Raw genomic sequence first — 115,343 nt, 5'->3', positions numbered from 1 at the left:
GTGCCCAGGAGATCCCATGTTGAGCAACGTAAAGAAAAAAGACATGCCGCTGATAGCCATCAGTCTGGTGGCTATTCTTTTCATCGCCGCCACACTTAGTCTCTTCCCTCAGCAGTCTGCACAAGTCGCAAATACCCTTTTTAACGGCGTTACCCGGATGCTGGGTTCCGCCGTGCAGATCCTCGTTCTGATGGCGATGGGTCTGGTCGTCTGGCTGGCCACCAGCAAATACGGCAACATTCGTCTGGGAGAAGGAAAAGCGGAATACAGCACGCTGTCCTGGCTGTTTATGTTTATTTGTGCCGGACTAGGCTCCTCCACGCTCTACTGGGGCGTTGCTGAGTGGGCCTATTATTACCAGACCCCGGGTCTGAATATTGCACCGCACTCGCAAAAAGCGCTGGAATACAGCTTACCCTACTCCTTTTTCCATTGGGGGATCAGCGCCTGGGCAACCTACACTCTTGCTTCATTAACCATGGCCTACCACTTTCATGTGCGGAAAAACAAAGGGCTGAGCCTGTCCGGAATTATCGCAGCTATCACCGGTGTGCATCCGCAGGGCGTCTGGGGCCGCCTGGTTGATTTGATGTTCCTAATCGCCACAGTTGGTGCGTTAACCATCTCTCTGGTTGTCACCGCCGCCACTTTTACCCGCGGTTTGTCTGCCCTCACGGGTTTACCGGATAACTTCACCGTTCAGGCGTTTGTGATCCTGTTCTCTGGCGGTATTTTCTGCCTTAGCTCCTGGATTGGCATCAATAACGGTTTGCAGCGCCTGAGTAAAATGGTCGGTTGGGGGGCGTTTTTACTGCCGCTGCTGGTGCTTATCGTCGGCCCGACCGAATTCATCACCAATAACATCATCAACGCCATTGGTCTGACGACACAAAACTTTTTGCAGATGAGCCTGTTCACCGATCCACTTGGCAACGGTGAGTTCACCCGCAACTGGACGGTGTTCTACTGGCTGTGGTGGATCTCCTACACCCCTGGCGTGGCAATGTTTGTCACTCGCGTATCCCGTGGTCGCAAAATCAAAGAGGTTATCTGGGCATTAATCTTAGGTAGTACCGTTGGCTGCTGGTTCTTCTTTGGCGTGATGGAAAGCTACTCCATTCACCAGTTTGTGAACGGTGTGATCGACGTACCGCAGGTTATGGCCACGTTAGGCGGCGAAACAGCCGTACAGCAAGTGTTGATGTCGTTGCCTGCCGGGAAACTGTTCCTGGTGGCGTATCTGGCGATCATGATTATTTTTCTCGCCTCGCATATGGATGCCGTCGCCTACACCATGGCGGCCACCAGCACGCGTAACCTGCAGGAAGGGGAAGATCCGCAGCGTAGCTTACGTCTGTTCTGGTGCGTGGTCATCACTCTGATCCCCTTATCGATTTTATTCACCGGCGCGTCCCTGGAAACCATGAAGACCACGGTGGTTCTGACCGCACTTCCCTTCCTCGCCATTCTGTTGGTGAAGGTTGGCGGTTTTCTTCGTTGGGTACGGCAGGACTATGCCCACGTTCCTGCGCATCAAATTGAAAGTCATCTTCCCGAAACGCCAGTTAACGCCCCCGTTGCGCCACCGGCCGGGACATTACTCAAAGGCGACAATTAAGCGCCAGTAAAAAATCCTCTTACTCACAAATTAAAGGTATTCCAATGAGCAATCTGAGCCCTGAGTTTATTCTGCCGCAAAATTTCTGTGCCAACCCGCAGGACGCCTGGACTATCCCTGCCCGGTTCTATACTGACCATCAGGCCTTCGAGCACGAACAAGAGAAAGTGTTTGCTAAAAGCTGGATTTGCGTCGCCCACAGTAGCGAGCTGGCAAAGCCCAATGATTATGTTACCCGGGAAGTGATTGGCGAGAACATCGTGCTGGTACGGGGTCGCGATAACGTGCTGCGCGCGTTCTACAACGTTTGCCCGCATCGTGGTCATCAGCTGTTGAGCGGCGAAGGGAAAGCGAAAAATGTAATTACCTGCCCTTACCACGCATGGGCGTTCAAACTTGACGGCAATCTGGCGCATGCGCGTAACTGCGAAAATGTCGCCAACTTCGACAGCGAAAAAGCGCACCTTACACCTGTACGTCTGGAAGAGTATGCCGGATTCGTGTTTATCAACATGGATCCGAACGCGGGCAGCGTGGAAGAACAACTCCCAGGTCTTGCAGACAAAGTTATCGAAGCCTGCCCTGATGTGCATGACCTGAAGCTGGCGGCGCGCTTTACGACCCGAACTCCAGCCAACTGGAAGAATATTGTCGATAACTATCTGGAGTGCTACCACTGCGGCCCGGCTCACCCTGGTTTTTCCGACTCGGTTCAGGTTGATCGTTACTGGCATACTATGCACGGCAACTGGACGCTACAATACGGTTTCGCCAAACCGTCAGAGCAGTCATTTAAGTTCGATGAAGGTGTTGATGCCGCCTTCCACGGTTTCTGGCTGTGGCCGTGCACCATGTTCAACGTTACGCCAATCAAAGGCATGATGACCGTTATCTATGAATTTCCAGTGGATGCAGAAACTACGCTGCAAAACTATGACATTTACTTCACCAACGAAGAGCTGACCGAAGAGCAGAAACAACTGATCGAATGGTATCGCAACGTCTTTCGTCCTGAAGATTTACGTCTGGTAGAAAGCGTGCAAAAGGGGCTGAAATCGCGCGGGTATCGCGGTCAGGGCCGCATTATGGCCGACACCAGCGGCAGCGGTATCTCCGAACATGGCATTGCCCATTTCCATAATCTGGTCGCGCAGGTGTTTCAGGAATAACCAGAGGCTGTAACGACAGGTTCCGGCGCATCGTTAAGCCGCGCCGGACAGATTTTTTAGGGAGTGCCGCAATGTCTGATTATCAAATGCAAGAAGTCCGGGTCAGCCGGATTGAGACGATTACCGCGCAGGTAAAACGCTTCACCCTAATGGCGACCTCAGGCCAGCCGTTGCCTGCGTTTCAGGGTGGCAGCCATATCATCGTGCAGATGCGCGATGGCGAGAATCTATACAGCAATGCGTACTCGCTGATGAGTTCACCCTTCGATACCAGCGCCTGGCAAATCGCCGTACGACTGGAAGAGGCGTCCAAAGGCGGCTCACGATATCTGCATCAAAACGTGAAACCCGGCGACACGCTCACGATCTCCACACCAAACAATCTGTTCGCCCTCGCCCCTCAGGCACAACAACATCTGTTGATTGCCGGAGGTATCGGCATCACACCGTTTTTATCGCAGCTCCCGGAGCTGGAACACTCTCAGGCAGAATGGCAACTGCATTATTGCTCTCCCAGTCAGGACAACTGCGCGTTTTATGACGAACTCCTGCAGCACCCCAGCGTCGATCGTATTCATCTGCATCTGTCAAGCGCAGGAACCCGCCTTGATTTATCTCGCCTGCTGGCCGATGTCGAACCCGGCACACATATTTACACCTGCGGGCCAGCAGTGCTCAACGATGCCGTCAGAGAAGCGGCTTCCCTCCATAGACTGGACAGCAATACGCTACATTTCGAACAATTTGCGCTGGAAGATAAAAGCGGCGATGCCTTTACCCTGGTGCTGGCGCGTTCAGGACGCGAGTTTGTGGTCCCGGAAGAGATGACCATTTTGCAGGTTATCGAAAATAACAAAGCCGCGCGCGTTGAGTGCCTGTGCCGGGAAGGCGTGTGCGGCACCTGCGAAACAACGATTCTTGAAGGGGAAGCGGATCACCGCGATCAGTATTTCAGCGACGACGAAAAAGCCAGCCAGCAGAGCATGCTCATTTGCTGCTCTCGCGCCAAAGGTAAGCGCCTGGTGCTTGATTTGTAGCGTTGCGCAGGCCGGGTTAGCAATGGCGCAACCCGGCGAGCCTGGTGACTTACTGCGGATATTCCTGCAGCAGCGCGTTGAGACGATCGGACATCAGTTCGCCACGCCAACCGGAAACCAACTCCGGCAGGGTCTGCTGCGGCTTTAATTTCCAGTGCCAGTTGAGTAGCTGGTTGATTTGACGGCGTGAAGCCAGCAGTTCGACGCTAAGATTATGCTCAGTACTCACCTCGGCAACCAGCGCCTTGATGGCTTTGAACGCTTTGCGGTATCCTGGCATATCCATCAAATTCAGCAGCGGCTGTGGCAGTGATTCTTCCGGTAAAGCCTGCGCTTTTTCTACCAGAGAAATCAGCGTTTTGCCATGGAAGCGAATTTCACTACCGGAAAGGCCTAGGCTGTCCAGTTCACCCAGACTCCCTGGCATATAACGAGCGACCGACCACAGGTGTTCTTCACGCACCACAAAGTTCACTGCCAGATCGCGCTCACGTGCTTTACGCAGTCGCCAGTCGGCAAGCAGTTGCAAGCAGGCCAACTGACGGGTACGCAGCTGCCAGGCGTTAGTGATATCGCGCCATGCGTCTTCAGGCGCCAGAACCTCCTGGCGACGCTGCTGCATTAAGCGGCACTCGTCCAGTGCGGCTGGCAGCCAGCCGCTGGCTTCAGTTTCGACCATCAGTTTTGTGGTGATCGGTAATAGATACCAGACATCAGCCGCCGCGTACTCACACTGACGCTCGGTCAGCGGTCTGGCCAACCAGTCGGTGCGGGATTCGCTTTTGTCCAGCGCCACCCCCGTAAACTCTTCCACCATCGCGGCAAACCCCCACGACAGCGGACGACCGCAAAAAGCAGCCAGAATTTGTGTATCAATCAACGGCTGCGGCAGTTCGCCAAAAGCGTTGAGAAACACTTCCAGATCTTCGCTACCCGCATGCAGGAATTTGGTGATGGCAGTATCACGCAGAATATCGCGCAGCGGCGACCAGTCGGTGATCCCCTGCGGATCAATCAGAGCAACGTGTTTGCCATCAAACAGCTGGATCAGCCCCAACTGCGGATAATAGGTACGCGTGCGAACAAATTCTGTATCCAGGGCTATCGCCGGAAATTCACGGACGGCTTCGCACAGCGTGGCCAACGCGTCGTCCGTGGTGATCATTTGATAATTCAAATCGTGCTCTCTTAGGTTTGCGCCAAAAAAAACGCCGGATTACCCGGCGTTTTCTACTGGCTGACTTAACGCTCAGCCTTTATTGTCCACTTTGGCACGCGCTTCGTCACGTAATTCTCGTCGCAAAATTTTACCAACGTTAGATTTCGGCAACTCATCGCGAAACTCCACCAGCTTCGGTACTTTATAGCCTGTCAGGTGACGACGACAGAAAGTGACCAGCGCTTCATCGGTTAACGAGGCATCTTTCTTCACCACGAAAATTTTCACCGCTTCACCGCTGCTGCCGGACGGAACCCCAACCGCAGCCACTTCCTGCACGCCAGGGTGTTGCATAACCACGTCTTCAATTTCATTAGGGTAGACGTTAAAGCCGGACACCAGGATCATATCTTTCTTACGATCGACAATACGCAGAAAGCCTTCGTCATCCATCACCGCAATATCGCCAGTGTGCAACCAGCCGTCTTTGATGATTTCGTCAGTGGCGTCTGGTCGCTGCCAGTAGCCCAGCATCACCTGTGGACCTTTCACACACAGCTCACCCGGTTCTCCCGGTGGCACTTCGTTGTCGTTGTCGTCCACCAGCTTGACCTCAGTGGAGGGAACCGGTAAACCGATACTTCCGCTGTGGTAGTCAATATCGTGAGGGTTAACACTCACCAGCGGGGCGCACTCCGTCAGGCCATAGCCTTCCAGCAGATACTGCCCCGTCAGCTTCACCCAGCGTTCAGCTACCGCTTGTTGAACCGGCATTCCGCCACCTGCCGAGAGATGCAGTGACGAGAAGTCCAGTTGCTGGAACTCTTTGTTATTCAGCAGCGCGTTAAACAGCGTATTGACGCCGGTCATCGCGGTAAACGGATACTTCGCCAGCTCTTTTACCAACCCCGGAATATCACGCGGGTTAGTAATCAGCAGGTTTTGACCGCCTAGCTCAATAAACAGCAGACAGTTCATCGTTAGCGCAAAAATGTGATACAGCGGTAACGCCGTCACCACCAATTCTTTACCCGGATGCAGCAACGGACCGTAGGTAGCATGAACCTGCTCAAGGTTAGCCAGCATGTTGCGGTGCGTGAGCATCGCGCCTTTCGCCACGCCGGTTGTCCCGCCGGTATATTGCAGGAACGCCAGATCTTCCGACACCACTTCGGGTTTCACATACTGCATGCGGTAACCGTTTTGCAGCGCACTGCGAAACGAGATGGCATCCGGCAGGTTATATTTCGGCACCAGCCGTTTGATATACTTGACGACAAAGTTAACCAGCGTTCCTTTGGCGGTCGACAGCTGATCGCCCATACGCGTCAGGATCACGTGTTGCACAGACGTTTTGTCGACCACCTTTTCCAGCGTATGAGCAAAGTTAGATACGATGACAATCGCCGACGCGCCGCTATCGTTGAGCTGATGTTCCAGCTCGCGAGGCGTGTAAAGCGGGTTAACGTTCACGACGATCATGCCGGCACGTAAAATCCCAAACAGTGCGACCGGATATTGCAGCAGGTTCGGCATCATCAGCGCGACGCGATCGCCCTTTTTCAGCCCCAGGCCTTGTTGTAAATAGGCCGCAAATGCCCGGCTCCGCTCTTCAAGCTTGCGGAAGGTCATCACCTCCCCCATGTTTACAAACGCGGGCTGATCGGCATACCGTCTTACTGAGTGTTCAAAGAGTTCCACCAGGGATTGATAACGGTCAGGATTGATCTCCGCAGGAACACCAGCGGGATAACGGTTAAGCCAAACCTTTTTCAATACATCACCTCTAAAATGCGTATTCGTCGTCATCACAACCCCAGGCAATAAACAAACTGTTAACATAATATTAACTCAGCGTACCAGTTTGTTTATTACACAACGACAAGGTTGCGAAGCACGTCACTATTTATTTTTCTTATATCCACGTTAATGCAGAAACAGCGGACGAGCCGCTGTTTCTTTTACCAATAAAACAAAGAGTTACTCTGTTACTATGGTCTGAACCTGTGCCGGGCCGGGATTGTACCAGCCCCATCCGCCGTAGCCACCGTAAGGCCAGCCACGCGCACCGTAGAACCAGGGGTCGATAGGCTGAGGCGGCATGACAATCTGCTGAGTAATATGCCAGCGTTTATAACCGGTTACCTGCATCAGCATGAATTTATACGGCGTATTACCGATTTTTCCGTCCACCGTACCGCTAATCGGACCGACGACGGTGACCAGTTGTCCGCGAAAATCCACCGGGTCGAGGAAGCCATTTACATCAGCATATATCCGCCCGCGAGAGGCTTCACCCAGCACTGGACGCGCACCACTATCGAGCGGAACGGTGGCAATTTCCAGACGGGATTTTCCCTGCTGGTTCTGAATATCCACCACTTTGCCGCCGAAACGCGCCTCCTGTCCGACATACAGCTGCGGCGCATTCATCACCCGCACCAGATCCTGCTGCGGCGTCGGGCTCGAACCTTTAATCGCATCCGGAATGGTGACGCAGCCGCTAAGCATTAACGCTAAGGCCCCCGCCAACACACCCTTTATTAACTGCTTTTGCACCGCCATATTGTGACTCCCTTTTCTTAGCTTCTGCCCCGGCCTGTTCACAATGCTGTTCACTGACGACTGTACGTCTTAGCCGGGGTTCTACTACTAAGATTCATTCTTTACCGGGAAGTTTCTTCCACGCCACGGTGTTACGTAAATAAACCGGTTCAGCGTGTTCGACCGCTACGGTCTCACCCGCAGCCAGCATTTGCGTGGCGACGGGCAGCATGTCTTCAGCCGCTGGAAGCAGCACGTCACCATCGCTGAACGTCAGACCGCTGTCTTTACCAAGCTCAGGCCATGCCGGCCACCCCGTCCCGACCGTCACCCAGTCGCCAGAAAGCTGCAATAAACGCTCATGTACCTGCTCGGGGGTTAACACCGCTTCGGTTTCTTCACCGTGCCAGTTACCGTTGTCATCACGCTGATATTCGGCCCAGTAGACTTCGCCCATTCGCGCGTCAATCGCCGCCAGTACGCGAGTCGCGCCCGACTTACGCCAGGCGCCCTGCGCCATGGTCGCCAGGGTGGAGACGCCGATCATCGGTAAGTTTGCGCCTAACGCCAGCCCCTGAGCAATGCCAATACCGATACGCACGCCGGTGAAACTGCCGGGACCGCGACCAAACGCCAGGGCGTCGATATCGGTTAACGTGAGATCGCCAGCGGCCAGGATTTCCTGAACCATCGGTAAAATTCGTTGGGTGTGTTCTCGTGGGCAAAGCTCAAAGTGAGCCTTGATAGTACCGTCATTCCACAGGGCAACAGAGCACGCCTCTGTGGCGGTATCGATAGCCAGAATTCGCATGGGTGTTTGTGATCAGATCAATAAATTTGGCGCGCATCTTACCACACTCCGTAACAAATTACTCAGTCGTTGGTATGGCAAGAAAGCGAACCGCGCGAGCAATGTCACGCGTCCGTGGAGCAGGTGGAAGACTCGCCAGGAAGGTGGCGCCGTATGGCCGCATAACCAGACGATTGTCGCAAATCACCAGCACGCCGCGATCGTCAGCATCACGTATCAGACGCCCTACACCCTGCTTCAGGGTGATTACCGCATCCGGCAACTGGACGTCTTCAAACGGATCGCCGCCGCGCAGTCGACAATCCTCCATTCGGGCTTTTAACAGCGGGTCGTCCGGCGAGGTAAACGGCAGTTTATCGATTATCACCAGCGACAGGGTATCGCCGCGCACGTCCACGCCTTCCCAGAAGCTGCTGGTGGCAACCAGTAGCGCATTACCTGCGCTGACAAACTGCTGTAGCAGTTGTCCTTTGCTGGTTTCGCCCTGCAGCAGTACGGGAAGCGTCATAGTAGCGCGGAATTGTTCCGCCAGATCGCGCATCATCGCGTGCGAAGTGCACAGCATAAAACAGCGACCGTTGTTCGCTTCGATAATAGGTCGCAGCATGGATGCTAACTGGCGTGCAGCCCCCGGCTGGTTGGTTTGCGGGAGATTACGCGGTACGCACAGCAGCGCCTGGCGCGTGTAATCAAAAGGGCTTGGCAGCAGCATCGACTCGGCATCTTCAATACCCAGTCGTGCAGTGAAATGATGAAGGTCATCGTTTACCGACAGCGTCGCGGAAGTAAAAATCCAGCAGCCCGGCTTTTGTTCCATCACTTCTTTGAATTTATCCGCCACCGTAAGCGGCGTCAGCGCGAGGGTGAAATGGCGGGAGGTGCATTCATACCAGTAGCTGAAGCCTGGCTGGTTGATCTCTTTCAGGCGCTTCAGACGCGCACGATAAAGCGTGGCGCGCTCAAACGCGGCATCCAGCAACGCCGAACGCCCAAGAGACAGCTTCGCCACGTCATAACACAGCTCCAACGTGTCATCGAGCAGCAAAAACGCGCGCTGTACGCGCTGGTCGGCCAGCAGTTCCCGCAGGTTTCCGCGATAACCCGGCTCACCAAGCTGCAAGCGGAAGTCCTGAGCGCTTTGTGCAAGGCGATCGGCGCACTTTTGCAGCTGCTGAGTGTCTTTCAGCTCGGTGCGATAGGCAATGGTGATGTCTTTCGCCAGGTCTAACAGCTGGCGACTGGAGAGTGATTGACCAAAGTACTGGCTGGCGATATCCGGTAACTGATGCGCTTCATCGAAGATCATCACATCAGCTTCCGGGATCAGTTCGCCAAACCCGCTCTCTTTTACCACCATATCGGCGAGAAACAGATGATGGTTAACCACGACAACATCCGCATCCATCGCTTTTTTACGCGCTTTAACGACAAAACACTCTTTATACAGCGGGCAGTCGCTGCCCAGACAGTTGTCATTAGTGCTGGTCACCAGCGGCCAGGCCTGCGAGTCTTCCGCCACGCTGACGCAGGTGCTGATGTCCCCATCAAGGGTTTGATTTGACCAGGAGCGCAGCAGAATGACGTCGCTTAACGTTTGTACCGGCAAGTCGCCACCCGCCAGCGCCTGCTGTTCGAGACGTTCGAGGCACAGATAGTTTGAACGCCCTTTCAGCAGCGCCAGTTTACCGGTGAACTTCAGTGCTTTAGCGACGGTCGGGAGGTCGCGGCTGTATAGCTGATCCTGCAACGCCTTCGAGCCCGTGGAGACAATGACCTTCTTTCCGGCACGCAGCGCTGGAGCAAGATAAGCGTAGGTTTTACCCGTTCCGGTTCCGGCTTCTACCACCAGCGGTTGTGATTTTTCGATGGCATGACTGACGGCGATGGCCATCTGCCGCTGTGGTTCTCGCGGTTTAAAACCCGGTATCGCTTTAGCCAACTGACCGTCTGCTGCAAAATCGTCCGTCACACTGCCCCCTGTTCATTTGAACAGGGATTATGTCAGGCCAGCGGGTCTTTCGCCAGTTGAAGAGGTGACGTGGGCACAACATTATGGCAGTCTTGGCGCAACCCAAAGCTATTATGAAAAAACGTAAACGAGGAATGATTTATGACGATTGTGCGCATTGATGCCGAAGCGCGTTGGTCCGACGTGGTAATCCACAACAACACGCTGTATTACACCGGCGTGCCGGAAAATCTGGATGCAGACGCCTTTGAGCAGACGGCAAATACGCTGGCGCAAATTGATGCGGTGCTGGAAAAACAAGGCAGCAACAAGTCACGTATTCTTGATGCCACCCTGTTTTTGGCAGACAAAAACGATTTTGCCGCCATGAACAAAGCCTGGGACGCGTGGGTCGTTGCTGGCCACGCGCCGGTACGTTGTACCGTTCAGGCCGGATTGATGAACCCGAAATACAAAGTTGAGATTAAGATAATCGCTGCAGTTTAAGCGGCGTTATTCGTCTTCATCTTCAAAACGCGCCACGATCCGCTCACCGGTATGACTGGCGCGTAACTCTTCAGCAACCAGAGCAATGGCTTGTCCGCTGCTCATCCCCTGTGACATCAGCTCCTGAATACGCTCTACCGCTTTTTGCTGCTGCTCATGACTGAGTGAAGGTAAACCTGCAAACATTGTTAACTCCTGCTAAATTGTCTGCGCTAATTATTTCATGCTACCGGGCAGTTAGCCAGTAGAGTAGCAACGAGTCAGGACTGATGAAGACGTTATCTCCCGCAGTAATCACATTACCCTGGCGTCAGGACGCCGCTGAACGCTATTTTTCGACATTAAGCCATCTGCCTTGGGCGATGCTGTTGCATTCAGGTCAAGCCGACCATCCGCATAACCGCTTTGATATTCTGGTGGCTGACCCCGTCACCACGTTGGTTACACGTGCTGAAGAGACCGTAGTGCAGAACGGGCACGCAATCACGCGCTCGCTTGATGATCCAATGACGGTATTACATTCCGTGCTAGCTGCACACAAGATTCACCCCGAGTATCACCCGGATCTGCCGTTTCAGGGCGGCGCGTTAGGTCTGTTTGGCTACGACCTTGGCCGACGCTTTGAATCTCTGCCGACTATTGCTGAGCGCGATATTACGCTACCGGATATGGCCGTTGGCATTTACGACTGGGCGCTGATTGTCGATCACCAGTTGCAGACTGTATCCCTGCTCAGCCATACCGATGTCGAGGCTCGCCTGAAATGGCTCGACGCGCAACAACCGCCAACGCCTGAGCCGTTTACATTGACCTCAGCGTGGCAGTCCAATATGAGCCGCGCCCGGTACGGCGAAAAATTCCGCCAGGTGCAGGGCTATCTGCACAGCGGCGATTGTTACCAGGTCAACCTCGCGCAGCGTTTTCAAGCGCATTACGAGGGGGATGAGTGGCAGGCATTCGTCAAACTCAATCACGCTAACCGCGCCCCGTTCAGCGCGTTTATTCGTCTTGAGGAAGGCGTTATCCTCAGTCTTTCGCCGGAACGTTTTATTCTGCTGGAGAATCAGCATATCCAGACGCGTCCTATTAAAGGTACGTTGCCCAGGCTTGAAGATGCCGATGCCGATCGTGAGCAGGCCCGGCGGCTGGCGAATTCGCCGAAGGATCGTGCGGAGAACCTGATGATCGTCGATTTGATGCGTAATGATATTGGCCGCGTTGCCGTACCGGGTTCGGTACAGGTTCCGGAGCTGTTTGTCGTAGAACCGTTCCCTGCCGTTCATCATTTGGTCAGCACCATTACCGCACGTCTGCCAGAGTCATTACACGCCACCGATCTGCTACGCGCAGCCTTCCCCGGCGGCTCTATTACCGGTGCGCCGAAAGTGCGGGCGATGGAAATTATTGACGAACTGGAGCCACAAAGACGTAATGCCTGGTGTGGCAGCATCGGTTATCTGAGTTTTTGCGGCAATATGGATACCAGCATCACCATTCGCACGCTGACAGCCACAAACGGGCAAATTTATTGTTCCGCTGGCGGCGGCATAGTGGCGGACAGTCAGGAAGACGCTGAATATCAGGAAACATTTGATAAAGTGAATCGTATTTTGCACCAACTGGAGAACTGAGACGTGGAATACAGCAGCCTGACGCTTGATGATTTCTTATCGCGCTTTCAACTCCTGCGCCCGCAGGTCAATCATGCCGCGTTAAACCAGCGCCAGGCCGCCGTACTGATCCCCGTCGTGCGTCGTCCACAGCCGGGGTTGTTGTTAACCCAGCGTTCCGTTCACCTACGCAAGCACGCCGGACAGGTCGCCTTCCCCGGTGGGGCGGTGGATAGCAGTGATGCCTCGTTAATTGCCGCCGCCCTTCGCGAGGCACAGGAGGAGGTGGCGATCCCACCTTCATGCGTAGAAGTGATCGGCGTTCTGCCGCCGGTCGACAGCGTGACCGGTTTCCAGGTCACCCCAGTGGTAGGCATTATCCCGCCTAATCTGCCGTATCGCGCCAGTGAAGATGAAGTTTCAGCAGTGTTCGAAATGCCGCTGGCCCAGGCCCTGCATTTAGGTCGTTACCACCCGTTGGATATTTACCGTCGTGGCGATTCACATCGCGTATGGCTTTCCTGGTATGAGCAATATTTCGTCTGGGGAATGACTGCCGGAATAATTCGTGAGCTGGCGCTGCAAATTGGCGTCAAGCCCTGACTATACTTATCTTTACGCGCGCCATAGACAACTTGAAACTCAGGTCACAACATTAGTAAAACCGCGGTTATCTATTAGTTTAATTCATGTGAATAGTTAAGCCGATCGCCGCGTTCCCTCTTACACTATGCGCAGTTATAACATCGTTACTGGAAAGCCCAGTCGCCCTGTAGGAGTATTATCGTGATTAGTCTATTCGACATGTTTAAGGTGGGGATTGGTCCCTCATCTTCCCATACCGTAGGGCCTATGAAGGCGGGTAAACAGTTCGTCGATGACCTGGTCGAAAAAGGATTACTGGACAGCGTTACTCGTGTCGCCGTCGACGTGTATGGTTCACTGTCGCTCACGGGTAAAGGTCACCACACCGATATCGCCATTATTATGGGTCTGGCAGGCAATGAGCCTGCTACCGTGGATATTGATAGCATCCCCGGATTTATCCGCGACGTAGAAACGCGTGGACGCCTGCTGCTTGCGCAGGGTCAGCACGAAGTGGATTTCCCGCAGAATGACGGGATGCGTTTTCACAACGGCAACCTGCCGCTGCATGAAAACGGAATGCAGATCCATGCGTACAATGGCGAAACCGTCATTTATAGCAAAACCTACTACTCAATCGGCGGTGGATTCATCGTTGATGAAGAACATTTTGGTCAGGATGCCGCGGGCGAGGTCAGCGTGCCTTATCCGTTCAAATCCGCGACTGAAATGCTGGAGTACTGCAGCAGCACCGGCCTGTCTCTCTCTGGCATGGCGATGCAGAACGAACTTGCTCTGCACAGCAAAAAAGAGATTGAAGAGTACTTTGGCCACGTCTGGCAAACCATGCAGGCCTGTATCGATCGTGGCATGAACACCGAAGGTGTGTTGCCGGGTCCGCTGCGCGTTCCTCGTCGTGCTTCAGCTCTGCGTCGTATGCTGGTTTCCAGCGATAAGCTGTCCAACGATCCGATGAACGTGATCGACTGGGTTAACATGTTCGCGCTGGCCGTTAACGAAGAAAACGCCGCAGGCGGTCGCGTAGTGACAGCGCCAACCAACGGTGCCTGCGGCATCGTGCCTGCGGTACTGGCCTATTACGATCATTTCATCGAGTCCGTCAGCCCGGATATCTATACCCGCTATTTCCTGGCGGCCGGTGCAATTGGCGCGTTGTACAAAATGAACGCCTCAATCTCTGGTGCAGAAGTAGGTTGTCAGGGTGAAGTGGGCGTAGCCTGCTCCATGGCTGCCGCGGGTCTGGCTGAACTGTTGGGCGCGAGCCCTGAGCAGGTGTGTGTTGCTGCCGAAATCGGCATGGAACATAACCTCGGCTTAACCTGCGATCCGGTTGCCGGTCAGGTACAGGTTCCGTGCATTGAGCGTAACGCCATTGCTTCAGTGAAGGCGATCAACGCTGCGCGTATGGCAATGCGCCGTACCAGCGCGCCGCGCGTCTCGCTGGATAAAGTCATTGAGACCATGTACGAAACAGGTAAAGACATGAACGCCAAATACCGCGAAACGTCACGCGGTGGCCTGGCAATCAAAGTTCAATGTGACTAATACTTAATTTTCGCCCATCTGCGACGGATGGGCGAATTTGCCCCCTCTCCCTCGTCTACTGTAATTTTCCCCACTACACTTGCTCTGTTGCTGTTGGCTTCTGTGACCAACGGCTTATCGGGCGGCCCGCATGCAAACAGCACAACGGATCATTAAAAATTATCGCCGGAATCGCTTAATCGTCTGCACAGTATGTGCACTACTGACGCTCATCCTCACATTAACTGTCCGATTTATTTCGGAGCGTAATTTAAATCACCGAAATATCGTCACCTTTGCCAACCATGCTGTAGAAGAACTGGATGACGTGCTTTTACCCTTGCAGACCGGACGTGATGTATTGCTGCCGTTAATTGGCCTCCCCTGCTCAGTGGCGCGTTTACCCTTAAGCAAACATGCCGCAAGACTGCAAACGGTGCGTTCTATTAATCTGATTCAAAGCGGGATCCTCTATTGCTCCAGCATTTTTGGGTATCGCAATGTCCCCATTCGTCAACTACAGCCCGAATTACCCAGCCGGGAACCGCAACTGCTGCTGTCTACTGACCATTCGCTGATTAAAGGGAGTCCGATTTTGACGCAGTGGTACCCGTCCTCTGCTGATGGTGAAGATGGCGTGCTGGAAATCGTCAATATTGATTTATTGTCGTCTATGTTGCTTGAACCCCAGCCGCCGCAGATCACCGATGCCAGCTTAACCGTTGGTAATCGGCATCTACTGTATGATCAAGGTGTGGTCGATACTCTGCCTAAGCTAAATGATGAAAAACGCTACCAGCTGTCATCTCAACATTTCCCGTTTACCATTAGCGTCACCGGCCCCGGTCCCAGTGAACTGGCGATTAAACATCTGCCAACACAGCTGCCGCTGGCGGTGATCCTAAGTTTATTAGTGGGTTACCTGGCATGGCTGGCGACCGCCAGCAGAATGAGTTTTTCCTGGGAGATTAATCTGGCCCTTGCTGCTCGGGAATTCGAGCTATTTTGCCAGCCGCTGCTTAATGCGCAAACCCAGCAATGCATGGGCGTGGAGATTCTTCTACGCTGGAATAACCCACGCCAGGGTTGGATCTCTCCGGAAGTGTTTATTCCCATCGCTGAGGAGCACAACCTGATTGTGCCGCTAACCCGTCATGTCATCGCAGAAACCATTCAGCAAAGACACGTTTTCCCGATGAGCAGTCAGTTTCATATTGGGATTAATGTCGCCGCCAGCCATTTTCGTAACGGCACGCTGCTAAAAGATCTTAATCAGTACTGGTTCAGCCAGCACCCAATCCAGCAGTTGGTTATCGAACTGACCGAACGCGATGCGTTACTGGATGTGGATTATCGGGTCGTACGCGAATTAAATCGGCTTGGCGTAAAACTGGCGATTGATGATTTCGGTACCGGTAACAGCTCGCTCTCCTGGCTGGAAAAACTACGCCCGGATGTGCTGAAGATCGATAAATCATTTACTTCGGCCATAGGAACAGACGCCGTGAACTCAACCGTCACAGACATCATTATCGCTTTGGGGAAAAAATTGAATATAGAACTGGTGGCGGAAGGCGTTGAAACCCAGGCGCAGGCTCAGCATTTGCGCCGACACGGCGTACATTTGTTGCAAGGTTTTTTGTACGCAAAGCCAATGCCGCTGCGTGATTTCCCAAAATGGCTGGCGGGCAGCACGCCGCCGCCCACCCGACATAACGGGCGACACAGTATGCCCGTCATGCCGTTTCGCTAAACCCGGTTACTCGTCTTCGTCGTGAGCGGGTTGTTCTTTAACAATGCGAACTAAATCCACACGATAGTCATTCGCTTCGACAATCGTAATGCTCAGCGGTGCGACTTCGATAACATCACCTACACGTGGAATATGGCCGTTAGCCGCAATGACTAAACCTGCCACCGTGGCGATGTCTTCGTCTTCATTCACTAACGTATCCACGTCCAGCGCCTGTTGCAACGCATGCAGATCGGTACCGCCTTTGACCAACCAACCACCTGCATCAGCAATAATTTCAGGTGTTTCATCGGCATCCGGGAATTCACCGGCAATGGCTTCTAATACGTCCAGCGGCGTGACCAGACCCTGTACTACGCCAAACTCGTTAGTGACGATAACGAAGCTACCGCGGGCACGACGCAGTACGCCTAACAGATTGATCGGGTCCAGCGTCTCCGGAACAACAATAGCCGGAGAAGCAGAGGCAATCGCCGCCACATCCACACCGTCTTCCAGCGCCACCAGCAGCTCTTTAGCACGCACGATACCGATGATCTCATCCAGTTCGCCACGACACACCGGGAACAGGCTGTGAGGTGAAGAGAGCAACTGCTCGCGAATTTCCGCCACGCTCAGGTCGGCATCAACCCAGCTGATTTCACCACGTGGCGTCATAATGCCGCGTAACGAACGCGACGCCAGGGAGAGGACGCCGTTGATCATATAGCGTTCTTCTTCCACAAACGCGCCTTCCGGGACAGGAACCGGCACCGGGTTATCGGATTCCATCTGCACGCTGGCCTGACGTTTACCGCCCATCAGACGCAGGATTGCATCGGCAGTACGTGCACGCAGCGGCAGCGTCGACTGGTGGCGAATAAAATTACGACGGGCAATCTGGTTAAACAGCTCGATGATGATCGAGAAACCAATCGCCGCATACAGATAACCTTTCGGAATATGGAAGCCAAACCCTTCGGCAACCAGGCTCAGACCAATCATCAACAGGAAGCTCAGACACAGCACCACCACCGTCGGGTGTTGGTTCACAAATCGTGTCAGCGGCTTAGAGGCCAGCAGCATCACGGCCATGGCAATCACTACTGCCGCCATCATCACTGGCAGATGGTTGACCATGCCGACCGCCGTAATCACGGCATCCAGCGAGAACACCGCATCGAGGATGACAATCTGCGTCACGACAACCCAAAAGCTCGCATACCCTTTCGTCTGCCCGGTATCATGTTCACGGTTTTCCAGCCGCTCATGCAGCTCTGTCGTAGCCTTGAACAAGAGGAAGATACCCCCCAGCAGCATAATCAGATCGCGCCCCGAGAACGCATAGTCCATTACCGTAAACAGCGGCTTTGTCAGCGTCACCATCCACGAAATCACGGACAACAGGCCCAGACGCATAATCAGTGCCAGTGACAAACCGATTAAACGCGCTTTATCTCGCTGTTTCGGCGGCAGCTTATCAGCCAGGATCGCAATGAAGACCAGGTTATCAATACCCAGAACAATTTCGAGAACGACAAGCGTGAGCAAACCCACCCAAATCTGCGGGTCCATTAATAATTCCATGACAAGCTCCTGCTTAAGGAATGACCAAACTGCGCGCTGAGGATCTCAGGCGTTAAAGCGATATGCAGAGAAAATTTGTGGCAAAAAGTGCCAATCTGACAGGCTTGATACGGCCTGAAGGTGAAATGACGTCGGTGACGATCCATATGGTGGGCTACTGCCCTATACTCCTGAGTAATTAAACAGACGCTAAACATAACAGAGACAACCGGTTTTTAGCAAAGATTTACCTTCCTTTGCAATAAGTTGTTTCGGAGATATTTCACCCTTCGAAATTTCTTTTCATCGGAAGTTAAATTACGGATCTTCATCACATAAAATATTTTTTTCGATATCTAAAATAATTCACGAAAATCATAGGTTTTTCTTTGTAACCCTTATCTGAATCGATTCGATTGCGGACGACGATTCAAATACATCTTCACGTTGATGTGTTAACGATAATAAAGGAGGTAGCAAGTGACCATTGCTATTGTAATAGGCACACATGGTTGGGCTGCAGAGCAGTTACTTAAGACGGCAGAAATGTTGTTAGGCGAGCAGGAAAACGTCGGCTGGATCGATTTCGTTCCAGGCGAAAATGCCGAAACGCTGATCGAAAAGTACAACGCTCAGTTAGCAAAACTCGATACCAGTAAAGGCGTGCTGTTTCTCGTTGACACATGGGGAGGCAGCCCGTTTAACGCTGCGAGCCGCATTGTCGTCGATAAAGAGCATTACGAAGTTATCGCCGGTGTGAACATTCCCATGCTGGTTGAGACCTTCATGGCGCGTGATGACAACCCGAGCTTCGATGAATTAGTGGCACTGGCCGTTGAAACCGGTAGCGAAGGCGTGAAAGCGCTGAAAGCAAAACCGGTGGAAAAAGCCGCTCCTGCCCCCGTCGCGGCACCGAAAGCAGCAACCCCCGCGAAACCGATGGGACCGAACGATTATATGCAGATCGGCCTGGCGCGTATTGATGACCGCTTAATCCATGGTCAGGTGGCAACTCGCTGGACCAAAGAAACCAACGTAACGCGCATTATCGTCGTCAGTGATGAAGTTGCCGCCGATACCGTGCGTAAAACGCTGCTGACTCAGGTAGCACCTCCGGGTGTGACGGCGCATGTGGTTGATGTCGCGAAAATGATCCGCGTCTACAACAACCCGAAATATGCAGGTGAGCGTGTGATGCTGTTGTTCACCAACCCAACCGACGTAGAACGTATCGTTGAAGGTGGTGTGAAAATTACCTCCGTAAACATTGGCGGTATGGCTTTCCGTCAGGGTAAAACGCAGGTAAACAACGCAATTTCTGTCGATGACAAAGACATCGAAGCCTTCAAGAAACTCAACGAACGCGGTATTGAGCTTGAGGCCCGTAAGGTTTCTACCGATCAGAAACTGAAAATGATGGATTTGATTGCCAAGGTGAAATAATTCCCTGGCATTTACTTAGTTTTCACACTTAAGTCTGTATAGCAATAGGAGAAGTACAATGGAGATTACCACTCTTCAGATTGTGCTGGTGTTCATCGTCGCATGTATCGCGGGTATGGAGTCGGTACTCGATGAATTTCAGTTCCACCGTCCGTTGGTGGCCTGTACGCTGATTGGCGCCGTTCTCGGGGATATGAAAACCGGTATCATCATCGGTGGTACCCTGGAAATGATCGCCCTGGGCTGGATGAACATCGGTGCTGCGGTTGCACCAGATGCCGCGCTGGCCTCAATTATCTCTACCGTTCTGGTTATCGCGGGTCACCAAAGCATTGGTGCCGGTATCGCGCTGGCTATCCCACTGGCAGCAGCAGGCCAGGTACTGACCATTATCGTTCGTACTATCACCGTAGCATTCCAGCACGCAGCGGATAAGGCGGCCGAAAACGGTAACCTGACGGCGCTCTCCTGGCTGCACGTATCCTCTCTGTTCCTGCAGGCTATGCGTATCGCTATCCCGGCGGTAATCGTAGCGATTTCTGTTGGTACCAGTGAAGTTCAGAGCATGCTTAACGCCATTCCGGAAGTCGTAACCGGCGGTCTGAACATCGCAGGCGGTATGATCGTAGTGGTTGGTTATGCGATGGTCATCAACATGATGCGCGCAGGCTATCTGATGCCATTCTTCTACCTCGGCTTCGTCACCGCGGCATTTACTAACTTCAACCTGGTTGCTCTGGGTGTGATTGGCGCAGTCATGGCCATCCTCTACATTCAGCTGAGCCCGAAATATAACCGCGTAGCCGGTGCACCTGCTGCGGCGGCTGGCAATAACGATCTCGATAACGAACTGGACTAGCAGGTGAGCGAAATGGTTGATATGACTAAAACTACCACCGAGAAAAAACTCACTCCGAGTGACATTCGTGGCGTGTTCATTCGTTCTAACCTGTTTCAGGGTTCATGGAACTTCGAACGTATGCAGGCGCTGGGTTTCTGTTTCTCCATGGTACCGGCGATCCGCCGCTTGTACCCGGAAAACAACGATGCACGTAAGCAAGCGATTAAGCGTCACCTGGAATTCTTTAACACCCATCCGTACGTAGCGGCTCCAGTACTGGGCGTTACGCTGGCAATGGAAGAACAGCGTGCAAACGGCGCAGAGATTGACGATGGTGCCATCAACGGTATCAAAGTTGGTCTGATGGGTCCGCTGGCAGGCGTCGGTGACCCGATCTTCTGGGGTACCGTACGTCCGGTCTTCGCCGCACTCGGCGCAGGTATCGCGATGAGCGGCAGCCTGCTGGGGCCACTGCTGTTCTTCATCCTGTTTAACCTGGTTCGTCTGGCAACCCGTTATTACGGTGTGGCATATGGCTACCGTAAAGGTGTCGATATCGTTAAAGATATGGGCGGCGGCTTCCTGCAGAAACTGACTGAGGGGGCGTCAATCCTCGGCCTGTTTGTCATGGGAGCATTGGTTAACAAGTGGACGCACGTAAACATCCCACTGGTGGTTTCTACTATCACCGGTCAGGATGGTCAGACTCGTGTTACCACCGTGCAGACTATCCTTGACCAGCTAATGCCGGGTCTGGTTCCTCTGCTGCTGACATTCGCCTGTATGTGGCTGCTGCGTAAGAAAGTGAACCCGCTGTGGATCATCGTTGGCTTCTTCGTCATCGGTATCGCGGGCTACGCTGTCGGACTGCTCGGCCTGTAAGACTGTTGTACATCACCGGGGGCTTGCCCCCGGTTTTTCTATTTAGAGGGTTGAGGATTCATGACTATCACGGACCTGGTGCTGGTTCTATTTATCTTTTCGCTGCTGGCGTATGCCATTTACGATCAGTTCATCATGCCCCGCCGTAATGGCCCTACTCTGCTTACTGTCGCCCTGCTTCCCCGTAGCAGAGTCGACAGTGTTATCTTCCTTGGCTTGGTAGCTATTCTTATCTACAACAACATCACCAGCCACGGCGCGCAATTTACCACATGGTTATTATGTGCACTGGTATTGATGGGGTTGTATCTGTTCTGGATCCGTACGCCAAAAATCATCTTCAAGCAGAAAGGTTTTTTCTTCGCCAATGTCTGGATTGAATATAACCGCATTAAAGAGATGAATTTATCTGAAGACGGTGTATTGGTGATGCAATTAGAACATCGAAGATTGTTGATTCGCGTACGAAATATAGACGATCTTGAGAGAATATATAAACTTCTAATTTCAAATCAATAAGTTATAAATATAGCCTGAACTATGTTTTTTATATATCAGCATAAAAATAAACATAGCCAAGGCTATATTTCACTGTCCGCAATGTTATTTATTTTAACGTTTTATTTATAATCAAATCTAAATGAAAATCGTTTTCAATTAGAAGTCAAATATTATTTCTGCGTTTCTTGTTTTATATTCTCAAAATATGTTAAGGTTGCGCCCGTCGTTGGGGAGTAGCCGATTTCCAGACTCCGGAAATGTACGTGTCAACATACTCGTTGAAAAACGTGGCGCGTACGGACTGAACTTACAGGTTCAGTCAGGCGAGACCATAGGCACATCAACTGCAATGCATATTTGAATGGCGCTGTATTTACAGTGATTCCAGCTTATGTGCATGGTTACTGGGGGCAGTGATGTGTTTTATGGATACCCCGGTCAGGACGCTGTTATGAATCTCACCGCTACCGTTTTTCTCGCTTTCGGCATGTCGATGGATGCTTTCGCCGCATCAATTGGCAAAGGCGCCACCCTGCATAAACCCAAATTTTCTGAAGCATTGCGCACCGGTCTGATATTCGGCGCAGTTGAAACACTTACGCCACTGATTGGCTGGGGCATGGGGATGCTGGCCAGCAAATTCGTGCTGGAGTGGAACCACTGGATCGCATTCATTCTGCTGATCTTTTTAGGCGGGCGAATGATAATCGAAGGTTTTCGCGACAACGGTGATGAAGATGAAGAGCCGCAGCGCCGTCACGGTTTCTGGCTGCTGGTTACCACCGCCATTGCGACCAGTCTTGACGCAATGGCCGTCGGGGTGGGTCTGGCTTTCCTGCAGGTCAACATTATTGCCACCGCGCTGGCTATCGGCTGCGCCACATTGATAATGTCCACGCTCGGCATGATGATCGGTCGTTTCATTGGCCCGATGCTGGGCAAACGAGCAGAAATTTTGGGTGGGGTGGTGCTGATTGGTATCGGTGCCCAGATCCTCTGGGCACACTTCCACGGTTAATTCAGACGCTGCCAGACATGTATACTAAAGTCGGTCTGGCAGTCAAACGTCGTTTTCCCCGCTAACGTTTCCCACACCTCCGGCTTTGCCCGCCAGGCGAACGGCGTCATTTGCAGTAACGCAACGGCCTCGCTGCCCTGAAGCTGCATCTGATACCCCAGCGCAATACTCTGTTGCAGAACAAAACCGTCCAGTTGCTCTGTGTGCGGCGCATGCAAACGCACCTCATCATAAATCAGCCCTTTCAGTTCCATTAAATGACGCGGTCCCGGCGTGGCGGTGATAACCCATCCCCCCGGTTTAACGACGCGTGCCAGCTCTTGCGCTTTACAGGGCGCGTAGATCCTGATGATGGCATCCATTGACTCATCTGCGAACGGCAGACGATGGCTGGAGGCAACGCAAAAGGTCACCTGCGGATAGCGTCTGGCTGCGGCTTTAATTGCCACTTTGGAGACGTCAAGACCAAAGGTTGTACAACCCGTCAGCGCGTCGGCAAACGCATGGGTGTAATACCCTTCCCCACAGCCAATATCCAGGATCGCTGCATCTTCTGAAGTCGACTTCTCTTTCAGCACATTCACAATCGCATCACGCAACGGTTGATAGTGCCCGGCATCAAGAAATGCCCGTCGCGCCTGCATCATCTCAGCGCTGTCACCCGGATCGCGCGATCGTTTATGCTGAACCGGCAGTAAGTTGACATACCCTTCTTTCGCCACGTCAAACTGGTGCCGCCCGGGGCAGACAAAACTGTTATTCGCTTGAGTAAGAGGCTGGTGGCAAAGAGGACAGGAAAACGACATGACAACTCCGGCAGGTGACTTAAGGGCGCAAGTGTAACGCGAATTGCACCCTGGGAAAATAACTTACAGCGACGGCGAGGATACGTTGCTGCCGTGCATCACCAGCAGATGGTCGGAGTCAGCAGGCATGCCATCCGGTTTAACGTTCTCCAGACGCAGGACATCACCCATTATCTGGCTGAAGACAGGCGCAGAGACAGCCCCACCATAATAAGCACCGTTTTGCGGATTATTGATGACGACAACCAATGCGAATTTCGGGTCGCTCGCTGGCGCAACACCTGCCGTGTAGGCCACGTATTTATCGACATACTTACCGTCATCACCAATTTTCTTTGCCGTTCCTGTTTTAACCGCCACGCGATAATCTCTGACCGCGGCTTTAGTTCCCCCACCACCGGGTAACGCAACGCTTTCCATCATATGTTCAACCTGGTGAACCAGCGCCTCCGGCATCACTCGGGTACCGATTACCGGCGGGTCAATACGGGTAATCGAAAGGGGCCGATAGATACCAAAACTACCAATGGTTGCATATACGTGCGCCAACTGCAGTGGCGTTACCATTAATCCATAACCAAATGCAAAGGTCGCGCGATCCAAATCGCTCCAGTAGCGGCGTTGAGGCATTAAACCGCTACTTTCACCGGTTAATCCCAGTCCGGTTGGGTCGCCAAAACCAAAGCTTTTATAGGTATCCAGCAATTTTTGGACAGGCATAGCCAATGAAAGGTGCGACACGCCGGTATCGCTCGATTTCTGTAAAATCCCGGTCAGCGACAGTTCCGGGTAAAATCCGACGTCGCGAATGCGATGTCCATCAAGGTAAAAAGGATGGGTATCAATCACGCTGTCGGGTTGTACTATCCCCTGCTGGAGTGCAGTCATGATCACCAGCGGTTTAACGGTTGAACCGGGTTCAAACGTATCGCTAATTGCACGGTTACGAAAATCATCCAGTACCGCGCCATCACGATTATTGGGGTTGAAGTCAGGAAAGCTCGCCATGGACAGTATTTCACCGGTAGCAATGTTGACCAGCACTGCGGCTCCTGATTCCGCTTTATTCCACGTAACGGCATTGTCCAACGCATCTTCGGTGACCGTCTGCAGACGCTCATCGATGCTGAGCTGTAATTCGTGTGCAGGAACAGGCGTAACTTCGGTGATATTTTCGATGACATGACCAAATTTGTCTTTACGTACCAGACGGGAGCCAGGTTTACCCATCAGCTGGTTATTAAAGCTCTTTTCCAGCCCTTCAATGCCTTGTCCATCAATGTTGGTAAAACCAATGAGATTCGCCGCTACGTGGCCTGCGGGATAGAACCGGCGGGATTCCTCGCGCAGGTTGATGCCCGGGAGATTAAGATCATCGACCCACTCAGCCTGCTGAGGGGAAATTTGTCGTGCCAGATAAATAAAACGTCCGCCAGGATTACTGTTAACGCGTTCCGCCAGCGTACTAAGTGACAAATGCAGAGTCCTTGCCAGAGCCTGCCAGCGTTCGTTGTAACCCACGCCTCCCTTGCTGATGATGGTCTTAGGATCGGCCCATACGGCGTTAACCGGAACACTTACCGCCAGCGGTCGCCCTTCTCTATCGGTAATCATCCCGCGCGGCGAGGCAATAGTTACCTCACGTAACGAACGCATGTCTTCCTGTTTCACCAGACTCGTCGGCGTGACAATTTGCAGCCACGCAACCCGACCCAGCAGCAATCCCAGACTCAATAATATTGCCACACAAAGCAGGGCAAAACGTACGGGAGTAAAATTGCGCGCGTCGCCGTCGTTTTTCTTTTTCACCCGGTCTCCAGCAAGATAGTTTTTCAGGTGTCTGATTTAACGAGAAATGTCGTAAGAAAGCGGGGAAAACTATGCTACGAACATCACGCCTTTGCAACAAAGCGCTAATGGAAGGGCATTTAGAAATATTTAGACGTATTTTGAATTAAAAAGCCCCGCATAGGCGAGGCTTTATATCTGAGATGGTTGCGCATATGCGCTTCAAATCAGTGGTGTCGATCAGATAGCTGTTACGTTAACAGCAGCCGGACCTTTCTGGCCGTCCTGAATTTCGAACTCAACGTTCTGGCCTTCAGCCAGAGTTTTGAAGCCGTTACCCTGGATAGCGGAGAAGTGTACGAACACGTCTTTGCTGCCATCAGCCGGAGTAATGAAACCAAAACCTTTAGACTCGTTGAACCACTTAACTTGACCTTTAATCTTTGCCATTTGCAAAATTCCTTAGAGTATTTTCTTCGCCCGCAGGCATAACATAGATAAAACTGAGACATTACTGCTTGAGGCACTAATATAAGGTTCGGCAGAGAAGCGGTATTCAACGTCAACGTGTTTACTCAGGACTTCTTTACTGAAAATGCCACACATAAACAGAACTGTACCTCGTTTAACCCAAAACGTGTTATCACATACAACGTTAATAATGGCAAGCCATTTTTAAACGTGTCTCGATCGGTCGCACAAATCCCGTCGTTCATCAAACAGCAACTGCACAGTTATGCGCCACACCGAGTAGTGTTATATTCCCGCCGCTCGCCCCATCCCCCGCCTGGCTTGCACCATTGCCGGGACATTTCTACCATAGCTCAATAGCTTCGGTTATTCCAGATTAGCTGTTACAGGGTGTGCCGGATATCATTTTTTATGCTTAGTAATGCATAAAATGTCACAAGCGTAAAAATGAGATCCGCCTTCTGCTTTTGCACCAAAATAATGAAAGAATGATGACAATGCACAAAAAAAGTAAGAGAAACGTTTCGCTGTTAATAAAACGATCGCTATCACAAAAATGACATAATCATATTTTTATCGTATGGGAAATTATATTTATATCAGACCGGGGATAAGATATTAATTGGTTGGAGCATCTGAAAATACTGAGTTTACACGCGTATCAGAGTGCTAATTACACGACATGTACAGAAGAAAATAATCTGGCACGTTGGCGACAGGATGAAACATCTGAGAACAAAAGCAACAGATCCTCATCCTGTCATACCGTTTTTACCGCTCAGCTACCAGGCGGATGATGTCATCATCTTCATCCTTCGCTGTGACCGCAGCAGGCTCTGCCGCTTTTTCAGGTTCGTTCGCTTCGCAAAGGCGACGGAGCAATGCGTTCTGTCTTTTTTGTTGATCTAACAATGCTTCGAGCAGCTCAATCTGCTCATTAGTACGCGAACTTGCCCGATTGACGAAAAACCACAGTACAAGCCCGACAACCAGAATCACCACCGATACAGCCAAAGACGCCAAACTCAACGCGCCAGAATTCAAAACTTCGTTCATTTTACCACCTCAATGTAGACAGCGTAGTTTACCACTGCCGCACAAGAAGGTAATCAACTGTGGCAAAAATGCGCTTACCAGGGAATAAATTTATTAATGGCACAAATACCGCTGAAAAATTGTACATCCTGATCGCACATGATGTTGAACACTTGCGCCCACATCAGTATGCATACCAGCACGACAACTATCAGCACCACCCAGCGAATTTTTTTCACTCCAGCTCCACTCTTCGAATCTACATCTTATGTCTATAAATTATCATGCGTTACCTAAACCCAGCGTTAACTGTATCGGCATTCAATCTTTTTAGGAATGATTCACTTGTTTCATCCCATGTACAGGCTAATCTAATAATAACGAGAAAAGATAAGAGGTTGTAATGCGTCTGATAATCCGCGCTATTGTGTTGTTAGCTCTGGTTTGGATCGGTTTATTACTGAGCGGCTACGGAATTTTGATTGGAAGTAAGGAGAATGCAGCGGGTCTGGGCTTGCAATGCCAATATCTGACCGCCCGCGGAACCAGCACCGCGCAATACGTCCACACAAACAGCGGTATCATTGGCCTGTCGGATTGTCCTTTGTTAAGAAAAAGTACGGTCATTATTGATAACGGTTAATATAGCAACAATACATACGCTACGTTATTTGCACCAACTAACTTTATGACTGTTCATAAAAAACCCCAGATACAAAAATACCTGGGGTTTTTACGTTGACGCTATTACGTCAGATTAGAACGGATAGTCGTTATAACCCATTTGTTCTGAAATTTTACGCGCAGCCGTATGCAGCATCGCCACATACTCGTGCAAACGTTCTTCTGAGAAACGCAGCGTCGGGAATGAAATACTCAAGCCCGCAATTACTACACCGAAACGGTCAAACACCGGCACACCGATGCAGCGCAGACCTTCTTCCTGTTCTTCGTTGTCTTCACCGTAGCCCTGCTCACGGACTTTATCCAGCAGTACCAGCAGTTCATCAGTATTGGTAATAGTACGGTCGGTGCTGCGTTTGTACTCAATACCGTCCAGAATTTGCTTCACTTCATCGCGGTCACGCCATGCCAGCAGAACTTTACCGATAGCCGTGCTGTACAGTGGATTACGGCGACCTACGCGAGAATACATGCGCAGATTGTACATGGAGTCGATTTTATGAATGTAGACGATGCTGTCTTCATCCAGTGCGCCAAGGTGTACTGTCTCTTTGGTCAGGCGCGAAAGTTCGCGCATCTGAATATCAGCGCTACGGATAAGATCGACGTTTTGCAACGCGCGAGCACCCAGCTCGAATAGTTTCAGGGTCAGTGAGTATTTCTCAGATTCCCCTTCTTGTGCCACATAACCCAGCGTTTTCATGGTCTGCAAAAAGCGATAAACGGTGCTTTTTGACATCATGACGCGTTGCGACAACTCGGTAATACCAATTTCGCGCTCTTCACCAAGCGCCTGCAGGATGCCAAAAACCTTCAGCACGGAAGATACAGAATCGGGTTGTTTATCCAGATCTGCGATTGCCATTTATCACCCCTTTCGAGTGTTTTATAAAAATCAGAACCGGTTTTTATTATAATTTCACGTATCAGCCCTCGCAATCGCTCTTTGCTTACTTAGTTACAAATCTGCGACCTAACGCCTGAATATCAATGCTAAAATTATTATTCTCATCATAAATTCCGACAATATTGACTTCCTATGGAAAAAACTCAGACCGATGGTCTGCCATTGCCCCAGCGATATGGCGCAATTTTAACCATTGTTATTGGCATCTCTATGGCAGTACTCGATGGCGCAATAGCGAACGTTGCCCTCCCCACTATCGCCACCGATCTTCAGGCCTCACCCGCCAGCTCAATCTGGATTGTGAACGCCTACCAAATTGCGATCGTTGTTTCGCTGTTATCGCTCTCTTTTTTAGGTGATATGTTTGGCTACCGACGCATTTATAAGTGTGGTCTGGTCGTGTTTCTGTTGGCATCGCTGTTTTGTGCCTTGTCAGACTCGCTACATATGCTGACGTTAGCGCGCGTGGCTCAGGGGTTTGGCGGCGCGGCGCTGATGAGCGTTAATACGGCATTGATCCGACTCATTTATCCTCAGCGCCAGCTTGGCCGCGGAATGGGTATTAACTCCTTTATTGTGGCAGTCTCCTCGGCAGCGGGTCCGACTATTGCGGCGGCAATTCTCTCTATTGCCTCGTGGAAATGGCTATTTCTGATTAACGTCCCGCTGGGGATCATCGCCCTGCTACTGGCTATGCGTTTTTTGCCCCCCAATTCTTCACGTGGCAATAAACCGCGCTTTGATCTGCCCAGCGCAGTAATGAACGCCTTAACATTCGGTTTGTTAATCACGGCACTCAGCGGGTTTGCACAGGGACAGTCGCTAAAATTGATTGGTGCTGAACTGGTGGGGCTTCTCGTGGTAGGGTTTTTCTTTATCCGCCGCCAACTCGCATTGCCAGTACCGTTATTGCCGGTTGATCTGCTACGCATTCCGCTGTTTTCACTCTCTATTTGCACCTCAATCTGTTCATTCAGCGCACAAATGCTGGCAATGGTTTCTCTCCCCTTTTTCATGCAAACGGTTCTCGGGCGCAGCGAGGTTGAAACGGGCCTGCTACTGACGCCGTGGCCGCTGGCAACCATGGTGATGGCCCCACTGGCGGGATATCTGATTGAACGTGTTCATGCGGGTCTGCTGGGCGCGCTGGGCATGGCAGTAATGGCGTGTGGGCTGTTTTCGCTGGTGTTGCTGCCCGCATCACCTTCTGATTTTAATATCATCTGGCCAATGATTTTGTGCGGTGCGGGTTTTGGCTTGTTCCAGTCACCGAATAATCACACCATCATCACCTCCGCGCCGCGTGATCGTAGCGGAGGCGCGAGCGGTATGCTCGGAACGGCGCGTTTACTGGGCCAGAGTACCGGGGCCGCACTGGTTGCGCTGATGCTAAATCAGTTTGGTGACAGCGGAACACACGTCTCGCTGATAACAGCGGGTATTCTGGCTTCGCTGGCCGCAATCGTGAGTGGCTTACGTATCACACAACCGCGAGTTCAGGCATAAAAAAAGCGCGTCTGTCGACGCGCTTTTTATTTTTAGTCTGCTGCCAATTATTTCAGGTATTCACCGCTGCGCAGCGCTTCAATACGTTTGTCCAACGGCGGGTGAGTCATAAACAGCTCACTCAACGATTTGGATTTACCGTTGATGCAGAACGCCATCATGCTGGTCGCTTCCTGCGGCTCATAGCTGGTTTTCAGGCGCTGTAGCGCGGCGATCATTTTTTCACGACCCACCAGTTTCGCTGAGCCTGCATCCGCATGGAATTCACGATGACGTGAGAACCACATCGTAATAATGCTCGCCAGAATACCAAATACCAGCTCCAGTACCGTCGCTACCGCAAAGTAGATTAACGGGTTACCGTTACTACCCTCTCCCTCATCGCGGTTACCGCCCATAAACCCAGCGGCAATCTGCGCCAGAATACGTGAGATAAAGATAACGAAGGTGTTCACCACACCCTGAATTAGCGTCATGGTAACCATATCGCCATTAGCAATGTGGCTGATCTCATGCGCGATAACCGCTTCGGCTTCATCCGGACTCATGTTTTGCAACAGGCCAGTACTTACAGCCACCAGCGAGGCATCCCGGCGCGCACCGGTAGCAAACGCGTTAATATCTGGCGCATGGTAGATTGCAACCTGCGGCATAGCGATCCCGGCCTGGCGGGCCTGGTTCGCAACTGTATTCATCAGCCAGCGTTCTCTTTCATTGCGAGGCTGTTCGATCACTTCCCCGCCAACGGACTTTAACGCCATCCATTTGGACATCAGCAACGAAATGAAGGAACCACCAAAACCAAACAGCAGTGCCATGATCAACAAGCCTTGAACGCTGCTTGACTGAATCCCTGTCAGGCTCAATACCAGCCCGAAAACGACCATCACAGCCAGGTTCGTCAGCAGGAAGAGCGCGATTCGCATCATAATTTTCTTTTAACCTCAATTTAACAAAACGCACTATGCGATTACCCATATCGTATGGGTCTTATGACTATTTTCAAGCATCCATAGGTGCTAAGTCACCAGAAAGACACAACTTTACATTTTATCGTATCAGACTGACGTCTTCATGCACTTGTTAAAAAAACAGGCACAATTTCTTGTGCCTGTTCGAGGTTATTGACTGGTTGCGGGCTGTTCCGCTGGCTTTTCTTTTTCAAGATGCGCCAGGTCGAGCGCGATTTTTACCGTTTCATCCAGGTATGGATCCGGCTCCTGGTAATCCTTCGGTAGATCGTCCAGTTTCTTCAGCAGCGGTTTGCCTTCACGCTTGAACCGATCGTTAATACGCGCCAGACGCATTGCGTCATCTTCGTTATTCTCTTTTTCACGCTGAGCGTAATTCAGAGAAGCGATGTTGCGCTTATCCTTCATCGCATTGAAACGCGCAATGTCCTTCATGATGTACTGGAACTCAGGATCGTTCGCAATACGTGCATTGTGCTCTTTCAGCAATTCAGGTCCGAACGGCGTCAGATTATCTGACTTGGTGTAGGTCGCCGCATCAATGCTGTCCCACGGCAGCGCGTTATCTTCAAACTTCTCGCCAGTTTCAGTTTCTTCATTACCTGTCGGCATGATGATATCCGGCGTAACACCCTTACGCTGCGTGCTGCCACCGTTTACGCGGTAGAATTTCTGGATCGTGTACTGAACAGAACCCAGCGCAGGCCATTCCGGACGCAGCATCTGATCGTAAATACGGTTCAGGGAGCGATACTGCTGAACGGTGCCTTTACCGAAGGTGGGTTCACCAACGATCAGCGCTCGGCCATAATCCTGCATTGCCGCAGCGAAAATCTCTGAAGCTGAGGCGCTGAAACGATCGACCAATACCACCAGCGGGCCTTTGTAGTACACAACGCCGTCGGTATCACTGTCTTCACGCACTTTACCGTTATTGTCACGAACCTGAACCACCGGGCCGGAAGGAATGAACAGACCGGAAAGCGAAACCGCTTCGGTCAGCGCTCCACCGCCGTTGGTACGCAGATCTATGATGATACTGCTGACGTTCTGTTTTTCCAGTTTCTGCAACTGGACTTTGACATCATCAGTCAGGCCTACATAGAAGCCAGGGATATCCAGTACGCCAACTTTTTCTTTGCCGACGGTTTTCACGGACATTTTAACGGCGCGGTCTTCGAGACGGATACGTTCACGCGTTAGCGTCACGGTGCGCGTCTTGGTACCTTTACCGGCAGGCAGAATTTCAAGGCGTACCTTGCTGCCTTTAGGCCCTTTGATCAGTGCCACGACATCATCCAGACGCCAGCCAATCACATCGACCATGCCCTTGCCCGTCTGTCCGACGCCGACAATACGATCGCCAACGCTGATCGCTTTGCTCTTGGCTGCCGGACCACCTGCCACCATGGAGTTAATGACGGTGTAGTCATCATCCATCTGCAGAACCGCGCCAATACCTTCCAAAGACAAGCTCATTTCAGTATTGAACTGCTCGGTATTGCGCGGAGAGAGATAGTTAGTATGCGGGTCGATTTCACGGGCGAACGCTGTCATCGCCAGTGAGAACACATCTTCGCTGTTGGTCTGTGCCAGACGGCGAATCGCAAATTTGTAGCGGCGCGTCAGCGTTTCGCGGATTTCCGCATCGGTTTTACCGGTCAGCTTCAGGCTGAGTTCGTCAAATTTAACCTTGCCGTCCCACAGCGCATTAAGCTCTGCTTCGCTCTTCGGCCACGGCGCTTTGCTTCGGTCGAGGTTAAAGGTGTCGTTACCGGTGAAATCCATTGGACGTGCCAGTACGCTTAATGCGTACTGATAACGTTCAAATCGGCGTTTTTGCGCCAGATTATAGAGATCGTAAAAGACATCCAGCTTGCCGGTGCGCAGTTCATCGCCGAGGACCGTTTTCTTTTTTGCATACTGTTCGATATCGCTCGCCAACAGCACGTTGTGGCTGTAGTCGAGCAAATTCAAATAGCGGTCAAAAATTTTTGCCGAAAACGCCTGATCCAGATCGAACTGGCGATAGTGTGATCGCGTAAAACGCGACGTCACACGTTCGCTTACCGTCGCATGCTGGGTTTCTTCCTTTAAAACGGGGATTTGATCGGCACGCGTGATGTCTTCCACAGCAAGTGCCTGGCCTGCTAATGCAAGCAGACCAGCTAACGCAGTAAGCCTAAAAAAAGTGTTCATGCCAGGCCTGGCCTCCGTTTCAGAACACCAGGTGTTCTGCGCGTACAATCAAAGACATACCCGAATTCAGCTGTACACGGACGCCATCTTTGGTGATTTCTAATACGGTGGCATCCATCGCATTATTTCCTGCTTTCACCTTCAGAGACTGCCCTACCGTCAGTACTGAAATATCAGATACCGGGGTATGCTGTTCTTCGCGAGGAGCACGCGGTGCTTTTGCTGCTGGTTTTTCAGCGCGAGGTTTACGCTCAGCACCTTCTTTACGACGCGGTGCAGGACGCGGCTTACGCTCGCGACGCGGTGCGTCTTCTTTTTCACCGGCGGCAGCGGCCGCTTCGCGTTTTTTCGCCTGTTGCTCTGCGCGTTGCGCCTGAACACGGGCTTTAGCTTCTTCCAGCTGTTTGCGAGCATGTTCAACATGTTGTTCATCCAGCTCACCACAAGGGTTGCCGTCGAGATCAACACGCGTTGCGCCCAATTTAACGCCATACAGATAGCGCCAGCTTGAAGTATAGAGACGTAAGGCAGAACGGAGCTGAGTCTTGCTGAGGTTCATTTCACCCTCAACACGCTCTACCAGATCCTGAAAAATGCCAATTTTCAGTGGGCGCGCTTCGCCTTCCGCACTAAAACACTGCGGGAAGCGTTCGGCCAGAAACGCGATGACTTCTTTACTGCTATTCAACTTAGGTTGATTTTCCATGAAATTTCCTGATTACAACGGACGTAGCCAACAAGCGCAGGCATGAACAGGCGACATTATAATGACGTCATCAGTAATTGCTACGTTATCCGTTGATTATCCTGCGACGCGCGCAAAGAATTTTTTGTAATCCGTCGTTGCAAGCACGGTTTCAAGCTGTGCCACAAGCGTACGCAGACCTTGTTCATCTTCTTCAGTAAAGCGGCCAAATGCCGTGCTATCAATATCCAGCACGCCTATTATCTGATTGTCGACAGCGATCGGCAGGACGATTTCAGCATTGCTGGCGGCATCACAGGCGATGTGCCCATCAAAAGCATGTACGTCCTCAATACGCTGAACCTGGTTCTGCGCCACTGCGGTACCGCACACACCGCGCCCTACCGGGATCCGCACGCAGGCAATTTTGCCCTGGAAGGGACCAAGCACCAGCGTATCGTCCTCAAGCAGGTAAAAACCGGCCCAATTCACTTCTGCAAGACGCTCGTACAACAATGCACTGGTATTCGCCAGCGTTGCCAGAAAACTGGTTTCACCTGCCATCAATGCCTGAAAATCACGGTTCAGATCCGTGTATAGCTCTATTTTGTTCATTATATAATCACTTAGTTGTCTTACTTAAAACTGCAGCCTACTAAAATAAACATTAAATGCGTTAATGCTCAAGATCATTCCCGTCATGAGTTAAGATAACATTACTTCAACAATTTGATTCGCGATACATGGCCTTAACGACACCACGCATCACGCCAACTAAAAAAATAGCCATCAGGTCCATCGGTGAGGCACTACCTCGTGCACATTATCATCGCTGCCCTGAATGTGACCTGATATTTAGCTTGCCTAAAATGCGTTCGCACCAAAGTGCCTTTTGCCCACGCTGCCAGGCAAAAATTCGTGACGGACGCGACTGGTCGTTAACGCGACTGGCGGCAATGGCTTTCACCATGTTGCTGCTGATGCCCTTTGCCTGGGGAGAGCCACTCCTGCACATCTATTTATTAGGCGTGCGCATTGATGCCAATGTGATGCAAGGCATCTGGCAAATGACCCGACAAGGTGACCCCCTTACCGCCTCCTTCGTGCTTTTTTGCGTCGCTGGCGCGCCGCTAATTCTCGTGACTTCAATCGCTTATCTGTGGTTTGGTAATATTTTCGGGATGAACCTGCGCCCGGTGCTGCTAATGCTGGAAAGACTCAAAGAGTGGGTGATGCTCGATATTTACCTGGTGGGTATCGGTGTCGCATCAATCAAGGTTCAGGACTATGCTTTTTTGCAGCCTGGCGTGGGGCTGTTTGCTTTTATTGCGCTGGTGATCCTCAGTATTTTGACGCTGTCGCATCTTAACGTTGAGCAGCTTTGGGACCGTTTCTACCCGCAAAGACCGGCTCGTCGGCCCGATGAAAAACTCCGCGTCTGCCTTGGCTGCCATTTTACAGGTTATCCGGACGCCCGCGGTCGCTGCCCCCGCTGCCATATTCCGTTGCGCTGGCGCAGAAATCAAAGTATCCAAAAGTGTTGGGCGGCTCTGCTGGCCTCGATTGTCCTGCTTTTACCCGCTAACCTGCTGCCCATCTCGGTAATTTATGTCAACGGCGGCCGGCAGGAAGACACTATCCTGTCAGGCATAATGTCTTTGGCAAACAGCAACGTTGGCGTAGCGGCGATCGTTTTTATCGCCAGTATACTGGTGCCATTCACCAAAGTGATTGTGATGTTTACGTTGCTATTCAGCATCCACTTTAATTGTGAACAAGGGTTGCGCACCCGTATAAAACTACTGCGTATGGTGACCTGGATTGGCCGCTGGTCGATGCTGGATCTCTTTGTTATCGCGTTAACCATGTCGCTGATAAATCGCGATCAGATACTTGCTTTTACTATGGGACCGGCTGCGTTTTATTTCGGCGCAGCGGTAATATTGACTATTCTTGCTGTGGAATGGCTGGACAGCCGCTTACTTTGGGATGCACATGAGTCAGGAAACGCCCGCTTCGCAGACTGAAGCGCAGATTAAAACAAAACGCCGTATCTCCCCGTTCTGGCTGCTGCCGTTCATCGCGCTGATGATCGCAGGATGGCTTATCTGGGGAAGCTATGAAGATCGTGGCAATACCGTGACCATTGACTTTATGTCTGCGGACGGCATTGTGCCAGGCCGTACTCCCGTTCGCTATCAGGGCGTTGAAGTGGGCACGGTGCAGGATATAAACCTCAGCAAAGATCTACGCAAAATTGAAGTCCGCGTCAGCATCAAATCGAGCATGAAAGATGCTCTGCGCAAAGATACCCAATTCTGGCTGGTCACGCCGAAGGCGTCGCTGGCTGGGGTTTCTGGTCTGGATGCGTTGGTTGGCGGCAATTATATCGGCATGATGCCCGGTACTGGCGAGGCAGAGGATCATTTCGTCGCCCTCGACACCCAGCCCAAGTATCGTCTGGATAATGGCGATTTAATGCTGCACCTGCGCGCCCCTGATCTCGGATCGCTTAATAGCGGTTCACTGGTTTATTTCCGTAAGATTCCGGTGGGCAGGGTGTATGACTACACCATTAACCCAAATAACCAGGGTGTAACCATCGACGTGCTGATCGAACGTCGTTTTACTAATCTGGTGAAAAAAGGTAGCCGCTTCTGGAACGTCTCCGGTGTGAATGCCGATGTCAGCCTTAGCGGTGCGAAGATCAAACTGGAGAGTCTGGCGGCGCTGGTCAACGGTGCCATTGCTTTTGATTCACCTGAAGACTCAAAACCCGCTGCGGCAGACGACACGTTTGGTCTCTATCAGGATCTTGCGCACAGCCAACGCGGAGTGATCGTCAAGCTTGATTTACCCAGCGGGGATGGGCTCAAAGCAGGCTCAACATCGCTGATGTATCAGGGGTTAGAAGTCGGTCAGCTCACAAAACTGGATTTAAACCCAGGCGGTAAAGTCACCGGCGAAATGACGGTCGATCCCAGCGTCGTAACGCTGCTGCGTGATAACACACGAATTGAATTACACAGCCCTAAATTATCGTTAAGCAATGCGAATCTCAGTTCGCTGCTGACAGGTAAAACTTTCGAGCTTGTACCTGGCGAAGGCGAGCCGCGTAACCAGTTTGTCGTTATTCCCGCTGAGAAGTCGTTGTTACACGATCCAGGCGTCATGACGTTTACGCTGACCGCGCCGGAGAGTTACGGTATTGATGCTGGCCAGCCGCTGATTCTCCACGGCGTACAGGTCGGTCAGGTGATTGAGCGTACGCTTTCCAGCAAAGGCGTCTCATTTATCGTTGCTGTCGAACCACAGCATCGTGACCTGGTGCAAGGTGACAGTAAGTTTGTGGTTAACAGCCGCGTGGATGTCAAAGTCGGACTTGATGGCGTGGAGTTCCTTGGCGCCAGCGCCAGTGAGTGGCTCAGCGGCGGCATTCGTATTTTGCCCGGAACCAAGGGCGAAATGAAAAAAAGCTACCCGCTTTACGCTAACCTGGAGAAAGCCATTGAAAACAGCCTGAGCGATCTGCCAACCACTACGGTCAGCCTGAGCGCCGAAACGCTACCTGATGTGCAGGCCGGTTCGGTGGTGCTATACCGCAAATTCGAGGTCGGTGAAGTGATTAGCGTTCGTCCTCGCGCCGATGCGTTTGATATCGATCTGCATATCAAACCGGAATATCGCAACCTGTTGACCAGCAACAGCGTGTTCTGGGCCGAAGGCGGAGCAAAAGTTCAGCTTAACGGCAGCGGATTAACCGTACAGGCATCTCCCCTTTCACGCGCGCTTAAAGGGGCGATTAGCTTCGATAATTTAAGCGGTGCCAGCGCCAGTCAACGTAAAGGCGACAAGCGTATTCTGTATGCTTCGGAAACCGCCGCGCGTGCGGTCGGCGGCCAGATAACGCTGCATGCGTTCGATGCCGGTAAACTCGCTGCTGGCATGCCAATTCGCTACCTGGGAATCGATATCGGACAGATCCAGACGCTTGAGCTGATCACCGCCCGTAACGAAGTTCAGGCAAAAGCGGTTCTGTACCCGGAATACGTACAAACCTTTGCGCGAAGCGGTACCCGTTTCTCCGTAATCACCCCGCAAATTTCGGCGGCGGGCGTGGAGCATCTGGATACAATCCTGCAGCCGTATATCAACGTTGAACCAGGACGCGGTAATCCGCGCCGTGATTTTGAGCTGCAGGAAGCCACCATTACCGACTCTCGTTACCTCGATGGTCTGAGTATTGTGGTGGAAGCACCAGAAGCAGGTTCGCTGAATATCGGAACCCCGGTGTTGTTCAGAGGTATTGAAGTGGGGACCGTCACCGGGCTGACGCTGGGCTCGCTTTCCGATCGTGTGATGGTTGCCATGCGCATTAGCCAACGCTATCAGCATCTGGTACGCAACAACTCCGTGTTCTGGCTGGCATCCGGCTACAATCTCGACTTCGGCCTGACCGGCGGTGTCGTGAAGACCGGTACCTTCAATCAGTTCATCCGCGGCGGCATCGCCTTCGCGACTCCACCAGGTACACCGCTGGCTCCGAAAGCACAGGCCGGTAAACACTTCCTGTTGCTGGAAAGCGAACCAAAAGAGTGGCGTGAATGGGGAACCGCCCTGCCACGTTAATCTCTCCACTTGCTCCGGCGTACTCGCGCCGGAGCACTTATGCTACACTGCGCACCTGTTTTTTTGCCGGTGGTACCAAGTGGCTTATTTTCCCGACGCCTTTCTGACTCAAATGCGTGAAGCAATGCCTTCCACGCTCTCATTCGATGAATTTCTCGCTGCCTGTCAGCGCCCGTTGCGCCGCAGCATTCGCATCAATACGCTGAAAATCTCCGTTGCCGATTTCCTCGCGCTGACAGCACCTTACAACTGGTCTCTCACTCCGGTTCCCTGGTGTGCTGAAGGCTTTTGGATCGAGCGCGATGATGAAGAGTCAGTGCCGCTCGGCAGCACCGCAGAACATTTAAGCGGCCTGTTTTATATTCAGGAAGCCAGTTCAATGCTGCCAGTCGCCGCGCTGTTCGCCGAAGGCAATACCCCGGAACGCGTAATGGATGTTGCGGCAGCCCCCGGCTCCAAAACCACGCAAATTGCCGCAAAAATGAATAATCGAGGCGCCATTCTGGCGAATGAGTTTTCTGCCAGTCGCGTCAAAGTCCTGCATGCCAATATCAGCCGTTGCGGGATAGCCAACGTCGCCCTGACCCATTTTGACGGACGCGTATTTGGTGCCGCGTTGCCGGAATCATTTGATGCCATATTGCTCGACGCACCGTGTTCCGGTGAAGGCGTGGTGCGTAAAGACCCTGATGCGCTAAAAAACTGGTCTGTAGAAAGTAATCTGGAAATTGCCGCGACCCAGCGCGAATTACTCGACAGCGCCTTCCACGCCCTGCGTCCCGGTGGCACATTGGTTTACTCGACCTGTACGCTTAATCGTGACGAAAATGAAAATATCATGCAGTGGTTGATTGAAACTTACCCGGATGCCGTCGAGTTTTTACCTCTGGGCGATTTATTTCCGCAGGCCGAACGCGCCCAGACGCCGGAAGGGTTCCTGCATGTGTTCCCGCAGATCTACGATTGCGAAGGATTCTTCGTGGCGCGTTTGCGCAAAACAGCTGCAATCCCTGCACTACCAGCGCCGACATATAAAGTCGGCAACTTCCCGTTTAGCCCGCTGAAGGGACGCGAGTCTGCGCTTGTCGCGCAAGCCGCGAGCGCTTGTGGACTGCAGTGGGAAGATAATTTACGCCTGTGGCAGCGCGATAAAGAGATCTGGCTGTTCCCGACTGACATTGAACCTCTGATTGGCAAGGTTCGCTTTTCTCGACTCGGGATCAAACTGGCTGAAACCCACAATAAAGGGTATCGCTGGCAGCATGAGGCCGTTATCGCCCTCGCCGATCCGAACCACAGCCATGCATTCGAACTGACCCTTGCCGAAGCGGAAGAGTGGTATCGCGGTAGAGATGTTTACCCGCAAACCGCACCGACGAGTGACGACGTACTGGTTACGTTCCAGCATCAGCCTATCGGTCTGGCTAAACGTATTGGATCGCGACTGAAGAATAGCTATCCGCGCGATCTTGTCCGGGATGGCAAACTCTTTACGGGATAACGCACGTTTTTACTGGCGCTTTTGCTAACGTTGACTACGCTGAAAAATGGACGACCTAACTGGTCGTACCACAACCAGCAAATTAACGGAGAGCACGATGATGAAAACCAGTGTGCGCATTGGCGCTTTTGAAATCGACGACGCCGAGTTACATGGCGAATCGCCGGGGGACCGAACGTTAACCATTCCATGTAAATCCGATCCAGATTTATGTATGCAACTGGATGCCTGGGATGCCGACACCAGCGTCCCGGCCCTGTTGAACGGAGAACATTCAGTACTATTTCGCGAACACTACGATCGTAAGTCAGATGCCTGGATCATGCGCCTTGCCTGATTCAAAAAGAACCCGTCGCCAGACGGGTTATTTCTTGGTTAATTTCCCTCATCTATCAACATCTTCTACACTACAGGTATGGCTTTACCATTTGAGGATGGAATGTTCACGCTGGTTCTTTTTGTGTGCTATCTGGATGGCGGTTGTGAAGATATCGTGGTTGATGTCTACAAAACTGAGCAGCAGTGCCTGATATCGATGGACGATCAACGTATTCGTAACGGCGGCTGTTTACCCGCGGATGACTACATCGACAGTTTCTGGCGCCCGGCCCAGGAATACAGCGATTTTTGATTATTGCAGTTGTACCAGCGTTAACTCGCCGCCAAATACAGCACCGGTATCAATATAGTGCAGATTCTCGCGATCCAGCCGATGGCGCAACGGCGTGTGGCCAAACCAGAAGTGATCCGCGCCGCGAATCCCACAACCGTTGGTCATTAGCCTCGAACGGTCCCATAGCACCCGCTGTAAATCGATCTCTTTTAGCCACTGATAATCATCATCCGGGTAATCGGCATGAGCAATAACGTGTATACCGTTCTGACAATGCAGCTCCAGAATCCAGGGTAACTGCCAACACGCTTCAAGCGCGAATTTCGCTGCAGGTTGCTCCGCCTGCGCATACCACGAGCCACCATTCATAAACCACATAAATCGATCCCCTGTCGCCAGCGCATCTAACGCCATCTGCTCATGATTCCCCCTGACCGCAACAATCCAGCGTTTACGCAGTAATTTCAGACAACGCAAACTGTCTGGTCCGCGGTCGATAACATCCCCCACTGAAACCAGCAGATCCTGCCAGGGATCAAAACGGTGCTGGCGCAGTTTAGCCATCAGCATCGAGAAGCAGCCGTGGATATCCCCAACCACCCAGACGTGACGCCACTGCGTACCATCGATTCGTTGATAGATATTACCAGGTCGTCCCATGTCGCCTCCAGAGTACAAGGGTACCTGGTTATAATTTTAGCAATGATGGTAAAAAAGCCTGGACGATCGTGGGCAGGAGTATGGTATGGTTTATGGAGAATGCAGCATGCGATACGCCGTGTTTTGCCCTGGATGGCATCGCATTCGCCACATAAAAAGAGACCGAATACGATTCCTGTATTCGGTCCAGGGAAATGGCTCTTGGGAGAGAGCCGTGCGCTAAAAGTTGGCATTAATGCAGGCTAAGTTACCCTGCCATTTAAGAATAGATGACAGCGCCAGGTTTTCCAGTCCGCGACTAAAGTGGCCGGAAAAAAAGGACGTTTGTTACGCATCCAAACGCAAAAACCGCAAGTTCTCCTGCGAGATCCTTGCGGTTTTTTATTGGAAATCAGAGCACTACATCTGACAATTAGCAGAGCTTTTCTGCGCGCTCCACAAACGGTGCCAGGCTCATTTTTTCGCCCGGTTTCGCCGGATCATCAATCTGGATAATCTCTATCGGCTTTGCCGTGGTTTTTCCGCTTTCCACCTGCTGTCTGGCGACATCGTTCAACGGGTATTGCACCAGCGTACTGGGATTGATGACATACAGCGCATTACCCGGACGGCAGGTCAGCATCACCTCTTCCCGATTAAACGCCCACTTATCTTTGCCAACCTCAAAACGGCTGACGGTAATGACCTGCGGCGCAGCCAGCGCGGCTCCGGAGCTTGCCAGGAGTAATAAAGAGATAATGATTTTTTTCATGCGTTTCGCCAGTCCATCAATCAGAAAGGTTCGAGGGTTGCAAACAGGCTGACAATCGCCAGCACAACGGCTCCTATACCCCATTCCAGCTTGGTCATCCAAATAAAATAGAGAGTCATGCCGCGGTTATCCTGCCGCATGCGTGGTACCAGAACATACCGATTCACCAGCGCAATCGCCACCATTAGCATGACCAGGGCACCTTTTAACAAAAGCAGTCGCCCGTAAGCCATGTGCCAGGGAACAGAAAAACCGACAATAAACAGCGCATTCATAATACCGGTTAGTAAAACACCGATAACGAAAAGATGTCCATAGCGTGAGAAGCGCATCATGGTACTGATGGCCTGTTCCCGCCAGCGACCTTGCGCCATTCGCATACAGTAAAGTACGGGCAGCAAACCACCGAACCAGGCGGCAGCGCATACCAAATGTAAAGCGTGGTTAACCTGCTGGATTGCGCCAGGGATACCGCTGTGCAGCGTCGCATGTCCGACGCCAGCCAGCAAAATAAACTGCGCAATAGTCAGCATTAACAGTAGTCGCGGCATACTGCGCGGCACCATGATGGTCACCACCAGCGTGACCAAGGCGAGGATAATCTGCCATAACCAGACGCCACCAAATTGCGTTTGCAACACGGCGAGCCAAACGTCAGTAGAGACAACATCCCGCCAGCCTGAGCCCATTAACCCACCCTGAATCGCCAGCATCAGCGTCGCGCTGATAAAGCTCCACGTCGCAGCATGCCGTTGCAGACGTAAAAAACGACGCATCATTAAACGACGAACCGAAACGGGAGCCAGCCATGCGCCGTAAAGCGCACAGCCAAACACCAGCATCAAAGCGGTAAAATGGATAAACCGTAGTGCAACCCAGGTAAATGCCAGCATTGGTTATTTCACGCTAAAGGTATATTGCCCCTTCGTCTTGTGACCATCCACGGAGACAACGTGCCAGTCGACCGTATATTTTCCTGCTTCAAGTGTTTGATCAAGCGGAACAATCAGCTGCGTTTTGTCCTGCTCACTGCGCGATGCCTTGCCCGTTTTGATCTGTTCTTTGTTAGGACCGGTCAGCGTTGCACCGCTGAATCCCGGCTCTACGCCTTCAGAAAAAATCAGCGTCAACGCCTGAGGAGATGCCGCAACTTCAGCGTTAGCCGCCGGACTTTGTTTTGTGAGGTGGGCATGCGCCAATGCCGCAGGTGTTGCCAGAACGCTGGCGAGTACGATGAGCGCGTTGCGAAGCATAGATGCAGATGAAGCCATTTCAACTATTCCTTTTTGTTATGTCTAACCTGTAGAGAATAACCTTCTACAATGGTCGAGTCGAGAATCATCATTTCTGTCTTGCCATTAACGCACACTCTTAGTAACTTTGCGCGCCGAAAGACAGAGAAAAGGAAAAGCCCATGAACATCAATCTGGCCAAACTTGAGCAAGCGGAAATGGATAAGGTCAATGTCGATCTGGCTGCGGCTGGAGTGGCATTTAAGGAGCGATACAATATGCCCGTTGTTGCAGAAGTTGTTGAACGCGAACAGCCAGAGCATTTACGCGACTGGTTCCGCGAAAGACTCATCGCGCACCGTCTGGCATCCGTTACGCTTTCACGTTTACCATACGAGCCTAAAGTTAAATAAAACTTATATTACGTTACGATTCCTTACATGACGCCTGCTACAGTATAAGCATATTCTTAATCCACACATTAAGGATGGTTGTAGACACTATGAAAAGGAAATCATTATGTCATACTGGAAAATCGCAGCAGCACAATACGAACCTCTTCACACCTCAGTTACCGAACATGTCGCGCATCACCTGCAATTCATTCATGCGGCAGCTCAATGCCAATGTGAATTGCTGGTCTTCCCTTCCCTCTCATTGCTGGGTTGTGTTGATGAGAATGACGCGCTTCCTGCCCCACCCGATGAAGCGCTGTTAGAACCTCTCGCACATGCCGCCGCGACTTATCGCATGACGATAATTGCGGGACTACCGGTAGAACATAACAACCGGTTCGTGAAAGGCATTGCGCTTTTCTCTCCCTGGATGACTTCGCCATTAACCTTCCATCAGAGCCACGGGGCCTGTATTGCCAGACAGCGAAATGCCATCAGCGTTGTAGATAGCCAACCGGAAGGCATTGATATCGACCCGGCTTTTTCGCTGTTCACCAGCTGCCAGTCAGTCAGTGAACCGGAACTGCTCTCCTCTACATCTCGCCTACAAAGTTTCTCACATAAATTCGCCATCGCGGTATTAATGGCCAATGCGCGGGGTAGCAGTGCGTTATGGGATGAACGAGGTCGATTGATTGTTCGCGCAGACAGCGGTTCGTTGCTGTTAACCGGCCAACGCACGCCACGGGGTTGGCAAGGTGATATCATTCCATTACGCTAGTCGTTTTGGGTCAGGAGCATGGCATGTTGCGCATAATAGATACAGAAACCTGTGGTCTACAGGGAGGCATTGTTGAAATTGCTTCTGTCGACGTGGTTGACGGAAAAATAGTCAACCCCATGAGCCACCTGGTACGCCCTGACCGCCCCATCAGCCCACAGGCGATGGCTATCCATCGCATTACTGAAGCAATGGTGGCCGATAAGCCGTGGATTGAAGACGTCATCCCGCAGTATTACGGCAGCGAGTGGTACGTGGCGCACAATGCCAGCTTTGACCGCCGCGTATTGCCCGATATGCCCGGGGAATGGATTTGCACCATGAAGCTCTCCCGTCGGTTGTGGCCGGGGATCAAATACAGCAACATGGCGTTGTATAAATCGCGCAAGCTGAGCGTCCAGACACCAGCGGGTCTCCACCATCACCGCGCCCTGTACGATTGCTACATCACTGCGGCACTGCTGATCGACATCATGCAGACGTCAGGCTGGACAGCCGATCAAATGGTCGATATTACCGGCCGTCCCGCGTTACTCACTACTTTCACTTTTGGTAAGTACCGCGGAAAACCGGTATCAGAAGTGGCTGAACGCGATCCGGGCTATCTGCGCTGGTTATTTAATAACCTTGACAATATGAGCCCGGAACTGCGATTAACGCTAAAACACTATTTGGATCACGCCTGAGCAGGCAGTGTTCCCTGCGCCAGTCCAATCAAAAAAGCGTACTCAAGGGCCACGCCTTCGTAAGATTTAAAACGCCCGGATTTACCACCGTGTCCGGAATCCATATCCGTGCAAAGTAGCAGCAAACGATCGTCCGTTTTCAGCTCACGCAGTTTTGCTACCCATTTTGCTGGTTCCCAGTATTGCACCTGGGAATCGTGTAATCCCGTCGTGACCAGCAGATGTGGGTATGCCTGCGCGGTTACATTGTCATACGGGCTGTAGCTTTTCATATAGGTGTAATACTCTTCGTCCTGCGGATTACCCCACTCTTCAAACTCACCGGTCGTCAGGGGAATTGATTCATCGAGCATAGTGGTTACCACATCGACAAACGGCACCTGAGCAATAACACCATGGAAGCGTTCCGGGCGTTCATTAATGGCGACGCCCATTAACATGCCTCCGGCGCTTCCGCCCATGCCATAACATAACTCAGGCGCGCCATAGCCCATTTTTAGCAGCGCATCACAGACGTCGAGGTAATCATTAAAAGTATTTTTCTTGTGCAGAAACTTACCGTCCTCGTACCACTGTTGTCCTAATTCACCACCACCACGCACATGGGCAATAGCATAAACAAAGCCGCGATCCAGTAAGCTCAAACGGCTGCTGCTGAAATCGGCATCCATGCTGGCGCCATATGAGCCATAGCCATAAACGAGTAACGGATTTTTTCCTTTCAGGAAATACTTTTGATGATAAACCAGCGAAACCGGAACCTCGGTGCCATCACGCGCAGTTATCCATAGGTGTTCGCTACGGTAATTCGCCGCATCAAATCCAGGGACCTCTGTCTGCTTAAGCACACGACGTTCCCCGGTGTCCATATCCAGTTCAAACAACGTGTCCGGGGTGGTCATGGAGGAATAGCCATAGCGCAGGCGCGATGTCTCAGGCTCCGGATTATAGGCAAGCCAGGTCACATAAGCCGGATCGTCAAAGGCGATCCCGACCACTTCGCGCGTTTTACGATTAATCTGTCGTAGGCTGGTTAAGCCCCGCTGACGCTCTTCTACCACCAGCCAGTCAGTGAATAGCGTAAAGCCCTCCAGCATCACGTTGTCGCGCGCTGGGATCAGCGTCTCCCAGGCTTGCTCATCACGAACGCGGGTACGATACAGGCCGAAATTTTTCCCCTGACGGTTGGAGCGCAGATAAAAATTGTGTTGATAGTGATCGAGACTGTATTCATGGTCTTTGCGTCGCGCTAAAAAGACCAACGGTTCGGCATCCGCCAGTTCTGCGTCAAGCAGTAAAACCTCACTGGTGGTCGCACTGGCGATATGAATAACCACATAGTGTAGCGAGGTGGTTTTATGCAGGCTGACATAAAAAATATCATCGGCTTCTTCATACACCAGCTCATCCAATGACGATGGCGAGCCGACTGTATGTCGCCACACCTGATACGGCAATAACGTTGTTTCGTGCTTGCGCACGTAATAGAAAGTCTGAGAATCATTCGCCCAGACCAGATCCGCTTCGACGTTTTCCAGCACTTCCGGATACCAGTTGCCGCTTTGCAAGTTGCGAAAACGCACGCCATATTGCCGGCGAGAGAGATAATCTTCCGCCAGCGCCATGATGGTGTTATCCGGAGATATCGCCAGTCCACCCAGCGTATAAAACTCGCTGTGTGCCGCGCGCTGGTTCCCATCCAATAGAGTATCCCAATCATCCCACTCTTCACTGAGGGCAGACTGACGCTGATAAATAGCATATTCGCACCCCGGTTCATAAATATGCCGGTAGCGATAACCATTCTTCACATAGGGGGCGGATGCATCCTGAGGCGGGATACGGTCGATAATCTCTTTCAGGACACGATCCTGCAAAGCCTGCTGCGAGGCCATAACCTGGCGGCCATACGCGTTTTCTTGTTGCAGATAATCCAGCACTTCTGGCTGCGAGCGGGTGTCATCTCGCAGCCAGTAATAATTATCAACACGAGTATCGCCATGCTGCGTCATGGCGTGAGGAATACGAGAAGCTTTTGGTAGCATGTCATTGTTCTTTTGCTTAAACATCCTATAAGGGTGGCAAAAGACAGCAATGATGCAAGCGAAACATGCGCCTTAGCGGTAAGTAATTAACCCGGTAAAGCCTGTTTTTGTTCTTTGAGATCCTGTTCAATTCCTTCACGAACATCCAGCGGGATCTTCAACGCATCGCCCAGCGCATTGAGATAGCTACGCTCCATAAAGTGGTCGATATCAATCGCCGCACAGCTCAGGAAGTAAATTTCCAGCGCTTCTTCTTCGTTGCGGATGCCCTGCGCCAGGCGCTGAGGATCTAACGGTTGTTCAATAGCACGTTCAATCAGAACGCGGCCCTGCTCTTCCACGCCCGCTTCACGGAGCTGCTGTTCAATGGCCGCTCGTTCTTTGGCATCAATATGTCCATCGCTTTTCGCCGCAAAAACCAGCGCCAGGATCAGACGCTCGGTGCGCTCATCCAGCGGTGAACTTTGTGCGCCAAACTGCGGCTCACCCTGATGCGCAGCGCGAACCTTATCCTTGTATTTGTTCCATAACACGGTACCGGCAACCGCACCGCCGCCCACCAGAAGCGCGCTGGTGCCGTATTTGCTCAGCAATTTTCGTGAAGATTTGTTGGCAACCAGTAATCCTGCCAGACCGCCTAACGCGCCTGGAACCAGAAGTTTACTCAGCCCTTGCTCGCCAGAAGATGACGCGGAGGATCCTTTTTGCCCAAGAAGAGATTGTAGTTGATTCAGCCAATTAGCCATTTTGCCCCTCAAGTACAGACGAATAATCATCAAAGCGTACCCGAGGGGATGTCAGGAAGTGTTCAGGTCATCAAAAGATGTGCAAATACCTGCGTTACTGCGGCTGATACTCCGCCGTTCCGGCTTTGCAGTCGACTTTTACCTGATAGTGAATATCCGCGCTTTTACCGCGAACCGTCAGAGGAACTGACCATTTCCCGTCTTTGCCCGTAATATCGGGCGTGTTGACCCAGGCGACAGGGTCGGCTTGCCCGACGAGTTTTTGATCGTCAGCCCAGCGCGCGATGCGATTTTGCTGATAGTCACGTTTCACGCTTGCCGCAATACCGTCAGCATCCAGTCCTTCGCACTTGGGGAACTGAACATTCTTGCTTTCCGTATTTGCCGCAAATACCGATACGCTGGCAGACAATAACAGCAGGCTCAATAACGCTCTTTTTTTATACATTCTTTTCTCCTTAATCTCCCCTTCGTCCTTCAGGTTGCCTGCGGCAACGTGAAATAACGTCAGGGATTGCACAATGATTCAGGGAAAAGCATGGTACAAAACGTCAGGAGCGCAAGTCGTTTCAGGCAGCCTGAGTATCATCCTCAGTGTGTGCATCGTTTTCGACAGCCTGTGGCGAAGGCAGCTTGCCGTTTTTCAGAATGGCGCTCAGCACATCTTTTTGCTCAGCCAGCCACAGGGAGAGAGCTTCACGCTGCTCGTCTTCGAGCGCTACCGGCGATTGCTCCAGCCATGTGTCGAGCAGATCTGCTGTATCCAGCATTTTGTCATACGCATCGGCTTCCTTTTTGCTGGTAAACGACATTTTTTCCTCACCTTCCCGAATGACTACGTATTTAACTTCAACCGCCATTTTTGCAGCCTCTTAAATTACCTGTATTTATGTACAGTATATTCTTTTTAAGCCCTGAAATCAACCTGGTAATAAAGACAGACGCAAACGTTTTCGTATATACTGCGCCCAGATAAAACAGGGGATTAATTTATGACGTTATTAGGCACAGCGCTGCGTCCCGCAGCAACGCGAGTGATGTTATTAGGTTCAGGTGAACTGGGTAAAGAAGTGGCGATTGAATGCCAACGCCTGGGTGTGGAAGTCATTGCCGTGGATCGTTACCCCGACGCGCCAGCCATGCACGTTGCCCATCGCTCCTACGTAATTAACATGCTGGATGGCGAGGCATTACGCCAGCTTGTCGAGCGTGAAAAACCACATTACATCGTGCCGGAAATAGAGGCGATTGCCACGGATATGCTGGTCAAACTGGAACAGGAAGGTCAACACGTTGTGCCTTGCGCACGAGCGACCCAACTGACCATGAACCGGGAAGGAATCCGTCGTCTCGCCGCCGAAGAATTGTCTTTACCCACATCATCTTTCCGTTTTGCAGACACCGAAACACGCTTTCGTGAGGCCGTTGCCGAAATCGGCTATCCCTGCATTGTGAAGCCGGTCATGAGTTCTTCCGGCAAGGGGCAGAGCTTTATCCGTTCAGCCGATCAGCTCACCGAGGCGTGGAACTATGCTCAACAGGGAGGCCGGGCAGGCGCCGGACGCGTTATCGTCGAAGGCGTAGTGAATTTTGATTTTGAAATCACCCTGCTAACCGTCAGCGCCGTTGATGGTGTGCATTTCTGCGCGCCGGTAGGTCATCGCCAGGAAGATGGCGATTATCGCGAGTCCTGGCAGCCGCAGCAGATGAGTGACCTGGCGCTGGCGCGCGCGCAGGAGATAGCCCGCAAGGTGGTACTGGCGCTGGGCGGTCACGGACTGTTTGGCGTGGAGCTGTTTGTCTGCGGTGATGAGGTGATTTTCAGCGAAGTCTCCCCTCGCCCTCACGACACGGGTATGGTGACCTTAATTTCGCAGGATCTGTCTGAGTTTGCCCTGCACGTACGTGCATTTCTCTGTCTGCCCGTTGGCGAAATCCGCCAGTATGGACCTTCTGCTTCCGCCGTTATTCTGCCGCAACTTACCAGCCAGAATATCACATTTGATAACGTACAAGCCGCTGTAGGTGCGGGTATGCAAGTGCGTTTCTTTGGCAAGCCGGAAATCGACGGGAGCCGTCGTCTGGGCGTTGTGCTGGCCACAGCACAGAGCATTGAAGATGCGGTGATACGCGCGAAAGACGCAGCCGCACAGGTGAAAGTCGCAGGATAAAAACCAGACCCGTAGGCCGGATAAAACATTGATGCCGTATCCGACCTACGGTTTACGCATTAACGGCTTACTGCTTCGCGCCTTCTACTGCTTCACGAGCCAGCTTGGTAATACGATCGTAATCACCCGCTTCCAGCGCATCCGCCGGAACCAACCAGGAACCACCGATGCACAGCACGCTTTTCAGTGCCAGGTAGTCACGGTAGTTCGCCGGAGAGATACCGCCGGTTGGGCAGAAACGCACCTGAGAGAACGGACCCGCAATTGCCTGCAGCGCTTTGGTACCGCCATTTGCTTCAGCAGGGAAGAATTTGAACTCTTTCAAACCGTAGTCCATACCCAGCATCAGTTCAGACACGGTGCTGATACCAGGGATCAGCGGAATAGTACCTTCCGTTGCGGCTTTCAGCAGCGGCTCAGTCAGACCCGGACTGATAGCAAACTGTGCGCCGGCTTCGGTAACTTCAGCCAGCTGTTGTGGATTCAGTACAGTACCTGCACCAACGATAGCGTCCGGAACTTCTTTTGCGATCGCGCGAATGGCATCCATCGCACATGCTGTACGTAAGGTCACTTCCAGAACGCGCACGCCGCCTGCAACCAGCGCTTTTGCCATCGGCACTGCGTGTTCCAGTTTATTAACCACGATAACCGGTACAACCGGGCCAGTGGTCAGGATTGCTTCTGCACTTGTCTTCCAGTTTTTCATCAGAGTTTTCTCTCGCCTGATTACAAAATAAGTCTTAAAAAGTGATACAGGTTGCGCCCTGTTCCGCACCGGACAGCTTTTCACGCAACGCGCTGAACATTTCACGGCCTGTGCCCACGCGCGATGCGCTGAGGTCAGGAATGTGAGGCTGACGAGAAGCAAGTTCCTCTTCATCAACCAGCAGCGTCAATTCACCTGTCTGTCCATTCACACGAATGATGTCGCCATCGCGTACTTTTGCCAGCAGCCCGCCATCGTAGGCTTCTGGGGTTACATGGATTGCTGAAGGCACTTTACCTGAAGCACCTGAAAGTCGTCCATCGGTAACTAACGCAATTTTGAAACAACGGTCCAATAATACACCAAGTGGCGGCATGAGTTTATGTAATTCTGGCATTCCGTTTGCTTTTGGTCCCTGATGGCGCACAACGACTACGCAATCACGGTCGAGCAGTCCCGCATCGAAGGCCGGCAATACATCATGCTGACTTTCAAAAACAACCGCGGGCGCTTCAATTACCTGATTTTCTACCGGAACCGCCGACGTTTTCATCACAGCACGTCCGAGGTTACCGCTCAGCACTTTGGTACCGCCGTGGTGGGAGAATGGCTGATCGATGGTAGCAATCACATTGCTGTCCAGCGACTTCGCTGCCCCTTCGCGCCAGTCCAGTTCACCATCGTTGAGCCAAGGTTCCATGGTGTAACGCGACAAACCAAACCCAGCAACGGTGTTCACATCTTCATGCAGCAGACCCGCATTCAGCAGTTCGCGCATTAACACCGGCACGCCACCCGCTGCCTGGAAGTGGTTAATATCTGCCGGACCATTCGGATACAGACGCGCCATCAACGGCACGATATCGGACAGATCGGAGAAGTCGTCCCAGTTAATCAGAATCCCGGCTGCGCGCGCCATCGCAACCAGGTGCATTGTATGGTTGGTTGACCCCCCGGTCGCCAGCAGCGCGACAATACCGTTCACCACTACTTTTTCATCGATCATTTTACCGATCGGCATCCATTCATTGCCGTTACCGGTCAGACGCGTTACCTGACGAGCAGCCGCGGCGGTCAACGCCTCGCGCAGCGGGGCATCCGGGTGTACGAATGAGGAGCCAGGCAGTTGCATCCCCATAAACTCTACCACCATCTGGTTGGTGTTTGCCGTACCATAGAACGTACAGGTCCCCGGTGCGTGATAAGACGCCGCTTCGGATTCAAGCAGCGCCATGCGATCGACTTTGCCTTCAGCATACAGCTGACGGATACGCACTTTTTCTTTGTTCGCCAGACCACTCGCCATCGGGCCGGAGGGAATAAAGATCGAAGGCAGATGACCAAATGACAGTGCCGCCATCACCAGACCCGGGACAATTTTGTCGCACACGCCAAGGAATAACGCGCCGTCGAACATATTGTGTGAGAGGCCGACAGCAGCCGACATCGCAATCACTTCGCGACTCAGTAACGAAAGCTCCATCCCATCCTGTCCCTGGGTCACACCGTCGCACATCGCAGGAACACCGCCAGCGACCTGGCCTACCGCATTGGCTTCATGCAGCGCTTTACGAATGATGTCCGGATAATGTTCGTACGGCTGATGCGCGGAAAGCATGTCGTTATAGGAGGTAATGATCGCGATATTGTTACGCAGCATGCTTTTCAGCGAGGCCTTGTCATCTGGCTGGCAGGCAGCAAAACCATGCGCCAGGTTACCGCACGCCAGTTGTGAACGATGAACGGTAGTCGATTTCGCTTGTTCAATACGGGCAAGGTAGGCGGAACGCGTGTCGCGAGAACGTTCGACAATACGTTTTGTTACGCGTAACAAATTCGGATTCATAGAGGCTCCTAAAATTTATCTGTCAGAGCGTTGGATCAACAATGTGTTTCAGTTGGGTTAAAAGCAGCTGAATCGCTTGTTAGCCGTAGCTCAGGGGCAAAATCGTTTCAGGCAGTGTAATAAAAAAAGCCCCGCGGGTGAATCCACGCGGAGCTTAAAAGTGCAAAAATTATTCTACAATCTGTGTTAGATCATGTTACCGGTAAAATAACACCTATGGGCTAGATGATATTTTACTCGAATTCGTTCCAGGAACGACCATCACGGGTAATCATGGCCACAGAGGCAACCGGTCCCCAGGTCCCGGCCTGATACGGTTTAGGTGCGTCGTTGTCCATTGCCCAGGCTTCAGTAATAGAATCGACCCACTTCCAGGCTTCTTCAACTTCATCTCGACGCACAAACAGCGCCTGAATGCCGCGCATCGTTTCAAGCAGCAGGCGCTCATAAGCGTCGGCCAGATGCGTTTGGTTGAAGGTTTCGGAGTAGCTCAGATCAAGTTTGGTAATTTGCAGGTTATGCTTGTGATCCAGCCCCGGCACTTTGTTCAGTACCTGGATATCGACACCTTCATCAGGCTGCAAACGGATAGTCAGCTTGTTCTGCGGCAGGTCCTGCCAGGATTCTCTGAACAGGTTCAGCTCAGGCGTTTTGAAGTAAACCACCACTTCAGAGCATTTGGTCGGTAAACGCTTACCGGTACGCAGGTAGAACGGTACGCCCGCCCAGCGCCAGTTATCGATATCCACGCGGATCGCCACAAACGTTTCCGTGTTGCTGCTCTTGTTCGCGCCTTCTTCTTCCAGGTATCCCGGAACTTTTTTGCCCTGGGCAAAACCGGCGGTGTACTGACCACGAACTGTCTTTTCACGTACGTTCGAACGATCGATACGACGCAGTGATTTCAGTACTTTCACTTTTTCATCACGGATGCTGTCGGCGCTCAGATCGGACGGCGGAGACATCGCGATCATGCACAGGATCTGCAGCAGGTGGTTCTGGATCATGTCGCGCATTTGACCGGCCTGGTCAAAGTAGCCCCAGCGCCCTTCAATGCCTACTTCTTCCGCCACGGTAATTTCTACGTGGTCGATAGTGCGGTTATCCCAGTTATTCACAAACAGGGAGTTGGCAAAACGCAGTGCCAACAGGTTCAGTACCGTCTCTTTGCCGAGATAGTGGTCGATGCGGTAAACCTGGCACTCTTCGAAATACTCGCCAACCTGATCGTTGATTTCACGGGATGTTGCCAGTGATGTACCCAGCGGTTTTTCCATCACCACGCGGGCAGGCTTAGCATTCAGCTTTGCTTCACCCAGACCTTTGCAGATCGCGCCAAAGGTGCTAGGCGGCATTGCAAAATAGTTGATGGTGGTACGCGATTTTTGATCCAGCATTTTGCCCAGACGCTTAAACGCGGCGGTGTCGTTGACGTCCAGGTTACAAAACTCAAGACGACCGCTGAGGGTTTCCCACAAACTTTCATCAATTTTTTCTTTCATGAAGGTTTCGAGCGCTTCGCGCACAACCTTGGTATAGGCTGCTTTGTCCCAGTCGGCACGCCCAACCCCAATGATGCGGGTATCCGGGTTAATCTGGCCGGCCTTTTCCAGTTGATACAGGGAAGGCAGCAATTTCCGTCGCGCCAGGTCGCCCTTCGCGCCGAAAATGACCAGATCACATGCCTGGGCTGTTTGCGTTACCGCCATGTCATTCTCCTCAATTAAGTGCCTGGTGCTTTTGCCAGACACTGGTTGTAATTTTATTACAGTGCACTGTACTGCTTTTACGTGAATCCGGAAACCGTAAACGCTTATCCAGCCGTGCTGTTACCGCGAACAGCCGCTTTATTGGCGTATAACCCATCAAAATGGATAAAAAAGTCGTCTTTTTCGTACCCACGAAGAAGTATGAAAATCCGACTCCGATCATGTAATGAAAAAAAACAACAACTATTTTGTCCATTTTGCCCCGTTGATGCACTAGCAGGGGTACTATCTACCAGAGTTACCACTCGATTTCCCCTTATCGTTGAAATCGTTTTTGCCCATGACCCATGAGTCTACCTACATCATGAATATGCTGGAAAAAATCCAGTTAAAACTGGAACATTTGAGCAAGTCAGAGCGTAAAGTCGCCGACATTATTCTTGCCTCTCCCGAGCGGGCAATTCACTCAAGCATCGCTGCGCTTGCTGTAGAAGCCAACGTCAGCGAACCGACGGTGAACCGTTTCTGTCGTAGCATGGATACGCGCGGCTTCCCTGATTTTAAACTGCATCTGGCACAAAGTCTGGCAAATGGTACCCCTTATGTTAATCGCAATGTGGATGAGGATGACAGCGTAGAATCTTATACGGGGAAAATCTTCGAATCGGCGATGGCAAGCCTTGACCACGTTCGTCAGTCGCTGGATAACACAGCGGTAAACCGGGCGGTAGATTTGTTAACCCAGGCGAAGAAAATCGCCTTCTTTGGTTTAGGTTCTTCCGCCGCGGTCGCGCACGACGCGATGAACAAATTTTTCCGCTTTAACGTACCGGTAATCTATTCCGACGACATTGTCCTGCAACGGATGAGTTGTATGAATTGTAGCGACGACGACGTCATTGTGCTTATTTCTCATACCGGAAGAACCAAAAGTCTGGTTGAACTGGCGCAGTTAGCAAGGGAAAACGACGCTATGGTTATCGCCCTCACCTCTCCCGGCACGCCACTGGCGCGTGAAGCCACGCTGGCTATTACCCTCGATGTACCGGAAGATACTGACATTTATATGCCCATGGTCTCTCGACTTGCTCAACTGACCGTGATAGATGTGCTGGCTACAGGATTTACTTTGCGCCGAGGGGCAAAATTTAGAGATAACTTGAAGCGTGTCAAGGAAGCGCTCAAGGAATCGCGTTTTGATAAAGAATTACTCATCAAGAGTGATGACCGCTAAAAGCAATAACAATGTTCTACCCTTTTATCATCCGGGTCGTTCATTTTACCGTTAATGTTTGAGAACGGCCGGATTAATGTTCACGCAACACCTAGTTGTTTCAGTCAACGGAGTATTACATGTCCAGAAGGCTTCGCAGAACCAAAATCGTTACCACGTTAGGCCCGGCAACTGACCGCGATAACAACCTTGAGAAGATTATCGCCGCGGGTGCGAACGTCGTACGTATGAACTTTTCCCACGGCTCTCCAGAAGATCACAAACTGCGGGCGGATAAGGTCCGTGAAATTGCCGCAAAACTGGGACGTCATGTAGCTATTTTGGGTGACCTGCAGGGACCTAAAATCCGCGTATCCACCTTTAAAGAAGGCAAAGTATTTCTTAACGTTGGCGACAAGTTCCTGTTAGACGCCAACCTCGGTAAAGGCGAAGGCGACAAAGAAAAAGTCGGCATTGATTATAAGGGACTGCCTGCAGACGTCGTGCCTGGCGATATTCTGCTGCTCGACGACGGTCGCGTACAGCTTAAAGTGCTGGAAGTTCAGGGCATGAAAGTCTTCACCGAAGTCACTGTCGGTGGCCCGCTGTCCAATAACAAGGGCATCAACAAACTGGGCGGCGGTCTCTCTGCTGAAGCCCTCACCGAAAAAGACAAAGCCGACATCATTACCGCAGCGCAAATCAGCGTTGACTATTTGGCTGTCTCCTTCCCGCGCTGCGGCGAAGATCTAAACTATGCCCGCCGTCTGGCACGCGACGCCGGTTGCGATGCGAAAATTGTCGCCAAGGTAGAACGTGCAGAAGCCGTCTGCGACCAGAATGCGATGGATGACATCATCCTGGCTTCTGACGTAGTGATGGTAGCCCGTGGCGACCTGGGTGTTGAAATCGGTGACCCTGAGCTGGTAGGTATTCAGAAAGCGTTGATTCGCCGTGCGCGTCAGCTGAACCGTGCGGTCATCACCGCCACACAGATGATGGAGTCGATGATCACCAACCCAATGCCGACTCGTGCGGAAGTGATGGACGTGGCTAACGCCGTCCTCGACGGTACCGATGCCGTGATGCTTTCTGCCGAAACAGCAGCAGGTCAGTACCCGGCGGAAACCGTCACGGCAATGGCGCGCGTTTGCCTGGGTGCAGAGAAGATCCCAAGCATCAACGTCTCTAAACACCGCCTTGACGTGCAGTTTGATAACGTTGAAGAAGCGATTGCGATGTCAGCGATGTACGCTGCTAACCACCTGAAAGGGGTCACCGCTATTATCGCTATGACGGAGTCTGGTCGTACTGCGCTGATGACTTCTCGTATCAGTTCCGGTCTGCCAATTTTCGCGATGTCTCGTCATGAACGTACGCTGAATCTGACCTCTCTGTATCGCGGTGTCACCCCGGTTCACTTTGACAGCGAAACAGATGGCGTCGTTGCCGCCAATGAAGCAGTGAACCTGCTGCGCGATAAAGGCTATCTGGTTTCCGGCGATCTGGTGATTGTGACACAGGGCGATGTGATGAGCACTATTGGCTCAACTAACACCACGCGTATTCTGACCGTCGAGTAACGCCAGCGTTTGATGTAAAAAAGCCTCTCGTTTGAGAGGCTTTTTTTTATTTCTTCGGATAGAGATCTTTGCGCTTATAGGGCTCAATCTCGCCGGGTTTACGCGTCTTAAGCAGTTTCAGTATCCAGGTGTATTGTTCGACATGAGGCGTGACAAAAATTTCCACCTCTTCGTTCATTCGTCTGGCAATGGTGTGGTCATCCGCTGTCAGGATGTCATCCATCGGAGGACGGACCTTAATCGTCAGGCGGTGCGTTTTACCGTCATACACCGGAAACAGCGGCACTACACGCGCGTGGCAAACCTTCATCAAGCGACCAATTGCCGGTAACGTTGCTTTATAGGTAGCAAAAAAATCGACAAACTCGCTGTGCTCAGGCCCATGGTCCTGATCCGGCAGGTAGTATCCCCAATATCCCTGACGTACAGACTGAATAAACGGTTTGATGCCATCATTACGTGCATGTAATCGGCCTCCGAAACGACGGCGCACCGTGTTCCAGACGTAATCAAATACCGGGTTCCCCTGATTGTGGAACATTGCTGCCATTTTCTGTCCCTGGGAAGCCATCAGCATCGCCGGGATATCTACGCCCCAGCCATGAGGAACGAGAAAAATCACTTTTTCATCGTTGCGGCGCATCTCTTCGATGATTTCAAGGCCCTGCCAGTCAACCCGATTCTGAATTTTCTCCGGACCGCGCAGGGCCAGTTCCGCCATCATGACCATCGCCTGAGGGGCTGTCGCGAACATCTCATCGACAATGGCTTCGCGCTCAGCTTCGCTGCGTTCAGGAAAACAAAGGGATAAATTGATCAGTGCTCTGCGACGTGAGCTTTTTCCCAAACGTCCAACCATCCGTCCGAGCTTTGCCAGAATAGGATCGCGAAGTGACGCCGGCGTTAACGCAATCCCAGCTATCGCCGCTACACCCAGCCAGGCGCCCCAGTAGCGCGGATAGCGAAATGATTTATCAAACTCAGGGATATACTCAATATTCTTTTTTTTCGTTTCCATGCTCTTCCAGTGTCTGGTGCGGCGAAAAGTAGATCTGCTGATAGTGTAGCGGCGCACGATGCGCCGTACAAAATAAAAAAAGCCGGCACGCATCGCGTACCGGCTTTATCAGTGTGCTAATTAATCAAAACGTAGCTGAGGCATAACTTCTTTCACCTGCGCCAGATAATCGGTGCGATCCGAGCCGGTCAGACCTTCTGTACGCGGCAGTTTCGCCGTCAGAGGGTTCACGGCCTGCTGGTTGATCCACACTTCGTAGTGCAGGTGCGGACCGGTTGAACGCCCGGTGTTACCTGACAGCGCGATACGATCGCCACGTTTCACTTTTTGACCTGGTTTCACCAATAGCTTACGCAGGTGCATATAACGGGTGGTGTAGGTGCGACCATGACGTACCGCAACATAGTATCCGGCAGCGCCGCTACGCTTCGCTACGACCACTTCACCATCGCCTACCGACAGTACTGGCGTCCCCTGCGGCATCGCAAAGTCGACACCTTTGTGCGGCGCTACGCGTCCAGTCACCGGATTCAGGCGACGCGGGTTAAAGTTCGAGGAGATACGGAACTGTTTCGCCGTCGGGAAACGCATGAAGCCTTTCGCCAGCCCGGTACCGTTACGGTCATAGAACTTACCGTCTTCAGCACGGATGGCGTAATAGTCTTTGCCTTCAGAACGTAAACGCACGCCCAGCAGCTGGCTTTGCTCGCGCTTACCGTCCAGCATTTCGCGAGACATCAGCACTGAGAACTCATCGCCTTTTTTCAGTTTGCGGAAATCCATCTGCCACTGCATGGCCTTAATCACCGCGCTGATTTCAGAGCTGGTCAGTCCGGCCTCTTTGGCGCTGGCGACAAAGCTTCCGCCCACCGTGCCTTTGATACGGCTGTTAACCCAATCGCCCTGCTGCATTTCGCTGCTCATTTTGAAACCTGTCGCAGTGCGATCGTAAGTGCGGGTTTCACGGCGGGACACTTCCCATGTCAGGCGCTGCAGGTCACCTTCCGCGCTTAACGTCCAGGATAACTGTTGACCAATTTTCAGATTGCGCAGTTCTTTATCGGAAGCAGCGAGCTGACTGATGTCGCCCATATCGATGCCGTACTGATTAAGAATACTGCTCAGCGTATCGCCTGTGGAGACGACATACTCATGCACGCCGGCTTCACCAGACGTTTTGTCATCCAGTTCATCCTGCGGAATGGCTTCGTCTTCCTGCGCGGCCTGATCGATAGGTTCACTGGCCTCAGGCAACAGCGAACGAATCTCGCTTTTTTCCAGCTCGATAGTTTTAACGATGGGTGCAGAATCGGGATGGTAAACATAAGGCCGCCAGACGGCGACGGCCAATGTCAGTACGGTAAGCGACCCCAGCATAACGCGATGGGGTCGCGGCAGATTATTAAATGCCAGAGCGACAGAGCGGGCTATCTGTTGCACGTATTCACTTCCTCATTAATCTCCTTTCAGGCAGCTCGCATACTGGTTGGCTAATTGGTTCAAAAACGCTGAATAGCTTGTTTTACCCAGTTTGATATTCGTTCCGAGCGGATCCAGCGTTCCCATTCGAACGGATGTCCCTCTCGCGACGGCTTCAACGACCGCTGGCCTGAACTGTGGCTCAGCAAAAACGCAGGTTGCTTTTTGCTCAACCAACTGTGTTCTTATTTCATGTAAACGCTGCGCACCAGGTTGAATCTCAGGGTTCACGGTAAAGTGACCAAGCGGTGTTAGTCCGTAGTGTTTTTCGTAGTAGCCATAGGCGTCATGAAAAACGAAATAACCTTTTCCCTTGAGCGGTGCGAGCTCGTTACCTACCTGCTTATCGGTTGCGGCTAATTGTGCCTCAAAATCCTTCAGGTTGGCGTCAAGTTTGGCTCGACTTTGCGGCATAAGTTCCACTAATTTTTCATGGATTGCAACCGCTGAGGCCCGCGCTATCTCTGGGGAAAGCCAAAGATGCATGTTGTAATCGCCATGATGGTGATGCTCGTCACTTTTTTCACTGCCAGCATCATCGTGTCCATGATCGTCATCGTCATCATCAGCACCTTTCATGAGTAACGGTTTCACGTCATTGAGCTGCGCAATCGTTACCTGTTTCGCGTTAGGAATATTCTTGACTGACTTCTCCATAAACGCTTCCATCTCAGGTCCAATCCAAACAACTAAGTCCGCGCCCTGTAAGCGTTTTACGTCTGATGGACGCAGTGAATAGTCATGTTCGGAAGCCCCATCAGGCAACAGAACCTCAGTGTCTGTTACCCCGTCTGCAATAGCTGAAGCAATAAACCCCAGCGGCTTGAGCGAGGCCACCACAGCGGCATTTGCTGCCTGTGTTGCACTACCCCAAAGAGCAGCGGATAATGCTGCGAAAAGAAGCGTATTTTTATGTAACATAATGCGACCAATCATCGTAATGAATGTAAGAAATGTGATATTATAACATTCTATAACTTCTGCAAGACTAAAATTGATATGACGACTTTGGTTTCACTGGAAAATGTCTCGGTCTCTTATGGTCAACGCCGCGTCCTGTCTGACGTATCGCTTGAACTTCGACCCGGTAAAATTTTAACGCTTCTCGGCCCAAATGGCGCCGGGAAGTCTACGCTGGTGCGCGTTGTATTAGGGCTGGTAGCGGCTGATGAGGGAGTTATCAAGCGTAGTGGGAAATTGCGCATTGGCTATGTACCGCAAAAACTGTACCTCGATACTACGCTGCCACTGACGGTAAGTCGGTTTATGCGCTTACGTCCCGGTACCAAAAAAGAGGATATCCTTCCGGCACTGAAGCGCGTTCAGGCTGGGCATCTGATGGATGCGCCGATGCAAAAGCTCTCTGGCGGGGAAACACAACGCGTCCTGTTGGCCCGTGCTTTATTGAATAAACCTCAGCTACTGGTGCTCGATGAACCAACCCAGGGCGTGGATGTCAATGGGCAGGTCGCACTGTACGACCTTATCGACCAGTTGCGACGTGAACTGGATTGCGCCGTGCTGATGGTTTCCCATGACCTGCATCTGGTGATGGCCAAAACCGATGAGGTACTGTGCCTGAACCATCATATTTGCTGTTCCGGTGCGCCGGAAGTGGTTTCTATGCACCCGGAATTCATCTCCATGTTCGGGCAACGCGGCGCCGAACAACTCGGAATTTACCGTCATAATCACAATCACCGCCACGATTTACAGGGTCGTATCGTCTTACGCCGGGGAAATGGTCACTCATGATTGAATTGTTATTACCCGGTTGGTTAGCCGGGATCATGCTGGCCTGTGCCGCTGGCCCACTCGGCTCGTTTGTAGTCTGGCGTCGAATGTCTTATTTCGGTGATACGCTGGCCCACGCTTCGCTGCTGGGGGTCGCCTTTGGCCTGCTGCTGGATGTAAACCCTTTCTATGCGGTTATCGCCGTCACCCTGTTGCTGGCTGGCGGTCTGGTATGGCTGGAGAAGCGCCCTCACCTTGCGATCGATACCTTGCTGGGTATTATGGCGCACAGCGCGTTGTCATTGGGGCTGGTTGTTGTCAGCCTGATGTCCAACATCCGTGTGGATCTGATGGCTTACCTGTTTGGTGATTTGCTCGCCGTGACGCCAGAAGATCTTATCTCCATCGCCATCGGCGTGGTTATTGTTCTGGCGATTCTGTTCTGGCAGTGGCGTAACCTGCTGTCGATGACCATCAGTCCTGATCTGGCATTTGTCGATGGTGTGAAGCTGCAACGCGTGAAGCTGCTGTTGATGCTGGTTACGGCGTTAACGATTGGTGTGGCGATGAAGTTTGTCGGGGCGCTGATTATCACCTCACTGCTTATCATCCCTGCTGCGACCGCCCGTCGCTTTGCCCGTACGCCGGAGCAGATGGCAGGGGTTGCCGTTGGAGTGGGAATGATAGCGGTTACAGGCGGGCTGACCTTCTCGGCCTTCTATGACACCCCGGCAGGTCCTTCCGTGGTGCTGTGCGCCGCGCTGCTGTTTATTTTCAGCATGATGAAAAAGCAAGCGAGCTAAGCATGTGTTGCCCGGTGGCGCTACGCTTACCGGGCCTACAAAATCGCCCAGACCTGATGAGCGTCACGACATCAGGCACTAAGGCATCTGTGGCGGCGTAATGCCAAAGTGGTTCCAGGCGCGCACGGTTGCCATTCTTCCGCGCGGCGTACGCTGCAGAAAACCTTGCTGAATCAGATACGGCTCCAGCACGTCCTCAATGGTTTCACGCTCTTCCCCGATCGCCGCCGCCAGGTTATCCAGCCCTACCGGTCCGCCAAAGAATTTATCGATAACCGCCAGCAGCAGCTTACGGTCCATATAATCGAATCCTTCCGCATCCACATTGAGCATATCCAGCGCCTGGGCGGCAATATCAGCCGAAATCGTGCCGTCATGCTTCACTTCAGCGAAATCGCGTACCCGGCGTAATAAACGGTTGGCGATACGCGGCGTACCGCGGGCGCGGCGTGCCACTTCCAGCGCGCCTTCATCGCTCATTTCCAGGCCCATAAAGCGTGCGCTACGCCCAACAATGTGCTGCAGGTCTGCCACCTGATAGAACTCCAGGCGCTGCACAATACCAAAACGGTCACGCAGCGGAGAGGTTAACGACCCGGCGCGCGTCGTCGCCCCGATTAGCGTGAACGGCGGCAGATCGATCTTAATCGAACGGGCAGCCGGCCCTTCACCAATCATGATATCCAGCTGATAATCTTCCATCGCCGGATACAGCACCTCTTCCACCACCGGTGACAGACGATGAATTTCATCGATAAACAGCACATCGTGGGGTTCAAGGTTGGTAAGCATTGCCGCCAGGTCACCCGCTTTTTCCAGTACCGGACCGGACGTGGTGCGCAGGTTAACACCCATTTCATTGGCGACAATATTGGCAAGCGTAGTTTTACCCAGACCAGGAGGACCGAAAATCAGCAGGTGATCGAGAGCGTCACCGCGCAGCTTCGCCGCCTGGATAAAAATCTCCATTTGCGAACGGACCTGAGGCTGGCCAATGTACTCTTCCAGCAATTTTGGGCGGATCGCACGATCCACCAGATCTTCAGGGGTCGTGCTGACAGCCGAAATCAGGCGATCTGCTTCAATCATCCTTTACCTCACAATGCCGCGCGAAGCGCTTCACGAATCAGGGTTTCACTGCTGGCATCAGGGCGGGCAATTTTGCTCACCATGCGGCTGGCTTCCTGTGGTTTATAGCCCAACGCCACTAGCGCAGCAACCGCTTCCTGCTCGGCGTCGTCCGTTGTCGGACTTGCCGGAGACGTCAGGACCAGATCCGCTGCTGGTGTAAAGAGATCACCATGCAAACCTTTAAAGCGGTCTTTCATTTCTACAATCAGGCGTTCTGCGGTTTTTTTACCAATACCCGGTAATTTCACCAGCGCGCCCAGCTCTTCGCGCTCCACGGCATTAACGAACTGCTGAGCAGACATACCGGAGAGGATCGCCAGCGCCAGCTTCGGTCCCACGCCATTGGTTTTGATTAACTCTTTAAACAGCGTGCGCTCTTGCTTGTTGTTAAAGCCATACAATAGCTGAGCATCTTCTCGCACCACAAAATGGGTGAAAATAATCGCTTCTTGCCCGGCTTCCGGCAACTCGTAGAAACAGGTCATCGGCATATGCACTTCATAGCCTACCCCGCCCGTTTCCAGAAGGACCAGCGGGGGTTGTTTTTCAATAATGATGCCTCTGAGTCTGCCTATCACGTGACGCTCCTGCGTTAAGGGCTAAAAGGTAATGCGCTATCATAAAAAAAGGCTGGATAGATATCCAGCCTCATTTGTCACTAACGTAATCGACCTCGCGCCAAATTCAGCCTCGACTCGCTCATTTGCATGGCGTTCTGACTGACATGGCAGTGGGTAATGGCTATCGCCAGTGCATCCGCGGCATCCGCTTGCGGATTCGCCGGGAGTTTTAGCAGCGTGCGTACCATATGCTGGACCTGGCTTTTTTCCGCGCTACCGATCCCCACCACGGTCTGTTTTACCTGGCGGGCCGCGTATTCAAAGACCGGTAGATCCTGATTGGTCGCCGCAACGATTGCCACGCCGCGAGCCTGTCCCAGCTTTAGCGCCGAGTCGGCGTTCTTCGCCATAAAAACCTGCTCAATGGCAAAATAGTCCGGCTGAAACTGGGTGATGATTTCCGTCACGCCCGCGTAAATCAACTTCAGACGTGACGGTAGATCGTCGACTTTGGTGCGAATGCAGCCGCTGCCGAGGTAGGTCAGCTGCCTGCCGACCTGACGAATAACACCATAACCGGTGATGCGCGACCCCGGGTCAATGCCGAGAATAATAGACATCACGCATCTCCTGTTATTTTATGGCTTAACCACATCATTCTAAGGTGGCAGCAACCTCATCGGAGATTTCACCGTTGTGGTAAACTTCCTGCACGTCGTCGCAGTCTTCTAGCATATCGATCAGACGCATCAGCTTCGGCGCTGTTTCTGCATCCATATCCGCTTTGGTGGATGGGATCATAGACACTTCAGCTGCGTCCGCTTTCAGACCAGCCGCTTCCAGCGCGTCACGTACTTTGCCCATCTCTTCCCACGCGGTGTAAACGTCAATTGCGCCGTCGTCGAAGGTCACAACGTCTTCAGCACCTGCTTCCAGCGCCGCTTCCATGATGGCGTCTTCGTCGCCCTGTTCAAAGGAGATTACGCCTTTTTTGCTGAACAGATAAGCCACGGAACCGTCGGTACCGAGGTTACCACCCGTTTTCGTGAACGCGTGACGCACTTCCGCAACGGTACGGTTACGGTTGTCAGACAGACATTCAATCATAACGGCTGTACCGCCAGGACCGTAACCTTCATAGATGATGGTTTCCATGTTGGAATCTTCATCACCACCCACACCGCGCGCGATTGCACGGTTCAGGGTGTCACGGGTCATGTTGTTAGCCAGCGCTTTATCAACCGCTGCACGCAGACGCGGGTTAGCGTCCGGATCGCCACCGCCCAGTTTAGCCGCCGTCACCAGCTCACGAATTATTTTGGTGAAAATTTTACCGCGTTTAGCATCCTGCGCTGCTTTACGGTGTCTGGTGTTGGCCCATTTACTATGACCTGCCATAAATAATATCTCCAAAAAGCGCGCCTTTTCAGGCGACGTTAATTACAAACTCTTCAATCGCCTGCCGGTTACTCCACGACTTGGTTAATTGGGCGGCTTCAACCGCATTAACCCAACGATAGGTCAGATGTTCGGTGAACACGATCTTTCGTTCTGAGGGAAGTGCCAGGCAAAACCAGGATTCAGTATTACGTTCAATTCCCGGTGCATAGCGATGACGTAAATGGCTAAAAATCTCAAACTCCACCGTGCGCTGACAGTCAATTAAGGTCAGTTGCTCAGATGCAACATCAATGGCGACCTCTTCCTTTACTTCGCGCATAGCGGCTTGCGACGCGGTTTCACCTTCTTCAAGGCTGCCGGTGACCGACTGCCAGAAATCAGGATCGTCGCGTCGCTGTAACATCAGCACTCTCCCGGTGTCCTTTGCATAAATCACGACTAACACCGAGACAGGCTGTTTATATGTCATATCAGTTATTCTCGGCCTTCTTAACAACCTGAATGCTCAGTTCCGCCAGCGCAGCTGCGTTGGCAAAGCTTGGCGCTTCAGTCATCAGACACGCTGCAGCCGTGGTTTTCGGGAAAGCAATAACGTCACGAATGTTGTCAGTACCGGTCAACAGCATAGTCAGACGGTCCAGACCAAACGCCAGGCCCGCATGCGGCGGTGTACCATATTTTAGCGCATCCAGCAGGAAGCCGAATTTCTCACGCTGCTCTTGCTCGTTAATGCCCAGAATACCGAATACGGTTTGCTGCATGTCGCCGTTGTGAATACGCACGGAACCGCCGCCTACTTCGTAACCGTTGATGACCATATCGTACGCGTTGGCAACCGCGTCTTCCGGCGCTGCTTTCAGCTCAGCGGCCGTCATATCTTTCGGCGCGGTGAACGGGTGATGCATTGCGGTCAGTCCGCCTTCACCATCGTCTTCAAACATTGGGAAGTCGATAACCCACAGCGGCGCCCATTTGGCTTCGTCGGTGATGTTCAGGTCTTTACCCAGTTTCAGACGCAGCGCGCCCATCGCGTCGGCAACCACTTTCTTGTTGTCGGCACCGAAGAAAATCATGTCGCCGTCTTGCGCACCGGTACGTGCCAGAATCGCTTCCACGATTTCTGCGTTCAGGAACTTAGCAACCGGACTGGTGATACCTTCCAGACCTTTCGCACGTTCGGTGACTTTGATGTAAGCCAGACCTTTCGCGCCGTAAATCTTGATAAAGTTACCGTAATCGTCAATTTGCTTACGGCTCAGTGCAGCACCGCCCGGTACACGCAGAGCAGCTACGCGGCCTTTCGCATCGTTTGCCGGACCAGAGAACACTGCAAACTCAACGTCTTTCACCAGATCGGCAACGTCCACCAGCTCCATCGGGTTACGCAGGTCTGGTTTATCGGAACCGTAGCGACGCTCAGCTTCGGCAAAGGTCATGATCGGGAAATCACCCAGATCCACGCCTTTAACTTCCAGCCACAGGTTACGTACCAGCGCTTCCATCACTTCACGCACCTGCGGTGCGGTCATGAAGGAAGTCTCAACGTCGATCTGGGTAAATTCAGGCTGACGGTCAGCACGTAAGTCTTCATCACGGAAGCATTTTACGATCTGATAGTAGCGGTCAAAGCCAGACATCATCAGCAGCTGTTTAAACAACTGAGGTGATTGCGGCAGCGCGTAGAATTTACCTTTATGTACGCGAGAAGGTACCAGGTAATCGCGCGCGCCTTCCGGCGTTGCTTTGGTCAGCATCGGTGTTTCGATGTCGAGGAAGCCGTGGTCGTCCATAAAACGACGCACCAGACTGGTGATTTTAGCACGCGTTTTCAGGCGCTGCGCCATTTCAGGGCGACGCAGATCTAAATAGCGATACTTCAGTCGCGCTTCTTCGGTGTTGACGTGGTTAGAGTCCAACGGCAGCGAGTCTGAACGGTTGATGATGGTCAGATCGGAGGCCAGTACTTCAATTTCGCCCGTCGCCATATCGGCGTTGACGTTTTTCGCGTCACGCGCACGCACAGTGCCCGTAACCTGGATGCAGAACTCATTACGCAGTTCGGAGGCCAGCTTTAACGCGTCCGCACGGTCCGGATCGAAAAATACCTGCACGATACCTTCGCGGTCGCGCATATCGATAAAGATCAGGCTACCAAGATCACGACGACGGTTGACCCAACCACACAGAGTCACCTGCTGCCCCTCGTGGGACAGACGTAGCTGTCCGCAATATTCTGTACGCATGAGATATCCCTTAACTTTGCCGCAGGCGGATTGTCACCTGTCTCGCAGATGACGAAGTCGCAGCTTTAGCTGAATGTCACAACTGAATGAAAAAAGGCGGCTATTATACTGGAAATTCTGCCGCACGATAAGAGCCTACTGGGATAGACTCTCAGTCCGGTACTGACTGTACGCCTGTTTCCTGGACGGGCATTGCGTAATCTCACAAAAAATAACAAAAATTGTCGCCCCTTTCACACTGATTCGCGATTAAGGTGTAACGGAATTCTTTTATTACTGGAGTGACCATGCTGGAATTGAACGCTAAAACAACCGCCCTTGTCGTGATTGATTTACAGGAAGGGATCCTGCCTTTCGCTGGCGGGCCTCATACGGCACATGATGTGGTTACCCGCGCCGCGCAGTTGGCGGAAAAATTCCGTGCCCACGGTTCCCCGGTGGTAATGGTGCGCGTCGGCTGGTCTGACGATTACGCCGAAGCGCTGAAACAACCCGTAGATGCTCAGACTCCGGCAAAAGCGTTGCCCGAAAACTGGTGGGATTACCCGGCGGCTCTGGGGAAATGCGCCAGCGATATCGAAGTGACTAAACGCCAGTGGGGAGCCTTCTATGGCACTGATCTGGAATTGCAGTTGCGTCGCCGGGGCATCGATACCATCGTCCTGTGCGGCATCTCTACGAACATTGGCGTGGAGTCAACGGCGCGAAATGCGTGGGAGCTGGGTTTCAGTCTGATCATTGCAGAGAATGCCTGTAGCGCCGCCAGTGCTGAACAACACCAGGGCAGCATGACTCACATTTTCCCGCGCATTGCGCGCGTTCGCAGCGTGGAGGAGATTCTGCAAGCGCTATGATCTATATCGGTTTACCCCAGTGGTCGCATCCAAAATGGGTGCGTCTGGGGATCACCAGCCTTGAAGAATATGCCCGCCACTTTAACTGCGTGGAGGGCAATACCACGCTGTATGCGCTGCCTAAAGCCGATATTGTTGCCCGCTGGCAGGCACAGACCACCGATGCGTTTCGATTTTGTTTTAAGTTTCCGGCGACCATCTCGCACCAGGCCGCGCTGCGTAATTGTGATGACCTGGTACAGGAATTTTTTACGCGTATGTCGCCGCTGGAATCGCGCATTGGACAATACTGGCTGCAATTACCCGCGACTTTTGGCCCACGCGACCTGCCTGCCCTGTGGCAGTTTCTCGATGCGCTCCCGAAATCCTTTACCTACGGTGTGGAAGTTCGCCATCCGGAGTTCTTTGCCAAAGGCGAAGCCGAACAGCTATTTAATCGCGGTTTACACGAGCGTGGAGTAAACCGGGTGATTCTGGACAGCCGCCCGGTGCATGCCGCAATCCCACATACCGAAGCCATACGTGACGCTCAGCGCAAAAAACCGAAGGTTCCGGTGCATGCTGTGGTGACGGCAAACCATCCGATGGTACGCTTTATCGGTAGCGATGATATGGCACAAAACAGCGCCCTTTTTGCCGTCTGGCTGACCAAGCTGCCGCTATGGCAACGCACCACGACGCCGTATCTGTTTTTGCATACGCCGGACATCGCGCAAGCCCCGGAGCTTGTTGATACGCTATGGGCAGATTTACACAGTGCTCTGCCAGAGATCGGATCAGCTCCCTCTATTCCACAGCAATCTTCTCTTTTCTGAAAATGCCACCTATCATAGTCAATGCCAGCAGCCATTTTAAAAGGGAGTTTGTATGGTAAGCGCGCTTTATGCCGTATTGGGTGCGTTATTGTTAATAAAGTTCTCCTTTGACGTCGTTCGCCTGCGCATGCAATACCGCGTTGCCTATGGCGATGGAGGTTTTAGCGAGCTGCAAAGCGCTATCCGCATTCACGGTAATGCAGTGGAATATATTCCCGTCGCATTAGTGCTGCTGTTATTTATGGAAATGAACGGCGCAGAGACGTGGATGGTGCATATTTGCGGGCTGATGTTGATTGCCGGACGTCTGATGCATTATTACGGATTCCACCACCGACTATTCCGCTGGCGCCGTTCGGGCATGAGCGCAACCTGGTGTTCGCTGTTGCTAATGGTGCTGGCGAATCTTTGGTATATGCCCTGGGAGTTGGTTTTCTCCCTGCATTAGCGCACAATACGCCACTTTATTTTTCCCGGATTTTTACGTTATGTCTCACCGCGACACGCTTTTTTCTGCGCCTATCGCCAGTCTGGGTGACTGGACCTTTGATGAACGGGTAGCTGAAGTCTTCCCGGATATGATCCAGCGTTCCGTTCCTGGCTATTCCAATATCATATCTATGATTGGCATGCTGGCCGAACGTTTCGTACAACCCAACACGCAGGTCTACGATCTGGGCTGTTCTCTGGGCGCGGCGACGCTCTCGGTGCGTCGCAATATTCATCACGAGAATTGCAAAATTATTGCCGTCGATAACTCCCCGGCGATGGTTGAGCGCTGCCGTCGTCATATTGATGCCTATAAGGCACCGACCCCGGTTGAGGTTGTCGAAGGCGATATTCGCAACATTACTATCGAAAACGCCTCGATGGTGGTGCTGAATTTTACCCTGCAATTTCTTGAGCCACCTGAGCGCCAGGCATTGTTGGATAAGATTTATCAAGGGTTGAATCCCGGCGGCGCGCTGGTGCTGTCTGAAAAATTCAGTTTCGAAGACGCTAACGTTGGCGAGCTGCTGTTCAACATGCACCACGACTTCAAACGGGCCAATGGCTACAGCGAACTGGAAATTAGCCAGAAACGCAGCATGCTGGAAAACGTGATGCTGACCGACTCGGTAGAAACGCACAAAGCGCGACTGCATCAGGCCGGCTTTGAGCACAGCGAATTGTGGTTCCAGTGCTTCAACTTTGGCTCTCTGGTGGCGTTGAAAGCTGAGGTTAGCGCATGATCGATTTTGGTAACTTTTATCAGTTGATTGCCAAAAATCATCTGTCCCATTGGCTGGAAACGCTTCCGGCGCAAATCGCTGCCTGGCAGCGCGATCAGCACGGTCTTTTTAAGCAATGGTCAAACGCCGTCGAGTTTCTGCCCGAGCTGACGCCGCATCGTCTGGACTTACTACACAGCGTTACCGCAGAAAGTAAAGAACCGCTCAGCGAAGGCCAGCTTAAACGCATCGACACCCTGATGCGGAACCTGATGCCATGGCGTAAAGGACCGTACTCGCTGTACGGCGTCAACATCGATACCGAATGGCGTTCCGACTGGAAGTGGGATCGCGTCCTGCCGCACTTGTCTGATCTCACCGGACGTACCATTCTTGACGTCGGCTGCGGCAGTGGCTATCACATGTGGCGCATGATTGGCGCTGGAGCGCATCTGGCGGTTGGCATCGATCCTACGCAACTGTTCCTGTGCCAGTTTGAGGCGGTGCGTAAACTGCTGGGCAATGACCAGCGTGCTCACCTGCTGCCGCTGGGTATTGAGCAACTTCCAGCGCTCAACGCCTTTGACACTGTGTTCTCCATGGGCGTGCTTTATCACCGCCGATCGCCACTGGAACATCTGTGGCAGTTAAAAGATCAGTTGGTTAAAGATGGCGAACTGGTGCTGGAAACGCTGGTCGTCGAAGGTGATGAAAATACCGTACTGGTGCCGGGCGATCGCTACGCGCAAATGCGTAATGTCTACTTTATTCCATCTGCGTTGGCTTTAAAAAACTGGCTGGAAAAATGCGGTTTTGTTGATGTGCGCATCGCCGATGTCTGCGTCACCACCACCGAAGAGCAGCGCCGCACTGAGTGGATGGTAACCGAGTCGCTGGCCGACTTCCTCGACCCGAACGACCACAGCAAAACGGTAGAAGGTTACCCCGCCCCGCTGCGTGCAGTCTTGATTGCGCGTAAGCCGTGATGGATTGCCCGGTGACGCTACGCGTACCGGGCCTACAACTCCCGTAGGCCTGATAAGGCATCGCCGCCATCAGGCATAAAAGGATAAAAAAAGGCCCCTGTTGAAATTGCAGGGGCCTGGTACGAGCAAGCATCATATTGGGCGACATGATGCAACGGTAAAATCAGTTGGCCTGATGGTGTGCAATGATTGCTTTCATTTCAGCAACCGCCGTCCCGTCTACCGCATAGCGCGAATACTCATCCGCCTGCGCATCCGAAGACATCGACAACCCCGAATTGCGATAACGCATTGGTGAAGCCAGCCATACTCCGGCAGAACTGTGGACTTCCTGCACTCCAGCATCAAGGAGCAGGGACAAATTCGAGGCGCGAACCCCCGCTCCGGCCATAATGATTGGAGCACCGGGCTGCGCAATAAGTTCCATTATTTTTGTTAAACCTTGCGCCGCATCTGATTTTTGCCCTGAAGTGAGTACTCTGGCGATGCCCAGCTCAGCTAATTTTTTAAGCGCATTGAGTGGGTTAGCACACATATCAAAGGCCCGATGAAAAGTGACTTGCAGCGAACCGGCGGCGATCATTATTTTCTCCATGCGCGGCATATCGATATCGCCATCCGCATCTAAAATGCCGGTCACCAGCCCTGAGAACCCCAGATCTCTGACCATCGCAATATCATCCAGCATTGCAGCGAATTCACCTTCGGTGTAGCAAAAGTCGCCTCCACGTGGGCGAATAATGGGATTGACGGGAATCGAAATGTGCTGGCGAACAGAGCGCAAGACGCCCAGTGACGGTGTTAAGCCCCCTTCTTTGGGTGCCGAGCAGAGTTCAATCCGATCCGCGCCGTTTTGCTGCGCCGTGCGCGCGCACTCCATGCTGTAACAGCAGATTTCCAGTATAGCCATGCTCACTCCTGACGTTCGCTTGCCACAATGGTTTCAATCGACCACGGATGGAATTTTATCGTCACGCTGCCATCGCTAACCGCCAGCGTCGGATTCGGTAAACGCTCACGCTCTCCTTTTGGCGAGCTGGTTTTCACAAATATGCCCGGTTGACTCAGACCGTGATCGGAAAGCAGCGCCAGCGCGCGCGCATTCAGCGTTTCCGCCTCTCCCGGCAGAACAATTTCAATATGTTCCCAGCCTTCATGTGGGTAGCGTTTTTCGCCCGGCCACGGCAGTTCGACGATGGAAAATTGCCAATGTTGCACACAAACCGGCTCATGCAGTTTAAAAAGACAAATAGGTCTGCCGTTAATGATGTTTTCTGACAACAATTCACCGCACTGTTCAAACCCACGACACCAGCGCTCTGCGGTGGTATTTTGATGGCAACGCAAGGAAATGTGATCGGCTTCCAGGCCTGTGATATCCAGCCCAAGACGGGTAGAAAGTTCCGTTAATGCCTGCGTGAAATGCGGTAAATCTGCAGAAATATCCTGTAGTTCTGCAACGGTTTGCCAGTTCGCCATATTAAAAGCTCATATCCATGTTCAAAGTCGCTAATTTACTCTGTTGCGCTGCGCCATCCAACCGCTGTTTTCTCCGAACACATCATGAATAAATTTACGCCATTGCATTGTTTATAATTCAGGCTACTGGCGGTACACACAATGCTGACGGCAACGGGCATTTGCAGTATACTCCCGCCCTTAATTCTTAAACTGGTGCGGTGAATTTTAGGCCGCTTCATAAATGTAAGGTATTCCGGTGAATATTCAGGCTCTTCTCTCAGAAAAAGTCAGTCAGGCCATGATTGCTGCAGGTGCGCCTGCAGATTGCGAACCGCAGGTTCGTCAGTCAGCAAAAGTACAGTTCGGCGACTATCAAGCTAACGGCATGATGGCTGTCGCTAAAAAACTGGGTATGGCGCCGCGACAACTGGCTGAGCAGGTGCTGACTCATCTGGAGCTCAACGGGATTGCCAGCAAAGTTGAAATTGCAGGCCCAGGCTTTATCAATATTTTCCTCGATCCGGCATTTCTGGCGCAGCTCGTTCAGCAGGCGCTGGCTTCCGATCGTCTGGGCGTCACTCAACCGGCTAAACAAACCGTCGTTGTTGACTACTCCGCGCCTAACGTAGCGAAAGAGATGCACGTTGGTCACCTGCGTTCCACCATCATTGGTGACGCGGCGGTGCGTACGCTGGAGTTCCTCGGTCACAAAGTTATCCGCGCCAACCACGTTGGCGACTGGGGTACTCAGTTCGGTATGCTCATTGCATGGCTGGAAAAACAGCAGCAGGAAAATGCCGGAGAGATGGCGCTGGCTGACCTGGAAGGTTTCTACCGTGATGCGAAAAAACATTACGACGAAGATGAAGTCTTCGCGGAACGCGCCCGTAGTTATGTCGTGAAACTGCAAGGCGGCGACGAATACTTCCGCGAGATGTGGCGCAAACTGGTCGACATTACCATGTCGCAAAACCAGTTAACCTACGATCGCCTCAACGTTACTCTGACCCGTGACGACGTCATGGGCGAAAGCCTGTACAACCCGATGCTGCCTGGTATCGTGGCCGATCTCAAAGCTAAAGGCCTGGCTGTTGAAAGCGAAGGCGCTACCGTCGTATTCCTTGATGAGTATAAGAACAAGGAAGGCGAACCGATGGGCGTTATCATTCAGAAGAAAGATGGCGGCTATCTCTACACCACAACCGACATCGCCTGCGCCAAATATCGTTACGAAACCCTGCATGCCGACCGCGTACTGTATTACATCGACTCCCGTCAGCATCAGCACTTAATGCAGGCCTGGACCATCGTACGTAAAGCTGGTTATGTGCCGGATTCAGTGCCACTGGAACACCACATGTTCGGTATGATGCTGGGCAAAGACGGTAAACCGTTCAAAACCCGCGCGGGCGGCACGGTAAAACTGGCCGATCTGCTGGATGAAGCGCTGGAGCGTGCACGTCGTCTGGTCGCGGAGAAGAACCCAGACATGCCTGCCGACGAACTGGAAAAACTGGCAAATGCGGTCGGTATCGGCGCAGTGAAATACGCGGATCTGTCCAAAAACCGTACTACCGACTACATCTTCGACTGGGACAACATGCTGGCGTTCGAAGGTAACACCGCGCCATATATGCAGTACGCTTATACCCGCGTACTGTCCGTGTTCCGTAAAGCAGATATCGACGAAAGCGCGCTGGCAAATGCGCAGGTCGTCATCAGCGAAGATCGCGAGGCTCAACTGGCGGCACGTCTGCTGCAGTTTGAAGAAACGCTGACCGTCGTTGCACGTGAAGGTACGCCACACGTGATGTGTGCTTACCTGTACGACGTTGCTGGTCTGTTCTCCGGCTTCTACGAGCACTGCCCTATTCTCAGCGCTGAAAACGAAGAGATTCGTAACAGCCGACTGAAACTGGCACAGCTGACGGCGAAAACGCTGAAGCTGGGTCTGGATACACTGGGTATCGAAACAGTAGAACGTATGTAATCACCTCAAGTAATATGAAAGCCCGCGCTATGTCGCGGGTTTTTTTATTTCCCCGAATTACCGCCCTTGTAGGCAGCACTATCAGGCCGACGAGAAACGGCTACGTTCACTGTAATTTGTAACAACCCACAAGGAATGACACACTTCCCTAGAGATATGGAACATCTTTTGCCTGTCATCCCGTCTAAGCCTCCGTATCATTAGGCGGCGAATTAATCGGGTACGGGTCAATGACATTCAGAGATTTTGAGGCGGAAGAAAAACTCTTCCAGCGGCGTGTATTGGTGGCCTTTGGCCTGGTAGTCATCTGTTTTGGCATCCTGATTTACAATCTGTATAACTTACAAATCTGTCAGCACCAGTATTACACCACCCGGTCGAATGCAAACGACATCAAAATGCTGCCCGTCGCCCCAACGCGCGGCATGATTTACGATCGCAACGGCATCCCGCTGGTGCGCAACGTTACCTGGTACGATATTTCTGTTACGCCGTATAAAATCAGCGATATGAATGCGTTACTCCAGCAGCTCACGCCGATCGTTGACCTCACTCCTGATGACATAGACCAGTTTCGCCATGAGCTGAAAACCAGCAGCCGCTATCGTCCTGTGGTGCTAAAAAATGCGCTAACCGATGTCGAAATCGCCCGTTTCTCGGTAAACCAGTTTCATTTTAGCGGCGTCAACATCAATAGTTACGAAGACCGCCAGTATCCCTATGGCGCGGCGCTGGCGCATGTCCTGGGTTATGTTTCAAAAATCAATGACAACGACCTGAAAGCACTGGATCAAAAAGGTCTGGCGGAGAACTACGCCGCCGATCACAACATCGGTAAGCAAGGTATTGAGCGCTATTACGAAAACGAACTGCATGGAAAGACCGGTTATCAGGAGGTGGAAGTAGATAACCACGGACGCATCGTACGCCTGATCAAAGATGTGCCGCCCGTTGCCGGAAAAGATATCCATCTGACGCTGGATTTACATTTACAGCAATACATTGAGAGCTTGTTGGCTGGCCAGCGTGCCGCCGTTTTGGTTGAAGATCCACACGACGGTTCCGTACTGGCGATGGTCTCAAACCCCAGCTACGACCCTAATCCATTTGTCAAAGGCATCAGCTATCAGGACTATAACAAGCTACTCCAGGATAAAGACCTGCCATTAATCAACCGCGTCACGCAGGGATTGTACCCTCCCGCTTCAACGGTCAAACCGTATATGGCGATGTCGGCATTACTGAACGGTGTGATCACGCCGCAGACCAGTTTCTTCGGTGCCCCTACCTGGACGCTACCCGGCACCGAGCGACATTACCGTGACTGGAAAAAAACGGGCCACGGTATGCTGGATGTCACCAAAGCGATAGAAGAGTCTGCCGATACGTTCTTCTATCAGGTGGCGTTTATGATGGGGATCGACCGGATTAACAGCATGCTCAGCCAGTTTGGTTACGGTAAACCGACCGGCATCGATCTTGATGAGGAGTATAACGGCCTGCTCCCGAGCCGCGAATGGAAGCAAAAAGTACACAAAAAAGCCTGGTATCAGGGGGACACTATTTCAGTTGGCATCGGTCAGGGCTACTGGATTGCCACGCCTATCCAGATGGTAAAAGCCATGGTCGCACTGATTAACAACGGCAAGGTTATCGTCCCTCACCTGCTGCTCGATGAAGAGAGCGGCAAAACCATCACGCCGTATCAGGCTCCAGAAGCACCTTCACAAATCGCCTCGGCCTCATCGCCCTACTGGGGACTGGTGCGTCAGGCGATGTTCGGCATGGCGAATGAACCAAATGGTACAGGTTATAAGTTCTTTCACACCGCGCCTTACGGCATTGCGGCAAAAAGTGGCACCTCGCAGGTCTTTAGCCTGAAAGAAAATCAGACCTACAATGCGAAGATGATCCCTGTCCGCTTGCGCGACCACGTGTTCTATACCGCATTTGCACCCTATAAGAACCCGAAGGTCGCGGTGGCGTTAATTCTGGAAAACGGCGGCAGCGATGGGGTCACCGCCGCGCCAGTTATGCGTCAAATCATGGATCATCTGTTTGCCCCGCAGGACAACACGGTACAAACAGTGACGACTGAACAATCAGGTCCGATAGCGGTATCGCCATTGAATACCGATATCAAAAATACTTTCGCAAGTATTCGGTAAGACACAGCATCGCCATCGCCTGTCCGTAAGGCATGGAGGTCCGAGGGATGTTGCGGTAGAAATCAAGATTATGTCCCATCCCGGTACCAAACGAGGTGTGCAGCAGTTCACCTTCCGGTGAAATATGCTGCACAATGCCGCGAATGGCCTTTTCGGCCACCAGCGCATACTCTTGCCCAACATAGCGTTTACGTACTGCTTTGAGGATCCCATAGGCAAATCCGGCAGTTGCCGATGCTTCCAGATACGACTGAGGGTCGTCCAGCAAGGTATGCCACAACCCACTTTCATCCTGGCATTTCGCCAGCGCCGCGATTTGCGCGTTCAGGACCTGAACCAGATAGCGGTGAACAGAATTGTTTTCCGGTAAATCAAGTAATTCGAGGAAGTCCGGGATCACGATAGTTAACCAACTGTTGCCACGCGCCCAGCGGGCATTAGCAAAGTTATGATTTCCTTCATAGCTCCAGCCGTGGAACCACAGCCCCGTTTCTTTATCCATCAGGTTTTGCACGTGCAGCAGGAACTGATACGTTGCCTCTTCGATGTAGTCCGGGCGATTGAGTAGCTTGCCAATCTTCGCCAGCGGTAAAACCGTCATCATCAGCGTGTCATCCCACATCTGTTGATGGTTTTCTTCCGCCAGCGTGATGTGTTGCATACCACCAAATTCGGTACGCGGCATCTCATGCATTGCCCACTCAGCCCAGCTGTCGAGCCACGGCAGATACGCTGGGTTACGCGTCTCTTCATAGCGATACGCCAACGTTAAAAATGGCGCCATGGTGTTCACGTTTTTGGTGGTCGCACCTTCAGCAAAACGCTCGGCAAACCAGCTATCGATGATATCGCGCATCGTTTCATCGCCGGTTTGCAGATAGTACTGATACATCCCGTACAGGCCGACGCCGTGTGTCCACTCCCATCCCGCCCAGCCTTTAGTATCAATTACGCGTCCATCGTCCAGACGCAGCAAGAACTCGCCGGTTTCGTCATGAATATTGACCAGGTTATGCGTCACCTTTTTGATCAGCGTTTTTAATTCATCCCTGGCAATAAAATGTTCTGGCTGGCGCAATAACGGGCTATGTTTAACCGGGTAAACAATCATTTACTTAACCTCTGTCAATGTCGGATTCAATGCTGAGACTTGCCCCTGTTACGGCGCAGCAGCTTTTTTGGAGGCCCCGCAATCCTCGCTTTGACAATGGGCATCCTTATAGGGTCACAGTAAAAGCTAACAGGAAGTGAAACCTTTCTATTTCTGCCAGAAGGATTCGTGAAATGGCAAGAATACAAAGAGTCCGGCAACGTACGTCACTTATTTTATAAAACGGCGTTTCTATTTAATTGAGTGAGAGACTGAAATGTTGAAACAACCAGCAGTTTCAACTGCTGGTCTGAATGACAGAGGGTGTTAACGGTAGTTCACAATCACCTGATTGCTCTGAATGCGTAACGCGGGGATCAGGCGACCACCGCCGGGGACCTCCCAGACAAAATGCATCGGTTCAATGGCCGGAACGTTATTGAACCCGTTGGTGGTCCCACTTTGCCCGTCCAGCTCGACACAACGGGACTGAGAACATAAACGCACCCGCAAACCTGCGGGCGTGGGGCCATTCAGCTCATAGCGCCAGGCCACCAGCGTCATCAAGCCTGAGACCGGCTGGCTGGGAACCAAAGGATCAGACGAGGCTGATTGGCCACGGTGATTTAAGGTGATCCCCATGCCACTTGCCTGCCAGGCCCCTTCTCCAGCGGCCTGCGCCACCAGAGGAAAAAACAACAACCACAGTAGCTTACGCATTATTTACCTCCAATGGTCGCCGTCATACGGATATGGCGGTTATCGGAAAGCTCCATGTTCGATAACACCACCAGCTGCGGGATGCTGCGACGTAAAAACCGCGCCAGTAACGGACGTAACGCGTGATTAACCAGCAAGACCGGCGGCGCGCCCAACATTTCCTGCCGGGACAGCGCTTCCTGAGTCTGCGCCAGCAGGCGGTCTGCCAGCCCAGGCTCCAGGCCGCCGCCTCCCTGCAGCGCTTGCAGCAGCAAACGCTCGAGCGGAGTATCAAGACCGATAACCTGAACCTCTTCATTACCCGGGAACCACTGCTGAGTGATGGCGCGTCCTAACGCAACACGGACGACCGCGGTAAGCTCATGCGGATCGTTTTGCAGCGGCGCATGTTCCGCCAGCGTTTCAAGGATGGTGCGCATATCGCGAATCGGTACTTTCTCGTCCAGTAAGTTCTGCAGCACTTTATGCAGCGTGGTGAGCGTCACAACGCCCGGCACCAGATCTTCCGTCAGCTTTGGCATCTCCTGCGACACACGGTCCAGTAGCTGCTGCGCCTCCTGACGGCCAAACAGCTCGGCGGCGAACTGGCCAATCAGGTGGTTAAGATGCGTAGCGACAACAGTACTGGCTTCAACCACCGTAAAGCCCTGAATCTGCGCCTGTTCCTTCAATGCGCTTTCAATCCAGATAGCGTCCAGTCCGAAAGCCGGATCGACCGTTTTCTCGCCCGGCAGCGACCCGGCGGCAGTACCCGGGTTAATGGCCAGCCAGCGTCCCGGATAGGCGTCACCGCTGCCAATCTCTACCCCTTTCATCAAAATTCGATAGCGGGCCGGCTGCAGATCCATATTGTCGCGGATGTGTACCACCGGCGGCAGGAAGCCCATATCCTGGGCAAATTTCTTACGAATACTGCGAATTCGCCCCAGCAACTCGCCATCCTGCTGAAAGTCCACCATTGGGATCAGGCGATACCCTACCTCCATTCCCAGGGAGTCTTCCAGTTGCACGTCGTTCCACGTGGCTTCCACCACGGAGTTGTTTTCCGGCATTTTCACCGGCTGCGGTTCATCTGGCGCTTTTTGCTCACGACCGCGCATCCACCATGCCAGGGCCAACAATGCGGCAGTAAACATCAGAAACACCAGGTTCGGCATGCCCGGAACCAGACCCAAAAGTCCAAGCACCGCCGCACTGAGCAGCATAACGCTGGGGTTGCTGAACAGTTGGGTCACCATCTGTTCGCCTACGTCCTGGTCGGTACTCACGCGGGTCACGATAACGCCCGCCGCGGTAGAGATAACCAGCGCAGGAATTTGTGCCACCAGCCCGTCACCGATGGTCAGCAGGGTATAACTTTCCGCAGCGCTGCCCATGCTCATACCATGCTGCAACACCCCAACTAACAGACCGCCGACCACGTTGATCACCATGATCAAAATACCGGCGATGGCGTCTCCACGGACGAATTTACTCGCACCGTCCATTGAGCCGTAAAAATCCGCTTCCTGGGTCACTTCCGAGCGTCGTTTTTTAGCTTCATCTTCGCCAATCAGACCGGCATTCAAATCTGCATCAATCGCCATCTGCTTGCCGGGCATTCCGTCCAGTACAAAGCGCGCGCCTACCTCGGCGATACGTCCTGCACCTTTAGTGATTACCATAAAGTTAATGATGACGAGAATCACGAAGACCACGATGCCGATCGCGAAGTTACCGCCCACCAGGAAGTGACCAAAGGCTTCAACTACCTTCCCCGCCGCCGCTGCGCCGGTGTGTCCTTCCATCAAAATGATACGGGTCGACGCGACGTTCAGCGCCAGGCGTAATAATGTGGTAAACAGCAAAATCGTCGGGAATGCGGCAAACTCCAGCGTACGCTGGGTGAACATGGCCACCAGCAGCACCATGATCGACAGCGCAATGTTAAATGTGAACAGCAAATCGAGGACGAAAGCCGGCAGCGGCAGCACCATCATCGACAGGATCAGCAGGATGAGGATCGGTCCGGCAAGGATTTGCCATTGCGTGGATTTCAGGTTGCTGGGCAGACGCAGCATCGCGACCAGATTAGCCATCAGTATTCTTCTCGTTCATGAAATCCAGTGCTTCAGGCACCGGAAGGTTTTCAGGTTGTGGTGGACGCTTGCCGCCAGCCAGACGCCAGCGTTTTAGCTGCCATACCCATGCCAGTACTTCAGCAACGGCGGCATACAATTGACCAGGTATTTGCTGACCAATTTCAGCATGGCGATAGAGCGCACGCGCCAGTGGCGGCGCTTCTAATGTCGGGACACGGTGCTCTGCGCCAATTTCACGGATGCGCAGCGCAACCAGCCCGGCCCCTTTCGCAACAACTTTCGGCGCGCTCATTTTGTTCTCGTCATACTTCAACGCCACTGAGTAGTGCGTAGGGTTAGTGACAATAACGTCTGCTTTCGGCACATCCGCCATCATGCGACGCTGAGCGGCCGCGCGCTGCATTTGACGAATTTTGCCCTTAACGTGCGGGTCACCTTCGCTTTGCTTAAATTCATCGCGGATATCCTGACGCGACATACGTAGCTTTTTCACATGGCTATAGATCTGGAAAAAGACGTCGAACCCCACCATCGGAATAACACCAAGTACCACCAGTAGTGCACACATACCGACTAAATCCAGGGCGTTGCCCATCGCCGTAATCGGTGACTCCGCCATCAGACGCATCATCGCCGGCCAGTTATGCCAGAGATAAAATCCGGCCACGCTTCCCACTAACGTGGACTTCAGTATCGCTTTGAGCAGTTCTGCGCCGGTTTGCGCGGAAAACATGCGCTTAATGCCCGGTAACGGATTCAGCTTCGAGAATTTGGGTTGCAGGGATTTACCGCTGAAAATCAAGCCGCCAAGCATCACCGGGGAGATTAAAGCCACCAAAACGACGCCGGTAATCAACGGCAACAGCGCAATCATTGCGTCTTTAATCAACAGGATGATTTGGCTCAGGATCAGATTCGGGTCGTTGACCATACTGTGGTCAAAACGTAATCCGGTCGACAGCATGCCAGCCAGTCTGCGGGCAAGCGACTCCCCACCTATCCAGATAATGCACACACCCACCAGCAAAATGAGCAGTGAGGTTAGCTCTTTGGATCGGGGGATCTGCCCTTCTTCCCGTGCTTTTTCAAGTCGGTGGGGTGTGGGGGCTTCTGTTTTGTCGTCGTCGCTTTCTTCTGCCACGCATCAGACCCTGGATAGAGATATAGGCGAGAATGATGCCAGAACAGCTATCCAGCAATGGGAAGAGTAAGCGGTAAAAAAGACGGGATTTATGGCTTTAAGCAGAATTGCGCGTAAGCCGGATGAGAGGCCCACGCCTCACATCCGGCAAATACTCATCAGAACCCGAGGCTATCCAGCAGGTCGTCAACCTGATCCTGACTTGCCACTACACCGGCTTTCGAGGCGTCAACCTGCGGGCCGTTAAGCAAGCTTTCGTTTTCACGTTTTGGACGTGCGCCCTGTTCCGGAATGTTTTCCAACAGAACCATCAGCAGCTGACGTTCAATTTCCTGGATAACATCCATCATGCGCTTGATGACCTGTCCGGTGAGATCCTGGAAATCCTGCGCCATCATGATGTCCAGCAACTGGGCATTGGTAAAGCTGGTATGTCCAGGCACATCACCAAGGAACTGACGGGTATCGGTGACCAGTTCTCGAGCGTCGGACAGTTCGATCGGATTTTCGAACCATTCATCCCAGCGTTTGGTCAGGTCTTTGGCCCCTTTTTCCATCGCGTCCTGATGCGGCTGCGAAGCTTCTACGCTGTTCAGCGCGCGCTCTGCCGCCTGAGCGGTCATCTGTACAACGTAATCGAGACGATCGCGGGCATCGGGAATCGCTTCTGCCGCTTCGGCAATGGCCTGATCCAGCCCCAGTTCACGCAAGCTATCGCGCAGCATTCGGGTCAAACTGCCGATGCGCGCGATGATGTCCCCTGCAGAGTGCTCGTCAGCAGGTTTAATTTGTGGTTGCATCATCATCATCACACCCTCACATGCCCAGTTTCTCAAAGATTTTATTCAGTTTTTCTTCCAGCGTCGCCGCCGTGAACGGTTTCACGACATAGCCACTGGCACCTGCCTGTGCTGCCGCAATGATGTTCTCTTTTTTCGCTTCTGCCGTGACCATCAGCACCGGCAGAGAAGCCATCCCGCCATCGGCACGGATGGTTTTCAGCAGTTCCAGTCCATCCATGTTCGGCATGTTCCAGTCAGAAATAACAAAGCCGAATCCCCCAGCCTGCAGCTTGTTCAGCGCATCCACGCCATCTTCAGCCTCTTCAACATTGTTGAATCCCAGCTCTTTAAGCAGGTTACGCACGATGCGACGCATGGTGGAAAAGTCATCCACAACCAAAAACTTAAGCTCTTTATCCGCCATAAAAATAAACTCCTGATTCAAATACGTATTGCCTGTCCGGCACTAATTTTCACCAGCATTTGCTGGCTCACCTGGCTAAGATCGACCACTTCGCTTACGCTACCCATATTGATGGCCTCGCGCGGCATGCCGAACACCACACAACTTGCTTCGTTTTGCGCAATGGTCCAGGCTCCCGCCTGATTCATCGCTAACATTCCGGCTGCGCCATCGTTGCCCATACCGGTCAGGATCACCCCGACGGCATTGCGCCCCGCATGTTTCGCCACCGAATGGAACAGCACATCCACTGAGGGCCGATGCCGATTAACTGGCGGACCGTCATGAATTTTGATCTGATAGTTCGCGCCGCTGCGCGCCAGTTCCATATGCTTGTCACCCGGCGCGATATACGCATGCCCTGGAAGCACACGTTCTCCGTCTTCTGCCTCTTTCACGGTTATCTGACACAGCTTGTTCAGACGTTCGGCGAACGAACGGGTAAATCCTGGCGGCATATGCTGAGTAATAAGAATACCGGGACTTGAAAGCGGCAATGGCTGGAGTACATGGCGAATTGCCTCTGTTCCTCCGGTTGAGGCGCCGATGACCAGCAGTTTTTCTGAACTGAGTAATGGCCCCGCTTTCAAGGTTGTGGGTGCCGCCATGGGCTTATGGGCCGCCAGTTTTGCGCGCGATGCGGTGCGGATTTTCTCCGCAATCATCTCGCTATACGCCAGCATTCCTTCGCGGATCCCCAACTGAGGTTTGGTGACAAAATCAATCGCCCCCAGCTCCAGCGCCCGCAGCGTGACCTCTGAACCTTTACCGGTCAGCGAAGAAACCATGACTACCGGCATCGGACGCAGACGCATCAACTTCTCAAGAAAGTCGAGGCCGTCCATGCGCGGCATTTCCACGTCCAGCGTCAGGACGTCGGGATTGTATTTTTTGATTAAATCCCGGGCGACCAACGGATCCGGCGCCGTCGCCACCATTTCCATATCACTGTGACTGTTAATAATTTCGGTCATGATTTGACGCATCAATGCAGAATCATCTACCGACAACACCCTGATTTTACTCATGCTTTATCCTTACCTGGCGCATGCGCATACACGGTCTGTCCACGCAGGCTAAACTCGCGCACAAGGTTGCTAAAGTTTTCTGAATGACCTGCAAACAGCAGCCCGTCAGGTTTAAGAAGTGGAACAAAACGGTGCAAAATGTCCTGTTGAGTCGTTTTATCGAAATAGATCATAACGTTACGACAAAATATGGCGTCGAACGGTCCGGGCACGTTGTACTGCTTATCCAGTAAGTTCACGCTGGAAAATTCAACATGACCTGCCAGTTCCTGCCTTACGCGTACCAGTCCTTCATGCGGCCCGGTGCCGCGCATGAAATAACGCTGCAACTGCTGGGGTGACAGCGTCTTTAGCTCATCGAGGCGGTAAATGCCGTTTCTGGCCTTTTCCAGCACTTCGGTATCAATGTCGCTGGCAAAAACACGCCAGCGGCCCGGTGCCATACCTAAGGTATCGGCAAGCGTAATCGCAATGCTGTAGGGTTCTTCTCCGGTTGACGCCGCCGCGCTCCAGACGCGGTATTCACCGCTGCGCCGACGAGCGTGATCTGACAGCACCGGAAAATGATGCCCTTCGCGAAAAAACGCGGTCAGGTTGGTAGTCAGGGAGTTAATAAAAGCCTGCCACTCAGCGCTGTTCTGGTTAGCTTCCAGCATGCTGAGATAGCGACCAAAGTCATCCAGCCCCAGGGTACGCAGACGACGAACCAGGCGGTTATAAACCATGTCCCGCTTATGGTCGGCCAGTACGATCCCCGCACGCTGGTAGATTAATTGACATATCCGACGAAAATGCGCGTCAGACAGCGCGAGGCGCTGTGTCATCTGTAACAATAATGACGTTTGCCCGGAGGGCAGAGATGATGTCATAGCGCCTTCTCAATCACATTCAGGATACAACGGGCGCAACCTGAGGCTGCGCCAACTCTTGTTTTGCTACGGTTTGCTCTTCAAGTTTAAAAAATGCGACACAAGCAGAAAGATGATCGGCCTGCGTCGCAAGTTGTCCGGCGGCGGATGCGGCTTCTTCCACCAGACCGGCGTTTTGCTGCGTCACGGAGTCCATCTGGCTGACGGCCTGCGCCACCTGCTCAATGCCTCTGCGCTGTTCATCGGATGCCGAGGCAATCTCGCCCATGATGTCGTTAACCCGGGTCACCGAACTGACAATTTCCGTCATAGTGCGCGACGCCATATCCACCAGTTGCGATCCCTGCTGCACCCGGATGACGGATTCCTCAATCAGTCCCTTAATTTCTTTCGCCGCCTGTGCGCTACGGCTTGCCAGATTGCGCACTTCTCCGGCGACGACGGCAAAACCACGCCCTTGCTCCCCCGCTCTGGCGGCCTCTACCGCGGCATTCAACGCCAGGATATTGGTCTGGAAGGCAATGCTGTCAATCACCCCGATAATGTCGCCGATTTTCTGCGAGCTGGCAGAAATCTCATGCATGGTGCTGGCGACCCGGGACGTCTGCTCGCCACCTTTATGCGCTGTGTCTGCCGCACTTTTGGCGATTCCTGACGCCTGGCGTGCGTTATCAGCGTTCTGGCCGACGGTGGCGGTCAGTTGTTCCATGCTGGCCGCCGTTTGCGCCAGCGCAGCCGCCTGCTGTTCAGTCCGTGAAGACAAATCGTTATTGCCCATCGCGATTTCTGAAATACCGCTATGCATGGCTGAGCTGCCCTGACGAACGTCACTTACCGTTTCGCGTAACGCCTTTTGCATCTTCTGCAGGCTGGCAAAAATAGCCGAGATCTCATTGCGCCCATAAACCGCTACCGGTCGTGCCAGGTTCCCCGCGGCAATACTGTCGAAATGGCTGCCAATAATCGCCAGCGGCTGAACGATCATCTTGCGTGACCAGAACAGCGCACCGCTGGTGAGCAGTGCCGCCAGTACCACCATGGTGGCGAAAATCACCCCCGACATATGGTAATTACGCTGACTCTGCTCCCCCGCCGTTTGCAACACGCTGTCAATGTTGCTCTGCCACGCATTCACATTCGCATCAAAAGCATCCTGAGCCGCCTGCACCGGCGCGGTCAGAAAATCTGACAACTGATTGTTTTCAAGCCAGGTTGCCTGATGCGCGAGAGCGCTGTGCCACTGGCTGAAGCTATTCTCCGTTGCGCCAAACAGCGCCTTGCCTTGCTCCGTCGAATCCGACGTCGCCATAAAGCGTTTAAACATCAATTCAGACTGCGTCAGGCTATCGCGCGCGAGGGTCATCAGCGTTTTGATGTCCTCTGGCGGATAGCTCAGGGCGGTCAGCGTCCCTGCCTTATTAAGGGCCGTACTGGCCTGTAATAACACAGCGCGGGTTTGGGCCAGCGCAGCGCGTTGCTGATTACTCCGTTCGACCTGATTCAGGTTCTGAAAACCGTCCCGAAATGCCCAGAAGGACAAGCCATTACTGCCAATCTGCAAAACTCCGCAGAGGATCAAAATCAAAAACAGCGTGGTCGAAATTCGAATACGATTAAACATCAACGCTCCCGTCGGGCGGCACTGGCCGCGGTTTAACTATCAGTCAAAATGTTTCCCAATTCGTATCTTGTTCAATGCTCTGGCGCGGATAAGATGCGCTCGGGGCTGCAGGTAATCGTGTATCGCGTGGTTTTGTCGAGGCCGGACGTGACGCAAGACGGAAAGTCGACACCGACTGCGTTAAGCGACTGGCCTGTTCTTCAAGAGCGGCCGCGGCGGCAGCTGACTCCTGTACCAAAGAGGCGTTTTGCTGCGTAACACGATCCATTTCAGAGACCGCGAGCGCAACCTGATCAATCCCCCGGCTTTGCTCGTCAGATGCCGAGGCAATCTCGCCCATAATGTCTGTCACCCGCGTCACGGCATTGACGATATCGTTCATCGTTTCGCCGGCGCTTTCTACCAGTACGGAACCGGTATCAACCCGGGAAACGGAATCTTCAATCAATGCCTTAATCTCTTTCGCCGCCTGCGCACTGCGGCTTGCCAGATTACGCACTTCACCCGCCACCACAGCAAAGCCGCGGCCTTGCTCACCGGCACGCGCTGCTTCAACCGCCGCGTTCAGTGCGAGAATGTTGGTCTGAAAGGCAATGCCATCGATGACGCTGATGATGTCGGCGATTTTCTTCGAGCTATCGGCGATTTCGTGCATGGTGTTTACCACGCTATCAACCACTTTGCCGCCATGCTGCGCGGTGTCAGAAGCGCTTTTCGCCAGTTGCGAGGCCTGACGCGCGTTGTCCGCGTTTTGCTTCACGGTTGCTGTCAGCTGTTCCATGCTGGCAGCGGTCTCTTCCAGCGCAGACGCCTGCTGTTCCGTACGAGATGAAAGGTCAGTGTTTCCGCTGGCAATTTCGCTGGTACCGGAATAAATCGCATCAGAGCCTTCACGCACCAGGGTGACGGTTTCCGTCAAGGAGCGCTGCATATGATCAACCGTACTGGCCAGCTCGCCGATTTCGTTACGGCCGCTAACAGCGAGAGTTGCGGTCAGGTTACCGCTGGCGATTTCCCGAATATGGGCAATGACACGGGACAGAGGATTAAGCAGGGTATGACGGATGCCGTACCAGACCACCACCAGAATCAGCACCAGCACGACGGCCAACACGCCAAGCTGCCATTGGGCAAAATGGTAATCCCGCGCGCTTTGATCAAATGCCTGGACGTAAAGCTTTTCGCTAACGCTGGCGTACTTGCCCAGCGCCTCGCCGAGCGCGTTTTGCATTCCCTGCGTAGGCTGCGCGAAGTAGGCGTCCATATTGCCGCTTTCCAGAAACTGAACCAGTTCTGCCAGGGCCGCATGGTACTGCTGGTATTTTTCCTCAACGTTGCCGCTGGCTTCTGCCATTTCCGGCAACGGTGTGATGTTTTTAAATTTTGCGTAATGCGTTTCGGCCTGCGCCAGCGATGCTTTCGCATTCTTCAGCAGATCGTTTTTAGCGCTGCTTTGCTGGTTAGACGCATCCATCATCATGCGCGCAGAAGAACGGCTTAAATTGATTCGTGTCTGCAGCATCAGATCCCATGTTGAGGTGAGTTCACTTTGCTGCTGTCGAAGATCGTTAGAAATAACAAAACTTTGCTGATTCTGCTGCAATGAAGAAAACAACAGACCACCGGAAACAAGCTGTAGCAGTGCGAAAACCCCCAGCACCATCATCAGCATTGTGACAACGCGGATACGGTTAAACATAAGGCACCTTCCTGAAAACGAGTTATCAACGTTATCGGCACTCGCTGAGATAACTTTACGTTTGCGAAAAGGAAATCCTGAAGGGATGTGAAGCCTGGCGAGGGGAAAATAAAACGGGTGCGCAGCAACCACAAATCATTCACATAAAAACACCATAATTATCATGTAAATAACATTTATTTTCATCGATGAGCACGGCCAGAATGGCCGAAGTACGCATTTTTATGTGATTGAGATCACACATACGCATCGTAAATACCACAACAAAATGGATAAAAAATTAAAAAAAGTTGTATCCGCTAACGCTTTAATCCAATTTATATGATGAATACTTCGTTACCACTTAATAAGTATAAAAAATGAGTAACCGATCAATAAATGTTAAATCCTTACTGAGGGCTTTTTAGTGGCAAATGCAAACAAACTCACGTTGTTTATCGTGATCTTCATGCTGGCGGGGATCCTGTCGGGTGCGGTGATCCACTCTTATGCCTCCCCCGGCGTTGTGACCGCCTGGGCCGATAACATTACGCTTCTTACCGACATCTTTTTACGCCTGATTAAAATGGTGATCGCGCCTTTAGTATTCAGCACCCTGACAGTTGGTATTATGCGCCTGGGAGAAACGTCCACCATCGGGCGCGTGGGCGGCAAAGCGATGATCTGGTTTATCAGCTCTTCTATATTGTCTATCCTGGTCGGTCTGTTTGTGGTTTCCCTTGAGCAACCTGGCAGCGGGCTGAACCTGGCGATCCCGCTGGAAGCCACCGACACCGGCCTGGCCGTGGGCGGCATGAGCCTGAAAGGTTTTCTGACGCATACCATTCCAACCAGCATCGCCGAAGCGATGGCTAACAATGAGATCCTGCAAATTGTGGTGTTCTCAATGTTCTTCGGTATTGGTGGCGCATCGCTCGGAGAGAAATTTAACGCTCCACTGGTTGCCGCGCTGGATGTGGTTTCCCACATTATGCTGAAAGTGACCGGCTACGTGATGTACGTTGCGCCGCTGGCTATTTTTGCCGCCATCTCTTCCGTCATCTCCACCCAAGGGCTGGGGATCCTGCTTAACTATGCGTCGTTTATCGGCGGCTACTATGTGGCGATTTTGCTGACCTGCCTGGTTCTGCTGGCTGTGGGATATGTCATGCTGAAAAAAGAGGTATTTCGCCTGGTGAGCATGCTGAAAGACCCGGTTTTGGTCGCATTCACCACCAGCAGCTCTGAGGCCGCTTATCCGAAAACGCTGGAGCAATTAACTAAATTTGGCTGCTCACCCAACATCGTGTCATTCGTGCTACCTATCGGTTATTCGTTTAACCTGGTCGGTTCCATGGTCTATTGTTCATTTGCCTCTATGTTTATCGCGCAGGCCTATAACATCCACCTATCCTTCGCAGAAATCACCGTCCTGATGCTGACGCTGATGCTGGCGTCCAAAGGGATTGCCGGTGTGCCGCGTTCAGCACTGGTAGTGTTGGCTGCAACCATCCCGAGCTTTAACATTCCGGTCGCCGGGATCCTGTTGCTGATGGGAATTGACCACTTCCTGGATATGGGACGTTCAGCAATCAACGTATTAGGTAACGGGATTGCAACGGCGATGCTGGCGCAGGATGAAGGTTTACTGGAAGAAGAACCCGAGCTGGTTGAGCGGGAAGCGTAAGAGAGAAATCTGCCGGATGCGCTACGCTCATCCGGCCTGCAACAGCAATCATTGTAGGCCGGATGAGTTATGGCGATTATGCGACGTGGGAAGCGGCAATATCCAGCAGCGCCATTTCTTCGCTGTTCAGCAGCTTCTCAATGTTGACCAGAATCAGCATCCGGTCACCCAGCGCACCCAATCCCGTCAAATATTCCGTTGACAGCGTGACCGCAAACTCCGGTGCCGGACGGATTTGATCCGTTGTCAGCGACAGCACATCCGAGACGCCATCTACCACAATGCCAACCACTCGCTGACCCAGATTCAGCACGATCACCACGGTGTTTTCGTTGTAATCCACATCGCTCTGGCTAAATTTCACGCGCAGGTCGACGATAGGCACAATCACACCACGCAGGTTTGTGACGCCTTTGATAAACGCTGGCGTGTTAGCGATGCGCGTCACCTGATCATAACCACGGATTTCCTGCACTTTCAGGATATCGATACCGTACTCTTCATCCCCCAGCGTAAACACGAGGAATTCCTGACCTGACGGTTCGCCGGCCAGTTTAGTTACATTACTCATACCGGTCATATTATTCCCTTCTCACTCAATCAGGCGGCTGTGATCGCCACACGTTGTTCGCGGTTTAACCCCTGCAATGCAGAGACATCGACAATCAGCGCGACGCTGCCGTCGCCGAGGATCGTTGCAGCAGAAATACCTGGCACTTTGCGGTAGTTGCTTTCCAGGTTTTTGACCACCACCTGGTGTTGGCCAATTAACTGATCCACCAGCAGCGCATAGCGACGCCCTGCACTTTGTAAAATGACCACTATGCCCTGAGTCGCTTCAGTTTTAGCGCCTTCAACCTCAAAGACTTTCCACAACTCAACCAGCGGTAAATATTCGCCACGCACTTCCAGAACGCGCTCTCCTCCGGCCAGCGGATGGAGATCTTCTTCGCGCGGTTGCAGCGATTCCATAACGGCATTCAGTGGCAGAATGAAGACCTCATCGGCCACACGCACGGACATCCCGTCGAGGATCGCCAGCGTCAGCGGCAGCAGAATGCGAATAGTGGTCCCCTGTCCCTGTTTAGACTGGATCTCAACATGGCCGCCCATCTCCTGGATATTTCGCTTCACCACATCCATACCCACGCCGCGTCCGGAAACATCCGTCACCTGTTCGGCGGTCGAAAAGCCTGGAGCGAAGATCAGCATACCCACTTCGTCATCGCTCATGTTTTCGTGGATCGGCATGCCCTGAGAGACAGCTTTAGCCAGGATACGTTCGCGGTTCAGGCCAGCGCCATCATCGGTCACTTCAATACAAATATTCCCGCCCTGATGCTCCGCGGAAAGCGTCAGATTGCCGATTGGGCTTTTGCCGGATTCAAGGCGTTTTTCCGGCAATTCGATACCATGGTCGAGGCTGTTACGCACCAGGTGCGTCAACGGATCGATGATGCGTTCAATCAGGCTCTTATCGAGTTCGGTTGAGCTACCAACCTGCGTCAGCTCGACCTGTTTACCCAGCTTACCGGCCAGATCGCGCACCAGACGAGGGAAACGGCTGAAAACATACTCCATTGGCATCATACGAATAGACATCACCGACTCTTGCAAATCTCGGGCGTTACGTTGTAACTGACCCATACTGGTGATGAGATCGCCATGATTGACAGGATCCAGTTCGTTAGAGCGCTGGGCCAGCATCGACTGGGTTATCACCAACTCGCCAACCAGGTTAATAAGCTGATCAACCTTTTCAACCGCTACGCGGATACTGGTCGACTCGCTGGCGCGGGCGGGTTTTTCACGTTCCGCGCGGCTATGTGGTGCTTCACTGGTGGTAGCTTTCACCGCAGGTGCCACAGCAACCGGCTGCGGCCCAGTGACAACAGCTACCTCTTCAGCTTCAGCTGCCACAGGCGCTGCGCTGACGGTTTCGAATTCAATTTGGTCAGCTTCAATGACAAAGCAAAGCACCGCGATGATGTCATCTTCTGCGAGGTTGCCATCAAGCGTTGCTGATAACGTGTCGCTTCCTTTTACCACATCGGTTAAGGTCGCCAGATTCCCCAGTTCCTCTTCCAGTAAATCCACTTCGCTGGCTTTCAGGCGCGAGAGAGTAATGCGTTTTTTGCTCTCTTCACTGGCGGGTTCAGGCTTTGCAACCGCCTCTTCCTGCATCGCGGCGCTGTCAATAACGCTAAGTTTTGCTGGGTTGACAACTGCCGGTGCGGTTTCACCTTTCGCTTCGAGCGCTAACTGCCGTAACGCCTGGCAGATATACTCAAAACTGTCGGCATCAGGCTCCACTGAGCTTTTATAGGCGTCGAGCTGTTCCTGCATAATATCTTTCGTTTCCAAAAACAGGTTGATAATGTCGGCATTGAGCTGCATCTCGCCACGCCGCGCTTCATCCAGCAGGTTTTCCATCAGATGGGTCGTTTCCTGCAAAATGGTAAAGCCGAAGGTGCCCGCCCCGCCTTTAATCGAGTGCGCTGCACGAAAAATGGCATTCAGCTGTTCGGAATCCGGGGCTTCAGGAACCAAATCAAGCAGGTGTTGCTCCATATCAGCCAACAGTTCGTCAGCTTCATCAAAAAATGTCTGATAAAAATCGCTAATATCCATGCTCACGCTATCACCTCGGATTGGCTGGTGGCGATGTGGGAACGCTTACCGGCGGGAGTTCCGCTGGCCGTTGTAAGACACTTACCGGCTCATTCTGGCTTTCAGCGTTTTCATGCAAAATGGCCTCTTCTGCCTGCTTATTGAGAACCAGCAGGCTAATACGGCGGTTGATAGCGTCTTCAGGACCGCGATCGCTCAGACGCATCGTGGCGGCCATACCTACCACACGTAATACTTTTCCATCATCCAGACCGCCGCTAACCAGCTCGCGACGCGATGCATTTGCGCGATCGGCAGACAATTCCCAGTTGCTGTACCCTTTCTCACCATTCGCGTAAGGGTAATCATCCGTGTGACCGGAAAGGCTGATCCGGTTAGGGATCCCGTTGAGCACTGGTGCAATCGCGCGCAGGATATCGCGCATGTACGGCTCAACTTCAGCGCTACCGGTCTTAAACATCGGGCGATTCTGGCTGTCGATAATCTGTATCCGCAGACCTTCCTGAACTAAATCAATCTTTAAATGCGGACGCAGCGCTCGCAGTTTGGGATCGGATTCAATCAGTTGATCGAGATCGCCGCGAAGTTTGCTCAAGCGGCTCTGTTCCATACGTTTTCTCAGGTCATCAATATTCGGCTGCTTGTTCACCTCGCCCTGCTGCTGGGTGTAATCATCCCCGCCGCCTGGAATCGGGCTTTGGCTATTCGAAATACGATTTCCCCCAGTCACTGCGGTGGCCAGCGGTGTACGGAAATATTCGGCAATCTGGATCAATTCTTTAGGGCTGGAAATAGAAATGAGCCACATCACCAGAAAGAAGGCCATCATCGCGGTCATAAAATCGGCGTAGGCGATTTTCCACGAGCCATGCGCCCCACCACCGTGATTCTTATGCTTGCGTCGCTTTACAACGATAATGGGATGGGCCTGATTTTTCATGCGTCCTCGGTCGTCTGTTGCGCAGTTGGATTTCTCACCGCACGAACATGTTCTTCCAGTTCGATAAACGAAGGACGTTCGCTGGAATACAATGTTTTACGACCAAATTCAACGGCAATCGGCGGCGCGTAACCATTCAGATTGGAGAGCAGCGTTATCTTCACGCACTGCATCATTTTGGTTGTTTCAGCGCTTTTCTGTCGCAGAACGCTGGCAAGCGGAGAAATAAATCCATAGGCCAGCAAAATACCGAGGAATGTTCCCACCATCGCATGCGCTATCAACGCACCCAGCTCTGCTGCTGGGCGATCGGCAGAAGCCAGCGCATGCACAACCCCCATAACGGCCGCGACGATCCCGAATGCCGGTAGTGAGTCGCCGACCATCGCCAGACTATTCGCCGGGACTTCAGCCTCACTCTCATGAGTCTCAATTTCTTCGTCCATCAGCGCTTCAATTTCAAACGTATTCATGTTGCCGCTGATGATCAGGCGCAGATAATCGACAATAAAATCAAGCATTACAGCATCCGCAAGAATGCGCGGATAGCTGGCGAAGATTTCACTTTCTTTTGGGTTTTCGATGTCGCGCTCAAGCGAGAACATGCCCTGTTGACGTGACTTGGCCATCAGGCGATACAAGAGCGCCAGCAGATCCATATACATCGCTTTGGTGTATTTCGAACGACGGAAAAGCAACGGGATCGCTTTCATCGTCCCTTTGATGGCTTTCCCGTTATTGCCGACGATGAATGCCCCAATACCCGCACCACCGATAATCACCAGCTCAGCCGGTTGATAGAGTGCCCCAAGGTGTCCGCCGGTCATCATGTAACCGCCGAAAACTGTACCAATAACAACCAGGTAACCTAATAAGATAAGCACGACATCATCCTTTCGCAATTGACTATGACAGGATGCGCAGTCGGGCAATTAACGTAAGGTCAGGACAAAAAAAAGCAGCGGTAATTGCTTACCGCTGCTGGAGTGTTCATCCACACCGTATCAGTTAAACAGCCTGTTCGATCTGTTCATCCAGCAGTTGTGGAATAATATCGGCAGCATTCTGGGAAAGTTTACGTCTTTTTACGGCCCGTGATGGCGGTTGGCATAAACTACAGGCAAAGCTGCCTGCGGGTTGGTGTGCGTGGGTGATAAAATTCCCACCGCAACAATTGCATTGGGACAACTCCAGCAATCCGCTGTCGACAAATCGCACCAGCGTCCACGCGCGGGTTAACGCTAACAATGGCCCTTCTTCAGGCTGCGGACACTGCTCAAGATATAACCGATACGCCTTGATCACGGCATCCACGCCGCTACAGAGACCCGTTTTGAGCAGGAATTGCCATGCATTGCAAAACATCGACGCATGAATATTTTGTTCCCACGTCATAAACCAGTCGGTGGAAAACGGGAGCATCCCTTTTGGCGGAGGACTACCGCGTAATTCTTTGTACAGCTTGATTAATCGACCACGGCTTAATTGCGTTTCGCTTTCCAGCATTTGCAAACGGGCGCCCAATGTGATTAATTCCATTGCCAACTGGATATCACGCGCTTCCTGAACAATGCTTTTTTCGCTCATCATCAAGCCCTTTTCTTACGTGCTGCATCATCGATGTCGCTTAACAGGCGTGTTGAAAGCATGATACCAGTATGAATTTGCTGAAGATCGTCAACGCGGGAGTCTTGCGTCAGGCGAGTAACAGTCTGGTGATCGTCGAAACGGAAATGACATACCAGTTGGTTTGTTTCGGCCAGTTTGACCATTTGAGGAAGTGTTAATGTTGCCAACGTGTCCGCCATTTCCTCGCTGATACCAAGGCGAAACATCGCAGATGCTTTGTCCTGAACGATCAAACGCTGTGCAAGCAATAAATATGACAAATTGATGTCATAGATGTGTTTCAGCAACTCGGATGTATGCATTATTTGCATCCATAATAACCAACATTGTTTTCATGCGGTAAAACCGCACCCCGTGATGTCGCCGGGAAGGCCCGGTAAAAAAAAGCAAAAGGTCAAATACATAGCAGCGTGACGACACTTACGCGTTGTCTAAACATTCCCTTTTAAGAAGGCAGCGTCCCTTACAAGCTCACATCAATTCTTACAAATGTCTAAGATTTTTCCTAATTCGACGCAACTCTACCCGCCGTCAGTTACACATACAACGGAGCTATGCTGCGAATTTAAAGAATATGTGATCAAGATCACATAAACCAGCCAAACACTTAACATAAATCCATCAGCGTAGCTTTTACTTTGCTTATTTTTTACTCTGCCATCATCCATTTCAATTCCTGATGTACGAATATTCTTGCAATAAAAGCGAATAGTATTTTGTTCACATCCGTTAATATCACGCCGTGAAATAGCGAGCTGGATCACATATTTAACTCAAAAAACTTTTTTAATTAAATTCTTTATAAACAATAAGTTAAATATTTAGAGTGATTAATTAATACCGCGATGTGACGACCTTGCAAATGTTAATATATGTTTAATTTCTATTAACACATTGTTTTCATTAGCAGTGGGTTTCACTTAAGTAACTTGAACATATCTGCAACTAATATGAATCGATTATTCTATTTATAAGAATAATTAATGAATAATCATGATGACATTCACACTATGAAGGAAGGAAACGTTGCAGTATGGAGTAAGCTGAGTAAAGCTGAAAAGCCCTCTCATAATTCTTGAAAAAAAGGAGCGAGTTATGAGCTATTCGCACATTCTTGTTGCTGTTGCCGCCACCCCTGAAAGTCAGCAGTTGTTAGACAAGGCGGTTTCTATCGCTCGCCCTGTCAACGCCCGAATTAGCCTGATTACACTGGTCTCAGACCCCGAACTGTATAACCAGTTTGCTGCCCCCATGCTGGAAGACCTGCGTGAAGTCATGCAGGAAGAGACTCAGGATTTTATCGACAAACTTAGCAAAGAAGCAGAATACCCCATTGAACATACCTTTATTACCTATGGGGCTCTGAATGAACATATCCTGGATGTATGCCGCAAACACGCCGTTGATCTGGTCATTTACGGCAACCATAACCACAGTTTTTTTTCGCGCGCTGCCTGTTCAGCGAAAAGCGTGATTCATACCAGCCAGGTGGACGTTCTTCTGGTTCCGCTAGCTGGAGATTAATCCACGGTGCCACGACTTCATGCGAGTTTAGAACAGGAAGAGATATTGTCTGGCAGTTGGCATTGACTCCGACGCGGCGTGACCGTTTTAAGATCGCAAATGAACGTCGCCTGCCAGTTGTCGATATCGTTTTTAACGATAGTCTCAAGCATTTCAGCGTGGCGCGAGATACGTTCGGTAAGTGGCATCGTCAGCGCCTGGTTTAATGCGCCTGCCACTTCATCCCGGTCATAAGGATTAACAATAAGCGCAGAGGTTAGCTCGTTCGCCGCCCCGGCAAATTGCGATAAAACCAGCACGCCAGGGTTAGCAGGATCCTGTGCGGCCACAAACTCTTTCGCCACCAGGTTCATACCATCGCGCAACGGGGTCACCAACCCTACATCCGAGTAGCGGAAGATCTTCATCAGCAATTTACGATCAAAATACTGGTTCAGATAGTAAAGCGGCGTCCAGCCCAGTTGCCCATATTTGCCGTTGATTCGCCCTGCCTCTGTTTCCAGTTGGTGGCGAATATCCTGATAGGCCTGCACCTCTTCACGCGAGGTCGGTGCTATCTGCGTATAGCGAATTTTACCGTGGTGCTGCGGATAATGTTCCAGTAAGGCCTCATAGGCCTGAAAGCGCTCCGGCAAGCCTTTGGAGTAATCCAGACGCTCCACGGAGAAAATATTCTGCACATTTTTAAGCTCCGCTTTTAGCTGTGCCAGTTTTGGTGGCAGCGGACCGGACGCCTGTCGAGCAATCTCATCCGGTTCAATACCGATGGGATAGACCTGAGTGCGAAACGCTTTTCCCCATGCCTGGTGGTGCTTATCTTTATGCGTGGTCACCCGAGTCTGGGCTGCGAGACAGTCCAGAAAAGCCTGACGATCGTTTTCGGTCTGGAAACCAAGCAAATCAAAATCACACATTTGCTCAAGCAGCGCCAGATGTGGAGGGAGCGCATTAAAAATTTCCGGCGTCGGAAACGGAATATGCAGGAAAAAACCGATGCGATTGCGCACGCCGCGCTTACGTAACTCGCAGGCAAACGGCAACAGATGGTAATCATGAACCCAAATAATGTCGTCATCGCCAAGCAACGGCAGAAGTTTATCTACCAGTAAGGCATTAACCCGTTGGTAACCTTCCCAGGCAGAGCGCTGAAACTGAACTAAATCCAGTCGATAGTGAAACGCGGGCCATAAAACCGCATTTGAAAACTGGCAGTAATACTCTTCGTAATCTTGCTCACTCAAATTAAACGAGGCCCAGGTGATATTGCCACGCGTGACCTTTTTTAACGGTTTATCCTCATTACCTGTATCACCACTCCAGCCAAACCATAAACCACCAGCAGCTTTTAACGCGCCCAGTACACCGACCGCGAGCCCACCCGCGCTCCCTTTGTCATCTGGTGAGGCGATACGATTAGATACTACGACTAAACGACTCATAGCCACCTCTTCTGTTATTCGTTGCTTTCGGTTCTTGCTGCGAAGAGTTATTTTTCTCCAGCCAGTGCCAGACATCCCTGACGCCATCCAGACGCCATGTTGCCTGCGTCGGCCCGCTCCCTACCTTTACAGAAATACCGCCAGCGCGGTTAACTACAGCAAACCCTGTTTCATCTGTCAGATCATCACCGAAAAACACAGGGATCCGGCCAGCAAAAGGCGCTTCCTGCATAAATGCAGCTATCGCGTCGCCTTTATTGCTGCCCTTAGGCTTTATTTCCACGACACATTTTCCGTGCTGCAGAGCAAGCTGCGGCCATCTGCGCGTGATGCCTTCAGCCAGGGTAACCAGCGCCGCTTCGTGTTCGGGTGCCTGGCGATAATGCAACGCGAAGGCCATGCCTTTGGTTTCAAGTGTTGCCCCCGGTAACGTCACCAACGCTGCGTGTAATAACGCCCCGGCTTCACGTTCGATACCTTCAGGCAGGTTTACTATGTGCGTCTGACCATTGATGTCACGGCGTTCTGCCCCATGTACTCCGGCAAGCGGAAAACGAAACGGAGTAGTGAGTGCGTCAAGCTCAACCATTGAGCGCCCTGAAATCAATGCCAGCGCATCCGCATTCTGCGTCGCTAACTGATGTAGACATTGCAGGATTGTCTTCGGGACAACGACCTGGTCGGGAAAGGGTTTAATCTCAGCAAGTGTCCCATCGAGATCAAAAAAGTAAGCACAGTTTGCAGATTGTTCAGGGGGTAAAGTCAGTGATGCTGTCACCCGGTTATCCTCCTCATCATGGTCAGAACGCCACGCGGATCGCGGCATATAGATGATGTATGACGGATATAAGTATAGACAGTGTGACCATGCTCGCCATTTGAAAAAACAATCGCCAGCCGGGTAGCGGCTGGCGACGGGCAGAAGCTAGACTAAAAAGTTGGGGTTTAAATCATCAAACGGTACGCTTCGCTTTTTGCTTATAACGGTCGAAGATCACCGCCGCCAGCAGGATGAGGCCACGTACCACATACTGCGCGAACGGAGAGATATTCAGCAGGTTCATCGCATTCTCAACTGTACCCAGGATCAGCACCCCGGCCACCACATATGAGATTTTTCCGATGCCGCCTTTAAGCGAAACGCCCCCTAACACGCAGGCCGAAATAACGATCAACTCATAACCGATTGAGGTCATTGGCTGGCCGCTGGTCATACGCGATGCGAGGATAATCCCGGCAATGGCGGATACCAGACCGGAAAGAATAAAGATAATAATCTTGGTGCGAACAACCGGAACCCCAGCCAGGCGCGCCGCCTCTTCATTGCCCCCAATGGCCAGGGTATTACGCCCAAACGTGGTTTTGTTCAGCAGTAAGCCAAAGACAATGAAACAAACGACCGTGATCCAAATAGGCGCCGGCAGACCAAACCAGTTAGCATAGCCGAGTGTGAAGAAACGCTCGTCTTCAATCCCGACTGCCTTACCGTCGGAGATAATATAGGCCAGACCACGTACAATCTGCATTGTCGCAAGAGTCGTGATCAGGGCGTTAATTTTTAACCGCGCAATCACGAACCCATTCACCAGGCCACACAGAATACCGAGCAGCAGTCCGGCAGCCACACCAATCCACAGACTTTCGGTCATGTTAATGACTACGGCAGTGGTAACACCAGCACAGGCAATCACAGATGCGACAGACAGGTCGAAATCACCGGATGCCAGGCAAAACAGCATCCCGCAGGCAACCATACCCGACATCGATACCGCCAGCCCTAACCCCTTCATGTTGATGAAAGTCGCAAAGTTTGGCACAAAGAGGGAACAAACCAGGAACAGCACGGCGAACACCACCAGCATGCCGTATTGATCCCAAATGCGGCCCAGATTTAGCGCCGACTTCGCTGCGCCAGAACCCGATGTAGAAACGGAAGACATCATACTCTCCTTATTCAGGCTACAGCCTGGCTGACTTTAGGCATAGCAAGGCTCAACGCCTGGCGCTCATCCGCCTGTTCATGAAGTAACTCACCGGCAATTTCGCCTTCTCTCATCACCACAATACGGTCGGCGACACCGAGCACTTCTGGCAGGTCACTGGAAGCAAACAATACGGCCACACCGCGCGCTGCGAGGGCATAAATCACGTTGTAAATTTCATGCTTGGCGCCCACATCAATGCCGCGTGTAGGCTCATCCAACAAAATCACTTTCATCTCTTCCGATAACCAACGACCGAGGATAGCCTTCTGTTGATTCCCGCCGGAGAGGTTCATGATCAGTTGCTCTGCACCCGGCGTTTTGATGTTGAGTGAACGAATATGGTGATCGGCATTGGTCTCTTCCCAGCCGTTGTTGATCACGCATCCCCCCAGAACATGCTTACGCCGTGCACTAATGTTGATGTTGTTGCGCACTGAATGGACCGGAATGATCCCTTCGGCTTTGCGATCCTCCGGGCACAGCATCATACCCGCTTCAATGGCATGGCTTGGTTTACGGATATCGATAGGCTGTTCATCAATAAATACCTGGCCCGCCGTGATACGCGTACCGCCGAACAGCCCTTTCATTAATTCGCTACGTCCGGCCCCCACCAGGCCAAACAGCCCGACAATTTCACCGCTTCGCACAGATAAGCTGATTGGCGTACGCACGCCTGGAGCTTTGACTTCATGCAGCCGCAGACGCTCTGTGCCATACGGTCTGGATTTCCAGCCATAGATATCCCCGAGGTCACGCCCGACCATCGCCTGCACCAGCGCATCGTGATCGACCTGCTGCATGTCCGAGAACGTTTTGACGTAATGACCATCTTTAAACACAGTGATGGCATCGCTGAGAGCAAAAATCTCCTCCATACGGTGCGAAACGTACAGAATGATACGTCCTTCGTTGCGCAGCTCACGGATAACGCGAAACAGATTCTCAATCTCGCGAGCCGACAGGGAGCTGGTTGGTTCATCAAAGGCGATAATTTTGGCGTTTCGCGCCAGCGCTTTTGCAATCTCCACCATCTGCCACTGGCCAATGGAGAGGTATTTCAGTGGGGTATCGGGATCAATATCCATCCCCAGATGCTTCAGCTGGATTCCTGCTTCATAGTTCAGCAGCGAGCGGTTCACAATCCCGCCTTTGTGCGGTAACTGCCCTAAGTAAATATTCTCGGCAACGGTCATTTCCGGGACGAGATGCAGTTCCTGATAAATAATGGCGACACCGGCGTTGAGTGCGGCAGTGGTATCCGCGAACGAAACTTCCTGTCCGCGGATCGTCAGAGATCCCGTTGTTGGCGCATAGTTACCGCTGAGAATTTTTAAGAGTGTTGATTTCCCGGCGCCATTTTCGCCCATCAGCGCATGCACCTGTCCGGCATAGCAGTCGAAACTGATATCCGTCAGCGCCTTAACGCCCGGGAACGTTTTGCCAATGCCGCGAAATGAGAGATACGGGGTAGACTGTTGCATAACGTCTCCGTGAGTCAGGATTTTACCGGCCTGGAAAACCGCCGGACGTAGGCCCGGTAAGCACAGCGCCACCGGGCATTGCGCCGGAAGGCGGCTTCGCCTAATCCGGCCTACAACATCGCAGCACTTCTGTTACTTACCGCCTAAGCCTTTCTTCGCCAGCTCTTCTTTGAAGTTATCGCGGGTAATCAGCACCACATCTGTCACTTCAGTGAATGCCGGTGGCTCTGCACCTTTCGTTACCCAGTTGTAGAGCATTTCACTGGATTTGTAGCCGTGCACGTCCGGGCTTGGCAGCAGTGAACCGTAGAACCCGGTCGCTTCGCCTTTTGACAGTTCGCTCACCGCGTCAACGCCGTTGATCCCGATACCAATCACGTTTGGTGCTTTGAAGCCCTGCCCCTCGGTCGCACGTACGCCACCCAGCACGGTGTTGTCGTTCATGCCGACAATCAGCCAGTTTTTGACTTCAGGATGCTGAACCAGCATGGAGTTGGCGGCGTCAAATGCGCCGGGGATGTCATTCGATTTTGTTGGGACCTGGTAAATCTGTTTTTCCGGGAAGCCTGCGGCTTTAAGCGCTTCCATTGAACCAGAAGTACGACGACGTGCGGTATCCAGTTCGTTGGCGGTAATGGCCATTACGGCGGTGGATTTCACATCCCAACCGCGTTTTTGCATCTCCTTGTACAGCTCCTGGCCCTGGCGTTCACCAATTTTGGTTGCCGCCATCATCACCAGCGGCACGGTATCCATCGGCTTACCCTTAGCGTTGGCAAACTGGTCGTCGACGGCAATGACTTTCATATCGTAGCCACGCGCCTTAGCCATAATGGCTGGCCCCAGTTTTGGATCTGGCGTGCAAATCACAAACCCTTTTGCTCCACTTGCAGCCAGGCTGTCGATGGCGTTCAGGGTTTTCTCACCATCCGGAACGGCAATTTTAATCACCTCAAAACCAAGGTCTTTACCGGCTTTATCGGCAAATTTCCATTCAGTCTGGAACCACGGTTCTTCCGGCTGTTTGACCAGGAAACCGAGCTTCATGGATTCAGCGATAGCGGATTGTGACATAATGGCAGCCAGACCGATGGCAGCCAGCGCTTTAGTGAATTTGTGCATGGTTAACTCCAGCTTTAACGTTCTTTTATGTAGGGTAAAATCAGACGATTTTTTGTAATTCGGACGTAAAACAAGGCATTACCTTTTATTGATAAGATCAATGCCAGTGCTGAGAGTATTTTTAGCGGGAAATTGATTCTCCATAAGAGAGCGGCATCACACCACAGAATTACAGTAATTGCGTACATAAATTCAGCGGGAAATGACATAAAAAAACGCGGTTTTGTCGACGGGAAAAAAGAGAGATAGCAGATTAGTCCATAACATCAGCCAACGAATCCTTGTTCCCGAATACCGAAGCATTCGGGAGCACAATGATTACCATCTGTAATAAATGTGGTCAGCATGATCGCGAACCGGAATGTCATCTTCCAGCAGACGCGCTGAAAGCGTGAAAGCAAAATCGAAAATATGCCCTAACCCTTTGCCGCTAATAAGGTTGCCATCTTCAACAACCGGCGCATCAATATATTCTCCATCCACGACGTTTTGCCACAGATCTCCCGAACACACATAGCGGCGCCCCTTCAGCAGGCCGTTGCCGCCCAGCACACGCGCCGCCGCAGAACACACCGGGCAAATGAGTTTTCCTGCATCGTCATGGCGAGCGATAAACTGGATGACAGCCTCACTGGCGGCAAGGTTAACACTGCCCTGCGGCCCGCCGGGTAACACAACGGCATCATAAAGATCCGTCTGACGCGCAGCCAGCGTGCTGTCCGTCACCATCGGCACGTCATGGTAGCTCACCACCGCACGGGACTCGGCGCAGGCCAGTGTTTCAACTTCGATCTGCAGGCGGCGCAGAATATCAATGGTAACAATGGCTTCCGCCTCTTCAAAACCAGGTGCCAGTAGCACGGCAACCTTTTTCATACACACTCCTCGATTTTTCCAAATACACCAAACAATAAATGCCGAATCATTCAGGCGCTTAACTTTATTAATTTCCACAAAACTGATCTGGCGCAAAAAATTAGCCAGCAGATAGCGTTCACCGACGCGGGTCAATGGTGAAATTTCTTCATCCGAAGACCAGATAATCATCTGGCGACAGACAATACCTGATTGTGAAATTCCATTTCGTGATATGAAACATCATTTCATTATCAATATTTTACTTTAATCCCATAAATATCAATCTGTTATATTCACAACATTTATATGCACAAGCGGATAAATCACTAATATTGCTATGACAATATGTAAAAAATCATAAATACGCAGATTTAAGGATTTTCTTATGTCGGGACTGGAGTTATGCTGAATCTCGATCGGGAGCGAATATAATTCGTGATCACTAAAGGACCGGCGGAACGGATTTATTCTGCTAACAGTTTTAATTGTACGTAGTGGTGACGTGTAGCGGCAGCCCGTTGCACTGACGTTAGTAACGTACATCCCCCTTTCTGGAAATAAGGATATTGATATGGCTGCAGTTGGAATTGTTCATAAACTCAACACACAAATGAACCTCGAGTTCTACGCATCGAATCTTTACCTGCATCTCAGTGAATGGTGCTACGAACACAGCCTGACTGGCACCGCAACCTTTCTACGCACCCAGGCGCAAGGTAACGTGACTCAAATGATGCGTATGTTTAATTTTATGAAAAGTGCCGGGGCTAACCCTATCGTCAAGGCTATTGATGTTCCGGGTGATGAACTAACTTCCCTTGAAGAACTGTTTCAGAAAACGCTGGATGAATACCAACAGCGCTACAGCAAGCTATCACGCTTAACTAATGAAGCAGAAGCCTTGAATGATGCAACAACCATTGATTTTCTTCACGATCTGGAAAAAGAGCAGCAGCAGGATGGCGTGCTGTTACAGACGATTCTTGATGAAGTCCGCAGCGCTAAACGTGCGGGACTGTGCATGGCGCAAACCGATAAGCACCTTCTGAACGTCGTGAACTATCAACATCACTAATCTTCAATTTTCATCGTGTTAATGCCGGATAACGATGCGACGCACCTTATCCGGCTGGTGCTTAATTTTCTCTACGCTCACGCCTCTCATTCTGCGAGGCGCAAAAAAACCTTTCTAAAACCTGAAACAACGGTTTATTTTAGTGAGATTCATTCTGCGGCGTGAATTTCAACTCGATCAAGGCAACCGCTTTTTGTATTGCGCGCATAGTGACCGGATCGGCACCTGCAGGATGGCTGGAAAAGTCGATGCTTTTCAGCTGGCTGGACATTTTCTCCCGAACTTCTACTGGGGCAATAACATCAAGAACATCCAGAATCTGCTTGATAACCAGCTGACAGGCAACAACGTCCGAGAGCAGTTCCTGATCGGCATTCAGTGTTTGGGACATAGTGAGCTCCTTATAGAAAGGTCGTCATAGTACCCATTCAACGAACGAAACGATAGCCGCGCATGCCTTCCGAATGCGCTGAAAATAAAAATAGTTCCAGTCAGTTTCTTTTGAGATGGCAAGCACAACATGAGTGAACATTTTGCGGTTGAGAACAAACGCGGTCTATCCCCGGCGGCATTACTTGTTGCCGGGGCTTTCTTTATGGAGTTTATTGACGGCACGGTGATTGCCACCGCACTGCCCGACATGGCGAAAAGTTTTGGCGTGCAGGCAGTTGACCTAAACATAGGTATCAGCGCCTATCTGATCACCCTCGCGGTGCTGATCCCCGCCAGCGGCTGGATTGCGGATCGCTTCGGCGCCCGAAAGGTGTTTACCCTGGCGCTGGCGATATTTACTCTCGCCTCGGTCTTATGCGGTTTGTCCGAAAGCCTTGAGAGCTTTGTCGCCATGCGAATCTTACAGGGTGTAGGTGGCGCGCTAATGGTTCCGGTTGGCCGACTCGCGGTATTGCGTACCACGCCTAAACATCAGTTGATCACCGCTATTGCGACCCTGACCTGGCCCGCATTAGTCGCGCCCATCATTGGCCCTCCCCTTGGCGGATTCATTACCAGCTATGCCAACTGGCGTTGGATCTTCTTCATTAATGTACCGCTCGGAATACTGGCGATTGCGCTGGCGCTACGTTTTATCCCCGATATACATGACGACGAGCGCCGCCGATTTGATATAACGGGATTTATCGCAACCTCTGTTGCGATGGTGAGCCTGGTGTATGCCATGGAGTTACTGGGGACCCAACAGCCTCAGGGCTGGCTGACCGCCGGGCTTTTGGCGCTAGGAACAGTGACCTTTCTGTTCGCCCTGCATCATTTTCGCCGCACCGCCTGGCCAATGATTCGCCTTGATGCCATGAACGTCCCTACTTTTCGCGTCACCATGTATGGCGGATCGCTGTTTCGTGCCTCTATCAGCGCCGTGCCGTTTCTGCTGCCGTTAATGTTTCAGGTAGGTTTTGGCATGAACGCTTTTCACGCGGGTTCGCTGGTACTGGCGGTATTTGTCGGCAATCTGACGATTAAACCTGCCACCACACCGTTGATACGCTGGCTGGGCTTTAAGAAACTGCTGTTGATTAACGGTGCACTTAACGTTCTGGCGCTGCTGGCCTGTGCATTAATTACGCCACAGACCCCCGTGTGGATTATTTTGCTGGTGTTGTATCTGGGCGGCGTGTTCCGCTCAATTCAGTTTACCGGCGTCAGCACACTTGCCTTCGCGGACGTCCCCGCGGCACAAATGAGCTACGCTAATACGCTGTTCAGTACGGCGACACAATTAGCGGTGGGATTGGGCATTTCTTTAGCCGCTATTGGCATCCGCATTGGTGATGTGGTCAGTGAAAGGCTGGCATTGGGCAATATTCCGGGGATCAGTTTCCGGCTGGCCTTTGTCGCTATTGCCATTATTTGTCTGGTAGGTATGGTGGATACGCTGCGGCTCACCCGTGATGCAGGAAGCGCAGTATCGAACAAGAACAGGTAGCCCGGAGGGTGAACGCCGCCGGGCCAACAGGATTTAGCCAATCACTTCGCGTACAAACGCTTCGATTGCTTTGTCCTGGCAGTTTTCAAAGAAGCACTGCTGGAAGCGCGGGCCTGATACAGCGGTTTTCACCAGTTCAGGATCGATCGCGCGCAGCGTGTCCAGATAATTTTCTTTTACCACAGCCGCTTTCACCTGATTCAGAATACCGGCGTTACGCACCTGCGGCTCTTTACGCTCCGGTGGGTAGCCTTCACCGTTACGCCCGGTGAACGCTTTTTCAAACATATAGCGCACATTCAGCTCAGCACCCCAGCCAAAACCTTTGGCGAATGCCAGAGAAAGCGCGTTGCCGTTGTTAATCTGAGAGAACAAGAACGCATCTGCAGGATCGAGGCAATAACCACACACCACACCCGGATGGATATTCAGTGACATCATTGCCCCCTGGCCCGTACCGCAACCTGTAACAACAAAGTCTACAGCTTTGGAATTAAGCAGGATGCTGGCCATAATTCCTAAATGGATGTAGGTCAGATGATGATCATTTTCGTCGCTCATCCCAACGTTATAGACCGGAAAACCTTTCTCATCCGCAACGGCCTTAAGCTCGTTATGGATGATGGCGTTTTTGCTTGCCTGGCTGTTTTCCATCATCAATGCAATTTTCATTCTGTACTCTCCTGAATGCGCTGCGGTAGCCCGCTGAAAGTCATAACATTCAGCCACATTACTATTTTGCAATCACACTTTCAAATTTAATGAAATTTAGTTTTAAAAAACAAAGTTGCGCTCACATTCCTGTCTGAACAGTTCAGAATTGCCGCAAACAAATGACCTCGTTGTGATTAATCGCAGGTGATCTTCGGGCTATTCAAGCCATTGATGAGGGTCTCTGTATGCCATGATAGTGTATCTTCGAACTTTCAGAGCGATCTCATGAAGACTTTTATCCTGGCGCTTTTGCCGCTCATGCTGACAGGATGCACAATCACAAAACAGGCACAGGTCAGCGAAGCCAGCGCCATCACTGGTGTGGTTCGCCTGACTTATAATCAGGCCATGTTACAAACAGCACGTACCGATGACTACGTTACCCAAGGGACAGCCACCAAAGAGTGTCAGCGCCTGGGCTATGCCAGCGCAGAAGCGTTTGGTCAGCCGGTGTCAACCTGTAGCGTATATGCCGGTTCTTTATGTTTGAATACCAAAATTACGCTCGCGTGGCAGTGCCACGGCGTCGCGGTACCCCAGTCGCCTTCCTTGAGTTATTAATATTTCCGACCAGCACATTATTGCTGGTCTTCTGCCTTTTTATTATTTATTTCCTCTGTTTAATAGCGTTAATGCGTTTTATTCCCATTCGCATTTTTAATAAATAAATTTATTATTTTACCTTTTGCAAATAATTAAATAACAAATTATAGTGACGCCACGTCAATATATAATAACGTTTGTGGAGCAGAACCATGCTGAAAACAGAAATGATCGAGCAACTGAATGAGCAAATGAACCTTGAATTATATTCATCTCTGCTCTACCAACAGATGAGCGCGTGGTGCAGCTATCACAGTTTCGAAGGTGCCGCCGCATTTTTGCGCCGTCACGCTCAGGAAGAGATGACGCACATGCAGCGTCTGTTCGACTACCTGACCGATACCGGCAGTTTGCCGCGTATTAATACCGTTTCTTCACCCTTTGCTGAATATGCGTCTCTGGATGAACTGTTCCGTGTTACTTACGAACACGAGCAGCTAATCACCCAGAAAATTAATGAGCTGGCACACGCGGCAATGACCCACCAGGATTATCCAACCTTTAATTTCCTGCAATGGTATGTTGCCGAGCAGCATGAAGAAGAGAAATTATTTAAATCTGTTATTGATAAGCTGTCGCTGGCAGGAAAAAGTGGCGAAGGTCTTTATTTCATCGACAAAGAACTGGCTACGCTTGATACACAGAATTAATATTTTAGGGCAATGATGGCAGCCCGCCATCATTGCCCCTTGAAATCAGTGACGGCAGATCTTGCTTTCGTGCGTAGAGAAGCCGTCTTCTTTTGCAATAAACTTTCCCTTCGCCGCTAAAAACGCCACCAACTCGCCTGCTGTCATATCCGCCGCAGAACAAGTGTGAAAACGCGCCTGCTCGCCGAAACGTGCCGTAATCGCCGCTTCAAGGCTGGCATTTGAATACTGCTCGCCAGATTCAATCATCATGTTGAGCACTTCGTGACCGTGAATAGATTCCATACTACCTCCTTAATAAAGTCCGTAGCCTAATGTGAACCGCACATCGTCGCTTTGCGCTAACGCAGGTTTATCAGCAGATAAATGTCATTTGTTATACACCTTAACGGTCAAAGCATCGTAAACATTAATGTACAGCCATTGTAACGGTGATTTGACGAAAATAGCGTTTTGCCTTAATCTGCGCCGCAGATATAACCATTGATTATCTCTGGGACAGAGGAAAGCGTGAAAAACAGAACCCTGGGTAGTATTTTTATCGTGGCGGGAACCACGATTGGTGCCGGTATGTTGGCAATGCCGCTGGCTGCGGCAGGCGTGGGGTTTAGCGTCACGCTGGTATTGTTAGTCAGTCTTTGGGCGTTGATGTGCTACACCGCGCTGTTGCTGCTTGAAGTGTATCAACATGTTCCGGCAGACACCGGGCTGGGCACGCTGGCAAAACGTTATCTTGGTCGTTACGGACAATGGGTAACGGGCTTTAGCATGATGTTTTTAATGTATGCCCTGACGGCGGCGTACATCAGTGGTGCAGGTGAACTGCTGGCTTCCAGCATCAGTGACTGGACCGGAACAAATGTATCCCCGACAACAGGCGTACTGCTGTTCACCTTTGTTGCCGGTGGCGTGGTTTGCGTTGGGACCTCGCTGGTCGATCTGTTCAACCGTCTGCTATTCAGTGCCAAGATAATCTTCCTGGTGGCGATGCTGGCTCTGTTAATGCCGCATATTCATAAAGTGAACCTGCTTACGCTGCCGCTGCAACAGGGGCTGGCGCTCTCCGCGATCCCGGTCATATTCACCTCGTTCGGTTTTCACGGCAGTGTTCCCAGTATCGTCAGCTATATGAATGGTAACATCCGTAAACTGCGTTGGGTGTTTATTACGGGTAGCGCTATTCCGCTGGTCGCCTATATTTTCTGGCAACTGGCGACGCTTGGCAGCATTAACTCGACAACGTTCATGGGGCTATTAGCCAACCACGCAGGCTTAAATGGCTTATTGCAGGCATTGCGTGAAGTCGTGGCTTCGCCGCACGTCGAACTGGCGGTGCATCTGTTTGCTGACCTCGCGCTGGCGACCTCTTTCCTCGGCGTTGCATTGGGATTATTTGACTACCTGGCCGACCTCTTCCAGCGCCGCAATACCGTAGCGGGAAGAATGCAAACCGGCGCGGTGACCTTCCTGCCGCCGCTGGCATTCGCGCTGTTCTATCCGCGTGGTTTTGTCATGGCATTAGGGTATGCGGGCGTTGCCCTGGCGGTGCTGGCGCTGCTCATTCCCTCGATGCTGGCCTGGCAGAGCAGAAAACATAATCCGCAGGCCAACTACCGCGTAGCAGGCGGTGCTCCGGCGCTGGCGCTGGTATTTTTGTGCGGCATTGTGGTGATAGCAGTACAGTTTTCTATTGCAGCAGGATTACTACCAGAAGTGGGTTAAAACAAAGGGGCTTTCGCCCCTTTCTGTTAGTGCAAACAGCACTGCTTATATTTCTTGCCGCTGCCACACGGACAAGGGTCATTTCGCCCTACTTTGGCATCCACTTTCACCGGTACTTTGACCGGCGTTTCCTGAGGATGCGCCATCCAGTAAGCATGCAGGTCCAGCGCTGCCAGGCGGATGGCATCGACGCTCTCTTCAAACGCTTCCGGCGTTAGTTTCTCAACCACCGCAAAGTTCTCTTCCGTACCGTGCAGCGCAATAGCTTCAAGTGCTGGTTTTAACGTGTCCGGTAACGCGGACCAGTCTGACAGTGCGACGCCGCGCATATAACCAAAGCACCACTCTTCAACGATGGTCAGTTCATGCTCGTCAATTTCACGTAAACCAAACAGCGGCTCAAACTGCTCAGGATATTCATCCAGACGATCGGCCGTATCCGCCATATGTTGAAACGCCAGGTTCATGAAACGCGTCATTTCTTTTTCGGAAGACCAGCGAGGGACATACTGCGCGCCGCCCCAAATCGCGACCAGCCACTGCTCTGGTTCAATTTCATACGGTGAGCTCAGCACCGCCGTCAGCAAACCATCCAGTTCTGACACATCCAGAATAGCCTTGTCCGTATTGTACTTAGTCAGTACATCATCCAGCCATTCCAGTTCGCTCTCGTTTAATGGTCCCGTTTTCATAACGCTTTTCCTTAGTCAAAAAATCTTGCCTGTGATCATCCTACATGGCTGGAGGGATAACAGATACAAATGGGCATATGCGGCATACAGCTGCCGCCTGTTCAGGTTAACAGGAAACGAGGGGAATTCCGGAAGTTAACGCACAAAAGAGAACACTAAGCCGCCGGGCATCATACCGGGAAAAAACAATAAAACCACCCGCAGGTGGTTTACTGTCGTTCAATACGGTTGAGCGTTGCGGTATAGCCCGTTTTCGCTACCGCGTTAAGTAAAGTATCGGTTGGGAAACCTTCCGGTACAATCGCTTCTGCTTGTCGGGTTTTTAGGGAGGATTTTGCTTTAATCACACCGTCGGTTTCACGTAGCGCCTGATTGACCGAAATAACGCACAGCGAGCAGGTCATATTTTGTATATCCAGCACCACTTTTTGATTGGCCGCCTGGGCCCACAGCGGCAGCAACAAGCATGCAACTAATGTGAAGATTTTCATTCAAATACCTCATAAAACCAGGCAACGAGCGTTGGATAAAATAGCACCGGCAAAATCAACGCCAACGCGCACCAGTAGAGAATGCGCGCTTGCTTCAGCGTTAACCACCCGGAGCACCACAGTCGTTTGGAAAAATAGAGCCGCCAGAAAACGCGCAGTAATAAACCCAATGACACCAGCATCAGGGGAATTCGCAAGAACTCGAACCGGGTGAAGACAGCAAAGCTCGCCGCCGAAATACCAAACAACAGATAGAGCAGCGGTCCAACGCAGCATAAGCCAGCGGTGACGGCAGCCGCCGCGGCCGTCAACAGGGTGAGTCCCGCCCCTTTAGCGTTGTTCTGTGGCGACATAGCTGTAGGAGAACGCTTTAGGATCATAGAAATTGATCGGGTCACCATCGACTTCAGCGTAAGGATAGCCAAAGTTGTTCATGGCTCCCTGCTCCGTTGCCGGATACAGCTCGAAATCACGCCCGTAGTTGAATCCAACCCAGTTCATTTCCCAGTTACCAAACAGGTAAGTGTTTACCGCCTGGACATCGGCGTCCTGATGCGACTTTTTCTCTGCCAGACGCATTTTGGTCACATCAGCAGGATCGCACGGTAACCAGCCGTAACCGGCCAGATAGAATTCGGCGCGACAATGTTGTCCGCCACTCACATCAGCGACACCTGCACTGTCAGCTTTGCCAAAAGCGCTTTTCGAGTAGCGTTCGAGCTTATTGGCTTTGCCCAGACGGATGCCAAACAGTTCGCGCGCTGGAATGCCGCTGGCCCGCGCCAGAGCCACAAAAACGGAGCTCATGTCGGTGCATTTTCCTTTGAGCTTACCGCTTTTTAAGATCTCCGCCACATCCCCCGTGCCGCAGCCGATGACGTCGTTATCGCGCTCCATATGGCTACTCACCCACTCGTAAATCAGGCGCGCTTTTTTCAGCGGATCCTGCTCATTACCGGTAATTTTACGTGCGGTTTCCAGAACCTGCCCATCAACTGGGGTATGTGTCGTCGGCAGCAGGTACGGTTTTACATCCAGCGGATAAATAATCTGCTCCGGCGCTTGCCAGGTTTTCAGCGCGTCCTGCTTCAGCGGCTCCCAGTCGGCGGTTTCAATGTCGATATCAACGTTAATCAACAGTTCGCCCTGCGAGTCAGGCCAGGTGGCAAACAGCGTTTTCGCGCCATAAGTATTATTAGTGGTAACGTACGCCTGCTTGTAGTTTCCGCTAAAGGCAAGCGCCGTCATTTGTTGAAACGCGGTATCTACCGGAAGCGGGATCCACAGTTTTACCACGCCGCTCGACCCCTTAGGAGGGTTAAGTTTATATGTCTGGGATAATACAAAGCGCCGACGCACGGCTGGTGCAACGGATGGCTCAGCGGCGTGAACCGTCTGGCTAATAACCGCAGGACCGACTAAACCGGCGGCGGAAAGGAGAACGCTATTTTTGAGAAATTGTCGACGTTGCATTGCTGTCTGTCCATGTTATAAGAGTTGAGCTACGGCTAAGAAGGTAAAAACCGTATGCGATCATCACAGCAGACAGACGCTGACATAAAAAGGTGAGCCGATGGAGGTTATTCATCAATAACAGACCTGTTAACTGTGAATGAAATAAGAAACTGCGCGACAGATAGTAAGCCATAGACAGGCAAAAAGTACAGCCGTGAGGGCGAGTTCAGAAAATATAGACATTCGTTGCAAGCTTACGGGCTAGCCCTCTGGCCCCTTCGCGCATAACCATATCGTGATTCCAGCGAAAAACGGGTGCCGCCAGCGGAGCCAGGTAATTCATCCAGCGAATCGTGGTGCGAACATTCCAGTCATATCTGACGATGGTTTCTTCGCCACTGGCAGAAAAAGACCACACGCCTCGCCCTTCAACCGCCCCGCTGGCTTGCCCCTCAAGCAGCGAGCAGGGCAAAATATTCAACACGTTGATGTCAAAGGTTAAGCGATAAGGAAGCGCTCCTTTCCAGGTATAACGATGCAGCGCCCCAATGCCCTGTATATCACCTTTTTTAATCTCAACAATGCGTTCCAGACTTTCCCACCATTCAGGCCACTGATCGGGATGAGAAAAAACATCCCATACCTCCTGAATAGAAGCCTCAACCCGCCAGACAGTGGAAAACCGATAGTTAGCCATAATACAGACTCCCTCAAGGCGAGAAGAAATTGGCGGGAAAACGGATGTTAATGACCATAGCATCCAGAAGCACGGTTTCTAATCGCTGCTCATCTGGCGCATAGCTGATCACTTTGGCAGGGAGTCCGTGATAATTATCCAGCCAGACGTCATAACGATGTACTCCATCAATCACCATTGTTCCAGGCCCAACCACAGATACGTGCATTGTCGCCCGTCCTGCAAGGTTTTCCTTACCAACTGTGGTTGTTGTCCCTTCGCGTTGCAGATGACGAATATTGCCCAACAACACGCCGATATCAGAGCGATCCACCCGATGACCACGCTCATCCTGGATCAATGAATTAGTAGGCGACAGGTGCAAAATGGGCAATGTACCCACACCAAATGGCCATAACGTCACTTTACCGCTGACAGGATTAAAGATAAGCACCGCACCTGAATGCGGTTGGGTAAAATCCATCCGCACATACCCAGGCTTTTGAAAGCTATAGCGAATAATTTTGCTTTCATCGGATGGCGACGAGGAGCGCATCATAACCTGATAAGACCTCAGGTTATTAAATGACTGTTGAGAAAATGCGATGGGATCCGTAGCCCTGGCATTCTGCGAAAAGATATCTTCTTTTTCCACCGAATATGCTGCACCACTAAGGGTGAGCAATGCTGCGAACATGACTATCGGAAAAGATGAAATGTTCATAGCAGCCCCCTGAACCAGCACTGTCTGCAAACAGAAGTAATCACCTGTTGACTGTTTTTATTATAGTTCTTAACTGCGCAGCACTACTCTTCCGGTCTTTTAAATACAGTATGGACAGCAGGTTTAAAATATTGGTTTTCTTTTCAGTTAAGATGACAACATAAAGCTATACTTTAATAGCCATGCTTTTTATAGGTATTAATCATGAAACTGCCATCGGTATTTTCATGCGCCGTTCTCATATTACTGCTGTTGGCGTCATCGTCTGCCACAGCCAGCGCGTTACAAAACCAGGCCGTCAGAGAGCAAGAGTTGAGCGCGGCACTTCGAGCTGGTAATGGTGTGTTCATCATTGGCGGGACGGGTGATTTCGCTTTCACGTTCAGGGCACGAAACCGAATCCACAGACAGCTGGCGATACAGGATGGCTTTGGCGATCCCATCCTGATGAATGGTTTCCAGGACCACAACTATAATCCCGCCCGCGATGGGTTTATCAACAACCCTGCCCGAGGGGGCTTTATGTTTAACGCGCCGATTCGGCGTTAGCAATAGTGAGTTCTATGACTTGTAAAAAACAGGCACAAAAAAACCACCCGTAGGTGGTTTCACGACACTGCTTATTGCTTTGATTATTCAGTTCTTTCCCATGGTACCCGGAGTGGGACTTGAACCCACACAGCGCGAACGCCGAGGGATTTTAATTCTACGCAGGATCAATGAGTTATATATCAACTCATTGCAATGCTTTGCAGCGATTGATTATCCATCTTTGCAGTAGTTAGCAAAACAAAGATAGCCATAGATAGCCTTTAGCACAGAAACTGCACAGACGGGCATGATCACCAACCAAGTCCCTACATACACAGAGCATTGCGCCAATTAAAGTTTAGCAAGACTCCAATCTAACTATCGCTTTAAATCAATCAACGGCAGCAGCCTTCTGCGCATTACCTTGTTCATCAAAAGTAACTGCGAGTCGCAATTTTCCATTAGAGGAAAGTATCTTACGTTGATTATCCTTTAACTTAAGGTGACTACTTTCAAAACATTGCTTGAATCGCCACGGGTTTAACAGACACCTCAGAGTCATTTAAGATGGCTTAAAGAGAGGTGCCCATGAGCGGTAAGCGTT

The 115,343-nt window shown here is 51.9% G+C and carries 115 protein-coding genes; 43 read left to right on the top strand and 72 right to left on the bottom strand.

Annotated features, from left to right (window positions below; translation table 11 throughout):
* The first annotated feature begins 16 nt into the window (after positions 1-16).
* From OGY37_RS08405 to OGY37_RS08395, 3 genes are all read left to right on the top strand, one after another.
* Positions 17-1,618: a BCCT family transporter gene (locus OGY37_RS08405; protein WP_003833745.1), complete on the top strand. Its 1,602-nt coding sequence runs from the start codon at positions 17-19 to the stop codon at positions 1,616-1,618.
* A 44-nt stretch (positions 1,619-1,662) separates the two neighbouring features.
* A complete protein-coding gene (gene yeaW, locus OGY37_RS08400) occupies positions 1,663-2,787 on the top strand; it encodes a carnitine monooxygenase, oxygenase subunit YeaW (protein WP_126317860.1) in 1,125 nt (374 codons plus the stop codon).
* A gap of 71 nt (positions 2,788-2,858) precedes the next feature.
* Positions 2,859-3,824 carry a PDR/VanB family oxidoreductase gene (locus tag OGY37_RS08395; protein ID WP_126317859.1) on the top strand — a complete coding sequence of 322 codons (966 nt, stop codon included), beginning with the start codon at positions 2,859-2,861 and terminating at the stop codon, positions 3,822-3,824.
* Between the two features lie 49 nt (positions 3,825-3,873).
* Here OGY37_RS08395 and rnd read toward each other — a convergent pair whose 3' ends face one another.
* From rnd to yoaA, 5 genes are all read right to left on the bottom strand, one after another.
* Positions 3,874-4,989: a ribonuclease D gene (gene rnd, locus OGY37_RS08390; protein WP_003833751.1), complete on the bottom strand. Its 1,116-nt coding sequence runs from the start codon at positions 4,987-4,989 to the stop codon at positions 3,874-3,876.
* Between the two features lie 84 nt (positions 4,990-5,073).
* Positions 5,074-6,759 carry a long-chain-fatty-acid--CoA ligase FadD gene (gene fadD / locus OGY37_RS08385; protein ID WP_126317858.1) on the bottom strand — a complete coding sequence of 562 codons (1,686 nt, stop codon included), beginning with the start codon at positions 6,757-6,759 and terminating at the stop codon, positions 5,074-5,076.
* Between the two features lie 204 nt (positions 6,760-6,963).
* Positions 6,964-7,548, bottom strand: a complete 585-nt coding sequence (locus OGY37_RS08380; protein WP_003833754.1) for a Slp family lipoprotein — start codon at positions 7,546-7,548, stop codon at positions 6,964-6,966.
* A 94-nt stretch (positions 7,549-7,642) separates the two neighbouring features.
* A complete protein-coding gene (gene tsaB, locus OGY37_RS08375; RefSeq protein WP_003833757.1) occupies positions 7,643-8,338 on the bottom strand; it encodes a tRNA (adenosine(37)-N6)-threonylcarbamoyltransferase complex dimerization subunit type 1 TsaB in 696 nt (231 codons plus the stop codon).
* A gap of 58 nt (positions 8,339-8,396) precedes the next feature.
* Entirely contained in the window at positions 8,397-10,307 is a 1,911-nt protein-coding gene (gene yoaA / locus OGY37_RS08370) for a DNA repair helicase YoaA (protein WP_003020980.1), read from the bottom strand.
* Positions 10,308-10,448: 141 nt separating this feature from the next.
* On the opposite strand from yoaA, the gene OGY37_RS08365 reads away from it, so the two are divergent.
* Positions 10,449-10,793, top strand: a complete 345-nt coding sequence (locus tag OGY37_RS08365) for a RidA family protein (RefSeq protein ID WP_003020984.1) — start codon at positions 10,449-10,451, stop codon at positions 10,791-10,793.
* A gap of 6 nt (positions 10,794-10,799) precedes the next feature.
* Here OGY37_RS08365 and OGY37_RS08360 read toward each other — a convergent pair whose 3' ends face one another.
* Positions 10,800-10,979 (bottom strand): YoaH family protein, encoded by a 180-nt coding sequence (locus OGY37_RS08360; RefSeq protein WP_003020986.1) that lies wholly within the window; start codon positions 10,977-10,979, stop codon positions 10,800-10,802.
* An 83-nt stretch (positions 10,980-11,062) separates the two neighbouring features.
* On the opposite strand from OGY37_RS08360, the gene pabB reads away from it, so the two are divergent.
* From pabB to pdeD, 4 genes are all read left to right on the top strand, one after another.
* Positions 11,063-12,424 carry an aminodeoxychorismate synthase component 1 gene (gene pabB / locus OGY37_RS08355; protein WP_286620546.1) on the top strand — a complete coding sequence of 454 codons (1,362 nt, stop codon included), beginning with the start codon at positions 11,063-11,065 and terminating at the stop codon, positions 12,422-12,424.
* A 3-nt stretch (positions 12,425-12,427) separates the two neighbouring features.
* Entirely contained in the window at positions 12,428-13,006 is a 579-nt protein-coding gene (locus OGY37_RS08350; RefSeq protein WP_003020991.1) for a CoA pyrophosphatase, read from the top strand.
* A 183-nt stretch (positions 13,007-13,189) separates the two neighbouring features.
* Entirely contained in the window at positions 13,190-14,554 is a 1,365-nt protein-coding gene (gene sdaA / locus OGY37_RS08345; protein WP_149281071.1) for an L-serine ammonia-lyase, read from the top strand.
* 130 nt (positions 14,555-14,684) lie between these two features.
* Positions 14,685-16,286: a cyclic di-3',5'-guanosine monophosphate phosphodiesterase PdeD gene (pdeD, locus tag OGY37_RS08340; RefSeq protein WP_008785025.1), complete on the top strand. Its 1,602-nt coding sequence runs from the start codon at positions 14,685-14,687 to the stop codon at positions 16,284-16,286.
* A 6-nt stretch (positions 16,287-16,292) separates the two neighbouring features.
* Here the strand turns inward: pdeD and yoaE are convergent, their stop codons facing one another.
* Complete coding sequence (yoaE, locus tag OGY37_RS08335) at positions 16,293-17,852, bottom strand: CNNM family cation transport protein YoaE (protein WP_008785026.1); 1,560 nt, start codon at positions 17,850-17,852, stop codon at positions 16,293-16,295.
* Entirely contained in the window at positions 17,840-17,998 is a 159-nt protein-coding gene (locus OGY37_RS23480; protein WP_370766360.1) for a protein YoaL, read from the bottom strand. The genes yoaE and OGY37_RS23480 overlap by 13 nt, the downstream gene beginning before the upstream one ends.
* A gap of 313 nt (positions 17,999-18,311) precedes the next feature.
* On the opposite strand from OGY37_RS23480, the gene manX reads away from it, so the two are divergent.
* The 5 genes from manX (at position 18,312) to mntP (ending at position 22,516) form a co-directional block, all read left to right on the top strand.
* Positions 18,312-19,274, top strand: a complete 963-nt coding sequence (gene manX / locus OGY37_RS08330; protein ID WP_003833768.1) for a PTS mannose transporter subunit IIAB — start codon at positions 18,312-18,314, stop codon at positions 19,272-19,274.
* 58 nt (positions 19,275-19,332) lie between these two features.
* A complete protein-coding gene (locus OGY37_RS08325) occupies positions 19,333-20,133 on the top strand; it encodes a PTS mannose/fructose/sorbose transporter subunit IIC (protein ID WP_003021004.1) in 801 nt (266 codons plus the stop codon).
* A gap of 12 nt (positions 20,134-20,145) precedes the next feature.
* Complete coding sequence (locus tag OGY37_RS08320) at positions 20,146-20,997, top strand: PTS mannose transporter subunit IID (RefSeq protein WP_003833769.1); 852 nt, start codon at positions 20,146-20,148, stop codon at positions 20,995-20,997.
* Positions 20,998-21,057: 60 nt separating this feature from the next.
* Positions 21,058-21,516, top strand: coding sequence for a DUF986 family protein (locus OGY37_RS08315; protein ID WP_003021010.1), 459 nt, complete (start codon positions 21,058-21,060; stop codon positions 21,514-21,516).
* A gap of 433 nt (positions 21,517-21,949) precedes the next feature.
* Entirely contained in the window at positions 21,950-22,516 is a 567-nt protein-coding gene (mntP, locus tag OGY37_RS08310) for a manganese efflux pump MntP (RefSeq protein WP_149384882.1), read from the top strand.
* Here mntP and rlmA read toward each other — a convergent pair.
* From rlmA to mgrB, 6 genes are all read right to left on the bottom strand, one after another.
* On the bottom strand, positions 22,513-23,322 hold the full coding sequence (gene rlmA, locus OGY37_RS08305; protein ID WP_003833772.1) for a 23S rRNA (guanine(745)-N(1))-methyltransferase: 810 nt from the start codon (positions 23,320-23,322) through the stop codon (positions 22,513-22,515). The two genes, mntP and rlmA, sit on opposite strands and share 4 nt — an antisense overlap.
* A gap of 63 nt (positions 23,323-23,385) precedes the next feature.
* Complete coding sequence (gene ftsI2 / locus OGY37_RS08300; protein WP_003833773.1) at positions 23,386-25,131, bottom strand: peptidoglycan DD-transpeptidase FtsI2/PBP3(PARA); 1,746 nt, start codon at positions 25,129-25,131, stop codon at positions 23,386-23,388.
* 219 nt (positions 25,132-25,350) lie between these two features.
* Positions 25,351-25,560 carry a transcription antiterminator/RNA stability regulator CspE gene (gene cspE, locus OGY37_RS08295; RefSeq protein WP_001062678.1) on the bottom strand — a complete coding sequence of 70 codons (210 nt, stop codon included), beginning with the start codon at positions 25,558-25,560 and terminating at the stop codon, positions 25,351-25,353.
* 12 nt (positions 25,561-25,572) lie between these two features.
* The gene (locus tag OGY37_RS08290) at positions 25,573-25,716 is read right to left on the bottom strand and encodes a DUF2627 domain-containing protein (RefSeq protein ID WP_003034983.1); all 144 of its coding nucleotides are present in this window, start codon (positions 25,714-25,716) and stop codon (positions 25,573-25,575) included.
* A gap of 636 nt (positions 25,717-26,352) precedes the next feature.
* Complete coding sequence (locus OGY37_RS08285) at positions 26,353-26,637, bottom strand: YebO family protein (protein ID WP_003833774.1); 285 nt, start codon at positions 26,635-26,637, stop codon at positions 26,353-26,355.
* Positions 26,638-26,711: 74 nt separating this feature from the next.
* Complete coding sequence (mgrB, locus tag OGY37_RS08280) at positions 26,712-26,855, bottom strand: PhoP/PhoQ regulatory lipoprotein MgrB (RefSeq protein WP_003034977.1); 144 nt, start codon at positions 26,853-26,855, stop codon at positions 26,712-26,714.
* A 164-nt stretch (positions 26,856-27,019) separates the two neighbouring features.
* On the opposite strand from mgrB, the gene OGY37_RS08275 reads away from it, so the two are divergent.
* The gene (locus OGY37_RS08275) at positions 27,020-27,259 is read left to right on the top strand and encodes a YobH family protein (protein ID WP_003034975.1); all 240 of its coding nucleotides are present in this window, start codon (positions 27,020-27,022) and stop codon (positions 27,257-27,259) included.
* A 114-nt stretch (positions 27,260-27,373) separates the two neighbouring features.
* Here OGY37_RS08275 and kdgR read toward each other — a convergent pair whose 3' ends face one another.
* Positions 27,374-28,165, bottom strand: coding sequence for a DNA-binding transcriptional regulator KdgR (gene kdgR, locus OGY37_RS08270; RefSeq protein ID WP_003833778.1), 792 nt, complete (start codon positions 28,163-28,165; stop codon positions 27,374-27,376).
* Positions 28,166-28,339: 174 nt separating this feature from the next.
* Between kdgR and OGY37_RS08265 the strand changes: the two genes are divergently transcribed.
* Complete coding sequence (locus OGY37_RS08265) at positions 28,340-29,713, top strand: MFS transporter (protein WP_148361872.1); 1,374 nt, start codon at positions 28,340-28,342, stop codon at positions 29,711-29,713.
* A gap of 47 nt (positions 29,714-29,760) precedes the next feature.
* Here OGY37_RS08265 and htpX read toward each other — a convergent pair whose 3' ends face one another.
* The 4 genes from htpX to msrC form a co-directional block, all read right to left on the bottom strand.
* Positions 29,761-30,642, bottom strand: coding sequence for a protease HtpX (gene htpX / locus OGY37_RS08260; protein WP_003034964.1), 882 nt, complete (start codon positions 30,640-30,642; stop codon positions 29,761-29,763).
* Positions 30,643-30,834: 192 nt separating this feature from the next.
* Positions 30,835-32,883 (bottom strand): carboxy terminal-processing peptidase, encoded by a 2,049-nt coding sequence (prc, locus tag OGY37_RS08255; RefSeq protein WP_048235216.1) that lies wholly within the window; start codon positions 32,881-32,883, stop codon positions 30,835-30,837.
* A gap of 19 nt (positions 32,884-32,902) precedes the next feature.
* Positions 32,903-33,589 carry an RNA chaperone ProQ gene (proQ, locus tag OGY37_RS08250; RefSeq protein ID WP_003833781.1) on the bottom strand — a complete coding sequence of 229 codons (687 nt, stop codon included), beginning with the start codon at positions 33,587-33,589 and terminating at the stop codon, positions 32,903-32,905.
* Between the two features lie 96 nt (positions 33,590-33,685).
* Positions 33,686-34,183: a free L-methionine (R)-S-oxide reductase MsrC gene (gene msrC, locus OGY37_RS08245; protein ID WP_003833782.1), complete on the bottom strand. Its 498-nt coding sequence runs from the start codon at positions 34,181-34,183 to the stop codon at positions 33,686-33,688.
* Between the two features lie 128 nt (positions 34,184-34,311).
* Between msrC and yebS the strand changes: the two genes are divergently transcribed.
* The 5 genes from yebS to OGY37_RS08220 all read left to right on the top strand — a co-directional run bounded on the left by yebS (position 34,312) and on the right by OGY37_RS08220 (position 40,329).
* A complete protein-coding gene (gene yebS / locus OGY37_RS08240; protein ID WP_286620543.1) occupies positions 34,312-35,595 on the top strand; it encodes a membrane integrity lipid transport subunit YebS in 1,284 nt (427 codons plus the stop codon).
* Positions 35,564-38,197 carry a PqiB family protein gene (locus OGY37_RS08235; protein ID WP_198579562.1) on the top strand — a complete coding sequence of 878 codons (2,634 nt, stop codon included), beginning with the start codon at positions 35,564-35,566 and terminating at the stop codon, positions 38,195-38,197. Before yebS ends, OGY37_RS08235 begins: the two co-directional genes overlap by 32 nt.
* 79 nt (positions 38,198-38,276) lie before the next feature.
* A complete protein-coding gene (gene rsmF, locus OGY37_RS08230; protein WP_191233302.1) occupies positions 38,277-39,698 on the top strand; it encodes a 16S rRNA (cytosine(1407)-C(5))-methyltransferase RsmF in 1,422 nt (473 codons plus the stop codon).
* A 100-nt stretch (positions 39,699-39,798) separates the two neighbouring features.
* On the top strand, positions 39,799-40,035 hold the full coding sequence (locus OGY37_RS08225) for a YebV family protein (RefSeq protein WP_029139506.1): 237 nt from the start codon (positions 39,799-39,801) through the stop codon (positions 40,033-40,035).
* 102 nt (positions 40,036-40,137) lie between these two features.
* Positions 40,138-40,329, top strand: a complete 192-nt coding sequence (locus tag OGY37_RS08220; RefSeq protein ID WP_103771172.1) for a YdfD/YebW family protein — start codon at positions 40,138-40,140, stop codon at positions 40,327-40,329.
* Here the strand turns inward: OGY37_RS08220 and pphA are convergent, their stop codons facing one another.
* The 4 genes from pphA to yobA form a co-directional block, all read right to left on the bottom strand.
* Positions 40,330-40,971, bottom strand: coding sequence for a protein-serine/threonine phosphatase (pphA, locus tag OGY37_RS08215; RefSeq protein WP_148361867.1), 642 nt, complete (start codon positions 40,969-40,971; stop codon positions 40,330-40,332).
* Between the two features lie 412 nt (positions 40,972-41,383).
* Entirely contained in the window at positions 41,384-41,722 is a 339-nt protein-coding gene (locus tag OGY37_RS08210) for a YebY family protein (RefSeq protein WP_003833793.1), read from the bottom strand.
* Positions 41,723-41,742: 20 nt separating this feature from the next.
* Positions 41,743-42,615 carry a copper homeostasis membrane protein CopD gene (gene copD / locus OGY37_RS08205; protein ID WP_008785042.1) on the bottom strand — a complete coding sequence of 291 codons (873 nt, stop codon included), beginning with the start codon at positions 42,613-42,615 and terminating at the stop codon, positions 41,743-41,745.
* A 3-nt stretch (positions 42,616-42,618) separates the two neighbouring features.
* Positions 42,619-42,993 (bottom strand): CopC domain-containing protein YobA, encoded by a 375-nt coding sequence (yobA, locus tag OGY37_RS08200; protein ID WP_148361865.1) that lies wholly within the window; start codon positions 42,991-42,993, stop codon positions 42,619-42,621.
* A gap of 143 nt (positions 42,994-43,136) precedes the next feature.
* Between yobA and OGY37_RS08195 the strand changes: the two genes are divergently transcribed.
* The 3 genes from OGY37_RS08195 to exoX all read left to right on the top strand — a co-directional run bounded on the left by OGY37_RS08195 (position 43,137) and on the right by exoX (position 44,816).
* Positions 43,137-43,367 (top strand): DNA polymerase III subunit theta, encoded by a 231-nt coding sequence (locus tag OGY37_RS08195; protein WP_003833800.1) that lies wholly within the window; start codon positions 43,137-43,139, stop codon positions 43,365-43,367.
* A 106-nt stretch (positions 43,368-43,473) separates the two neighbouring features.
* Entirely contained in the window at positions 43,474-44,130 is a 657-nt protein-coding gene (locus OGY37_RS08190) for a carbon-nitrogen hydrolase family protein (protein ID WP_003833801.1), read from the top strand.
* A 23-nt stretch (positions 44,131-44,153) separates the two neighbouring features.
* The gene (exoX, locus tag OGY37_RS08185; RefSeq protein ID WP_003833802.1) at positions 44,154-44,816 is read left to right on the top strand and encodes an exodeoxyribonuclease X; all 663 of its coding nucleotides are present in this window, start codon (positions 44,154-44,156) and stop codon (positions 44,814-44,816) included.
* On the opposite strand, the gene ptrB is transcribed toward exoX, so the two are convergent.
* The 4 genes from ptrB to yebG form a co-directional block, all read right to left on the bottom strand.
* A complete protein-coding gene (ptrB, locus tag OGY37_RS08180; RefSeq protein ID WP_186336565.1) occupies positions 44,807-46,861 on the bottom strand; it encodes an oligopeptidase B in 2,055 nt (684 codons plus the stop codon). The genes exoX and ptrB overlap by 10 nt on opposite strands.
* Before the next feature lie 86 nt (positions 46,862-46,947).
* Positions 46,948-47,607, bottom strand: a complete 660-nt coding sequence (locus tag OGY37_RS08175; RefSeq protein WP_148361863.1) for a tellurite resistance TerB family protein — start codon at positions 47,605-47,607, stop codon at positions 46,948-46,950.
* Positions 47,608-47,701: 94 nt separating this feature from the next.
* Positions 47,702-48,055, bottom strand: a complete 354-nt coding sequence (gene yebF, locus OGY37_RS08170; protein ID WP_126317828.1) for a protein YebF — start codon at positions 48,053-48,055, stop codon at positions 47,702-47,704.
* Positions 48,056-48,176: 121 nt separating this feature from the next.
* A complete protein-coding gene (gene yebG, locus OGY37_RS08165) occupies positions 48,177-48,467 on the bottom strand; it encodes a DNA damage-inducible protein YebG (RefSeq protein ID WP_032943780.1) in 291 nt (96 codons plus the stop codon).
* A gap of 132 nt (positions 48,468-48,599) precedes the next feature.
* On the opposite strand from yebG, the gene purT reads away from it, so the two are divergent.
* Positions 48,600-49,778: a formate-dependent phosphoribosylglycinamide formyltransferase gene (gene purT, locus OGY37_RS08160; RefSeq protein ID WP_148361862.1), complete on the top strand. Its 1,179-nt coding sequence runs from the start codon at positions 48,600-48,602 to the stop codon at positions 49,776-49,778.
* A 67-nt stretch (positions 49,779-49,845) separates the two neighbouring features.
* Here purT and kdgA read toward each other — a convergent pair whose 3' ends face one another.
* From kdgA to zwf, 3 genes are all read right to left on the bottom strand, one after another.
* The gene (gene kdgA / locus OGY37_RS08155) at positions 49,846-50,487 is read right to left on the bottom strand and encodes a bifunctional 4-hydroxy-2-oxoglutarate aldolase/2-dehydro-3-deoxy-phosphogluconate aldolase (RefSeq protein WP_003034901.1); all 642 of its coding nucleotides are present in this window, start codon (positions 50,485-50,487) and stop codon (positions 49,846-49,848) included.
* A 34-nt stretch (positions 50,488-50,521) separates the two neighbouring features.
* On the bottom strand, positions 50,522-52,333 hold the full coding sequence (gene edd, locus OGY37_RS08150; protein ID WP_008785050.1) for a phosphogluconate dehydratase: 1,812 nt from the start codon (positions 52,331-52,333) through the stop codon (positions 50,522-50,524).
* A 233-nt stretch (positions 52,334-52,566) separates the two neighbouring features.
* The gene (zwf, locus tag OGY37_RS08145; RefSeq protein ID WP_003833817.1) at positions 52,567-54,042 is read right to left on the bottom strand and encodes a glucose-6-phosphate dehydrogenase; all 1,476 of its coding nucleotides are present in this window, start codon (positions 54,040-54,042) and stop codon (positions 52,567-52,569) included.
* Positions 54,043-54,406: 364 nt separating this feature from the next.
* On the opposite strand from zwf, the gene OGY37_RS08140 reads away from it, so the two are divergent.
* Together OGY37_RS08140 and pyk are read left to right on the top strand one after the other, a co-directional pair.
* Positions 54,407-55,276 (top strand): MurR/RpiR family transcriptional regulator, encoded by an 870-nt coding sequence (locus tag OGY37_RS08140; protein ID WP_126319786.1) that lies wholly within the window; start codon positions 54,407-54,409, stop codon positions 55,274-55,276.
* A 119-nt stretch (positions 55,277-55,395) separates the two neighbouring features.
* The gene (pyk, locus tag OGY37_RS08135; RefSeq protein WP_003833821.1) at positions 55,396-56,838 is read left to right on the top strand and encodes a pyruvate kinase; all 1,443 of its coding nucleotides are present in this window, start codon (positions 55,396-55,398) and stop codon (positions 56,836-56,838) included.
* A 46-nt stretch (positions 56,839-56,884) separates the two neighbouring features.
* On the opposite strand, the gene lpxM is transcribed toward pyk, so the two are convergent.
* The 3 genes from lpxM to znuA all read right to left on the bottom strand — a co-directional run bounded on the left by lpxM (position 56,885) and on the right by znuA (position 60,256).
* Positions 56,885-57,856, bottom strand: a complete 972-nt coding sequence (gene lpxM / locus OGY37_RS08130) for a lauroyl-Kdo(2)-lipid IV(A) myristoyltransferase (RefSeq protein ID WP_126317825.1) — start codon at positions 57,854-57,856, stop codon at positions 56,885-56,887.
* A 120-nt stretch (positions 57,857-57,976) separates the two neighbouring features.
* Positions 57,977-59,296 carry a murein DD-endopeptidase MepM gene (gene mepM / locus OGY37_RS08125; protein WP_003833825.1) on the bottom strand — a complete coding sequence of 440 codons (1,320 nt, stop codon included), beginning with the start codon at positions 59,294-59,296 and terminating at the stop codon, positions 57,977-57,979.
* A 15-nt stretch (positions 59,297-59,311) separates the two neighbouring features.
* Positions 59,312-60,256: a zinc ABC transporter substrate-binding protein ZnuA gene (gene znuA / locus OGY37_RS08120; RefSeq protein ID WP_063940898.1), complete on the bottom strand. Its 945-nt coding sequence runs from the start codon at positions 60,254-60,256 to the stop codon at positions 59,312-59,314.
* A 78-nt stretch (positions 60,257-60,334) separates the two neighbouring features.
* Between znuA and znuC the strand changes: the two genes are divergently transcribed.
* The gene (gene znuC, locus OGY37_RS08115) at positions 60,335-61,090 is read left to right on the top strand and encodes a zinc ABC transporter ATP-binding protein ZnuC (RefSeq protein WP_181510868.1); all 756 of its coding nucleotides are present in this window, start codon (positions 60,335-60,337) and stop codon (positions 61,088-61,090) included.
* Positions 61,087-61,872, top strand: a complete 786-nt coding sequence (gene znuB, locus OGY37_RS08110) for a zinc ABC transporter permease subunit ZnuB (protein ID WP_003034874.1) — start codon at positions 61,087-61,089, stop codon at positions 61,870-61,872. Before znuC ends, znuB begins: the two co-directional genes overlap by 4 nt.
* Positions 61,873-61,950: 78 nt before the next feature.
* Here znuB and ruvB read toward each other — a convergent pair whose 3' ends face one another.
* The 6 genes from ruvB to aspS all read right to left on the bottom strand — a co-directional run bounded on the left by ruvB (position 61,951) and on the right by aspS (position 67,207).
* On the bottom strand, positions 61,951-62,961 hold the full coding sequence (gene ruvB, locus OGY37_RS08105) for a Holliday junction branch migration DNA helicase RuvB (RefSeq protein WP_003034872.1): 1,011 nt from the start codon (positions 62,959-62,961) through the stop codon (positions 61,951-61,953).
* An 8-nt stretch (positions 62,962-62,969) separates the two neighbouring features.
* Entirely contained in the window at positions 62,970-63,581 is a 612-nt protein-coding gene (ruvA, locus tag OGY37_RS08100; protein ID WP_003034869.1) for a Holliday junction branch migration protein RuvA, read from the bottom strand.
* 80 nt (positions 63,582-63,661) lie between these two features.
* A complete protein-coding gene (gene ruvC, locus OGY37_RS08095; protein WP_003034867.1) occupies positions 63,662-64,183 on the bottom strand; it encodes a crossover junction endodeoxyribonuclease RuvC in 522 nt (173 codons plus the stop codon).
* Between the two features lie 34 nt (positions 64,184-64,217).
* Positions 64,218-64,961 carry a YebC/PmpR family DNA-binding transcriptional regulator gene (locus tag OGY37_RS08090; RefSeq protein WP_003833836.1) on the bottom strand — a complete coding sequence of 248 codons (744 nt, stop codon included), beginning with the start codon at positions 64,959-64,961 and terminating at the stop codon, positions 64,218-64,220.
* Between the two features lie 28 nt (positions 64,962-64,989).
* Positions 64,990-65,433: a dihydroneopterin triphosphate diphosphatase gene (gene nudB, locus OGY37_RS08085; RefSeq protein WP_003833839.1), complete on the bottom strand. Its 444-nt coding sequence runs from the start codon at positions 65,431-65,433 to the stop codon at positions 64,990-64,992.
* 1 nt (position 65,434) lies between these two features.
* Positions 65,435-67,207, bottom strand: coding sequence for an aspartate--tRNA ligase (gene aspS / locus OGY37_RS08080; protein ID WP_003833841.1), 1,773 nt, complete (start codon positions 67,205-67,207; stop codon positions 65,435-65,437).
* A 287-nt stretch (positions 67,208-67,494) separates the two neighbouring features.
* Here aspS and OGY37_RS08075 point away from each other — a divergent pair, with 287 nt between their 5' ends.
* The 5 genes from OGY37_RS08075 to cmoB are packed head-to-tail and all read left to right on the top strand — an operon-like array spanning position 67,495 to position 71,073.
* Positions 67,495-68,061: a hydrolase gene (locus OGY37_RS08075; RefSeq protein ID WP_286552262.1), complete on the top strand. Its 567-nt coding sequence runs from the start codon at positions 67,495-67,497 to the stop codon at positions 68,059-68,061.
* On the top strand, positions 68,058-68,876 hold the full coding sequence (locus tag OGY37_RS08070; protein WP_149282002.1) for a DUF72 domain-containing protein: 819 nt from the start codon (positions 68,058-68,060) through the stop codon (positions 68,874-68,876). Before OGY37_RS08075 ends, OGY37_RS08070 begins: the two co-directional genes overlap by 4 nt.
* 52 nt (positions 68,877-68,928) lie before the next feature.
* A complete protein-coding gene (locus OGY37_RS08065) occupies positions 68,929-69,324 on the top strand; it encodes an MAPEG family protein (protein ID WP_003833847.1) in 396 nt (131 codons plus the stop codon).
* Positions 69,325-69,364: 40 nt separating this feature from the next.
* The gene (cmoA, locus tag OGY37_RS08060) at positions 69,365-70,108 is read left to right on the top strand and encodes a carboxy-S-adenosyl-L-methionine synthase CmoA (RefSeq protein ID WP_003034686.1); all 744 of its coding nucleotides are present in this window, start codon (positions 69,365-69,367) and stop codon (positions 70,106-70,108) included.
* Entirely contained in the window at positions 70,105-71,073 is a 969-nt protein-coding gene (cmoB, locus tag OGY37_RS08055) for a tRNA 5-methoxyuridine(34)/uridine 5-oxyacetic acid(34) synthase CmoB (protein WP_003833851.1), read from the top strand. The genes cmoA and cmoB overlap by 4 nt, the downstream gene beginning before the upstream one ends.
* Positions 71,074-71,236: 163 nt before the next feature.
* Here cmoB and cutC read toward each other — a convergent pair whose 3' ends face one another.
* Both cutC and OGY37_RS08045 read right to left on the bottom strand, forming a co-directional pair.
* Complete coding sequence (gene cutC, locus OGY37_RS08050; protein ID WP_286620537.1) at positions 71,237-71,983, bottom strand: copper homeostasis protein CutC; 747 nt, start codon at positions 71,981-71,983, stop codon at positions 71,237-71,239.
* Between the two features lie 2 nt (positions 71,984-71,985).
* On the bottom strand, positions 71,986-72,552 hold the full coding sequence (locus OGY37_RS08045) for a VOC family protein (protein ID WP_286620535.1): 567 nt from the start codon (positions 72,550-72,552) through the stop codon (positions 71,986-71,988).
* A 238-nt stretch (positions 72,553-72,790) separates the two neighbouring features.
* On the opposite strand from OGY37_RS08045, the gene argS reads away from it, so the two are divergent.
* Both argS and mrdA2 read left to right on the top strand, forming a co-directional pair.
* Positions 72,791-74,524 carry an arginine--tRNA ligase gene (argS, locus tag OGY37_RS08040; RefSeq protein ID WP_286620531.1) on the top strand — a complete coding sequence of 578 codons (1,734 nt, stop codon included), beginning with the start codon at positions 72,791-72,793 and terminating at the stop codon, positions 74,522-74,524.
* Between the two features lie 230 nt (positions 74,525-74,754).
* Positions 74,755-76,692, top strand: coding sequence for a peptidoglycan DD-transpeptidase MrdA2 (gene mrdA2, locus OGY37_RS08035; RefSeq protein WP_286620529.1), 1,938 nt, complete (start codon positions 74,755-74,757; stop codon positions 76,690-76,692).
* Here the strand turns inward: mrdA2 and bglB are convergent.
* The 10 genes from bglB to tar all read right to left on the bottom strand — a co-directional run bounded on the left by bglB (position 76,664) and on the right by tar (position 88,186).
* Positions 76,664-77,803 (bottom strand): beta-galactosidase BglB, encoded by a 1,140-nt coding sequence (gene bglB / locus OGY37_RS08030; RefSeq protein ID WP_148361850.1) that lies wholly within the window; start codon positions 77,801-77,803, stop codon positions 76,664-76,666. The two genes, mrdA2 and bglB, sit on opposite strands and share 29 nt — an antisense overlap.
* A gap of 306 nt (positions 77,804-78,109) precedes the next feature.
* Positions 78,110-78,502 (bottom strand): flagellar protein FlhE, encoded by a 393-nt coding sequence (flhE, locus tag OGY37_RS08025; RefSeq protein WP_003833862.1) that lies wholly within the window; start codon positions 78,500-78,502, stop codon positions 78,110-78,112.
* On the bottom strand, positions 78,502-80,580 hold the full coding sequence (gene flhA / locus OGY37_RS08020) for a flagellar biosynthesis protein FlhA (RefSeq protein ID WP_003833865.1): 2,079 nt from the start codon (positions 80,578-80,580) through the stop codon (positions 78,502-78,504). The genes flhE and flhA overlap by 1 nt, the downstream gene beginning before the upstream one ends.
* On the bottom strand, positions 80,573-81,724 hold the full coding sequence (gene flhB / locus OGY37_RS08015) for a flagellar biosynthesis protein FlhB (protein WP_126317818.1): 1,152 nt from the start codon (positions 81,722-81,724) through the stop codon (positions 80,573-80,575). Before flhB ends, flhA begins: the two co-directional genes overlap by 8 nt.
* Before the next feature lie 158 nt (positions 81,725-81,882).
* Positions 81,883-82,527: a protein phosphatase CheZ gene (gene cheZ / locus OGY37_RS08010; RefSeq protein WP_003034659.1), complete on the bottom strand. Its 645-nt coding sequence runs from the start codon at positions 82,525-82,527 to the stop codon at positions 81,883-81,885.
* A 13-nt stretch (positions 82,528-82,540) separates the two neighbouring features.
* Complete coding sequence (gene cheY, locus OGY37_RS08005; protein WP_003034656.1) at positions 82,541-82,930, bottom strand: chemotaxis response regulator CheY; 390 nt, start codon at positions 82,928-82,930, stop codon at positions 82,541-82,543.
* A 17-nt stretch (positions 82,931-82,947) separates the two neighbouring features.
* The gene (locus tag OGY37_RS08000; protein ID WP_286620527.1) at positions 82,948-83,997 is read right to left on the bottom strand and encodes a protein-glutamate methylesterase/protein-glutamine glutaminase; all 1,050 of its coding nucleotides are present in this window, start codon (positions 83,995-83,997) and stop codon (positions 82,948-82,950) included.
* The gene (cheR, locus tag OGY37_RS07995) at positions 83,994-84,866 is read right to left on the bottom strand and encodes a protein-glutamate O-methyltransferase CheR (protein WP_032943796.1); all 873 of its coding nucleotides are present in this window, start codon (positions 84,864-84,866) and stop codon (positions 83,994-83,996) included. The genes OGY37_RS08000 and cheR overlap by 4 nt, the downstream gene beginning before the upstream one ends.
* A 19-nt stretch (positions 84,867-84,885) precedes the next feature.
* Positions 84,886-86,487 carry a methyl-accepting chemotaxis protein IV gene (gene tap, locus OGY37_RS07990; RefSeq protein ID WP_286620525.1) on the bottom strand — a complete coding sequence of 534 codons (1,602 nt, stop codon included), beginning with the start codon at positions 86,485-86,487 and terminating at the stop codon, positions 84,886-84,888.
* Positions 86,488-86,530: 43 nt separating this feature from the next.
* The gene (gene tar / locus OGY37_RS07985; RefSeq protein WP_003833879.1) at positions 86,531-88,186 is read right to left on the bottom strand and encodes a methyl-accepting chemotaxis protein II; all 1,656 of its coding nucleotides are present in this window, start codon (positions 88,184-88,186) and stop codon (positions 86,531-86,533) included.
* 406 nt (positions 88,187-88,592) lie between these two features.
* Here tar and OGY37_RS07980 point away from each other — a divergent pair, with 406 nt between their 5' ends.
* Positions 88,593-89,852: a dicarboxylate/amino acid:cation symporter gene (locus tag OGY37_RS07980; protein WP_003833882.1), complete on the top strand. Its 1,260-nt coding sequence runs from the start codon at positions 88,593-88,595 to the stop codon at positions 89,850-89,852.
* A 76-nt stretch (positions 89,853-89,928) separates the two neighbouring features.
* Here the strand turns inward: OGY37_RS07980 and cheW are convergent, their stop codons facing one another.
* The 6 genes from cheW to flhD all read right to left on the bottom strand — a co-directional run bounded on the left by cheW (position 89,929) and on the right by flhD (position 95,354).
* On the bottom strand, positions 89,929-90,432 hold the full coding sequence (gene cheW / locus OGY37_RS07975) for a chemotaxis protein CheW (protein WP_003034638.1): 504 nt from the start codon (positions 90,430-90,432) through the stop codon (positions 89,929-89,931).
* 20 nt (positions 90,433-90,452) lie between these two features.
* Positions 90,453-92,489 carry a chemotaxis protein CheA gene (gene cheA, locus OGY37_RS07970; RefSeq protein WP_148361847.1) on the bottom strand — a complete coding sequence of 679 codons (2,037 nt, stop codon included), beginning with the start codon at positions 92,487-92,489 and terminating at the stop codon, positions 90,453-90,455.
* A gap of 4 nt (positions 92,490-92,493) precedes the next feature.
* Positions 92,494-93,423: a flagellar motor protein MotB gene (motB, locus tag OGY37_RS07965; RefSeq protein WP_003034631.1), complete on the bottom strand. Its 930-nt coding sequence runs from the start codon at positions 93,421-93,423 to the stop codon at positions 92,494-92,496.
* Positions 93,420-94,307, bottom strand: a complete 888-nt coding sequence (gene motA, locus OGY37_RS07960) for a flagellar motor stator protein MotA (RefSeq protein WP_003034628.1) — start codon at positions 94,305-94,307, stop codon at positions 93,420-93,422. The genes motB and motA overlap by 4 nt, the downstream gene beginning before the upstream one ends.
* 124 nt (positions 94,308-94,431) lie before the next feature.
* Positions 94,432-95,016 carry a flagellar transcriptional regulator FlhC gene (flhC, locus tag OGY37_RS07955; RefSeq protein WP_008785071.1) on the bottom strand — a complete coding sequence of 195 codons (585 nt, stop codon included), beginning with the start codon at positions 95,014-95,016 and terminating at the stop codon, positions 94,432-94,434.
* Positions 95,013-95,354: a flagellar transcriptional regulator FlhD gene (gene flhD / locus OGY37_RS07950; RefSeq protein WP_003034622.1), complete on the bottom strand. Its 342-nt coding sequence runs from the start codon at positions 95,352-95,354 to the stop codon at positions 95,013-95,015. Before flhD ends, flhC begins: the two co-directional genes overlap by 4 nt.
* A 793-nt stretch (positions 95,355-96,147) precedes the next feature.
* Here flhD and uspC point away from each other — a divergent pair.
* Positions 96,148-96,576, top strand: a complete 429-nt coding sequence (uspC, locus tag OGY37_RS07945) for a universal stress protein UspC (RefSeq protein ID WP_063940887.1) — start codon at positions 96,148-96,150, stop codon at positions 96,574-96,576.
* A 17-nt stretch (positions 96,577-96,593) separates the two neighbouring features.
* Here the strand turns inward: uspC and otsA are convergent, their stop codons facing one another.
* The 6 genes from otsA to OGY37_RS07915 all read right to left on the bottom strand — a co-directional run bounded on the left by otsA (position 96,594) and on the right by OGY37_RS07915 (position 103,482).
* Positions 96,594-98,015 carry an alpha,alpha-trehalose-phosphate synthase gene (otsA, locus tag OGY37_RS07940; RefSeq protein ID WP_003833894.1) on the bottom strand — a complete coding sequence of 474 codons (1,422 nt, stop codon included), beginning with the start codon at positions 98,013-98,015 and terminating at the stop codon, positions 96,594-96,596.
* Positions 97,990-98,841, bottom strand: a complete 852-nt coding sequence (otsB, locus tag OGY37_RS07935) for a trehalose-phosphatase (RefSeq protein WP_407599951.1) — start codon at positions 98,839-98,841, stop codon at positions 97,990-97,992. The genes otsA and otsB overlap by 26 nt, the downstream gene beginning before the upstream one ends.
* 127 nt (positions 98,842-98,968) lie before the next feature.
* The gene (gene araH, locus OGY37_RS07930) at positions 98,969-99,955 is read right to left on the bottom strand and encodes an L-arabinose ABC transporter permease AraH (RefSeq protein WP_003034609.1); all 987 of its coding nucleotides are present in this window, start codon (positions 99,953-99,955) and stop codon (positions 98,969-98,971) included.
* Positions 99,956-99,969: 14 nt separating this feature from the next.
* Positions 99,970-101,484 carry an arabinose ABC transporter ATP-binding protein AraG gene (gene araG / locus OGY37_RS07925; RefSeq protein ID WP_126317812.1) on the bottom strand — a complete coding sequence of 505 codons (1,515 nt, stop codon included), beginning with the start codon at positions 101,482-101,484 and terminating at the stop codon, positions 99,970-99,972.
* A 132-nt stretch (positions 101,485-101,616) separates the two neighbouring features.
* Complete coding sequence (locus OGY37_RS07920) at positions 101,617-102,606, bottom strand: arabinose ABC transporter substrate-binding protein (protein WP_003833897.1); 990 nt, start codon at positions 102,604-102,606, stop codon at positions 101,617-101,619.
* Between the two features lie 318 nt (positions 102,607-102,924).
* Complete coding sequence (locus tag OGY37_RS07915) at positions 102,925-103,482, bottom strand: DJ-1/PfpI family protein (RefSeq protein WP_126317811.1); 558 nt, start codon at positions 103,480-103,482, stop codon at positions 102,925-102,927.
* Between the two features lie 553 nt (positions 103,483-104,035).
* On the opposite strand from OGY37_RS07915, the gene OGY37_RS07910 reads away from it, so the two are divergent.
* Positions 104,036-104,539: a non-heme ferritin-like protein gene (locus OGY37_RS07910; RefSeq protein ID WP_003034597.1), complete on the top strand. Its 504-nt coding sequence runs from the start codon at positions 104,036-104,038 to the stop codon at positions 104,537-104,539.
* 139 nt (positions 104,540-104,678) lie between these two features.
* On the opposite strand, the gene OGY37_RS07905 is transcribed toward OGY37_RS07910, so the two are convergent.
* Positions 104,679-104,930, bottom strand: coding sequence for a DUF2766 family protein (locus OGY37_RS07905; protein ID WP_003034595.1), 252 nt, complete (start codon positions 104,928-104,930; stop codon positions 104,679-104,681).
* A gap of 129 nt (positions 104,931-105,059) precedes the next feature.
* Between OGY37_RS07905 and OGY37_RS07900 the strand changes: the two genes are divergently transcribed.
* The gene (locus tag OGY37_RS07900; RefSeq protein WP_286620523.1) at positions 105,060-106,481 is read left to right on the top strand and encodes an MFS transporter; all 1,422 of its coding nucleotides are present in this window, start codon (positions 105,060-105,062) and stop codon (positions 106,479-106,481) included.
* Between the two features lie 33 nt (positions 106,482-106,514).
* On the opposite strand, the gene OGY37_RS07895 is transcribed toward OGY37_RS07900, so the two are convergent.
* Positions 106,515-107,153, bottom strand: coding sequence for an RpiB/LacA/LacB family sugar-phosphate isomerase (locus OGY37_RS07895; RefSeq protein WP_003034591.1), 639 nt, complete (start codon positions 107,151-107,153; stop codon positions 106,515-106,517).
* Positions 107,154-107,420: 267 nt separating this feature from the next.
* Between OGY37_RS07895 and yecR the strand changes: the two genes are divergently transcribed.
* The gene (gene yecR, locus OGY37_RS07890) at positions 107,421-107,756 is read left to right on the top strand and encodes a YecR family lipoprotein (protein WP_149282011.1); all 336 of its coding nucleotides are present in this window, start codon (positions 107,421-107,423) and stop codon (positions 107,754-107,756) included.
* A 194-nt stretch (positions 107,757-107,950) separates the two neighbouring features.
* Positions 107,951-108,448, top strand: coding sequence for a non-heme ferritin (ftnA, locus tag OGY37_RS07885; protein WP_125112500.1), 498 nt, complete (start codon positions 107,951-107,953; stop codon positions 108,446-108,448).
* Between the two features lie 45 nt (positions 108,449-108,493).
* On the opposite strand, the gene OGY37_RS07880 is transcribed toward ftnA, so the two are convergent.
* Positions 108,494-108,733, bottom strand: coding sequence for a YecH family metal-binding protein (locus OGY37_RS07880; protein ID WP_003034586.1), 240 nt, complete (start codon positions 108,731-108,733; stop codon positions 108,494-108,496).
* A gap of 225 nt (positions 108,734-108,958) precedes the next feature.
* Here OGY37_RS07880 and tyrP point away from each other — a divergent pair, with 225 nt between their 5' ends.
* Positions 108,959-110,170 carry a tyrosine transporter TyrP gene (gene tyrP / locus OGY37_RS07875; RefSeq protein ID WP_148361841.1) on the top strand — a complete coding sequence of 404 codons (1,212 nt, stop codon included), beginning with the start codon at positions 108,959-108,961 and terminating at the stop codon, positions 110,168-110,170.
* Between the two features lie 26 nt (positions 110,171-110,196).
* On the opposite strand, the gene OGY37_RS07870 is transcribed toward tyrP, so the two are convergent.
* The 6 genes from OGY37_RS07870 to OGY37_RS07845 all read right to left on the bottom strand — a co-directional run bounded on the left by OGY37_RS07870 (position 110,197) and on the right by OGY37_RS07845 (position 114,208).
* Positions 110,197-110,862: a YecA/YgfB family protein gene (locus OGY37_RS07870; protein WP_003034581.1), complete on the bottom strand. Its 666-nt coding sequence runs from the start codon at positions 110,860-110,862 to the stop codon at positions 110,197-110,199.
* Between the two features lie 209 nt (positions 110,863-111,071).
* Positions 111,072-111,353 carry a heavy-metal-associated domain-containing protein gene (locus tag OGY37_RS07865; protein WP_149385221.1) on the bottom strand — a complete coding sequence of 94 codons (282 nt, stop codon included), beginning with the start codon at positions 111,351-111,353 and terminating at the stop codon, positions 111,072-111,074.
* The gene (locus OGY37_RS07860) at positions 111,350-111,706 is read right to left on the bottom strand and encodes a hypothetical protein (RefSeq protein ID WP_079939955.1); all 357 of its coding nucleotides are present in this window, start codon (positions 111,704-111,706) and stop codon (positions 111,350-111,352) included. The genes OGY37_RS07865 and OGY37_RS07860 overlap by 4 nt, the downstream gene beginning before the upstream one ends.
* Entirely contained in the window at positions 111,684-112,826 is a 1,143-nt protein-coding gene (locus OGY37_RS07855) for a transglutaminase-like domain-containing protein (RefSeq protein ID WP_149282013.1), read from the bottom strand. The genes OGY37_RS07860 and OGY37_RS07855 overlap by 23 nt, the downstream gene beginning before the upstream one ends.
* Positions 112,827-113,034: 208 nt before the next feature.
* A complete protein-coding gene (locus OGY37_RS07850) occupies positions 113,035-113,505 on the bottom strand; it encodes an SRPBCC family protein (protein ID WP_286620521.1) in 471 nt (156 codons plus the stop codon).
* Between the two features lie 13 nt (positions 113,506-113,518).
* Entirely contained in the window at positions 113,519-114,208 is a 690-nt protein-coding gene (locus OGY37_RS07845; protein WP_003833917.1) for a LolA family protein, read from the bottom strand.
* 204 nt (positions 114,209-114,412) lie between these two features.
* Here OGY37_RS07845 and OGY37_RS23390 point away from each other — a divergent pair, with 204 nt between their 5' ends.
* Positions 114,413-114,757 carry a hypothetical protein gene (locus OGY37_RS23390; protein ID WP_003833919.1) on the top strand — a complete coding sequence of 115 codons (345 nt, stop codon included), beginning with the start codon at positions 114,413-114,415 and terminating at the stop codon, positions 114,755-114,757.
* Positions 114,758-115,343 lie beyond the last annotated feature (586 nt).

The sequence above is a fragment of the Citrobacter sp. Cpo030 genome (assembly GCF_030333005.1).
GTDB lineage: Bacteria > Pseudomonadota > Gammaproteobacteria > Enterobacterales > Enterobacteriaceae > Citrobacter > Citrobacter portucalensis.
The sequence above is the reverse complement of the archived record's forward strand: the minus strand, read 5'-3'. Positions and strand labels throughout refer to the sequence as shown.

Coding starts and splice junctions, on each gene's coding strand:
- uspC (WP_063940887.1), top strand. CDS start 96,148: ATGAGCTATTCGCACATTCTTGTTGCTGTTGCCGCCACCCCTGAAAGT.
- yebS (WP_286620543.1), top strand. CDS start 34,312: ATGGCCTTAACGACACCACGCATCACGCCAACTAAAAAAATAGCCATC.
- OGY37_RS07905 (WP_003034595.1), bottom strand. CDS start 104,930: ATGTCCCAAACACTGAATGCCGATCAGGAACTGCTCTCGGACGTTGTT.
- rnd (WP_003833751.1), bottom strand. CDS start 4,989: ATGATCACCACGGACGACGCGTTGGCCACGCTGTGCGAAGCCGTCCGT.
- OGY37_RS08175 (WP_148361863.1), bottom strand. CDS start 47,607: ATGGCTAATTGGCTGAATCAACTACAATCTCTTCTTGGGCAAAAAGGA.
- cmoA (WP_003034686.1), top strand. CDS start 69,365: ATGTCTCACCGCGACACGCTTTTTTCTGCGCCTATCGCCAGTCTGGGT.
- ruvB (WP_003034872.1), bottom strand. CDS start 62,961: ATGATTGAAGCAGATCGCCTGATTTCGGCTGTCAGCACGACCCCTGAA.
- OGY37_RS08405 (WP_003833745.1), top strand. CDS start 17: ATGTTGAGCAACGTAAAGAAAAAAGACATGCCGCTGATAGCCATCAGT.
- ftnA (WP_125112500.1), top strand. CDS start 107,951: ATGCTGAAAACAGAAATGATCGAGCAACTGAATGAGCAAATGAACCTT.
- yeaW (WP_126317860.1), top strand. CDS start 1,663: ATGAGCAATCTGAGCCCTGAGTTTATTCTGCCGCAAAATTTCTGTGCC.
- OGY37_RS08090 (WP_003833836.1), bottom strand. CDS start 64,961: ATGGCAGGTCATAGTAAATGGGCCAACACCAGACACCGTAAAGCAGCG.
- OGY37_RS08220 (WP_103771172.1), top strand. CDS start 40,138: ATGTTCACGCTGGTTCTTTTTGTGTGCTATCTGGATGGCGGTTGTGAA.
- OGY37_RS08190 (WP_003833801.1), top strand. CDS start 43,474: ATGTCATACTGGAAAATCGCAGCAGCACAATACGAACCTCTTCACACC.
- aspS (WP_003833841.1), bottom strand. CDS start 67,207: ATGCGTACAGAATATTGCGGACAGCTACGTCTGTCCCACGAGGGGCAG.
- OGY37_RS07855 (WP_149282013.1), bottom strand. CDS start 112,826: ATGCAACGTCGACAATTTCTCAAAAATAGCGTTCTCCTTTCCGCCGCC.
- cmoB (WP_003833851.1), top strand. CDS start 70,105: ATGATCGATTTTGGTAACTTTTATCAGTTGATTGCCAAAAATCATCTG.
- OGY37_RS07880 (WP_003034586.1), bottom strand. CDS start 108,733: ATGGAATCTATTCACGGTCACGAAGTGCTCAACATGATGATTGAATCT.
- edd (WP_008785050.1), bottom strand. CDS start 52,333: ATGAATCCGAATTTGTTACGCGTAACAAAACGTATTGTCGAACGTTCT.
- copD (WP_008785042.1), bottom strand. CDS start 42,615: ATGCTGGCATTTACCTGGGTTGCACTACGGTTTATCCATTTTACCGCT.
- OGY37_RS08285 (WP_003833774.1), bottom strand. CDS start 26,637: ATGAACGAAGTTTTGAATTCTGGCGCGTTGAGTTTGGCGTCTTTGGCT.
- OGY37_RS08360 (WP_003020986.1), bottom strand. CDS start 10,979: ATGTTTGCAGGTTTACCTTCACTCAGTCATGAGCAGCAGCAAAAAGCG.
- znuC (WP_181510868.1), top strand. CDS start 60,335: ATGACGACTTTGGTTTCACTGGAAAATGTCTCGGTCTCTTATGGTCAA.
- cspE (WP_001062678.1), bottom strand. CDS start 25,560: ATGGCAAAGATTAAAGGTCAAGTTAAGTGGTTCAACGAGTCTAAAGGT.
- OGY37_RS08210 (WP_003833793.1), bottom strand. CDS start 41,722: ATGAAAAAAATCATTATCTCTTTATTACTCCTGGCAAGCTCCGGAGCC.
- OGY37_RS08065 (WP_003833847.1), top strand. CDS start 68,929: ATGGTAAGCGCGCTTTATGCCGTATTGGGTGCGTTATTGTTAATAAAG.
- kdgR (WP_003833778.1), bottom strand. CDS start 28,165: ATGGCAATCGCAGATCTGGATAAACAACCCGATTCTGTATCTTCCGTG.
- yebG (WP_032943780.1), bottom strand. CDS start 48,467: ATGGCGGTTGAAGTTAAATACGTAGTCATTCGGGAAGGTGAGGAAAAA.
- OGY37_RS07845 (WP_003833917.1), bottom strand. CDS start 114,208: ATGAACATTTCATCTTTTCCGATAGTCATGTTCGCAGCATTGCTCACC.
- msrC (WP_003833782.1), bottom strand. CDS start 34,183: ATGAACAAAATAGAGCTATACACGGATCTGAACCGTGATTTTCAGGCA.
- proQ (WP_003833781.1), bottom strand. CDS start 33,589: ATGGAAAATCAACCTAAGTTGAATAGCAGTAAAGAAGTCATCGCGTTT.
- flhD (WP_003034622.1), bottom strand. CDS start 95,354: ATGCATACATCCGAGTTGCTGAAACACATCTATGACATCAATTTGTCA.
- OGY37_RS08365 (WP_003020984.1), top strand. CDS start 10,449: ATGACGATTGTGCGCATTGATGCCGAAGCGCGTTGGTCCGACGTGGTA.
- pabB (WP_286620546.1), top strand. CDS start 11,063: ATGAAGACGTTATCTCCCGCAGTAATCACATTACCCTGGCGTCAGGAC.
- cutC (WP_286620537.1), bottom strand. CDS start 71,983: ATGGCTATACTGGAAATCTGCTGTTACAGCATGGAGTGCGCGCGCACG.
- OGY37_RS08195 (WP_003833800.1), top strand. CDS start 43,137: ATGAACATCAATCTGGCCAAACTTGAGCAAGCGGAAATGGATAAGGTC.
- otsA (WP_003833894.1), bottom strand. CDS start 98,015: ATGAGTCGTTTAGTCGTAGTATCTAATCGTATCGCCTCACCAGATGAC.
- OGY37_RS23480 (WP_370766360.1), bottom strand. CDS start 17,998: ATGGATCGTCACCGACGTCATTTCACCTTCAGGCCGTATCAAGCCTGT.
- znuA (WP_063940898.1), bottom strand. CDS start 60,256: ATGTTACATAAAAATACGCTTCTTTTCGCAGCATTATCCGCTGCTCTT.
- mntP (WP_149384882.1), top strand. CDS start 21,950: ATGAATCTCACCGCTACCGTTTTTCTCGCTTTCGGCATGTCGATGGAT.
- OGY37_RS08140 (WP_126319786.1), top strand. CDS start 54,407: ATGAATATGCTGGAAAAAATCCAGTTAAAACTGGAACATTTGAGCAAG.
- OGY37_RS08290 (WP_003034983.1), bottom strand. CDS start 25,716: ATGTGTGGCATTTTCAGTAAAGAAGTCCTGAGTAAACACGTTGACGTT.
- OGY37_RS23390 (WP_003833919.1), top strand. CDS start 114,413: ATGAAACTGCCATCGGTATTTTCATGCGCCGTTCTCATATTACTGCTG.
- OGY37_RS07870 (WP_003034581.1), bottom strand. CDS start 110,862: ATGAAAACGGGACCATTAAACGAGAGCGAACTGGAATGGCTGGATGAT.
- OGY37_RS08320 (WP_003833769.1), top strand. CDS start 20,146: ATGGTTGATATGACTAAAACTACCACCGAGAAAAAACTCACTCCGAGT.
- OGY37_RS08395 (WP_126317859.1), top strand. CDS start 2,859: ATGTCTGATTATCAAATGCAAGAAGTCCGGGTCAGCCGGATTGAGACG.
- exoX (WP_003833802.1), top strand. CDS start 44,154: ATGTTGCGCATAATAGATACAGAAACCTGTGGTCTACAGGGAGGCATT.
- OGY37_RS07915 (WP_126317811.1), bottom strand. CDS start 103,482: ATGAAAAAGGTTGCCGTGCTACTGGCACCTGGTTTTGAAGAGGCGGAA.
- OGY37_RS08225 (WP_029139506.1), top strand. CDS start 39,799: ATGAAAACCAGTGTGCGCATTGGCGCTTTTGAAATCGACGACGCCGAG.
- tap (WP_286620525.1), bottom strand. CDS start 86,487: ATGTTTAATCGTATTCGAATTTCGACCACGCTGTTTTTGATTTTGATC.
- OGY37_RS08380 (WP_003833754.1), bottom strand. CDS start 7,548: ATGGCGGTGCAAAAGCAGTTAATAAAGGGTGTGTTGGCGGGGGCCTTA.
- araG (WP_126317812.1), bottom strand. CDS start 101,484: ATGCAACAGTCTACCCCGTATCTCTCATTTCGCGGCATTGGCAAAACG.
- nudB (WP_003833839.1), bottom strand. CDS start 65,433: ATGACATATAAACAGCCTGTCTCGGTGTTAGTCGTGATTTATGCAAAG.
- kdgA (WP_003034901.1), bottom strand. CDS start 50,487: ATGAAAAACTGGAAGACAAGTGCAGAAGCAATCCTGACCACTGGCCCG.
- yebF (WP_126317828.1), bottom strand. CDS start 48,055: ATGTATAAAAAAAGAGCGTTATTGAGCCTGCTGTTATTGTCTGCCAGC.
- bglB (WP_148361850.1), bottom strand. CDS start 77,803: ATGATTGTTTACCCGGTTAAACATAGCCCGTTATTGCGCCAGCCAGAA.
- motB (WP_003034631.1), bottom strand. CDS start 93,423: ATGAAAAATCAGGCCCATCCCATTATCGTTGTAAAGCGACGCAAGCAT.
- OGY37_RS08315 (WP_003021010.1), top strand. CDS start 21,058: ATGACTATCACGGACCTGGTGCTGGTTCTATTTATCTTTTCGCTGCTG.
- lpxM (WP_126317825.1), bottom strand. CDS start 57,856: ATGGAAACGAAAAAAAAGAATATTGAGTATATCCCTGAGTTTGATAAA.
- cheZ (WP_003034659.1), bottom strand. CDS start 82,527: ATGATGCAACCACAAATTAAACCTGCTGACGAGCACTCTGCAGGGGAC.
- OGY37_RS08070 (WP_149282002.1), top strand. CDS start 68,058: ATGATCTATATCGGTTTACCCCAGTGGTCGCATCCAAAATGGGTGCGT.
- pphA (WP_148361867.1), bottom strand. CDS start 40,971: ATGGGACGACCTGGTAATATCTATCAACGAATCGATGGTACGCAGTGG.
- OGY37_RS08325 (WP_003021004.1), top strand. CDS start 19,333: ATGGAGATTACCACTCTTCAGATTGTGCTGGTGTTCATCGTCGCATGT.
- cheW (WP_003034638.1), bottom strand. CDS start 90,432: ATGACCGGTATGAGTAATGTAACTAAACTGGCCGGCGAACCGTCAGGT.
- mrdA2 (WP_286620529.1), top strand. CDS start 74,755: ATGACATTCAGAGATTTTGAGGCGGAAGAAAAACTCTTCCAGCGGCGT.
- OGY37_RS07865 (WP_149385221.1), bottom strand. CDS start 111,353: ATGAAAATCTTCACATTAGTTGCATGCTTGTTGCTGCCGCTGTGGGCC.
- pyk (WP_003833821.1), top strand. CDS start 55,396: ATGTCCAGAAGGCTTCGCAGAACCAAAATCGTTACCACGTTAGGCCCG.
- OGY37_RS08075 (WP_286552262.1), top strand. CDS start 67,495: ATGCTGGAATTGAACGCTAAAACAACCGCCCTTGTCGTGATTGATTTA.
- OGY37_RS08265 (WP_148361872.1), top strand. CDS start 28,340: ATGGAAAAAACTCAGACCGATGGTCTGCCATTGCCCCAGCGATATGGC.
- OGY37_RS08275 (WP_003034975.1), top strand. CDS start 27,020: ATGCGTCTGATAATCCGCGCTATTGTGTTGTTAGCTCTGGTTTGGATC.
- OGY37_RS07850 (WP_286620521.1), bottom strand. CDS start 113,505: ATGGCTAACTATCGGTTTTCCACTGTCTGGCGGGTTGAGGCTTCTATT.
- araH (WP_003034609.1), bottom strand. CDS start 99,955: ATGTCTTCCGTTTCTACATCGGGTTCTGGCGCAGCGAAGTCGGCGCTA.
- yobA (WP_148361865.1), bottom strand. CDS start 42,993: ATGGCTTCATCTGCATCTATGCTTCGCAACGCGCTCATCGTACTCGCC.
- flhE (WP_003833862.1), bottom strand. CDS start 78,502: ATGCGTAAGCTACTGTGGTTGTTGTTTTTTCCTCTGGTGGCGCAGGCC.
- OGY37_RS08235 (WP_198579562.1), top strand. CDS start 35,564: ATGAGTCAGGAAACGCCCGCTTCGCAGACTGAAGCGCAGATTAAAACA.
- tsaB (WP_003833757.1), bottom strand. CDS start 8,338: ATGCGAATTCTGGCTATCGATACCGCCACAGAGGCGTGCTCTGTTGCC.
- ptrB (WP_186336565.1), bottom strand. CDS start 46,861: ATGCTACCAAAAGCTTCTCGTATTCCTCACGCCATGACGCAGCATGGC.
- yoaE (WP_008785026.1), bottom strand. CDS start 17,852: ATGGAATTATTAATGGACCCGCAGATTTGGGTGGGTTTGCTCACGCTT.
- yecR (WP_149282011.1), top strand. CDS start 107,421: ATGAAGACTTTTATCCTGGCGCTTTTGCCGCTCATGCTGACAGGATGC.
- zwf (WP_003833817.1), bottom strand. CDS start 54,042: ATGGCGGTAACGCAAACAGCCCAGGCATGTGATCTGGTCATTTTCGGC.
- tar (WP_003833879.1), bottom strand. CDS start 88,186: ATGTTTAACCGTATCCGCGTTGTCACAATGCTGATGATGGTGCTGGGG.
- OGY37_RS08045 (WP_286620535.1), bottom strand. CDS start 72,552: ATGGCGAACTGGCAAACCGTTGCAGAACTACAGGATATTTCTGCAGAT.
- OGY37_RS07910 (WP_003034597.1), top strand. CDS start 104,036: ATGGCTGCAGTTGGAATTGTTCATAAACTCAACACACAAATGAACCTC.
- OGY37_RS07860 (WP_079939955.1), bottom strand. CDS start 111,706: ATGTCGCCACAGAACAACGCTAAAGGGGCGGGACTCACCCTGTTGACG.
- purT (WP_148361862.1), top strand. CDS start 48,600: ATGACGTTATTAGGCACAGCGCTGCGTCCCGCAGCAACGCGAGTGATG.
- pdeD (WP_008785025.1), top strand. CDS start 14,685: ATGCAAACAGCACAACGGATCATTAAAAATTATCGCCGGAATCGCTTA.
- OGY37_RS07920 (WP_003833897.1), bottom strand. CDS start 102,606: ATGCACAAATTCACTAAAGCGCTGGCTGCCATCGGTCTGGCTGCCATT.
- rlmA (WP_003833772.1), bottom strand. CDS start 23,322: ATGTCGTTTTCCTGTCCTCTTTGCCACCAGCCTCTTACTCAAGCGAAT.
- htpX (WP_003034964.1), bottom strand. CDS start 30,642: ATGATGCGAATCGCGCTCTTCCTGCTGACGAACCTGGCTGTGATGGTC.
- flhA (WP_003833865.1), bottom strand. CDS start 80,580: ATGGCTAATCTGGTCGCGATGCTGCGTCTGCCCAGCAACCTGAAATCC.
- znuB (WP_003034874.1), top strand. CDS start 61,087: ATGATTGAATTGTTATTACCCGGTTGGTTAGCCGGGATCATGCTGGCC.
- prc (WP_048235216.1), bottom strand. CDS start 32,883: ATGAACACTTTTTTTAGGCTTACTGCGTTAGCTGGTCTGCTTGCATTA.
- OGY37_RS07900 (WP_286620523.1), top strand. CDS start 105,060: ATGAGTGAACATTTTGCGGTTGAGAACAAACGCGGTCTATCCCCGGCG.
- otsB (WP_407599951.1), bottom strand. CDS start 98,841: ATGCCGCGATCCGCGTGGCGTTCTGACCATGATGAGGAGGATAACCGG.
- OGY37_RS07895 (WP_003034591.1), bottom strand. CDS start 107,153: ATGAAAATTGCATTGATGATGGAAAACAGCCAGGCAAGCAAAAACGCC.
- ruvC (WP_003034867.1), bottom strand. CDS start 64,183: ATGTCTATTATTCTCGGCATTGACCCGGGGTCGCGCATCACCGGTTAT.
- OGY37_RS08000 (WP_286620527.1), bottom strand. CDS start 83,997: ATGAGTAAAATCAGGGTGTTGTCGGTAGATGATTCTGCATTGATGCGT.
- cheY (WP_003034656.1), bottom strand. CDS start 82,930: ATGGCGGATAAAGAGCTTAAGTTTTTGGTTGTGGATGACTTTTCCACC.
- cheR (WP_032943796.1), bottom strand. CDS start 84,866: ATGACATCATCTCTGCCCTCCGGGCAAACGTCATTATTGTTACAGATG.